The sequence below is a fragment of the Stenotrophomonas maltophilia group sp. msm4 genome, from assembly GCF_032025605.1.
Taxonomy (GTDB): Bacteria; Pseudomonadota; Gammaproteobacteria; order Xanthomonadales; family Xanthomonadaceae; genus Stenotrophomonas; species Stenotrophomonas sepilia.
This window is the reverse complement of sequence record NZ_JAVSKK010000001.1, coordinates 1138271-1251084: the sequence shown is the minus strand read 5'-3', so window position 1 is coordinate 1251084 and position 112814 is coordinate 1138271. Positions and strand designations below refer to the sequence as shown.

114 protein-coding genes (1 of these 114 cut by a window edge) are annotated in these 112814 nt (G+C 65.0%); 76 read left to right on the top strand and 38 right to left on the bottom strand.

Annotated features, from left to right (window positions below; all coding sequences use genetic code 11):
• Positions 1-100: 100 nt before the first annotated feature.
• The 7 genes from ROV93_RS05935 (at position 101) to ROV93_RS05905 (ending at position 10460) form a co-directional block, all read left to right on the top strand.
• On the top strand, positions 101-859 hold the full coding sequence (locus ROV93_RS05935) for a SapC family protein (protein WP_312538765.1): 759 nt from the start codon (positions 101-103) through the stop codon (positions 857-859).
• Positions 860-862: 3 nt separating this feature from the next.
• Positions 863-1885 carry a cupin-like domain-containing protein gene (locus ROV93_RS05930; protein ID WP_080376903.1) on the top strand — a complete coding sequence of 341 codons (1023 nt, stop codon included), beginning with the start codon at positions 863-865 and terminating at the stop codon, positions 1883-1885.
• Positions 1886-1896: 11 nt separating this feature from the next.
• Complete coding sequence (locus ROV93_RS05925; protein WP_072167083.1) at positions 1897-3429, top strand: tryptophan halogenase family protein; 1533 nt, start codon at positions 1897-1899, stop codon at positions 3427-3429.
• A 163-nt stretch (positions 3430-3592) separates the two neighbouring features.
• Entirely contained in the window at positions 3593-5086 is a 1494-nt protein-coding gene (gene xylB / locus ROV93_RS05920; RefSeq protein WP_072167082.1) for a xylulokinase, read from the top strand.
• A gap of 43 nt (positions 5087-5129) precedes the next feature.
• Positions 5130-6464 carry a xylose isomerase gene (gene xylA, locus ROV93_RS05915; protein WP_072167081.1) on the top strand — a complete coding sequence of 445 codons (1335 nt, stop codon included), beginning with the start codon at positions 5130-5132 and terminating at the stop codon, positions 6462-6464.
• A 31-nt stretch (positions 6465-6495) separates the two neighbouring features.
• Positions 6496-7905, top strand: a complete 1410-nt coding sequence (locus ROV93_RS05910; RefSeq protein ID WP_072167080.1) for a sugar porter family MFS transporter — start codon at positions 6496-6498, stop codon at positions 7903-7905.
• Entirely contained in the window at positions 7902-10460 is a 2559-nt protein-coding gene (locus ROV93_RS05905) for an exo 1,3/1,4-beta-D-glucan glucohydrolase (RefSeq protein WP_141653555.1), read from the top strand. The genes ROV93_RS05910 and ROV93_RS05905 overlap by 4 nt, the downstream gene beginning before the upstream one ends.
• A gap of 8 nt (positions 10461-10468) precedes the next feature.
• Here the strand turns inward: ROV93_RS05905 and ROV93_RS05900 are convergent, their stop codons facing one another.
• On the bottom strand, positions 10469-11527 hold the full coding sequence (locus tag ROV93_RS05900; RefSeq protein WP_312538759.1) for a LacI family DNA-binding transcriptional regulator: 1059 nt from the start codon (positions 11525-11527) through the stop codon (positions 10469-10471).
• Positions 11528-11634: 107 nt separating this feature from the next.
• Here ROV93_RS05900 and ROV93_RS05895 point away from each other — a divergent pair, with 107 nt between their 5' ends.
• From ROV93_RS05895 to ROV93_RS05865, 7 genes are read left to right on the top strand one after another with little or no spacing between them, the layout of a single operon-like run.
• Positions 11635-13794: an alpha-glucuronidase family glycosyl hydrolase gene (locus ROV93_RS05895; RefSeq protein WP_141653558.1), complete on the top strand. Its 2160-nt coding sequence runs from the start codon at positions 11635-11637 to the stop codon at positions 13792-13794.
• Positions 13795-13826: 32 nt separating this feature from the next.
• Complete coding sequence (locus ROV93_RS05890; RefSeq protein ID WP_080376902.1) at positions 13827-15779, top strand: sialate O-acetylesterase; 1953 nt, start codon at positions 13827-13829, stop codon at positions 15777-15779.
• Between the two features lie 53 nt (positions 15780-15832).
• Positions 15833-17527, top strand: coding sequence for a glycoside hydrolase family 43 protein (locus ROV93_RS05885; RefSeq protein WP_072167076.1), 1695 nt, complete (start codon positions 15833-15835; stop codon positions 17525-17527).
• A complete protein-coding gene (locus tag ROV93_RS05880) occupies positions 17524-20217 on the top strand; it encodes a glycoside hydrolase family 3 C-terminal domain-containing protein (RefSeq protein WP_312538756.1) in 2694 nt (897 codons plus the stop codon). Before ROV93_RS05885 ends, ROV93_RS05880 begins: the two co-directional genes overlap by 4 nt.
• A 59-nt stretch (positions 20218-20276) precedes the next feature.
• The gene (locus ROV93_RS05875) at positions 20277-21761 is read left to right on the top strand and encodes an MFS transporter (RefSeq protein WP_072167075.1); all 1485 of its coding nucleotides are present in this window, start codon (positions 20277-20279) and stop codon (positions 21759-21761) included.
• Between the two features lie 16 nt (positions 21762-21777).
• The gene (locus tag ROV93_RS05870; RefSeq protein ID WP_312538751.1) at positions 21778-22815 is read left to right on the top strand and encodes a glycoside hydrolase family 43 protein; all 1038 of its coding nucleotides are present in this window, start codon (positions 21778-21780) and stop codon (positions 22813-22815) included.
• Between the two features lie 4 nt (positions 22816-22819).
• Positions 22820-23650, top strand: a complete 831-nt coding sequence (locus ROV93_RS05865) for an aldose epimerase (protein WP_255299114.1) — start codon at positions 22820-22822, stop codon at positions 23648-23650.
• Positions 23651-23763: 113 nt separating this feature from the next.
• On the opposite strand, the gene ROV93_RS05860 is transcribed toward ROV93_RS05865, so the two are convergent.
• The 4 genes from ROV93_RS05860 to ptsP all read right to left on the bottom strand — a co-directional run bounded on the left by ROV93_RS05860 (position 23764) and on the right by ptsP (position 30291).
• The gene (locus ROV93_RS05860) at positions 23764-25017 is read right to left on the bottom strand and encodes a carbohydrate porin (RefSeq protein WP_072167072.1); all 1254 of its coding nucleotides are present in this window, start codon (positions 25015-25017) and stop codon (positions 23764-23766) included.
• 14 nt (positions 25018-25031) lie between these two features.
• Positions 25032-26738, bottom strand: coding sequence for a fructose-specific PTS transporter subunit EIIC (locus tag ROV93_RS05855; RefSeq protein ID WP_072167071.1), 1707 nt, complete (start codon positions 26736-26738; stop codon positions 25032-25034).
• 86 nt (positions 26739-26824) lie between these two features.
• Positions 26825-27781: a 1-phosphofructokinase family hexose kinase gene (locus tag ROV93_RS05850; protein WP_072167070.1), complete on the bottom strand. Its 957-nt coding sequence runs from the start codon at positions 27779-27781 to the stop codon at positions 26825-26827.
• A complete protein-coding gene (ptsP, locus tag ROV93_RS05845) occupies positions 27778-30291 on the bottom strand; it encodes a phosphoenolpyruvate--protein phosphotransferase (RefSeq protein WP_072167069.1) in 2514 nt (837 codons plus the stop codon). Before ptsP ends, ROV93_RS05850 begins: the two co-directional genes overlap by 4 nt.
• A gap of 157 nt (positions 30292-30448) precedes the next feature.
• Here ptsP and ROV93_RS05840 point away from each other — a divergent pair, with 157 nt between their 5' ends.
• The 4 genes from ROV93_RS05840 (at position 30449) to ROV93_RS05825 (ending at position 33052) form a co-directional block, all read left to right on the top strand.
• Entirely contained in the window at positions 30449-31432 is a 984-nt protein-coding gene (locus tag ROV93_RS05840) for a LacI family DNA-binding transcriptional regulator (protein WP_072167068.1), read from the top strand.
• Between the two features lie 78 nt (positions 31433-31510).
• Positions 31511-32179 (top strand): hypothetical protein, encoded by a 669-nt coding sequence (locus ROV93_RS05835; protein ID WP_312538743.1) that lies wholly within the window; start codon positions 31511-31513, stop codon positions 32177-32179.
• Between the two features lie 45 nt (positions 32180-32224).
• Positions 32225-32671: a Rap1a/Tai family immunity protein gene (locus ROV93_RS05830; protein ID WP_255299113.1), complete on the top strand. Its 447-nt coding sequence runs from the start codon at positions 32225-32227 to the stop codon at positions 32669-32671.
• Between the two features lie 147 nt (positions 32672-32818).
• Positions 32819-33052, top strand: coding sequence for a hypothetical protein (locus ROV93_RS05825; protein ID WP_180890338.1), 234 nt, complete (start codon positions 32819-32821; stop codon positions 33050-33052).
• Positions 33053-33067: 15 nt separating this feature from the next.
• Here ROV93_RS05825 and ROV93_RS05820 read toward each other — a convergent pair whose 3' ends face one another.
• The 3 genes from ROV93_RS05820 to ROV93_RS05810 form a co-directional block, all read right to left on the bottom strand.
• Positions 33068-33619, bottom strand: a complete 552-nt coding sequence (locus ROV93_RS05820; RefSeq protein ID WP_005416582.1) for a cysteine hydrolase — start codon at positions 33617-33619, stop codon at positions 33068-33070.
• Between the two features lie 3 nt (positions 33620-33622).
• Complete coding sequence (locus ROV93_RS05815; RefSeq protein ID WP_072167066.1) at positions 33623-34261, bottom strand: DUF6766 family protein; 639 nt, start codon at positions 34259-34261, stop codon at positions 33623-33625.
• Positions 34262-34360: 99 nt separating this feature from the next.
• The gene (locus tag ROV93_RS05810) at positions 34361-34549 is read right to left on the bottom strand and encodes a hypothetical protein (RefSeq protein ID WP_005409707.1); all 189 of its coding nucleotides are present in this window, start codon (positions 34547-34549) and stop codon (positions 34361-34363) included.
• 148 nt (positions 34550-34697) lie between these two features.
• Here ROV93_RS05810 and ROV93_RS05805 point away from each other — a divergent pair, with 148 nt between their 5' ends.
• The 8 genes from ROV93_RS05805 (at position 34698) to ROV93_RS05770 (ending at position 40580) form a co-directional block, all read left to right on the top strand.
• Positions 34698-35861: a zinc-dependent alcohol dehydrogenase gene (locus ROV93_RS05805; protein WP_072167065.1), complete on the top strand. Its 1164-nt coding sequence runs from the start codon at positions 34698-34700 to the stop codon at positions 35859-35861.
• Positions 35862-35871: 10 nt separating this feature from the next.
• On the top strand, positions 35872-36369 hold the full coding sequence (locus ROV93_RS05800) for a hypothetical protein (RefSeq protein WP_072167064.1): 498 nt from the start codon (positions 35872-35874) through the stop codon (positions 36367-36369).
• A 109-nt stretch (positions 36370-36478) separates the two neighbouring features.
• Positions 36479-37420: an acyl-CoA dehydrogenase gene (locus ROV93_RS05795; RefSeq protein ID WP_072167063.1), complete on the top strand. Its 942-nt coding sequence runs from the start codon at positions 36479-36481 to the stop codon at positions 37418-37420.
• The gene (locus ROV93_RS05790; RefSeq protein WP_072167062.1) at positions 37408-38166 is read left to right on the top strand and encodes a PIG-L family deacetylase; all 759 of its coding nucleotides are present in this window, start codon (positions 37408-37410) and stop codon (positions 38164-38166) included. The genes ROV93_RS05795 and ROV93_RS05790 overlap by 13 nt, the downstream gene beginning before the upstream one ends.
• On the top strand, positions 38163-38750 hold the full coding sequence (locus ROV93_RS05785; protein WP_072167061.1) for an SAM-dependent methyltransferase: 588 nt from the start codon (positions 38163-38165) through the stop codon (positions 38748-38750). Before ROV93_RS05790 ends, ROV93_RS05785 begins: the two co-directional genes overlap by 4 nt.
• Positions 38747-39436, top strand: a complete 690-nt coding sequence (locus ROV93_RS05780; protein ID WP_180890340.1) for a glycosyltransferase family 2 protein — start codon at positions 38747-38749, stop codon at positions 39434-39436. Before ROV93_RS05785 ends, ROV93_RS05780 begins: the two co-directional genes overlap by 4 nt.
• 178 nt (positions 39437-39614) lie before the next feature.
• Positions 39615-40043 (top strand): BLUF domain-containing protein, encoded by a 429-nt coding sequence (locus ROV93_RS05775; RefSeq protein ID WP_072167059.1) that lies wholly within the window; start codon positions 39615-39617, stop codon positions 40041-40043.
• A gap of 138 nt (positions 40044-40181) precedes the next feature.
• Positions 40182-40580 carry a BLUF domain-containing protein gene (locus ROV93_RS05770; RefSeq protein ID WP_072167058.1) on the top strand — a complete coding sequence of 133 codons (399 nt, stop codon included), beginning with the start codon at positions 40182-40184 and terminating at the stop codon, positions 40578-40580.
• A gap of 15 nt (positions 40581-40595) precedes the next feature.
• On the opposite strand, the gene ROV93_RS05765 is transcribed toward ROV93_RS05770, so the two are convergent.
• Positions 40596-40988, bottom strand: coding sequence for a response regulator (locus ROV93_RS05765; RefSeq protein WP_072167057.1), 393 nt, complete (start codon positions 40986-40988; stop codon positions 40596-40598).
• 205 nt (positions 40989-41193) lie between these two features.
• Here ROV93_RS05765 and ROV93_RS05760 point away from each other — a divergent pair, with 205 nt between their 5' ends.
• The 3 genes from ROV93_RS05760 (at position 41194) to ROV93_RS05750 (ending at position 43163) form a co-directional block, all read left to right on the top strand.
• Positions 41194-41535: a hypothetical protein gene (locus ROV93_RS05760; protein WP_080376901.1), complete on the top strand. Its 342-nt coding sequence runs from the start codon at positions 41194-41196 to the stop codon at positions 41533-41535.
• Between the two features lie 158 nt (positions 41536-41693).
• Positions 41694-42215: a ferritin-like domain-containing protein gene (locus ROV93_RS05755; protein ID WP_069138513.1), complete on the top strand. Its 522-nt coding sequence runs from the start codon at positions 41694-41696 to the stop codon at positions 42213-42215.
• Between the two features lie 39 nt (positions 42216-42254).
• Positions 42255-43163 carry a manganese catalase family protein gene (locus ROV93_RS05750; protein WP_049416476.1) on the top strand — a complete coding sequence of 303 codons (909 nt, stop codon included), beginning with the start codon at positions 42255-42257 and terminating at the stop codon, positions 43161-43163.
• 121 nt (positions 43164-43284) lie between these two features.
• Here the strand turns inward: ROV93_RS05750 and ROV93_RS05745 are convergent, their stop codons facing one another.
• Entirely contained in the window at positions 43285-43608 is a 324-nt protein-coding gene (locus tag ROV93_RS05745) for a KGG domain-containing protein (RefSeq protein ID WP_005409695.1), read from the bottom strand.
• A 147-nt stretch (positions 43609-43755) separates the two neighbouring features.
• On the opposite strand from ROV93_RS05745, the gene ROV93_RS05740 reads away from it, so the two are divergent.
• The 3 genes from ROV93_RS05740 to ROV93_RS05730 are packed head-to-tail and all read left to right on the top strand — an operon-like array spanning position 43756 to position 45870.
• Entirely contained in the window at positions 43756-44379 is a 624-nt protein-coding gene (locus tag ROV93_RS05740; protein WP_312538728.1) for a BLUF domain-containing protein, read from the top strand.
• Entirely contained in the window at positions 44376-45143 is a 768-nt protein-coding gene (locus tag ROV93_RS05735; RefSeq protein ID WP_072167055.1) for a DUF72 domain-containing protein, read from the top strand. Before ROV93_RS05740 ends, ROV93_RS05735 begins: the two co-directional genes overlap by 4 nt.
• Positions 45136-45870, top strand: a complete 735-nt coding sequence (locus ROV93_RS05730) for a DNA-formamidopyrimidine glycosylase family protein (protein WP_072167054.1) — start codon at positions 45136-45138, stop codon at positions 45868-45870. The genes ROV93_RS05735 and ROV93_RS05730 overlap by 8 nt, the downstream gene beginning before the upstream one ends.
• Positions 45871-45909: 39 nt before the next feature.
• Here ROV93_RS05730 and ROV93_RS05725 read toward each other — a convergent pair whose 3' ends face one another.
• Positions 45910-46407, bottom strand: coding sequence for a DUF892 family protein (locus ROV93_RS05725; protein ID WP_005416567.1), 498 nt, complete (start codon positions 46405-46407; stop codon positions 45910-45912).
• A gap of 249 nt (positions 46408-46656) precedes the next feature.
• Between ROV93_RS05725 and ROV93_RS05720 the strand changes: the two genes are divergently transcribed.
• The 3 genes from ROV93_RS05720 to ROV93_RS05710 all read left to right on the top strand — a co-directional run bounded on the left by ROV93_RS05720 (position 46657) and on the right by ROV93_RS05710 (position 49984).
• On the top strand, positions 46657-46833 hold the full coding sequence (locus ROV93_RS05720; RefSeq protein ID WP_065426543.1) for a DUF3606 domain-containing protein: 177 nt from the start codon (positions 46657-46659) through the stop codon (positions 46831-46833).
• Between the two features lie 13 nt (positions 46834-46846).
• Entirely contained in the window at positions 46847-49396 is a 2550-nt protein-coding gene (gene ligD / locus ROV93_RS05715; RefSeq protein WP_312538723.1) for a DNA ligase D, read from the top strand.
• A 138-nt stretch (positions 49397-49534) separates the two neighbouring features.
• The gene (locus ROV93_RS05710) at positions 49535-49984 is read left to right on the top strand and encodes a BLUF domain-containing protein (protein ID WP_072167052.1); all 450 of its coding nucleotides are present in this window, start codon (positions 49535-49537) and stop codon (positions 49982-49984) included.
• A gap of 9 nt (positions 49985-49993) precedes the next feature.
• Here the strand turns inward: ROV93_RS05710 and ROV93_RS05705 are convergent, their stop codons facing one another.
• A complete protein-coding gene (locus tag ROV93_RS05705; protein ID WP_072167051.1) occupies positions 49994-50224 on the bottom strand; it encodes a hypothetical protein in 231 nt (76 codons plus the stop codon).
• A 222-nt stretch (positions 50225-50446) separates the two neighbouring features.
• Here ROV93_RS05705 and ROV93_RS05700 point away from each other — a divergent pair, with 222 nt between their 5' ends.
• Entirely contained in the window at positions 50447-51940 is a 1494-nt protein-coding gene (locus ROV93_RS05700; RefSeq protein ID WP_180890346.1) for an FAD-dependent oxidoreductase, read from the top strand.
• A 30-nt stretch (positions 51941-51970) separates the two neighbouring features.
• Here the strand turns inward: ROV93_RS05700 and ROV93_RS05695 are convergent, their stop codons facing one another.
• The 3 genes from ROV93_RS05695 to ROV93_RS05685 form a co-directional block, all read right to left on the bottom strand.
• A complete protein-coding gene (locus tag ROV93_RS05695) occupies positions 51971-52393 on the bottom strand; it encodes a low affinity iron permease family protein (protein ID WP_072167049.1) in 423 nt (140 codons plus the stop codon).
• Positions 52390-52644 (bottom strand): hypothetical protein, encoded by a 255-nt coding sequence (locus tag ROV93_RS05690; protein WP_069138523.1) that lies wholly within the window; start codon positions 52642-52644, stop codon positions 52390-52392. Before ROV93_RS05690 ends, ROV93_RS05695 begins: the two co-directional genes overlap by 4 nt.
• Positions 52645-52767: 123 nt before the next feature.
• On the bottom strand, positions 52768-53046 hold the full coding sequence (locus tag ROV93_RS05685; RefSeq protein WP_072167048.1) for a hypothetical protein: 279 nt from the start codon (positions 53044-53046) through the stop codon (positions 52768-52770).
• 177 nt (positions 53047-53223) lie between these two features.
• On the opposite strand from ROV93_RS05685, the gene ROV93_RS05680 reads away from it, so the two are divergent.
• Positions 53224-55899 (top strand): excinuclease ABC subunit UvrA, encoded by a 2676-nt coding sequence (locus ROV93_RS05680; RefSeq protein ID WP_180890348.1) that lies wholly within the window; start codon positions 53224-53226, stop codon positions 55897-55899.
• A 5-nt stretch (positions 55900-55904) separates the two neighbouring features.
• On the opposite strand, the gene ROV93_RS05675 is transcribed toward ROV93_RS05680, so the two are convergent.
• Entirely contained in the window at positions 55905-56186 is a 282-nt protein-coding gene (locus ROV93_RS05675) for a hypothetical protein (protein WP_072167046.1), read from the bottom strand.
• 154 nt (positions 56187-56340) lie between these two features.
• Between ROV93_RS05675 and ROV93_RS05670 the strand changes: the two genes are divergently transcribed.
• The 3 genes from ROV93_RS05670 to ROV93_RS05660 all read left to right on the top strand — a co-directional run bounded on the left by ROV93_RS05670 (position 56341) and on the right by ROV93_RS05660 (position 57447).
• Positions 56341-56556, top strand: a complete 216-nt coding sequence (locus tag ROV93_RS05670) for a hypothetical protein (RefSeq protein ID WP_072167045.1) — start codon at positions 56341-56343, stop codon at positions 56554-56556.
• A gap of 58 nt (positions 56557-56614) precedes the next feature.
• Complete coding sequence (locus tag ROV93_RS05665) at positions 56615-56884, top strand: hypothetical protein (RefSeq protein ID WP_005416562.1); 270 nt, start codon at positions 56615-56617, stop codon at positions 56882-56884.
• 281 nt (positions 56885-57165) lie between these two features.
• A complete protein-coding gene (locus tag ROV93_RS05660) occupies positions 57166-57447 on the top strand; it encodes a hypothetical protein (protein WP_005416560.1) in 282 nt (93 codons plus the stop codon).
• A 43-nt stretch (positions 57448-57490) separates the two neighbouring features.
• On the opposite strand, the gene ROV93_RS05655 is transcribed toward ROV93_RS05660, so the two are convergent.
• Both ROV93_RS05655 and ROV93_RS05650 read right to left on the bottom strand, forming a co-directional pair.
• Positions 57491-57802 carry a hypothetical protein gene (locus ROV93_RS05655; protein ID WP_026346984.1) on the bottom strand — a complete coding sequence of 104 codons (312 nt, stop codon included), beginning with the start codon at positions 57800-57802 and terminating at the stop codon, positions 57491-57493.
• 237 nt (positions 57803-58039) lie between these two features.
• Complete coding sequence (locus tag ROV93_RS05650; protein WP_072167043.1) at positions 58040-58993, bottom strand: alpha/beta hydrolase; 954 nt, start codon at positions 58991-58993, stop codon at positions 58040-58042.
• Between the two features lie 168 nt (positions 58994-59161).
• Between ROV93_RS05650 and ROV93_RS05645 the strand changes: the two genes are divergently transcribed.
• The 8 genes from ROV93_RS05645 (at position 59162) to ROV93_RS05610 (ending at position 66659) form a co-directional block, all read left to right on the top strand.
• Entirely contained in the window at positions 59162-59731 is a 570-nt protein-coding gene (locus tag ROV93_RS05645; protein ID WP_072167042.1) for a TetR family transcriptional regulator, read from the top strand.
• A 62-nt stretch (positions 59732-59793) separates the two neighbouring features.
• On the top strand, positions 59794-60270 hold the full coding sequence (locus tag ROV93_RS05640) for a nuclear transport factor 2 family protein (protein ID WP_021202431.1): 477 nt from the start codon (positions 59794-59796) through the stop codon (positions 60268-60270).
• 79 nt (positions 60271-60349) lie between these two features.
• Positions 60350-60934, top strand: coding sequence for a sel1 repeat family protein (locus ROV93_RS05635; RefSeq protein WP_141653552.1), 585 nt, complete (start codon positions 60350-60352; stop codon positions 60932-60934).
• 253 nt (positions 60935-61187) lie between these two features.
• A complete protein-coding gene (gene paoA / locus ROV93_RS05630) occupies positions 61188-61835 on the top strand; it encodes an aldehyde dehydrogenase iron-sulfur subunit PaoA (protein WP_072167040.1) in 648 nt (215 codons plus the stop codon).
• Positions 61832-62782, top strand: coding sequence for a xanthine dehydrogenase family protein subunit M (locus ROV93_RS05625; RefSeq protein WP_072167039.1), 951 nt, complete (start codon positions 61832-61834; stop codon positions 62780-62782). Before paoA ends, ROV93_RS05625 begins: the two co-directional genes overlap by 4 nt.
• The gene (gene paoC / locus ROV93_RS05620) at positions 62782-64986 is read left to right on the top strand and encodes an aldehyde oxidoreductase molybdenum-binding subunit PaoC (protein WP_180890350.1); all 2205 of its coding nucleotides are present in this window, start codon (positions 62782-62784) and stop codon (positions 64984-64986) included. The genes ROV93_RS05625 and paoC overlap by 1 nt, the downstream gene beginning before the upstream one ends.
• A 9-nt stretch (positions 64987-64995) precedes the next feature.
• The gene (locus tag ROV93_RS05615) at positions 64996-66057 is read left to right on the top strand and encodes an XdhC/CoxI family protein (RefSeq protein ID WP_072167037.1); all 1062 of its coding nucleotides are present in this window, start codon (positions 64996-64998) and stop codon (positions 66055-66057) included.
• Positions 66033-66659, top strand: coding sequence for a nucleotidyltransferase family protein (locus tag ROV93_RS05610; protein ID WP_072167036.1), 627 nt, complete (start codon positions 66033-66035; stop codon positions 66657-66659). The genes ROV93_RS05615 and ROV93_RS05610 overlap by 25 nt, the downstream gene beginning before the upstream one ends.
• A gap of 39 nt (positions 66660-66698) precedes the next feature.
• Here ROV93_RS05610 and ROV93_RS05605 read toward each other — a convergent pair whose 3' ends face one another.
• Positions 66699-67169 (bottom strand): hypothetical protein, encoded by a 471-nt coding sequence (locus ROV93_RS05605; RefSeq protein WP_072167035.1) that lies wholly within the window; start codon positions 67167-67169, stop codon positions 66699-66701.
• Positions 67170-67526 (bottom strand): hypothetical protein, encoded by a 357-nt coding sequence (locus tag ROV93_RS05600; protein WP_072167034.1) that lies wholly within the window; start codon positions 67524-67526, stop codon positions 67170-67172.
• A 585-nt stretch (positions 67527-68111) separates the two neighbouring features.
• Between ROV93_RS05600 and ROV93_RS05595 the strand changes: the two genes are divergently transcribed.
• Positions 68112-68636 (top strand): transporter, encoded by a 525-nt coding sequence (locus ROV93_RS05595; protein ID WP_072167033.1) that lies wholly within the window; start codon positions 68112-68114, stop codon positions 68634-68636.
• 61 nt (positions 68637-68697) lie between these two features.
• On the opposite strand, the gene ROV93_RS05590 is transcribed toward ROV93_RS05595, so the two are convergent.
• Positions 68698-69453, bottom strand: coding sequence for a tetratricopeptide repeat protein (locus tag ROV93_RS05590; RefSeq protein ID WP_072167032.1), 756 nt, complete (start codon positions 69451-69453; stop codon positions 68698-68700).
• A 167-nt stretch (positions 69454-69620) separates the two neighbouring features.
• Between ROV93_RS05590 and ROV93_RS05585 the strand changes: the two genes are divergently transcribed.
• The 3 genes from ROV93_RS05585 to ROV93_RS05575 all read left to right on the top strand — a co-directional run bounded on the left by ROV93_RS05585 (position 69621) and on the right by ROV93_RS05575 (position 71325).
• Entirely contained in the window at positions 69621-70337 is a 717-nt protein-coding gene (locus tag ROV93_RS05585; RefSeq protein ID WP_072167031.1) for a hypothetical protein, read from the top strand.
• Between the two features lie 96 nt (positions 70338-70433).
• The gene (locus ROV93_RS05580; RefSeq protein ID WP_176698766.1) at positions 70434-70730 is read left to right on the top strand and encodes a hypothetical protein; all 297 of its coding nucleotides are present in this window, start codon (positions 70434-70436) and stop codon (positions 70728-70730) included.
• A 118-nt stretch (positions 70731-70848) separates the two neighbouring features.
• Positions 70849-71325: a BLUF domain-containing protein gene (locus ROV93_RS05575; protein WP_072167143.1), complete on the top strand. Its 477-nt coding sequence runs from the start codon at positions 70849-70851 to the stop codon at positions 71323-71325.
• On the opposite strand, the gene ROV93_RS05570 is transcribed toward ROV93_RS05575, so the two are convergent.
• From ROV93_RS05570 to ROV93_RS05560, 3 genes are all read right to left on the bottom strand, one after another.
• On the bottom strand, positions 71322-71693 hold the full coding sequence (locus ROV93_RS05570; protein WP_072167029.1) for a response regulator: 372 nt from the start codon (positions 71691-71693) through the stop codon (positions 71322-71324). The genes ROV93_RS05575 and ROV93_RS05570 overlap by 4 nt on opposite strands.
• 1 nt (position 71694) lies before the next feature.
• Positions 71695-72837: an ATP-binding protein gene (locus tag ROV93_RS05565; RefSeq protein WP_072167028.1), complete on the bottom strand. Its 1143-nt coding sequence runs from the start codon at positions 72835-72837 to the stop codon at positions 71695-71697.
• A 289-nt stretch (positions 72838-73126) separates the two neighbouring features.
• Positions 73127-73363: a hypothetical protein gene (locus ROV93_RS05560; RefSeq protein ID WP_049417377.1), complete on the bottom strand. Its 237-nt coding sequence runs from the start codon at positions 73361-73363 to the stop codon at positions 73127-73129.
• Positions 73364-73625: 262 nt separating this feature from the next.
• Between ROV93_RS05560 and ROV93_RS05555 the strand changes: the two genes are divergently transcribed.
• Both ROV93_RS05555 and ROV93_RS05550 read left to right on the top strand, forming a co-directional pair.
• Positions 73626-74543: an NAD(P)/FAD-dependent oxidoreductase gene (locus ROV93_RS05555; RefSeq protein ID WP_072167142.1), complete on the top strand. Its 918-nt coding sequence runs from the start codon at positions 73626-73628 to the stop codon at positions 74541-74543.
• Positions 74544-74680: 137 nt separating this feature from the next.
• Positions 74681-75553 (top strand): hypothetical protein, encoded by an 873-nt coding sequence (locus tag ROV93_RS05550; RefSeq protein WP_312538703.1) that lies wholly within the window; start codon positions 74681-74683, stop codon positions 75551-75553.
• 589 nt (positions 75554-76142) lie between these two features.
• On the opposite strand, the gene ROV93_RS05545 is transcribed toward ROV93_RS05550, so the two are convergent.
• Both ROV93_RS05545 and ROV93_RS05540 read right to left on the bottom strand, forming a co-directional pair.
• A complete protein-coding gene (locus tag ROV93_RS05545) occupies positions 76143-76766 on the bottom strand; it encodes a TetR/AcrR family transcriptional regulator (protein ID WP_043033616.1) in 624 nt (207 codons plus the stop codon).
• 5 nt (positions 76767-76771) lie between these two features.
• The gene (locus ROV93_RS05540) at positions 76772-77107 is read right to left on the bottom strand and encodes a hypothetical protein (protein ID WP_043033500.1); all 336 of its coding nucleotides are present in this window, start codon (positions 77105-77107) and stop codon (positions 76772-76774) included.
• A gap of 26 nt (positions 77108-77133) precedes the next feature.
• On the opposite strand from ROV93_RS05540, the gene ROV93_RS05535 reads away from it, so the two are divergent.
• Positions 77134-77487, top strand: a complete 354-nt coding sequence (locus tag ROV93_RS05535) for a hypothetical protein (protein ID WP_043033501.1) — start codon at positions 77134-77136, stop codon at positions 77485-77487.
• Positions 77488-77702: 215 nt separating this feature from the next.
• On the opposite strand, the gene ROV93_RS05530 is transcribed toward ROV93_RS05535, so the two are convergent.
• From ROV93_RS05530 to ROV93_RS05510, 5 genes are all read right to left on the bottom strand, one after another.
• Positions 77703-78821, bottom strand: a complete 1119-nt coding sequence (locus tag ROV93_RS05530; protein WP_312538702.1) for an NADH:flavin oxidoreductase/NADH oxidase — start codon at positions 78819-78821, stop codon at positions 77703-77705.
• 52 nt (positions 78822-78873) lie between these two features.
• The gene (locus tag ROV93_RS05525; RefSeq protein ID WP_223224789.1) at positions 78874-79401 is read right to left on the bottom strand and encodes an SRPBCC domain-containing protein; all 528 of its coding nucleotides are present in this window, start codon (positions 79399-79401) and stop codon (positions 78874-78876) included.
• Positions 79402-79578: 177 nt separating this feature from the next.
• Positions 79579-80088, bottom strand: a complete 510-nt coding sequence (locus tag ROV93_RS05520) for a lactoylglutathione lyase family protein (protein ID WP_033836000.1) — start codon at positions 80086-80088, stop codon at positions 79579-79581.
• A gap of 519 nt (positions 80089-80607) precedes the next feature.
• Positions 80608-80898, bottom strand: a complete 291-nt coding sequence (locus ROV93_RS05515) for a hypothetical protein (protein WP_049402761.1) — start codon at positions 80896-80898, stop codon at positions 80608-80610.
• Between the two features lie 151 nt (positions 80899-81049).
• Positions 81050-81853: a helix-turn-helix transcriptional regulator gene (locus ROV93_RS05510; RefSeq protein ID WP_043033503.1), complete on the bottom strand. Its 804-nt coding sequence runs from the start codon at positions 81851-81853 to the stop codon at positions 81050-81052.
• 97 nt (positions 81854-81950) lie between these two features.
• On the opposite strand from ROV93_RS05510, the gene ROV93_RS05505 reads away from it, so the two are divergent.
• Positions 81951-82859: a DMT family transporter gene (locus tag ROV93_RS05505; RefSeq protein ID WP_180890368.1), complete on the top strand. Its 909-nt coding sequence runs from the start codon at positions 81951-81953 to the stop codon at positions 82857-82859.
• 968 nt (positions 82860-83827) lie between these two features.
• Here the strand turns inward: ROV93_RS05505 and ROV93_RS05500 are convergent.
• Entirely contained in the window at positions 83828-84073 is a 246-nt protein-coding gene (locus tag ROV93_RS05500; RefSeq protein WP_043033505.1) for a helix-turn-helix transcriptional regulator, read from the bottom strand.
• A 94-nt stretch (positions 84074-84167) separates the two neighbouring features.
• Between ROV93_RS05500 and ROV93_RS05495 the strand changes: the two genes are divergently transcribed.
• On the top strand, positions 84168-84446 hold the full coding sequence (locus ROV93_RS05495; RefSeq protein ID WP_033835997.1) for a hypothetical protein: 279 nt from the start codon (positions 84168-84170) through the stop codon (positions 84444-84446).
• A 43-nt stretch (positions 84447-84489) separates the two neighbouring features.
• Here the strand turns inward: ROV93_RS05495 and ROV93_RS05490 are convergent, their stop codons facing one another.
• Genes ROV93_RS05490 through ROV93_RS05480 form a run of 3 tightly spaced genes read right to left on the bottom strand, consistent with a single transcriptional unit; the run spans position 84490 to position 89189 of the window.
• A complete protein-coding gene (locus ROV93_RS05490; RefSeq protein WP_043033507.1) occupies positions 84490-87483 on the bottom strand; it encodes a Tn3 family transposase in 2994 nt (997 codons plus the stop codon).
• Positions 87484-87507: 24 nt separating this feature from the next.
• Complete coding sequence (locus ROV93_RS05485; RefSeq protein ID WP_005413373.1) at positions 87508-88779, bottom strand: site-specific integrase; 1272 nt, start codon at positions 88777-88779, stop codon at positions 87508-87510.
• Entirely contained in the window at positions 88776-89189 is a 414-nt protein-coding gene (locus tag ROV93_RS05480; RefSeq protein WP_012480230.1) for a helix-turn-helix domain-containing protein, read from the bottom strand. Before ROV93_RS05480 ends, ROV93_RS05485 begins: the two co-directional genes overlap by 4 nt.
• Positions 89190-89279: 90 nt before the next feature.
• On the opposite strand from ROV93_RS05480, the gene ROV93_RS05475 reads away from it, so the two are divergent.
• The 7 genes from ROV93_RS05475 to ROV93_RS05445 are packed head-to-tail and all read left to right on the top strand — an operon-like array spanning position 89280 to position 97985.
• Positions 89280-91238, top strand: coding sequence for a cytochrome c/FTR1 family iron permease (locus tag ROV93_RS05475; RefSeq protein WP_043033508.1), 1959 nt, complete (start codon positions 89280-89282; stop codon positions 91236-91238).
• A gap of 24 nt (positions 91239-91262) precedes the next feature.
• Positions 91263-91880 carry a cation transporter gene (locus tag ROV93_RS05470; protein ID WP_005413376.1) on the top strand — a complete coding sequence of 206 codons (618 nt, stop codon included), beginning with the start codon at positions 91263-91265 and terminating at the stop codon, positions 91878-91880.
• The gene (locus ROV93_RS05465; RefSeq protein WP_012480228.1) at positions 91877-92233 is read left to right on the top strand and encodes a hypothetical protein; all 357 of its coding nucleotides are present in this window, start codon (positions 91877-91879) and stop codon (positions 92231-92233) included. The genes ROV93_RS05470 and ROV93_RS05465 overlap by 4 nt, the downstream gene beginning before the upstream one ends.
• 55 nt (positions 92234-92288) lie before the next feature.
• Complete coding sequence (locus tag ROV93_RS05460) at positions 92289-93566, top strand: TolC family protein (RefSeq protein ID WP_043033510.1); 1278 nt, start codon at positions 92289-92291, stop codon at positions 93564-93566.
• On the top strand, positions 93563-94513 hold the full coding sequence (locus ROV93_RS05455; RefSeq protein ID WP_021201906.1) for an efflux RND transporter periplasmic adaptor subunit: 951 nt from the start codon (positions 93563-93565) through the stop codon (positions 94511-94513). The genes ROV93_RS05460 and ROV93_RS05455 overlap by 4 nt, the downstream gene beginning before the upstream one ends.
• Positions 94514-94521: 8 nt before the next feature.
• Positions 94522-97713, top strand: a complete 3192-nt coding sequence (locus ROV93_RS05450; RefSeq protein WP_180890372.1) for a CusA/CzcA family heavy metal efflux RND transporter — start codon at positions 94522-94524, stop codon at positions 97711-97713.
• Positions 97710-97985, top strand: coding sequence for a hypothetical protein (locus ROV93_RS05445; protein ID WP_019184735.1), 276 nt, complete (start codon positions 97710-97712; stop codon positions 97983-97985). The genes ROV93_RS05450 and ROV93_RS05445 overlap by 4 nt, the downstream gene beginning before the upstream one ends.
• Positions 97986-98000: 15 nt before the next feature.
• Here ROV93_RS05445 and ROV93_RS05440 read toward each other — a convergent pair whose 3' ends face one another.
• Positions 98001-99098, bottom strand: a complete 1098-nt coding sequence (locus ROV93_RS05440) for a UvrD-helicase domain-containing protein (RefSeq protein WP_043033512.1) — start codon at positions 99096-99098, stop codon at positions 98001-98003.
• Entirely contained in the window at positions 99076-100656 is a 1581-nt protein-coding gene (locus tag ROV93_RS05435) for an AAA family ATPase (RefSeq protein WP_312538696.1), read from the bottom strand. Before ROV93_RS05435 ends, ROV93_RS05440 begins: the two co-directional genes overlap by 23 nt.
• 274 nt (positions 100657-100930) lie before the next feature.
• Between ROV93_RS05435 and ROV93_RS05430 the strand changes: the two genes are divergently transcribed.
• A complete protein-coding gene (locus ROV93_RS05430) occupies positions 100931-101983 on the top strand; it encodes a DNA-binding protein (protein WP_021201903.1) in 1053 nt (350 codons plus the stop codon).
• Between the two features lie 20 nt (positions 101984-102003).
• Here ROV93_RS05430 and ROV93_RS05425 read toward each other — a convergent pair whose 3' ends face one another.
• A complete protein-coding gene (locus ROV93_RS05425) occupies positions 102004-102762 on the bottom strand; it encodes a hypothetical protein (RefSeq protein WP_223224790.1) in 759 nt (252 codons plus the stop codon).
• Positions 102763-102904: 142 nt separating this feature from the next.
• Here ROV93_RS05425 and ROV93_RS05420 point away from each other — a divergent pair, with 142 nt between their 5' ends.
• The 11 genes from ROV93_RS05420 to ROV93_RS05370 all read left to right on the top strand — a co-directional run.
• Positions 102905-103255, top strand: coding sequence for a helix-turn-helix transcriptional regulator (locus ROV93_RS05420; RefSeq protein WP_043033515.1), 351 nt, complete (start codon positions 102905-102907; stop codon positions 103253-103255).
• Between the two features lie 174 nt (positions 103256-103429).
• Positions 103430-103849: a transcriptional regulator CopL gene (copL, locus tag ROV93_RS05415; RefSeq protein ID WP_012480218.1), complete on the top strand. Its 420-nt coding sequence runs from the start codon at positions 103430-103432 to the stop codon at positions 103847-103849.
• Between the two features lie 113 nt (positions 103850-103962).
• The gene (locus ROV93_RS05410; RefSeq protein WP_164158672.1) at positions 103963-105831 is read left to right on the top strand and encodes a copper resistance system multicopper oxidase; all 1869 of its coding nucleotides are present in this window, start codon (positions 103963-103965) and stop codon (positions 105829-105831) included.
• The gene (locus tag ROV93_RS05405) at positions 105828-107096 is read left to right on the top strand and encodes a copper-binding protein CopB (protein ID WP_005413421.1); all 1269 of its coding nucleotides are present in this window, start codon (positions 105828-105830) and stop codon (positions 107094-107096) included. Before ROV93_RS05410 ends, ROV93_RS05405 begins: the two co-directional genes overlap by 4 nt.
• Positions 107097-107108: 12 nt before the next feature.
• Entirely contained in the window at positions 107109-107879 is a 771-nt protein-coding gene (locus ROV93_RS05400) for a cytochrome c (RefSeq protein ID WP_005413420.1), read from the top strand.
• On the top strand, positions 107863-108408 hold the full coding sequence (locus tag ROV93_RS05395) for a nuclear transport factor 2 family protein (protein ID WP_223224792.1): 546 nt from the start codon (positions 107863-107865) through the stop codon (positions 108406-108408). The genes ROV93_RS05400 and ROV93_RS05395 overlap by 17 nt, the downstream gene beginning before the upstream one ends.
• A gap of 173 nt (positions 108409-108581) precedes the next feature.
• A complete protein-coding gene (locus ROV93_RS05390; RefSeq protein WP_019184727.1) occupies positions 108582-108947 on the top strand; it encodes a DUF411 domain-containing protein in 366 nt (121 codons plus the stop codon).
• 70 nt (positions 108948-109017) lie between these two features.
• On the top strand, positions 109018-109368 hold the full coding sequence (locus tag ROV93_RS05385; protein WP_012480213.1) for a four-helix bundle copper-binding protein: 351 nt from the start codon (positions 109018-109020) through the stop codon (positions 109366-109368).
• Between the two features lie 178 nt (positions 109369-109546).
• Complete coding sequence (gene copC, locus ROV93_RS05380) at positions 109547-109930, top strand: copper homeostasis periplasmic binding protein CopC (RefSeq protein WP_005413416.1); 384 nt, start codon at positions 109547-109549, stop codon at positions 109928-109930.
• A 10-nt stretch (positions 109931-109940) separates the two neighbouring features.
• Positions 109941-110870 carry a copper homeostasis membrane protein CopD gene (gene copD, locus ROV93_RS05375; protein ID WP_017354978.1) on the top strand — a complete coding sequence of 310 codons (930 nt, stop codon included), beginning with the start codon at positions 109941-109943 and terminating at the stop codon, positions 110868-110870.
• Between the two features lie 61 nt (positions 110871-110931).
• On the top strand, positions 110932-112814 hold the 5' portion of the coding sequence (locus tag ROV93_RS05370; protein ID WP_219625521.1) for a copper-translocating P-type ATPase. The gene runs 439 nt beyond the window's last position; the window shows 1883 of its 2322 coding nt (coding positions 1-1883); its start codon is at positions 110932-110934; the stop codon falls past the right edge of the window.

The following is a 112814-nucleotide window of genomic DNA, read 5'->3' as shown; positions in this document are numbered from 1 at the left end:
GGCACCGCTGCCCGCCAGCGGTGCCGTGCCGGGACGGTGTCGCCGCAGCTGTCGCGCCTGCGCTACGCTGCCGGCCAGCCACCCCGCACTGGATACCCTGATGGCCCGCTACGAAATGCTCAACAACATCGCGCATCGGGACCTGAAGGTCGCCACCGGATTCGGGCAGCAGTTCGGCGATGCCGTGGGCATGGTGCCGGCCTATCCCAGCGAGTTCGCAGAACTGCAGCGTGAGTATCCGATCTTCCTGCGCAGGGAAACCGGGACGGAAGCGTGGCAGTCCGTGGCCCTGCTGGGTTTCGAGCAACACGAGAACCTGTTCCTGCAGGACGGGCGCTGGAATGCTTCCTACCTGCCTGGCGCGGCGGCCAAAGGGCCGTTCCTGATCGGCTTCCAGGAGCACTACGTGGATGGCCTGCTCACCCAGGATGCGGTGATGCACGTGGACCTGGACCATCCGCGCGTCACCGACGGGGGCGGCGAGCCGGTGTTCCTGCCGCAGGGCGGCAACACCCCTTACCTGGACCACATCGCCAGCGTGCTGCGCGGCATCCACGAGGGCAGTGCCTTCGCGGCCGGGATGTTCACGATGCTCGACGACTGTGGCCTCATCCAGCCGGTCACGCTCGACGTGCAGATCGCGGCGCACCACCGGGTGAGCGTGAGCGGATTGCACGGCATCGACCGCGAGCGCCTGGCTGCGCTGGACAGTCCACGCCTGGCTGCGTTGAACCGCGCCGGTTACCTGGAGGGTGCGTACCTGATGCTTGCCTCGCTGCATAACATGCGCCGCCTGATCGCCGAGAAGCAGCGCCGTCTCCGCGTCCAGGACGGCACCGCGCAGGCGGCCAGGAACTGACCGGTGCAGGCCACCCTGCCGATGCGGATCCTGGAAGGCATCGATCCTGCCGCCTTGCCACTGGCTGACCTGGTGGAGGCCGGTGAGCCGGTCGTACTGCGTGGCATCGCCACCGATTGGCCACTGGTCCAGGCCGGGCTGGGCGGGGTGCAGGATGCAATGGCGTACCTGTGCAGCGTCGATGCGGGTGCACCCATCCAGTACTCGTTCGGCGGCGCCGAGATCGGGGGGCGCCCGTTCTACAGCGCGGACTTCACCCGGTTGAACTTCGAAGTGCGGCGCGGCGTGCTGGCCCAGGTGCTGGAAGAGATCGCCATGACGCTGCATGTACCGCAACCGCCAACCTACTACGTGGCCTCGCTGCCGATCGCGCGGGCACTCCTGCCGGCATTCGCGCAGGCCAACGACGCCGGTCTGGCCAAGCAGGGCATCGACGCCACCGCCAGCATCTGGATCGGCAACCGGGTGACGGCCTCGTGCCATTTCGACACACCCGACAACCTCGCCTGCTGCGCGGTGGGGCAGCGCGAGTTCACCCTGTTCCCGCCCGACCAGATCGACAATCTGTATCCGGGCCCGCTCGATCCCACGCCGGGGGGACAGGTGGTCAGCGTGGTGGACTTCGAACAGCCCGACTTCGATCGGCATCCACGTTTCCGCGAGGCGCTGGCGCACGCGCGCCGCGCGGTGCTTGGGCCCGGCGATGCGATCTTCATCCCCAGCATGTGGTGGCACCATGTACGCAGCCTGGAACCGTTCAACGTGCTGGTGAACTACTGGTGGCGAAGCTCGCCGGCCTGGCTGGGATCCGCGCTGGCGGCGCTGCACCACGCGATGTGGGCCGTGCGTGATCTGCCGGCGCGCGAAAAGCAGGCCTGGGAAGGGCTCTTCCGCTACTACGCATTCGGCCCTGGCGAGCGCGCGGGGCAGCACCTGCCTGACGCCGCGCGCGGGGATCTGGCACCGTTCGACGAGCAGCGCGCCCGCCGCATGCGCGCGATGCTGCTGGGCAGGCTCAACCGTTGAGAGAGGGCACCATGTTGGATACCCAGAGCACGCCTTCAGGGCGCATCCGCAAGGTGGTCATTGCCGGTGGCGGTACGGCGGGTTGGCTGGCCGGCTGCGCGCTTGCGCACCAGTTCCGTGACCAGCTGCAGATCACGCTGGTCGAGTCCGAGCAGATCGGCACGGTCGGTGTCGGTGAGTCCACTGTGCCGCCGATCCGCACCTTCCACCGCTTCCTGCAGATCGACGAGCAGGAGTTCCTGCGCGCGGTGGCCGGCACCTTCAAGCTGTCGATCTCGTTCGAGAACTGGCGCCTGCCGGGCGATCGCTTCTTCCATCCGTTCGGCACCATCGGCCATGGCACCTGGGCGGCCCCCTTCCATCACTTCTGGCTGGACAGCCTGCGCCGCGGCATGCCCTCGGACCTGGGCGACTTCTGTCTGGAGAGCATCGCCTCGCGTGGCGACCGCTTTTCGCTGCACACCCAGCCGCAGGCCAGCTATGCGTATCACTTCGATGCCGGTCTGTATGCGCGGTTCCTGCGCGGCAGGGCCGAGGCCCACGGCCTGCGCCGGATCGAAGGCCGGATCGCCCAGGTCAGGCAGCACGCGCACGACGGTTCGGTGCAGGCGCTGGTGCTGGACGACGGCCAGGTGATCGAGGGCGATCTGTTCATCGACTGCACCGGCTTCCGCGGCCTGCTGATCGAGCAGGCACTGGGCACCGGCTACGAGGACTGGCACGAATGGCTGCCGTGCGACCGGGCCGTGGCGGTGCAGACCGAAGCGGTGGCGCCGCCGGTACCCTATACCCGGGCGATCGCCCACGAGGCGGGGTGGCGCTGGCACATCGCGCTGCAGCACCGCGTTGGCTGCGGGCTGGTGTATGACAGCCGCCATCTGTCCGATGACGAGGCCGCCGCGAAACTGTTGCGCGATGCCGGGGCTCCACCCTTGCGCGATCCATGGAAGGTGCCGTTCCGCAGTGGACGCCGGCTGAAGGCCTGGAACAGGAACGTGGTATCGCTCGGGCTGGCCAGCGGCTTCATCGAACCGCTGGAGTCGACCAGCATCCATCTGACGATCAGCGCAGTGGTGCGGCTGATCCAGCTGTTCCCGTTCGACGGCATCAGTGCATCGCTGGTGCAGCTGTACAACGATGTCAGCCGCCAGGAAATGGAGCACGTGCGCGACTTCATCATCCTGCACTACCACGCCACGCAGCGCAGCGAACCGATGTGGAAGGCCTGTCGCGAGATGCGCGTGCCCGAGTCGCTGCAGCATCGGCTGCAGGCGTGGCGCGAGCGTGCGCATGCGTGGCAGGACCCCGGCGAGCTGTTCCGCGTCGAATCCTGGACCAGCGTGCTGCTCGGGCAGGGCATCGCGCCCGGTCCTGCGCACCCGCTGGCGCGGGCCGTGAGTGATGTCGATCTGCGCACCTTGTTGAAGGGCATCCAACGGCCTGTGCAGCAGGCCGCCGCGCAGATGCCGGCGCAGGCGGAGTTCATCGCGCAGTACTGCAGGTCCGGCGTGGACGTGTGGCGTTCGACGGAAGCAAGCGCGTAGCAGGGTTTTGCGTTGCAGCACGCTTTTTCCGCTGCGGCTGGTTACAGTGCGGCAACACCGCGGGCGATGACGCGCGCGGTGGCAACGAGGGGGCCGGACACCACGCCCCCTTTTTGAGTCCACGGAATGTTAGCGCTACCTTTCTTGATCGGAGGCGGTTTCGATGGGTCTGGTTGCAGGGATCGATGCAGGGACGCAGAGCCTGAAGGTGCTGGTCTATGACCCGCGGAAGCAGGCGGTGGTGGCCTCGGCCAGCGCGCCGCTCGCGCTGGACAGCGGTGCCGATGGCAGCCGTGAACAGGCGCCGGCCGACTGGGTGTCGGCCCTGCGCGACTGCTTTGCCCGGATCGATCCCTCGCTGCGCGCACGCATCGTTGCGCTGGCGGTATCGGGCCAGCAGCATGGATTCGTGCCAGTTGACGATGCTGGCGAGGTGCTGGCACCGGCCAAGCTGTGGTGCGACACCAGCACCTCGGCCGAATGCATCCAGATCATGGACGCCGTGGGCGGGTTCCAACGAACCATAACGCTGGCGGGCAACCCGATCCTGGCCGGCTACACAGCGTCCAAGCTGCCCTGGACCCGCACCCACCGTGCCGACGCCTATGCGCGGCTGGTGACCATCCTGCTGCCACACGACTACCTGAATTTCGTGTTGACCGGGCAGCGGTTCTGCGAGCTTGGCGACGCGTCCGGAACCGGCTGGCTGGACGTGCGCACGCGCACCTGGTCGCAGGAACTGCTGCGCGCCACCGATCCTGATCGTGATCTTGCTGCCTGCCTGCCGCCGGTCGCTGCGCCCGATGCCCTGTTCGATATCGCGCCGGAGGCTGCGGCCGCGCTCGGGCTTGCAGCGGCGGTGAAGGTGGCCGTTGGTGGCGGCGACAACATGATGGCGGCGATCGGCACCGGCTGCGTCACGGAAGGGCGGCTGGCGATGAGCCTGGGAACCTCCGGAACGCTGTTTGCGTATTCCGGCTCGCCGGTGATCGATCCGGATGGCGCGTGGGCGGCGTTCTGCTCGTCCACGGGGGGCTGGCTGCCGCTGATCTGCACCATGAACTGCACCGTGGCCACCGAACGCGTGGCCAGCGCCTTCGGTTTCAGCAGCCGCGACGGCGACGCGCATCTTCGCGCAACGCCGCCGGGGGCAGGGGGCCTGGTGATGCTGCCGTTCCTCAATGGCGAACGTACCCCTGACCTGCCGCTCGGCAAGGGCGTGCTGGCTGGCCTGGACATCGCCAATTTCACCCCGGCGCATGTGTACCGCGCCGCCATGGAGGGCGCGACCTACAGCCTGAAGTACGGCTACGACGCCTTCGTCCGCGCGGGCATGCAGTTCGATCGCATCGTGCTCACGGGCGGCGGCAGCAACAGCGCTGCCTGGCGTCAGCTGGTGGCCGATGTATTCGGCCTGCCGGTGGAGGTCCCGGCGCAGGCCGAGGGTGCGGCGTTTGGAGCAGCGCTGCAGGCGCTGTGGGCGCTCGCGCGATCGCAGGGCAACGCCACTTCGATCAGCGACATCACCGCACGGCACGTCACCGTCGATCCCGCGCTGTCCGCACGACCGGATCCGGATCGCAGCGATGCCTATGCACGGGCCTACGCACGCTTCCTCAGTCATCTCGATGCCATCACGCCGCTGCAGCGCGGTTGATGGCTCCTCCACGACACCCCGTACAACGACAGGAGCACGCACCATGAGCACGCAGCCCTTCATCGGCGCCAAGGAATACTTCCCCGGCGTCGGCCGCATTCCGTTCGAGGGCAAGGGCTCGGACAATCCGCTTGCCTTCAAGGTCTACGATGCCAGCCGGGTCATCGGTGGCAAGACCATGCAGGAGCATCTGCGCTTCGCCGTGTGCTACTGGCACACCTTCTGCAATGCCGGGCACGATCCGTTCGGCCCGGGCACCCGGCAGTTCCCGTGGGAGGCCGCCTCGCCACTGGCCACGGCAGAAGCCAAGGTGGACGCAGCGTTCGAGTTCTTCACCAAGCTGGGCGTGCCGTACTGGTGCTTCCACGATATCGACCTGGCGCCGGATGCCGACGACATCGGCCAGTACCAGAAGAACCTTTCGCATATGGTGGGCCTGGCCAAGGCACGCCAGGAGGCCACTGGCGTCAAGCTGCTGTGGGGCACGGCCAACCTGTTCTCGCACCCGCGCTACATGAACGGCGCATCGACCAATCCCGACTTCGCGGTGGTCGCGCGTGCAGCCGTGCAGGTCAAGGCCGCCCTGGAGGCCACGGTCGAACTCGGTGGCGAGCACTATGTGTTCTGGGGCGGGCGCGAAGGCTATGCGTCGCTGGCCAATACCCAGATGAAGCGGGAGATCGAGCATTTCGCGCGCTTCCTGACCATGGCACGCGACTATGGCCGCAGCATCGGGCTGAAGGGCAACTTCCTGATCGAGCCCAAGCCGATGGAGCCGATGAAGCACCAGTACGACTTCGACAGTGCCACGGTGGTGGGCTTCCTGAAGGAACACGGGCTGGACAAGGACTTCAAGCTCAACATCGAGGCCAACCACGCCACGTTGTCCGGCCATACCTTCGAGCACGATCTGCAGGTCGCGTCCGATCATGGCCTGCTCGGCAGCATCGATGCCAACCGCGGCAACGCACAGAACGGTTGGGACACCGACCAGTTCCCCAGCGATCTGTACGACACCGTGGGCGCAATGCTGGTCGTGCTGCGTCAGGGCGGGTTGGAGGGCGGGTTGAACTTCGATGCGAAGGTGCGCCGTGAGTCGACCGACCTGGAGGATCTGTTCATTGCCCATATCGGCGGCATGGATGCGTTCGCACGCGGGCTGGAGGTTGCCCATGCACTGCTGACCGAGTCGCCGTGGGAGCAATGGCGTGCGCAGCGCTACGCCAGCTTCGATTCCGGCGCCGGCCAGGATTTCGAGCGTGGCACGCTCAGCCTGCCGGACCTGGCGGCACTGGCCGCCCGCCTCGGCGAACCGCGCCAGGCCAGCGGCAAGCAGGAGCGTTACGAAAACCTGCTCAACCAGTACCTGCTGCGCTGAGCGCGGCAACGGTGCACTCAAGGGGACGGGGATGAACCAGGCAGCAGGCAGCGGTGAGAACACGCGGCTGATCGTACTGATCAGCGTGGTGGCGACGATTGGCGGTTTTCTGTTCGGCTTCGACAGCGGCGTGATCAATGGCACCCAGGATGGCCTGCACCAGGCGTTCCGGTCCGGCGAATGGATGCAGGGGTTCGAGATCGCGTCGATGCTGCTGGGCTGTGCGGTGGGCGCGTTCAGTGCTGGACGGCTGGCCGACCGGCTCGGCCGTCGCAACGTACTGATCCTTTCGGCAGTGATGTTCCTGCTGTCGGCGCTCGGTGCCGGGGCGGCGGTCTCGTCGGGCTGGTTCATTGCGGCGCGGGTGGTGGGCGGATTCGCGGTCGGCGCGGCCAGCGTGATCTCGCCCGCCTACATTGCCGAGGTCGCTCCGGCCCGTTACCGCGGACGCCTGGCTACGGTGCAGCAGATCGCGATCATCACCGGCCTCACCGCCGCGTTCCTGTCCAACTACCTGCTGGCGGCCGCAGCGGGCGCGTCGACCGAGCCGCTGTGGGGCGGGCAGGCCGCCTGGCGCTGGATGTTCTGGATGCAGGCCGCGCCATCACTGGTGTTCCTGCTGCTGTTGCTGACCATTCCGGAGAGCCCGCGCTACCTGGTGGTGAAACGGCGCAAGGAAGACGCCCTGCGGGTGCTGACCCGGCTGCTGGGCAGCGACAAGGCCAGGGCCACGCTCGAGGAGATCGATGCCTCGCTGTCCAACGACCATCATCGCCCGCGCCTGTCCGATCTGAAGAGCCGGGCGACCGGGCGGATCCGCCCGATTGTGTGGGTCGGCGTCGGGCTGGCCTGCTTCCAGCAGCTGGTCGGCATCAACGTGGTGTTCTATTACGGCGCGGTGCTGTGGCAGGCAGTCGGCTTTTCCGAGAACGACGCGCTGCTGATCAACGTGCTGTCCGGCGCACTGAGCATCGGTGCCTGCGTGGTCACCGTGCTGCTGATCGACCGGATCGGCCGCAAGCCCCTGCTGTGGTTCGGCTCGGCCGGGATGTCGCTGTCGCTTGCACTGGTGGTGGTGGCGTTTGCCAGCGGTTCGCTGGCCGACGGGCATCTGCAGCTGCCCGGCCGCATGGGCACGCTGGCACTGGTGGCGGCCAATGCCTATGTCGTGTTCTTCAATCTGTCCTGGGGACCGGTGATGTGGGTGATGCTGGGCGAGATGTTCCCGAACCAGATCCGCGGTTCGGCACTGGCAGTCGCCGGCGCGGCGCAGTGGACCTCCAACTTCGTGGTCACGGTGACGTTCCCGATGCTGCTGGCCGCGGCAGGGCTGGCGGCCACCTACGGCATCTACCTGGTGGCTGCCGTGATCTCGGTGATCTTCGTCGTCCGGCATGTGCACGAGACCAAGGGCAAGGAACTGGAGCAGATGGAAGGATGAGCACCATGACATCGCAGGCCTTCGTCATCCGCAGCGGCGCGCTGGTCGCCGCACTGATGCTGGGATTGCTCGGCTGCCGCGGCCAGGACCGGGCTGCCGCCGCCGCAGCCACCGACAAGGATCCCTGGCCGGAGGTCATCTGGCCCCTGGCTGCGGACCCGGCGCTGGAGAAGCGCATCACCGACCTGATGGCCGGCATGACGGTGGAGGAAAAGGTCGGCCAGCTGGTGCAGGGTGACATCGCCAGCGTCACCCCCGACGATGTGCGCCGCTACCGGCTTGGCTCGATCCTGGCCGGTGGCAACTCCGATCCCGGTGGCCGCTACGACGCCTCGCCGGCCGAATGGCTGGCGCTGGCCGACGCCTTCTACGACGCCTCGATGGACACGTCGAAAGGCGGCAAGCCCATTCCGCTGCTGTTCGGCATCGATGCCGTGCACGGGCAGAGCAACATCATTGGCGCCACGTTGTTCCCGCACAACATCGGGCTGGGCGCCACGCGCAATCCGGAGCTGCTGCGGCAGATCGGTGGCATCACCGCGCTGGAGACCCGCGTTACCGGCATGGAGTGGACGTTCGCGCCGACCGTTGCCGTACCCCAGGATGATCGCTGGGGACGCACCTACGAAGGCTACTCCGAATCGCCGGACGTGGTGGCCAGCTATGCCGCCGCCATGGTGGAGGGGCTGCAGGGCAGGGTGGGAACCCCGGAGTTCCTCGATGGCCGCCATGTGATCGCCTCGGTGAAGCATTTCCTCGGCGACGGTGGCACCACTGACGGCAAGGACCAGGGCGACACCCGCATCAGCGAGTCAGATCTGGTGCGCATCCACGCCGCCGGATATCCGCCGGCAATCGCCGCCGGCGCGCAGACCGCGATGGCGTCGTTCAACAGCGTCAACGGTGAAAAGATGCATGGGCACCGGCACTACCTTACCGATGTACTCAAGGGCCGCATGAACTTCGGTGGCTTCGTGGTGGGTGACTGGAATGGTCATGGACAGGTCAAGGGTTGCACCACTACAGACTGCCCGGCCACGATCAACGCGGGCCTGGACATGGCGATGGCCTCGGACAGCTGGAAGGGTTTCTACGAGACGACGCTGGCTGCGGTGAAGGATGGGCGGATCACGCCGCAACGCCTGGACGATGCGGTGCGCCGGATCCTGCGGGTCAAGTTCCGCCTTGGGCTGTTCGAGGCCGGCAGGCCATCCACGCGGGCCGTCGGCGGGCAGTTCGCACTGATCGGCGCGCCGGCACATCGCGCGGTTGCCCGGCAGGCCGTGCGCGAATCACTGGTCCTGCTGAAGAACCAGAACGGCCTCCTGCCGCTGTCGCCGAAGCAGCGGATCCTCGTGGCCGGCGACGGTGCCGACGATGTCGGCAAGCAGGCCGGCGGCTGGACGCTCAACTGGCAGGGCACCGGCACCACCCGCAAGGACTTCCCCAATGCGGACACGGTCTACGAGGGCATCGCGCGCCAGGCCAGCGCGGCGGGGGGGGAAGCCGTTCTTTCCGTCGACGGTCGCTACGCAGTGAAGCCCGATGTGGCGGTGGTGGTGTTTGGCGAGGACCCCTATGCCGAGTTCCAGGGAGACCGGCCGACACTGGCCTACAAGCCCGGCAACGAAACGGACCTGGCGCTGCTCAAGCGGCTCAAGGCCGATGGCATACCGGTTGTCGCGGTCTTCCTGAGCGGGCGGCCGCTCTGGGTGAACCGGGAAATCAATGCCGCCGATGCCTTCGTAGCTGCGTGGCTGCCGGGTTCGGAAGGCGCCGGGATTGCCGATGTGCTGCTGCGCGGAAGCGATGGACGCGTGCAGTACGATTTCAAGGGCAAGCTCAGTTTCAGCTGGCCGCGCACTGCCACCCAGTACGCCAACAACGTGGGCCAAAAGGACTACGATCCATTGTTTGCGTTCGGATTCGGCCTGACCTACTCCGACAACGGCGACCTGGCCGCGCTGCCGGAGGCATCGGGCGCGACCGGCAACGAGGGCGCGACCGGCGTGTTCTTTGCGCGCGGTGACGCAGGCCCTGGCATGGCGCTGCGGCTCGAGGATGCTGCTGGCCAGGGCCTGACCGTGACCCGCGTGCCGGACGCATTGCCCGATGATCGGCTGAAGATCACCGGCGTGGATCATCTGGCGCAGGAGGATGGACGACGCCTGGCCTGGTCGGGCAATGGCGAAGCCGTCGCGGCACTGCAGTCGCACACGACGCTGGACCTGCAGCGCGAATCCAACGGCGACCTAATGCTGCTGACCACGCTGCGGGTGGACGCAGCCCCGAAGGGTGAGGCGTGGCTGTCGGTCGGTTGCGGCGTGGGCTGCTCGGCGCGCATCGCCATCGGGCCGGCGCTGGCGGCGCTTCCACAGGGCCAGTGGAAGCGTGTCGGCGTGCCGCTGAAGTGCCTGGCCAAGGCGGGCGCCAAGCTGGACGCGATCGACCGACCGTGGTCGGTGGCGACGGGCGATGCGATGACGATTTCCGTGTCACGCGTCGCGCTGGGCGCACTGAACGAAGCCGAGGTCACCCTCGGATGCGGAGCATGAGGCCTGCGCTACCGCGCACGGGGCGGCGCGGCGACCGAACCGCGTGCGATCAGCCGATGCGGCATCACATGATCGCGCAGCACCGTTGCGTCCCCTGCCGGACGGCGGATGGTGCGCAGCAGGATGTCGACGGCCGCGTTGGCCATCGAGGCGATGGGCTGGTGGATCGTGGTCAGTTCCGGCCACACGGTAGTGGCGGCCGAGGTGTCATCGAATCCCACGACCGACAGGTCGCGCGGCACTTCCAGCCCGCGTCGGTGCGCGACGGAGATGGCGGCAGCGCCCATGTCGTCGTTGCTGGCGAAGATCGCGGTCGGTGGGCGGCGTTGGGACAACAGCTTTTCGGCGGCAGCCAGGCCGGACCGGTAGGTGTAGTCACCGTGCTGGACCAGGCCAGGCTCCACCGCCAGCCCGGCCTCGCGCAGGGCGGTGACGAAGCCGTCGTAGCGGAGCGCACTTGCGCTCAGGTCATCGCGCCCACGGATGAAACCGATGCGGCTGTGTCCCTGCCGGAGCAGGTGATCGGTCATTTCCCTGCCCGCACTGAAATCGTCGATGCGGACGCAGGACAGGGCCTCGCTCAGGCGCCCCGATGCGATGGCCACCACCGGAATGCCAGCCTTGACCAGTTCGCTTACGGCGGCCTGCGATTCGCACAGGGGCGGCGGCAGGATCACCCCGTCGACGCGTCCGGCGAGCGCGCGCGCCGCCCTGCGTTCGGCTTCGGCATCCAGGCTGTCCCAGTAGTCGATGACCAGCTGGATGGCGGAACTGGAGGCGACGCGCAGCAGGCCCACCAGCAGTTCGCGCAGGTAGGCGCCGCTGGGGTTGGTGTAGATCAGCGCAATGCGCGTGTGCTGTGCGGCGGCCAGCGAACTGGCGGCAAGATTGGGCGTATAGCCCAGCTCGCGCACAGCGCGCAGCACGCGCTCGCGGGTGACATCACGCACCTTGCCCTGGTTGATCACCCGCGACACGGTCATCGGCGAAACGCCGGCAAGGGCCGCAACCTCGTCGATCGTCACGCCTGCGGTTCTGCGGCGAACCGATTTCTTCGGCTTGTCCAATGCACGATCCCTTTGTTCTTGGTGGCGCTGCCGCGCGGGTGCGAAGGACGATGATGCGCCGCCCCGAGCCCGGACGTAGTCTACAAAAGCGCATGTTAACGCCGTTGTTGCGTACTGTCGGCACGCGCCTGTGCGCCGTGCTCGCACTGCTGGCCTGTGCTGGCGGGGCACGGGCGGAGGATGGCTACGGGCTGTGGATGCGCTACCAGCCGGTTGCCGCAACGGTCGCTGCCGATTACCGGCGGCAACTGGCCGAAGTGGTGGCCCCGGATCGCACGCCAATGCAGCGCGCCACCCGCGACGAGCTTGCGCGGAGCCTTTCTGGATTGCTCGGAGCGGCGCCGCCAATGCGAACGGCAATCAGTACTGGCCATGCCCTGGTGCTGGGTACGCCGCAGTCCTCGGCGCTGGTCGCCGCGATCGGCAACGAGGTTGTCACGCTGGGCGACGAGGGCTTCCTGATCCGGCAGGTCCGGACCGAGGGGCGCGATGTGCTGTTGGTGGCGGCACGCCGGGATGTCGGCGTGCTGTATGGCACGTTCCACCTGCTGCGCCTGTTGCAGCGTGGCATGCCGCTGCAGGGGCTGGACGTTCGGGAGTCGCCGCGGGTCACACTGCGTGTGCTCGACCATTGGGACAACCTGGACCGCTACGTCGAGCGTGGCTATGCGGGCAGCTCGCTGTGGGACTGGCAGACGTTGCCGCAATGGCGTGACCCGCGCTACACCGACTACGCCCGTGCCAACGCTTCGCTCGGCATCAACGGCACCGTCCTCAACAACGTCAACGCCAATGCGCTGAGCCTGTCGCCGGCCTATCTGGCCAAGGCCGCCACGCTGGCCGATCTGTTCCGCCCCTATGGCATCCGGGTCTACCTGAGCGCACGCTTCAGTGCGCCCATCGAGCTCGGCGGCCTGGCGACGGCTGACCCGTTGGATCCCGGCGTGCGGCGCTGGTGGCGCGACAAGGTCGATGAGATCCATGCGCACATTCCGGATTTCGGCGGCTTCCTGGTCAAGGCGAACTCGGAGGGGCAACCCGGCCCGCAGGATTACGGTCGTTCCCATGCTGACGGCGCCAACCTGCTGGCCGACGCGCTGGCGCCCTACAACGGCGTGGTGATGTGGCGGGCCTTCGTGTATTCGCACGAGGTCCCCGAAGATCGCGCCAAGCAGGCGTACAGCGAGTTTGTCGGGCTGGACGGCGCCTTCCGGCCCAACGTGATCGTGCAGGTGAAGAACGGCCCCATCGACTTCCAGCCGCGCGAGCCGTTCCATCCGCTGTTCGGCGCGATGCCACGCACGCCGCTGATGATGGAACTGCAGATCACCAAGGAATATCTGGGTTTTGCGACGCACCTGGTCTACCTGGGAACGCTCTACGAGGAAGTGCTGCAGGCCGACACGCATGCCCGCGGCGAAGGCTCCACCATTGCCCGCGTGGTCGATGGTTCGCTGGAGGGCCACGCACTGACCGGTATCGCCGGCGTCGCCAACATCGGCATGGACCGTACCTGGAGTGGCTCGCACTTCGACCAGGCCAACTGGTACGCCTTCGGCCGACTGGCATGGAACCCGCAGCAATCCGCGCGCGCGATTGCCGAAGATTGGGCAGCGCTGACGTTCTCGCCCGACCCGCAGGTGACCGGCCCGATCGTGCGGATGATGATGGACTCGCGCGAGGCGGCAGTGGATTACATGACGCCGCTGGGCCTGCATCACCTCATGGCACGCGGCCATCACTACGGCCCCGGCCCCTGGGTGGACGGCGGCCCGCGTGCGGACTGGACGTCGGTCTACTACCACCGCGCAGATAGCAAGGGCATCGGCTTTGACCGCAGCGCCAGCGGAAGCAACGCCGTGGGCCAGTACGCCCCGCAGGTCGCCGAGGTCTATGGCGACCCCGAGCGGGTGCCCGAGTCGCTGCTGCTGTGGTTCCATCATGTGCCGTGGGACCGCCGCATGCGCTCGGGCAGGACGCTCTGGGACGAACTGGTCGGGCGCTATTCGCGCGGCGTGCGCCAGGTGCAGTCGATGCAGGCGACCTGGGCCGGCCTGCGCGACCGGATCGATCCGCAGCGGCATCGGCACGTCGCGGCGTTCCTGCAGATCCAGCACGACGAAGCGCAATGGTGGCGTGACGCCAGCGTGGCGTACTTCCAGTCGCTCAGTGGCCGGGCGCTGCCCGCCGGCGAGCGGCCGCCGCCGCATCCGTTGTCGTACTACCAGGCGTTGCAGTTTCCGTTCGCACCGGGGGATGGGCGATGAGCAGGTTCGGAGCGGTCGGGTGCGCGCTGTTGATGATGGCTGCGGTAGTGGTGGCGATGCCGGCCGCGGCGCGGGAAGTAGCGGGATTGCTGCATCCGCTGTTCAGCGATCACGCCGTCCTGCAGCGTGACCGGCCCATTTTGGTCTGGGGGCACGCAGGCCCTCGGCAGCCGGTTTCCGTGACGTTTGCCGGGCAGGCGGTAAGCACCCGGGCGGATGCCGCAGGCGGCTGGCAGGCGACGCTGCCCCCGGTGGCCGCGGGCGGTCCGCATACGCTGGAGGTAAACGCCGGGACACGTCGGGAGATGGCGCGCGACGTGCTGGTCGGCGACGTGTGGCTGTGCTCGGGCCAGTCGAACATGGAACTGCCGGTGTGGCGCTCGCTCAACGCAGCCAGCGAGATCGCCGCCGCCACGATGCCACGGATCCGGCTGTTCACCGTGCCGCAGCACGCCGCCGTGCAGGCACAGGAGAGCTTCAACGGCAGCACTGCCTGGACATCGGCAACGCCTGATACGGTGCGCGATTTCTCCGCCACCTGCTTCTACTTCGCGCGCGAACTGCAGCGCACCGTCGACGTGCCGATGGGGCTGATCGAGGCGGCGTGGGGGGGCTCGCGGATCGAGGCCTGGACCAGCGTGGGTGCACTGCGAGGGCAGGATAGCCTGGACGAGGCACTCGATATTCTCGCGCGGTCTGCGCGTAATCCGCTGGAGGCACGCGCAGCCTGGGGCCGCTACTGGCAGCACTGGTGGGCCACACGCGAGGGCACGCCGCCCGGCGACGCCCCATGGCGCGCGGATGCCGATGACCGAGGATGGCCGCGCGCACCGGCCACACTGGGCGCATGGGAGCGTTGGATCGAGCCCGCGCTTGCCGACTACAACGGCATGGTCTGGTATCGCACGCAGGTGATGCTGAGCGCTGAACAGGCTGCACGCGGCGCGACCCTGGAGCTGGCATCGGCCGACGAGGTGGACGTGACCTGGGTGAACGGGGTCGCCGTCGGCAGCCAGTACGGCGCCGGCAAGAGGCGCTACCCGTTGCCACGTGGCCTGCTGAAGGCAGGATCCAACAGCATTGCGGTCAACGTGCTGGACACCTACGGCGAAGGCGGCCTGGCCGGCCCCGCCACGGCATACGGCCTGCAGTTCGACAACGGTGAGCGGGTGGCACTGCAGGGTCCGTGGAAGTACCGGGTGGCGCCGGGCCAACAGGCGCCGCCATTTGCCCCCTGGCAGGCCGCCACCGGGCTGTCGACGCTGTACAACGGAATGATCGCACCGCTCGGCGCTTTCGGGCTGCGCGGCATGCTGTGGTACCAGGGTGAATCGAACACCGGTGATGGCGCGGCGTACGCGGCGCGGTTGCGTGCGCTGCGCGACGATTGGCGGCGTCAGTTCGGTGCGCGCACGCCACTGCTGTTCGCGCAGCTGGCCAGCTATGGCCAGCCGCCGGTTGCGCCCGCCGACAGCGGTTGGGCGCAGGTGCGCGAGTCGCAGCGGCGCGTCGCCGCCGAGGATGCGCAGAGCGGGCTCGCCATCGCCATCGACATCGGCGATGCCTACGACATCCACCCGCCGAACAAGCAGGAGCTCGGGCGCCGCCTGGCGCGCGTGGCGCGCCACGTGGTGTACGGCGAGCAGGATCTGGCACCGTCAGGTCCGCGGGCGGTCACCGCCGTGCGGACGCCCACGGCCGTCGCCATTGCGTTCGAGGATGTCGAAGGCGCGCTCACCGCAACCGGTGCGCTGCGTCCGATCGGCTTTGAACTGTGCGAGGCCAAGGGCCATGCGCGCCACTGCGAGTACGCCGACGCCGAACTGGATGTGCGCCGGATCCTGCTGCGAGGCCCGCTGTCCACGCGCGCAACGCATGTCCGCTACTGCTGGGCCGATGGCCCGGTGTGCACGCTGCGCGATCGCAGCGGGGCGCCGGCCGGCCCGTTCGAACTTCCCATTGCCGAAGCCGAGGCCCGACGATGATGACCTTGTCTACGCAGTCCCCTGTGGCCCGCGACAGGGCCGGCCTGAGATCCATGGCGCGCCGGCTGCTGGCGGCAGTGTTCCTGCTGTCGGCCGCAGCCGCCCGGGCCAGCGCGCCGCCGGACGCTCCGCCGGTGTACTTCGACTGGTTCGAGTACCGCGGCAATGACCAGGCGTTTGAAGTGCCGCTGCCGGCCGGGCACTACCGCAATCCGGTACTGGCCGGCTTCCATGCCGATCCCAGCATCGTGCGCGCGAACGGCCGGTTCTATCTGGTCAATTCCAGCTTCACCTACTTCCCGGGCATTCCGGTGTTCGAGAGTGCTGACCTGGTGCACTGGAAGCAGATCGGCAACGTGATTGACCGCCCCACGCAGCTGGATTTCGACGGGCTGAGCGTGTCGCGCGGCATCTTCGCCCCCACCATCGAGTACCACGACGGGGTCTTCTACGTGGTGACCACGGCCACCGACAGTGGCGGCAACTTCATTGCCACGGCGCGCGACCCGGCCGGGCCGTGGTCCGATCCCCACTGGCTGCCCGGCATCGATGGCATCGATCCATCACTGTTTTTCGACGACGACGGCAAGGTGTACCTGATCAACAACGATGCACCGCCCGGTCCGCCGCGCTACGACGGGCACCGCGCCATCTGGATGCAGCAGATCGATCTGCCGGCATTCAAGCCGGTCGGGCCACGCCGGGTGCTGGTTGATGGAGGCGTGGAGCCGGCGAAGAATCCGATCTGGATCGAGGGACCGCACATCTACAAGCGGGAGGGCTGGTATTACCTGTCCGACGCTGAAGGAGGTACCGGGCCGCAGCATTCGCAGGTGGTGCTGCGCAGCCGCGCGGTGTGGGGACCCTACGTTCCCTATGCGGGCAATCCGATCCTGACCCAGCGCGAGCTGCCGGACGACCGTCCGCTGCCGATCACCAATGCCGGCCACGCCGACCTGGTCGAAGGCCCGGATGGCTCGTGGTGGGCGGTGTTCCTGGCCAGCCGCAACTATCAGAAGCGCCACTACAACACCGGGCGCGAGACCTACCTGTTGCCGGTGCGATGGCAGGATGGCTGGCCGCAGATCCTGCCGACCGACCAGGCCATTCCCTACGTGGCCAAGGCGCCGTCATGGATGCAGGGCGAGGCATCGCAGGCCCCGTCGACCGGCAATTTCGTGGCGCGCGACAATTTTGATGGCCCAGCGCTCGATCGCCAGTGGCTGCGCGTGCGCGTGCCCAGGCATGCCTGGGCTGACCTGCACAAGCGCCCCGGGATGCTGGCCGTGCACCCGCTTGCCGAGGATCTGGACACGTTGCGCAATCCGGCATTTCTCGGCCGGCGCCAGCAGCACCTGCGTTTCGAGGCGAGCACCGCGATGACCCCGCCAGCCCCCGGTGTCGCCGCCGGTCTGGCGGCGTTCCAGAGCGAGGCGTACTGGTACTTCCTCGGCGTTCGTGACCTTGGCGGGGGTCGCCTCTCGCTCTTTCTCGAAGCGTGTGACGGGGGGGGCAGCACGCGGACGCTGGCCAGCCATGACGTGCCGGCGTCTGCAGCACTGCGCCTGAAGATTGCCGGCAACGAGGGCGCCTACGCGTTCTCGTTCGACACCGGCGACGGGCAGGGCTGGCAACTGCTCGCAGGCGACGTGGACGGCACCGTTCTGAGTACGGACCGGGCAGGCGGCTTCGTGGGCGCACTGCTGGGTCCCTTCGCGCGCGACGAGCGCACCGGGAGAAGCAAATGAGACTGTCGATTTCGTCCAGGACCCGCCGCCGCACGTGGCGTGGCCGGGCTACCCTGTTCGTCCTCACCTGCGTGGCGGCCGCGGCGTCCGCGGCCGCGCCACGGCCCTGGCTGGATGCCTCGGCAAGCTTCGAGCAACGGGCCGCCGCACTCGTCGCGCAGATGACCCTGGAAGAGAAGGCCGCGCAGATGCAGAATGCTGCACCGGCAATCGAACGGCTGGGAGTGCCCGCCTACGACTGGTGGAATGAGGGGTTGCATGGCGTCGCACGGGCGGGGCAGGCCACGGTGTTTCCGCAGGCAATCGGCCTGGCCGCGACCTTCGATGTACCGTTGATGGGGCAGGTGGCCACGACCATCAGCGACGAGGCCCGCGCAAAGCACCACCAGTTCCTCCGAGAAGGCGCGCATGGCCGTTACCAGGGCCTGACCTTCTGGTCGCCGAACGTCAACATCTTCCGCGACCCGCGCTGGGGTCGCGGACAGGAGACCTACGGCGAGGATCCCTACCTCACCGCGCGCATGGGCGTGGCCTTCGTACGCGGCCTGCAGGGCGACGACCCCGTCTACCGCAAGCTGGACGCCACCGCCAAGCACCTGGCCGTGCACAGCGGACCGGAGGCCGACCGCCATCACTTCGATGCGAGGCCCAGCCGGCGGGACCTGTATGACACCTACCTGCCGGCGTTCGAGGCGCTGGTGAAGGAGGGCGAAGTGGATGCGGTCATGGGCGCCTACAACCGCGTGTACGGCGAGTCCGCCAGTGCCAGCCGTTTCCTGCTGCGTGATGTGCTGCGACGCGACTGGGGTTTCAAGGGCTACGTGGTCTCGGACTGCTGGGCCATCGTCGACATCTGGAAGCACCACCATATCGTTGCCACGCGCGAAGCCGCCGCGGCGCTGGCGGTCAGGAACGGCACCGAGCTGGAATGCGGCCAGGAGTACGCAACGCTGCCTGCGGCAGTGCGCCAGGGACTGATCAGCGAAGCGGAGATCGACGATGCGGTGACCCGCCTGTTCACCGCACGGATGCGCCTGGGCATGTTCGATCCGCCGGAGCGGGTGCGCTGGGCGCGCATTCCGGCCTCGGTGAACCAGGCGCCGGCCCATGATGCGCTTGCCCTGAAGGCCGCGCAGGCATCGCTGGTGCTGCTGAAGAACGATGGCATCCTGCCGCTGTCGCGCGACACCAGGCGCATTGCCGTGGTTGGACCCACCGCCGACGACACCATGGCGCTGCTCGGCAACTACTTCGGCACACCGGCCGCGCCGGTCACGATCCTGCAGGGCATACGCGAGGCGGCCAAGGGCGCTGAGGTGCGGTATGCGCGTGGCGTCGACCTGGTGGAGGGCCGCGATGACCCCGGTGCCACGCCGTTGATCGAGCCGACCTTCCTGCGGCCCTCAGCGGACTCGCCCGAGCGCGGCCTGCGCGGCGAGTACTTCCGCACGCCCGACCTGTCTGGCACTCCGGCCCTGGTACGTACCGACGCGCAGATCGGCTTCCGCTGGGACCGCGGATCGCCGACCGACAACCTGCTGGCACGCGGCGAAGCGGCACCGGGGCAGGGGATTCCCGACGACCGCTTCAGCATCCGCTGGAGTGGCCAGCTGCTGCCCCCCGTGTCCGGTCGTTACCGGCTGGAGGTGGCCGGCGATGATGGCTACCGTCTGTACCTGGACGGCAAGCGTGTGATCGATCACTGGGTGAACACGGATCGCCTGCATGCCGAGGGTGTCGAACTCGACCTGCAGGCGGGGCGTGCCTATGACCTGAAGCTGGAGTACTACGACGACCAGCGCGATGCCGGCGTGCGCCTGGGGTGGCGCATGCCCGGTGCCAAGGCGCCGTTCGATGAAGCGCTCGATGCCGCACGCGAGGCCGATGTGGTGGTGTTCGTTGGTGGACTCACCGGCGATGTCGAAGGCGAGGAGATGACCGTCAACTATCCGGGTTTTGCCGGTGGCGACCGTACCGACCTGCGCTTGCCCGCGCCGCAGCGCACCCTGCTGGAGGCCCTGCACGCTACCGGCAAGCCGGTGGTGATGGTACTCACCGGCGGCTCAGCCATCGCCGTGGACTGGGCGCAGGCGCATCTGCCGGCGATCCTGATGAGCTGGTACCCCGGGCAGCGCGGCGGCACCGCCGTCGGCCAGGCGCTGTTCGGCGACGTCAATCCGGCGGGTCGCTTGCCGGTCACGTTCTACAAGGCCGGCGAAGTGATGCCGGCATTCGACGACTACGCCATGGAGGGCCGCACCTACCGCTACTTCCGCGGCACGCCGCTGTATCCGTTCGGTCACGGACTCTCGTACACGCGCTTCGATTATGGAGCGCTCCGCCTCGATGCGGACACCATCGGCGCCGATGGCCGCCTGGGCGTGACGGTGGATGTGACCAATGCGGGCACACGCAGCGGTGATGAAGTGGTACAGCTGTACGTGCGGCGCGAACACGCCGGCAGCGGCGATGCCGTGCGGGAACTGCGTGGCTTCCAGCGCGTCCAGCTGGCCCCGGGCGAACGCCGCACGGTGACGTTCACCCTGCAGGCGGCGCAGGCCCTGCGCCACTATGACCAAGCGCGTGCGGCGTACGCGGTGCAGCCCGGTGCCTACGAGGTCAGGGTAGGGGCGTCCAGTGCCGATATACGTGCGCAGGGCAGGTTCAGCGTGGTGCCCGCGCATGACTGATCGCCCTCGTTGGCATCGGTTCCCCTTCGACCAGATTCCTTTTCCAGGACGTCCGCTGCATGGCAAGCACTGAACACGCGCTATCGGTACGCGAGAAGCTCGGCTACAGCCTGGGCGATCTCGCCGCCAACCTGATCTTCCAGACCCTGATCACCTACCTGGCATTCTTCTACACCGACGTCTACCGCCTGCCAGCGGCGACCGCGGCCACGATCATCTTTGTGGTGGGCCTGCTGGGAGCGTTCGTGTTCACGCCGTTGATCGGCATTGCGGCTGACCGAACGTCCACCCGTTGGGGCCGCTTCCGCCCGTGGATCCTGTGGACGGCCATCCCCTTTGGCGTACTGTCCCTGCTGGCGTTCAGCACCCCGGACCTGGGCGAGCGCGGAAAGGTGATCTATGCACTGGGCACCTACGCGCTGCTGGTCTGCGTTTACGCCGCGAACAACCTGCCGTACTCGGCGCTGAGCGGCGTGCTGACCGGCAGCATGGCCCAGCGCAACAGCCTTTCGGCGTACCGCTTCGTGGCCGTGATGATCGCGCAGTTCATCATCCAGGTGCTGCTGATGCCGCTGGTGCTGATTCTGGGTGACGGCGACCGGGTGCGCGGCTTCGAACAGGTCATGACCGCCTTCGCACTGATCGGAACAGTGTTCTTCCTGATCACCTTCGCCACCACCCGCGAGCGCATCGTGCCGACGCGCGAGCAGACCGGCGGCATTGTGCAGGACCTGTCCGACCTGCTGCACAACCGCCCGTGGCAGGTGATGCTGGCCCTGACCGTGCTGGTGTTCATCAACCTGGCGTTGAAAGGCGGCACCTACATCTATTACTTCCAGTACTACATGAGCGAAGCGGCGCTGGCCGGTTTCCTGGAGAACTCAGGCTTCAACGGCCTGATCCGTGCATTGAATGGCGCCTTGGCCAGCGCCGGCTTCGCGGCGTTCACCTGGCCGAAGGACGCGGCCACCTCGGCGTTCAGCCTGTTCAACGCGTGCGGCATCCTCTGCATGATCCTGGGTATTGGTGCATCACGGCGGCTGGCGGATCGCTTCGGCAAGCGCGATGTCTTCGGTGGCGCCCTGTTTGTCTCGACCCTGTTCCTGCTTGCCTTCTACCTGTTTCCACCCACGGGCGTGGCGGTGGCCTTCGCTGCCTTCATGCTGCATGGCTTCTGCTATGGCATCACCATCCCGCTGCTGTGGGCGATGATCGCGGACGTTGCGGACTACTCCGAGTGGAAGAACCATCGCCGGGCAACGGCGATCATCTTCTCGGCGATGCTGTGCGGCCTGAAGATCGGCCTCAGTGTCGGCGGCGCGCTGGTCGCCGCGATCCTTGCCCACTACGGCTACCAGGCAGGCCTGGTGCAGCAGCCTGAGGCCGTGGTGCAGGGCATCCGCCTGACCGTAAGCGTCTATTGCTCCCTTCCGTTCCTGCTCGCCGTGGCGCTGCTGTTCTTCTACCGGATCGACAAGCGCGCGGAAACCCGCATCGAGCAGGATCTCCACCTGCGTCGCCGTTCCGCCGACGCCTCCGCGTAACGCCAAGATGACAACCATGATCGACCTCTCTGCCGGTGAAGACGGCCAGGCCAGCGAAGCCCGTCTTGCACAGCTCACCGCACACGCCATTTCGCAACCGCTGGTGACCCACATCTACACGGCCGACCCTTCGGCGCACGTGTTCGAGGGACGCCTGTACATCTATCCGTCGCACGACATCGACGGTGGCCAGCCCTTCGACGATGACGGCGGCCATTTCGGCATGCAGGATTACCATGTGCTGAAGATGGATACGCCCGACGGCACCGCCGTCGATTGCGGCATGGCGTTGCACGTGCGCGACGTGTCCTGGGCGCGGAAACAGATGTGGGCCCCCGACGCTGCCTGCCGCGATGGCCGCTACTACCTGTACTTCCCGGCCAAGGACGCCGAGGGCCGGTTCCGCATCGGCGTGGCAATCGGCGCGCGACCGGAGGGCCCGTTCGTGCCCCAGCCGGAGCCGATCAAGGGCGCGTACTCGATCGACCCGGCCGTGTTCGAAGACGACGATGGCAGCCACTACCTGTACTTCGGTGGCATCTGGGGCGGGCAGCTGCAGAAGTATCGTGACAACCAGTACAGCGAAGCGCACGAGGAACCCGAGGGCGGCGCGCCGGCCCTGGGCCCGCGCGTGGGCCGCCTGGATGCCGGAATGACCGAACTGGCCGAGCCCACCCGCGAAGTGCAGATCCTGGATGAGCATGGCCAGCCGCTGCGTGCGGACGACCATGCGCGCCGTTTCTTCGAAGGCCCGTGGCTGCACAGGTACCAGGGTCGCTACTACCTGTCGTACTCCACTGGCAACACCCACCAGCTGTGCTACGCCGTGGGTGACAGCCCGTACGGGCCGTTCACCTATGCTGGCGTGATCCTCACCCCCGTGGTCGGTTGGACCACCCACCACTCCATCTGCCAGTTCCAGGGCCAGTGGTACCTGTTCTATCACGATGCGCTGATGTCCGGCGGCATTACCCACCTGCGCTCAGCCAAGTGCACGCCGCTGCACATGGAGCCGGACGGAAGCATCCGCACGATCAATCCCTATGGGGCCTGAGCACATGTTGCCGAGGGATGATGCGCTGGCCCCGCTGCCGGCCGGTCAGCTGCACTGGCTGAGATGCGGCGAACTGGAGGTTGCGCTCGCCGCAGCGGCGGGCGGGCGCATCGCGCACCTACGTTACCGGGGCGTGGAATGGCTGGTGGACGCGCAGGAGACCGGGGCGGCGGCGATCGCCTGGGGCTGCTACCCGATGGTGCCGTGGGCCGGGCGCATCCGCCGTGGACAGTTCCGTTTTGACGGCATGCCGCATCGGCTGCCGCTCAACTTCGACGGGCATGCCATCCATGGGGTCGGCTTCTCGCGACCCTGGCAGATCGACCGGCTGGATGCGGCCGCAGCCGAGGTGTCGCTGCAGCTGCCGCGCGACAGCTACTGGCCCTTCGGTGGCATTGCCATGCTGGAACTGCGGTTGCAGGGGCACACCCTGCAGCTGCGCCTCTCGGTCCAGGCGGGCGAGCAGGCGATGCCGACGGTGCTGGGCTGGCACCCCTGGTTCAGGAAGCCGGACCGGTTGCTGTTCAATCCTCGCGCGATGTATCCGCGGGACAGGGAAGGTATTGCCACGCTGCCCCACGTGGAGCCCACCACTGGCCCTTGGGATGACTGCTTCGTTGCCGGCGGTGACATCACGCTGGTACGCGAAGGCCAACGCCTGCGGCTGAGGTCGGACCACGACCACTGGGTGGTCTACGACGCTGCGCCGCACGCCACCTGTGTCGAACCGCAGAGTGGCCCGCCGGACGGCTTCACGCTGGCACCGCACCGGCTGGAGCCTGGCCAGCGCCTCGCGTTGACGTTCGAACTGGCGTGGGTGGCGGACAGCAGCTGAAGCCCGGCCAGGGCCCGCAATCGCCCTGGTTCCGGAGTATCGGTACGCCGCCTGGACCGGTTGTGGACCCTGGTGCCTGACACGGGCTGCGCCTGACCGACACGTGCCATCTGCTACAGGTTCCAGTCAACCCGCATGCCCGCGATCAGTGCATTCGGCAGGTCCCGCTGCCGCGCAGGTTCGTTGAACGGGTCCGGATGCACGATGTAGTGCAGGTTCGGTGCAATCCTGAGCTGCGGGGTGAGCTGGATGCCATAGCTCAGCTCCATCATCACCTGGCTTCCGTGCGGGGTGCCGCTGCCGCCGGCGGCAGCGCGGGCCAGGCGGAGGTTCTCCAGCGCGATGCCGCTGTACTTCTGCCGGGTGACGACGAAGCCGATGCTGTCCTGCGGCCGGCGGGCGAACGTGCCCTTCTGCACAAGCCCGGCCTGCAGGAAGTGATCCTCGATCAGCTGCCCGGAGGTACCCTTGAGCGCGGCGCCGAAAAGGGTCAGGCCGCGGCCATTGCCATCGCCGGTAAGCTGCTGCTCGAAGCGCGCGAACGCACCGGAGCGACCGTGGCGTGCCGCGTACTCCTGGCCACTGAGCAGCGCGGGAATGCCGTTGGCATCGCGCAGCGGATCGCGATAGGTCGAGTTGTCCTGCCAGCCACCGAGTTCGTAGCGGGCTTTCAGTCGTGCCGAAGCCGGGCTGCGCCAGCCGATCGTGTAGGGCACGATCCAGCCGGTGGCCTGGTTCGTATTCCACTTCAGGCCATGCTGGCCATCCTCGGCCTGGCTGGGATCGACCTGGTAGGCACCGATGCGGACATAGACATCGGGCGTCACCCAGGCCGTGGCGTCGGCCATCCAGCTCGACACCGGCCACCAGGTGAAGTTGCTGGTGCGGAAAACGTAGGTCGGGTTGCCGCACGCCGAGTTGCCCTGGAAGTACTGGCACAGCTCCGACCCGAGGTGGTGGATGTTGGCGACGCTGCGACCGGCCTCCAGCACCAGCCGGTCGTTGAACAGCTTCTGTTCCAGGGTCAGGTTGGCCAGGCGGGTCCCCTGGCCGCCGTAGATTTCCTGCACCGAGGTGCTGTTGCCGGTGCTGCTGTTGGCGAGGTTGGTGCCGTGGCGATTGATGCCATAGGCCTTGATCGTGGCCCCCCGCCAGCCGAACGCAGCGTCGAGGTCAACATCGGCGCCGAACATCAGCTGGCCGGCGTAAGCGGTGCCGCTGCGCTTGCCACCATCGAGCGTGGCGGCCGCCTCGCCGGTGTAAGCCAGTTTGGGAGTGAAGACATCACTCGCGTTGGCAGCTACGGCCAGTGAGGGCAGGGTCAGCAGGATCGCTACCGGCACCAGGCGGCAGGAAGGGCAGGTCATGGGCGGGGTTCCTTTTACAGGGTGGGGGCTGTGACCGGCTTCTTGAGGATGCGCAGTGCAATCGCGGTGACCGCCACGCCGGCCAACAGCGCCAGCAGGTAGACACCAAGATGGGTGACCGCGTTCGGGATCGGCAGCACGAACACACCGCCGTGCGGCACCTTCAACTCGACGCCTGCGGCCATCGAGATCGCACCGGCCACGGCCGAGCCGAGGATCAGCGCAGGAATGGTGCGCAGCGGATCGCGTGCCGCGTAGGGAATAGCCCCCTCGGTCACGAAGCTCAGGCCGAGCACGCCGGCGGCACCGGCAGTGCCGCGCTCCTCGGCAGTGAAGCGGTTGCTGAACAACCACGTCGCCAGCGCGATGCCCAGCGGTGGCGTCATGCCGCCGATCATGGTCGCCGCCATCGGCGTGTAGACCTGGCTGGAAATCAGGGCGGTGGAGAAGGCGTAGGACGCCTTGTTGACCGGTCCACCCATGTCAACGGCCATCATGCCGCCCAGCAGCAAACCGAGCAGGATCGCGCTGCTGCCCTCCATGCCGCGCAGCCAGTCGGTCAGCCAGGCCAGCAGTGCGGCCACCGGCGTGCCGATCACGTACATCATCAGCAGGCCGACCAGCAGCGTGCCCAGTACCGGCAGGATCAGCACCGGCTTGAGGCCTTCCAGGCTGCGCGGCAGGCGCAGCGCACGGTTGATCCAGTGCACGCCATAGCCGGCGATGAAGCCCGCGAGGATGCCGCCGATGAAGCCTGCGTCCATGTTGACCGCAACCAGCCCGCCGATCATGCCGGGCGCGATGCCGGGGCGGTCGGCGATGGAGTAGGCGATGTAGCCGGCCAGCGCCGGCACCATCAGCATGAAACCGGACTTGGCGCCGATCTGGAACAGCGACCAGGCCAGCGTCCCCTTGTGTGCGTCGTCGAAGGCATAGATGCCGCCGAGTGCGAACGCCAGGGCGATCAACAGGCCGCCGGCTGTCACGAACGGCAGCATGAACGACACGCCGGTCATCAGGTGCTTGTAAGGACCGGTGCTCTTGTTCCTTTCTGCGGTACGGCCCGAAGCCGCTGTCCCCGCGTGCACGCCGGCCTCGGCCAGCGCCTTGCGGATCAGGTTCTGGCCGTCATTGATCGCCGGCTTGGTACCACTCTTGAACAGGCGCTTGCCTGCGAAACGCGAAAGATCGACTTCGCGGTCGGCGGCGATCAGCACCACATCGGCAGCGGCGATTTCCGCATCGCTCAACGCATCCTGCGCGCCGACCGAGCCCTGTGTTTCAACCCGGATCGCATGGCCCAGCGCTTTGGCAGCCTGTTGCAGGCCTTCTGCCGCCATGAAGGTGTGAGCGATGCCGGTGGGGCAGGAGGTGACGGCAACGATGCGCTTGCCAGCCCCGGTGGCGGGGGCACTGGCCGGCGCAGCTGCGAGCGGTGCAAGCGCGGCGACCGGATCGTCCAATACCGCGCCCAGGCTGGCATGCACGATCCGGGCATTGCCGAAGCGTGCGATGTCTGCCTCGCTATCGCCCACCAGCAGCAGCTGGGTCGCGGAGGCGGCGTCCGAGGCGGGCAGCGCGCCGGTCACGCCCTGGTCGCTGCGGATTTCGATCATCAGCTCAAGCCCGCGCTGGCGGGCCGCGCGACGCAGAGCCTCGGCGGCAAGTACCGCCTCGATGCTGCGTTCGCCAGCGGCGATGACTACGGTGGAAGCGTGCATGGGAACTCCTGGAATGCTTCGGGTTCGTCCTTGCCGGAGGCATCGCGGGTGGCCCGAAGCCGACCGCTGCTCCTCCGGCAGGTGTTTCAATCCAACCGCTCGATCAGTACATCGCCGGCCCCGGCGCGCACCTGCGCCGGATCGAGCCGCCGCGCGTCTCCGCTATCCAGCCGGCTCATCGAGAACGCCGTGGCCAGTCGTGCACAGGCGGCGAGGTCGAGGGAGCGCTCCAACAGCGCGGCGGCGATGCCGGCGACCATGGCATCACCGGCGCCCACCGTGCTGCCCTGGGCCAGACGCGGCGGTCGCGCGACCAGGGCGCCGGCGCGATCAATGAACAGCGCGCCGTCGGTCCCCATGGAGATGGCAACGAGTGCGACACCGCGTTCGACCAAGGCCTGGCCTGCAGCGCGCAGTGCGCTGCGATCCGGCAGCGACGTGCCGGTCCAGGCCTCCAGTTCGTGGCGGTTGGGCTTGATGGCGTAGGGCAGCGCGCCCCGCGCGCCGTCCAGCGCAGCTGCAAGCGCATCGCCGCTGGTGTCCAGCAGCACGCGCGCACCGGCCGTTCCGGCCTGCGCCTGCAACCGCGCCCATGCATCGGCCGGCAGTCCGTGCGGCAGGCTGCCGGACAGCACAACCGGCAGGCCGGGCGCGAGCAGGGCGCCGAGCTGGCGCGACACCGCGTCCAGGCCGGCAGCGTCCACGGCCAGGCCTGGCAGGTTAATGTCCGTCGTTTCGCCGTTGGCCTCTTCGACCAGCTTGATGTTGGTGCGGGTATGGCCCGGAACGCGCAGGCAGCCGTCAATGATGCCCCGCTCACGGAACAGCGTTCGGAACACGCCGTCGTTGCCGTCGCCCAGCACACCCAGCGCGGTGATCGGCACGCCCCAGTCGGCCAGGCAGGCCGCCACGTTGATGCCCTTGCCGCCTGCGTCGTCGCGGGAGCTGCCGGCCCGATGCACGCGGCCTGGCTGCAGGCGGGCCAGGCGCACGGTCTGGTCGATGGCCGGGTTCAGGGTCACGGTGACGGCGCGGGCAGTCATGCGCGCGCTCCATCGAGGCCGCGCACCTGCTCGGCGGTTTCGCACCCCAGTGCGGTGCTGGCCAGCGCTTGCAGTTCGGTCATCGCGGTGCCACGCAGGCGCGCCTTCACCGCCGGGATGTCGTTCGGAGTCATCGACAGTTCGTCCACGCCCAGGCCAGCCAGCAACATGGCGCCGAAGGGGTCGCCGGCCAGGCCGCCACAGACGCCGACCCAGCGCCCATGCAGCCGTGCGCCTTCAACCGTGGCGCGGACCGCGCGCAGCACCGCCGGATGCAGGCTGTCGGCCTCGGCGGCGAGTTCCGGGTTCTGGCGGTCGATCGCCAGCACGTACTGGGTCAGATCATTGGTGCCGATCGAGAAGAAGTCGGCATGGCGCGCCAGTACGTCGCTCTGAGCGGCGGCAGCCGGCACTTCGATCATGATGCCGATCGGCACCACCGGCGCCTCCAGCTCGGCACGCAGGCGCTCACAGATGGCGCGCAGTGCGACCAGCTCGGTCACCGACGTGATCATCGGGAACATGATGGACAGGCGTGCACCGTCCTTGGCGGCGCGATACAGCGCACGCAGTTGCGGCTCCAGCAGGTCAGGGCGGCGCAGCAGCAGGCGCGCGCCGCGCACGCCGAGGAACGGGTTCTCCTCGCGTGGCAGTTCCAGGTGCGCCACCTGCTTGTCGCCGCCGATGTCGAGCGCGCGCACGATCAGCGGGCGGCCGTCGAGTGCCTTGGCCATCGCCAGGTAGGTGGTGTACTGCTCCTCCTCGCTGGGCGTACTGCCACGTTCGAGGAACAGGAACTCGGTGCGCATCAGGCCGACGCCTTCCGCACCCTGTTCCAGTGCCAGTGGCACCTGGTCGGGCAGGTTGACGTTGGCGCCGATGTCGATGCGGTGGCCGTCGGGGGTCTGGGCGGGTTGCGCGCGTTGCGCGGCTTCGCGCTCGCGGATCTGCTGCTGTTCGGCGATCCATTCGCGTGCCGAGGCGAGATCGGCTTCGGAGGGGGACAGGTAGAGCCGTCCGCCGCTGCCGTCCATGATCGCTTCGCGGCCTGGCTGGATCGCCAACAGCCCGGCGCCGCCGGCCACCAGCGCCGGCAGGCCCAGCGTGCGCGAGAGGATGGCGGTGTGCGAGGTCGGCCCGCCCTGCGCGGTGGCCAGGCCGAGCACGCGACTGGTGTCGAGATTGGCGGTATCCGAAGGCGACAGATCTGTGGCGATCAGGATGCACGGTTGCGACGGCAGATCCGTCAGGCCACCACCTTCAGCAGAAGGGTCAAGCTGCGCCAGCACGCGCCGGCCGACATCACGCAGGTCCGCCGCGCGCCCGGCCAGCACCGCATTGCCCAGCGCCGCCAGCCCGGAGGCGATCTGCTCGATGGCCTGGTGCCATGACCACGCCACACCATGGCCTTCGACCATCAGCTGGCAGGTGCGGGTGATCAGGTCGGTGTCGTCGAGCAGCGCGGCCTGCGCCTTGAAGATCGCCGCATCCGAAGCGCCAAGGCGGCGCTGTGTGTCGTCCTGCAGGGCGGCCAGCTGCTGGCGGGTGCGGCCGAGTGCATCCTGCAGGCGTGCGCCGCCCTCGCCAAGCGGGGCAGGACGGTCGGTGACTTCCGCCTGCGTGCTGGCCAGCACATGCACCGGGCCGATCGCCAATCCGGGGCTGGCGCCGATGCCAATGATCGTCGCCTGCGCTTCGGGTGGTTTCCACCCGGCGACAGGGGCTGCTGCCTTGCGCTGGGCTGCACGCTCGGCATCAGCCCTTTCCTGTGCGACCAATCCATCCATGACCTTGCGCAGCGCAGCCAGCAGCGCGGGGGCATCGGCGCCCTCGGCAGAAACACGCACAGCATCGCCCTCACGCAGCCCGAGCTGAAGCAGCGCTACCAGACTCTTGGCATCGGCCGCCTGATCGCCTGCGCGGACCTGCGCGCGGGCCGCGAAGCCGCGCGCCGTCTCGGCCCAGCGCGTGGCAGGACGGGCGTGCAGTCCGTTGGGGTAGGCGATGGTCCATTCGAAGCGCTCGGCCAGATCCACCGCTGGCGCGTGGATGGCGGCAATCGCAACATCGCCGGCCAGCGCGTTCACGATCTCGCCCGCCTCGGTGGTGGTGAACAGCCGCTGCAGCGTGGACTCGTCCTGGATCAGCCGGGTCAAGCGGCGCAGCACCGTGATGTGGGTATCCGACTGGGCAGCGATGCCGACCACCAGACGGGTGACCTGTCCCGGGTTCCATTCCACGCCTTGCGGCAACTGCAGCACGGCGATGCCATCGCGGTGCACCAGATGGCGGTCCTCGCCAAGCCCGTGCGGGATTGCTACGCCGTGTCCAAGGAAGGTGTTCGCCAGCGTTTCGCGCCGCCCCATGCTGGCTTCGTACCCCGGCGCCACGCAGCCGGACGCGACCAGCATCTGGGCGACCTGGGCAATGGCATCGGTCTTGTCCTGCGCCCGCGCGTCCAGGCGGATCAGTTCCCGGCTGGCCGGGGAAGGGGAGGTCTGGGGCGACAAAGGGGGCTCCGCGGAAGGGGTGGCTGAGATGTATTGGGAACGTTCCCACTCACCATTTCAATGTGCAGTGCACAAAAATCCAATAGTCCTTTGGCGTTAACATGGTGCTGGAGGGCCGTCCGGCCCAGAAAAGCGCTCGATTCCGGGAACGTTACCAGTGAGCATCAGCATCAATGACGTCGCACGCGTGGCGGGGGTATCCAAGTCCACGGTGTCGCGGGTGCTCGGCGGCGGCCCGGTCAGCGAGGCCGTGCGCGGCCGGGTGGAGGCGGCGATCCGCCAGACCGGATATCACCCCAACCTGCAGGCAAGACGCCTGCGCGCCCGGCATACCGGCATCATCGGCCTGATCGTGGCCGATATCCGCAACCCGTTCTTTACCGCGCTGATCCGCGCCGTGGAGGAAGTCGCGTACCGGGAAGGCCTTCGCGTCACCTTCTGCAACACCGATGAGGACCCCGAGCGCGAGGCGCTGTATCTGCAGTTGATGCATGAGGAACGCATCAGTGGGCTGATTTTTGCGCCCACCCGGACCACGGTGGGGCGGCTGGACCGGCTCACGCTGGATTACCCTACGGTCCTGGTCGATCGTGCCGCACCCGGTGGCTCGATCGACAGCGTGGTCCTCGACAACGCAGCGGCGATGGCGGGCCTGGTCGAACACCTGGCCGAGCGCGGCTATTGCCGCATCGGTGGCCTGTTCGGCAGCACCAGTACCACGGCGGCCGAACGCCGCGACGGCTATATCGCTGCAATGCGCAGGCACGGGCTGGAACCGGACTACCGCGAGGTAGAGCCCACGGCCGAGGCCGCCATCGCAACGGTCGAGCCGTGGTTGACCAGTCCTTCGCGTCCCGATGCGCTGGTCGCCAGCAACAGCCTGCTGCTCATGGGCGCATTGAAAGCGGCCCGCAGCGCTGGGCTTGCGATTCCAGGAGAGCTGGCGCTGGCAGGCTTCGACAACGAGCGATGGACCGAGCTGGTCGAACCGGGTATTACCGTGGTCGAGCAGCCGGTTGAAGAGATGGGGCGGGCCGCGATGTCGCTGTTGCTGGAGCGCCTGCGCATGCCGGAGCTGCCGGTACGCAGACTCGTGATGACGGGAAGGTGCCTGGTGAGAGGGTCAACGGCTGCGCGATAGTCCGGCGCTGCGCCTGCGGCAGTAGCAGTCGCAGTCGCAGTCCATGAGGCTGGCACTGGGGTGTTGGCGGGTCGCGCGTTGTCTGCTAAAAGCCATCTGGACACGCAGACCGGATGGGTCATCGCCTTGTCAGAGCCTTATTCAGCGCTGTTGCGCCTGCAGTTGCGCCACGAAGATCTCTCCAGATGGCTGGCGGCGCCCCTGCCTTCGCCATCCCGATGGTCCGACTGGCGATGCATCGCCGGGCCGTGGCGCTTGGGCAACGGTGAATGCCTGGCGTCTTCAAGCGACGAGGCGTTGGATGAACTGCTCATAGACTGCCAGGCCCTGCTGGCCCGCTACCCCGACAATCGCGCCGCATTGAAGGCCTTCCTTGCATCCGCGCAGGCCGAGAATATCCAGGTTGCCGCCTATGACCGCACTGGTACGCACTTTGTTGCGGGATCGCTGACGTATTCGGAAAGCCTCTACGATCTCATCGCGTTTCTGGCTGTGGCACGGGGCGCGGCCGATTTCCTGAAGGCGGGCGACCACGGGGCGGCACTGGTCCACGACTATCTCTGGGCAGAGGAAGGTGAGCGCGAGACCGTTGCCGCGATTGCCCTGGCCGGCCAGGGGGAATCCGGATTCCTTTCTTCCACGGACCTGGATACCGCTGCCGCGCCCTTCGACGCCTTGGTGGACGCCATGCTGGAAGCTGAGGACGACCCGGCGTTTCAACCACGCAACCAGCTTGATCAACTCTGACCGGCACCGCGTGGAATCCAGAAAAACGACAGCCAGGACCCCGATATGAAAGGACATCACGCCCGCCTCACGCACCGCCGCATGCGTTGGCTCCTGACACTGTGCCTCGGCGCCCTCGTGGGACCCGCCGTGGCAGGCACAACGCAACCGGAACGCACCTGGCTTGTCAGTGGTGCGGAGCTCATCACGCTGCTGCAGGGCAAAGGCGCTGACGGGTTCTGCGATGGCGAACACTGCCGGGGGCTGTCCAGCGCCCGGGCCAGCAGCTATATCCTGGGTGTCGCCGATGCCAGCCGCGGTCAGTGGTGTGGGCAGGGCCGGATCCTTCCGCATGAACTGGTCGATCAGGTGTCTTCCCATCTCCGGCAGCTGCCCCGCGTGCGATTGCAACAGGATGCGTCTCCCCTGGTTGTCGAAGGGCTGCGCGCGGCGTTTCCCTGTGGTCGCGGCACATCGCCTGGTGGCAGTGCCGAGCCCGGCAAGGCACGCTGAGACGCGTGGGCTGGGCGTTGGCAACGCGGGCTGCAGCCTGCGTAATGAACACATCGGTGTTCTGCACGCTGGCGACACGATGCATTCACGACCGCCGACACCCGCGCCCGCGACACTGCATCCTCCTTTCTCCGCATGAGGTGCCCCATGGCTACCTGTGATGTCTGCGGCAATGACTACGACAAGAGCTTCACCCTCCAGCAGGGTGGACGCAGCGGCACCTTCGATTCGTTCGAGTGCGCCATCCATGCGTTCGCACCGCGCTGCGCACATTGCGACTGCGCGATCATCGGCCACGGCGTTGAAGGAAGCGGTCAGATCTTCTGCTGCGCACATTGCGGCGGTCACGCCGGTGTAAAGGGAATCGCAGACCGGGCCTGAGCCCGCTCCGGCCGGTCATGCCGGGACCAGCGAGGCGAGCCGTGCGACCCGGGCTGCACCCGAATCGGCGAGCAGCGCCATCGCACGCTGTTTCCGGGCGGGCGTCCCCGCCACGGCCTCCCGTGCCACCACTACGTCGAATTCTCTGGCGTTGGCGTCCAGCGCGGTAGCCAGGACACATGAATCGGCCGTCATCCCGCTGAGCCAAAGGCTGCGCACGCCAAGCTTGGCCAGCAGAATCGGCAACGGGCTGGCCAGGAACGCCGAATGCTTGGGCTTGAGCACGAAGTAGTGACCGGGCAGGGGAGAGAGGAGGTCGGCAATCCGCCCGGCCGGTCCTCCATCCCGCTGGCACTGTGCTACCTGTTGGCGGAAGTCACGCTTCCAGTCCGAGAAATTGTCATTGGCGTAGATGACCGGCCATCCGTGGCCATCAAAGTGGTCTCTCAAGCGTCGGATCTGTGCGGCCGCCCGCTCCGCTGCTGGCGCCAGCGCCTGCGCGCCTGGGAAGTCGAAGCGACTGAACATATCGATGATCAGCAAGGCGGTTGACGGAGCATTTCCCATGGTTCAATCCCCTGTCTGCGCGTGCGGAGCTTCGACCGGCTTGGATTGCGGTGAGTCCTTCTGCCGCAGGAAGATCGTAAGTACAACCAGGGACAGCACCGCAAGAAACTCACTCTGCCAGTTCTGCATCGATTCGAACCAGAACGTGCTGCTGCCCAGATGCTCCAGGAAACCCGGCACCGGCAACCCCTGCAGCTGCTGCTCGACCTGCTCGGCGCGCCAGCTACCCAAGGCGTGCAATGTAAAACTGAGCAGGAACAACAGCCCGAAGGCGATCGCAAGCGAGTGACCGTAAAGCACCTTCCATGCGCCGCCGCGACGAACCGGCCACGGCGCAGGGCCCGGCTCGACGCGGTTCTGCTCCTGCGCCGGGTCCAGGGGCCGGGATTCGGCCGAGCCACGCTGGCGCAGGGTGACGGTCAGAAGAACGTACATTCCCATCTGCAGGAACTCGCTCTCCCAGTTCTCGAATGTAGCGCTCACGAAATGCCCGGTCGCCAGGTAGTGCCAGAGGTCGATCGCCGCGCGCCCGTGCTGCGTCAACTCCTGATTGTGCACGTGATGTCCCGCAACTGCCTGCCCGACAATGAAGACGACAGTGAGTGCAAGCAGTACCAGCGAGAGACCGTTGCGTTTCCACATGCAACACCTCTTTCAGCCTGACCAGAAACCGTGCATGCAGCTTGCGCCGGCAGCGCACCATGACGCGTGAACCCGGCGCATCCAGGATGTGAGGCGGCCTCAACGCTTGCCCGTCGGATCGGGGTCGGGACGCTCGTAGTCCTCGGGCACGGCCTTGGGGCCATCGCCGTCGTCCGGCATGTCGTGCTCCTTCCACTTCGCTCGATCATTGCGCCGCTTGTCCGGCGTGTGTGCTTTCGATTGATCGTCCACGTCTGTTGTTGGATTGAAAGGCAGCTTGTCGTTCATGGTGGGCTCCTGTGGCGGGTATTCGCAGCGTGCCCCGGGCCGGGTTAACGCCACGACGCCGCGGAATGAACGCTGCGCACACCTGGATATCACCGGGGCAGGAGGACGTCCCTGCAATGCTGTCCTTCCGATCTTCTGGAGAAGCACGATGCAGGCATTGACCTATCACGGCCGCAAGGATGTGCGCGTCGAGACCGTGCCGGACCCGGTGCTGGCAGCTGAGGACGACCTGATCCTGAGGGTTACCGCCACCGCCATCTGTGGCTCGGACCTGCACCTGTACAGGGGCAAGATTCCCGATCTGCACGACGGCGATGTGCTGGGGCACGAATTCATGGGCGTGGTGGAAGAGGTCGGCAGCGGCGTAACCCAGGTGAGGCCGGGCGATCGCGTGGTGATCCCTTTCGTGATCGCTTGTGGCGAGTGCTTCCACTGCCGGCTGGCCGAGTATGCCGCCTGCGAGACCACCAACCCGGGCAAGGGCGCTGCGCTGAACCAGAAGGGCCTTCTGCCTCCGGCGGCGTTGTTCGGATACAGCCATCTGTATGGCGGCGTGGCAGGCGGACAGGCCGAATTCGTGCGCGTGCCCAAGGCGAATGTGGGCCCAATGCGCATCCCGGAAGGCGTGGCCGACGAACAGGTTCTGTTCCTGTCGGACATTCTGCCCACCGGCTATCAGGCCGCGCTGAACGCAGGGGTCAAGCCGGGCTCGACAGTGGCGATCTTCGGTGCCGGTCCGGTTGGGCTGATGAGCGCGGCCTGCTGCCGGCTGCTGGGAGCGGAGACCATCTTCATGGTCGACCATCTTCGCTACCGCCTGGACTACGCGCGCCGTGCCTATGGTGTGACGCCGATCGACTTCAAGGAGATCGAGGACCCGGCCGACTACATCCTGACCCAGACCAGTGGGCGCGGCGTGGATGCCTGCATCGAGGCCGTCGGTTTCGAGGCCGAGGGCAGTGCCCTGGAGTCAGCGCTGACCGCCGTGAAACTGGAAGGCAGCAGCGGCGTGGCCATCCGTCAGTGCATCGCTGCCGCCCGCCGCGGCGGCGTGGTCAGCATTCCCGGTGTCTATGCCGGTTTCATCCACGGATTCCTGCTGGGCGATGCGTTCGACAAGGGCCTGACATTCAAGATGGGGCAGACCCACGTGCAGGGACTGATGCCGGAACTGCTGGACGCAATCCTGGAAGGAAAGCTGGATCCGGGGGACATCATCTCGCACCGGATGCGCCTGGCCGACGCAGCGCAAGGTTATGCGATGTTCGATGCCAAGGACGACGACTGCCGCAAGATCGTATTGACTCCCTGAGCAGGCCGTCATGAGTTGGATTGTCATGGCATGTGTCTACGCAGTCTGGCTGGCCGCCGGTGCGCTGGACTTCCACTTTCACCGGCGTACCGACCTGCCGCACACGTCCGCGATGCGCGAGAGCCTGCTGCATGGGCTGCAGCTGCTGCTCATCGGCAGCGGCGTGCTGGCGTGGCTCGTGCTGGAAAGCACGTGGTTGCTCGTCACGCTGCTGGCAGTCCTGGTCATCGCGCACGCAATCGCCGGCTACCTCGACACTGTCAGCGCGGACGGGCGGCGACGCATCAGCCCGGCCGAGCAGCACGTGCACAGTGTGCTCGACGCCGCTCCCTGGGTGCTGCTGGGCGGGGTGGCGTGGCAGGCCGAACCTCGATGGGCAGTCAATGTGGCACCGGCAGCACCGGCGCTGTGGGGGTTCGTACTGCTGCCGGCGCTTGGCCTGGTGGTGTTGCCCTGGCTGTGGGAGCTGCGCCAGTGCGTGCGTGCCAGCGAACAGCGCCAGCGGTGAGCGCGTGAGGAACACTGCGCCGGGTATTCATGTGGCCGCCACACCGCCAAGACAGTGATGTGACCGCAGGGCGCCTACGTTCATGACCTATCTTCATTGCAGATCGGCCATGCAGGATGTGACGTTGCCTTCTTCGCTGTTCAACCGCGCGCGCCAGGTTCTCGCCCAGCAGCCCGCACTGCCTTTGCCCGGAAGTGGCCACACGCTGCAGCGTTGGCGGGCGCTGGCGGCGTGGGGGGCAGAGGACCTCTGCCTGGCCAAGGTGCTGGAAGCGCATTACGACGCCCTGGCGATCATTGCCGAGCTGAACGCGCCTATGGTTGCTGAGGGGCAGCTGCTGGCGGTGTGGGCCGCAGAAGGCCCAGCCAACACCCTGCGCATCGACGCCGGCGGTGGACTGTATGGTGACAAGCCCTGGTGTTCAGGCAGCGCGTGGGTGGATGCGGCACTGGTAACCGTGCGGAACACACACGGCGTGTGGCTGTGCCATGTGGCGGGGGAGCATTGGTGCACGCTTTCGGGTGAGCCCTGGCCGGCGGCTGGCATGGCCGGCATTCCGTCCACGACGGTGCGCTTCGACGGCGCACCGATGACGATTCTGGGACCGCGCGACGCCTACCTGCAACGGCCGGGCTTCTGGCATGGCGGAGCCGGTATCGCGGCGGTCTGGTTTGGCGCAGCGGTGGCACTGGCTGAACGCATGCGGCCGGCCTGCAGCGACGGCAACCGCGCACGGCTGCTGGGTGCAGCGGACCTTGCCCTGGGGCCGGCTGCGGCGCTGCTTCGCGAAGTGGCCGCGCGCATCGACGACGCGCCCCAATCGGCACATCGGGAAGACGTAGTGCGGCTGCGCTGCGTGGTCGAGCGGGCGGCGACGCGCGTCCTGGACCTTGCAGGTCGGGCGCTCGGTCCGGCGCCGATGTGCCTGGAAGACGGGCACGCCCGCCGCTGGGCGGACCTGACGGTGTTCCTCAGGCAGTGCCATGCCGATCGCGATTGGCAGTGGCTGGGTGAGCAGCGGGCAGCCGAGGAGACCGCATGGGCGCTGTAGCCAGCACACCCCTGCAAGGACAGGGAACTCTGGAACAGGCCTGGCTGCGCTGCGATTGGCTCTGGCAGCAACCGTCCACGCCCGCCCGCTCGCTGTGCGCCGACCATCACCGCCTTGTGGTCGTTGCGCCGCATCCCGACGACGAGATCCTTGGCTGTGGAGGGCTGCTCCATCAAGCTGCGGCACAGGGCATGGAGATTGGCGTCATTGCCGTGACCGATGGTGAAGCGTGTTATCCGGGTGAACCGTGGTGGACACCGGACCGCCTGCGGTCGGCGCGTCGGGCAGAGCTTGCAGCGGCGCTGGCGGAACTTGGGATTGCGGCCGACGCGACGTTTCATCTCGGCATCGGCGATGGCGCGGTCAGCAAGCACGAACAGGGCCTGCAGGACTGGCTGCAGCAGCACCTGCAGCCGGGCGATCTGGTACTGGCGCCCTGGCGCTTCGATGGGCATCCCGATCACGAAGCGGCAGGGCGTGCAGCCTGCCGCGCCGCGCGCGCAGTGGGTTGCCGTCGCCTGGAGTACCCGGTATGGGGCTGGCACTGGCTGGATCCGGCCTGCGCGCATATGGCGTGGGAGTTCCCGCAGCTTGTCGACATTTCCGCAGTGGCGTCGGTGAAACGAAGTGCGATCGCCCGGTTCCGGACGCAGACGGGCAACGTGCCGGGCCTGAACAGCCCGCCGGTGCTGCCTTCCCATGTACTGGCCCGATTTTTCCGCGATTACGAGGTATTTCTGGCATGAGCGCGCAACCGTACTTCGATGAACTGCATGAGCAGGAAGACCCTTTTGGCTACCGCAGCCAGTGGTATGAAGAACGCAAGCGTGCGTTGCTGCTGGCCAGCCTGAGCCAGCGCCAGTTCAATCGTGGCTGGGAGCTGGGATGCTCCAACGGCGTGCTGACCGAGGCCCTGGCGACCCGCTGTGAGCGCCTGCTGGCCACCGACATCAGCCCGCGCGCAGCGTTCCGGGCCCGCCGCAACCTGGCCCACCTGCCGCACGTGCAGGTCCACTGCGCCAGCCACCCCGAGCAATGGCCGCCGGGGCGCTTCGACCTGATCGTCTGCGGTGAGATGGGCTACTACCTGGGGACGAGCGCTCTTCGCGAGCTGCGTGCCGGAATCGATCAAGCACTTCGTGACGACGGATTGCTGGTCGCGTGCCATTGGTTGCCCTCGTTCCCCGGGCGGGTGAGCCGGACCGAAGTCGTGCATCGGTGCCTGGGCCACGGCCTGCACGAAGCCTTCCACTATCGCGATGCGGACTTCGTGCTGCAGGGCTGGACGCGCGGCACGCTGTCACTGGCCCGCAACGAGGGCCTGCGGTGATAGGCGTTCTGGTCCCCGCGCACAACGAGGCAGCCAGCATGGCGCGCTGCCTGCAATCGATCCGAAGGGCGGCCCTGCACCCGGGCCTGGGCGGCGAAGCGGTCGAAGTGGTGGTTGCACTGGACGCTTGCTCGGATGCGACGGCGTCCATCTGCCACCAACAGCGCGTCGGCATTGTGCGGCTGGATGCACGCTGCGTGGGGATTGCCCGCGCAGCGGCCGCCGTCGAGCTGCTGGGATGCGGCGCCAGGTGGCTGGCCAGCACCGACGCTGATAGCGAGGTCCCTGGCGATTGGTTGGTTGGACAACTGGAGCAGCCGTGTGACGCCTTCTGCGGACTGGTGGACATTGCGGCGCGCTGCCCGTCCGAACATCGCCTGCGCAGGGTATTCCAGGGGCGGCAGCAGTGGGGGGAAGGTCACGGGCGCATCCATGGTGCCAACCTGGGTGTCTCTGCCCATTTCTATCGTGCGGTCGGCGGTTTTCCTGCGTTGCGCTGCGGGGAAGACGTTCAGATGGTGAGTGCGCTGCAGGCCTGCGGCGCGGATGTACGCTGGGCCGGTGCTCCCGTCGTCTTCACCAGTGCGCGTCTGGAAGGGCGCGCCGCAGGGGGATTTTCAGCCTATCTGGCGGAGATTGGGGCGGCGGGTGCCCCTACCGTGCTGACCGGGCCGGCCATTGCGTAAACACCGGCCATTTCGCCGCACCGCAGCATGCGGTCGCGCCGTCAGGCGTCTCCGATCCAGGCCGAATCCCATGAAACCCGGGCACATCGGCCGATGTGTGACGCGTGCCCTGTACGCGTTTACGGCGCGTGAACGCTGCCTACCTTACATTGATCGGCTGGGAGAGCAGGAGCGGTCGATGCCGAACAGCGCGATTGTCTACGCCAGCCAGGCTGCCCCAGGGTTCACGCCGGAACGCCTGGCTGCACTGATGGAAGATGCGGCCCGCTTCAATCGATCAGCGGGCGTGACCGGGGTCCTGTTGTTTGACGGGCAGCGCTTCCTGCAATACATGGAAGGCCCGGCCGACGGGCTGGATGTTGCCTTTTCCCGCGTAAGCGGCGCCCGCAGCCACACCCAACTGACCGAACACGGGCGTGGCCGTGTCGGGCAGCGGCGGTTGCCGTTCTGGCCAATGCGCTGCCTGTCGGTCAGCGCGGGCGAGCTGCAGATGATCGCCCTTGCGGACTGGAGCCGTTTCATCCAGCGGGCGGTAACCAGCCAGGACGAAGACGAAGCGATGCAGAAGCTGCTTGCAATCGTTGAGCCCTACGCGAACGCCGCTTGAAGTCCGGGACGGGTGTTAGCGTAGTGTGCAGCCGAGGAGAGGCGGCGGTGCCTCAGCGCCTGAAGGCCCTCATCGCCGCCTACAACGGGACAGCGATCATTGCCGTGCAGGAAACCTCCTGCGCCAGAAGGAACGAATGTGCCCCTCCGCGCGATCGCCTACGCAAGTGAGGCGATACCGGGGCTTTCCATGGACCATGTGGACGACCTCGCCAGGGCCGCCGCCGGCTTCAACTTCGAAGCCTGCGTTACCGGTGTGCTTCTTTACGATGGGCTCCGCTTCCTTCAGTACATCGAGGGACCGGAAGACAGCATCAACGTGGTGTACAGCCGAATTCTCAGTGCCCGCAGCCATCGCGAGCTGATCGAACTGGGCCGTGGCAGGGTTTCAGGCCGATTCTTTCCTGATTGGTCGATGCGGTTGCTGTGGGTTGAGGCCTCCGAGATCCGCAGCGTGGCGCGTGGCAACTGGGACGGGCTCTCCCGTGGTGGTGCGCTGCGCCAGCTGAGCCTGGTGGTGGCCCCGCACCTGGGTTGACCGCTGCAGTCGGGGTCAGCGTGCCGAAGAGGGTGCGCAGGCGTCGCCCACCACGCGCCGCACAGTCTCCTGCAGCTGGTCGACGTGGAACGGCTTGGCCACGAAGGCGGCGCGGCGGTGGCGCTGCGGCACCAGCTGGTCATAGACCGCAGAGACGAACAGAAAGGGGATGCCAAGTTCGGCCAGGCGATCAGCGACTGGAAACACCACGCCGTCACGAAGCTCGACATCCAGCACGGCGCCGTCGAATCGCTGGGTGTCCAGCAGTCCCAGCGCGTCGAACACGCTGTAGGCGTGCGTCACCTGGTCGCCTGCGTCCTCAAGTGCATGTTCCATCAGTGCTGCCAGGTCGAGCTGGTCTTCCACCAGCAGCAGGTTGCATCTGCGCTGGCTCATTCCGGATTGCATGTGTACAGCCTGTATTGCTTCGGGAGTGCCAGTCTGTGCTGTGCAGCATCAATACGGCGCGTGCGGCTTGTCAGCCCGGCGCGAAGCCCGTGAAGCGCGCCTCCAGCACCGTCGAGGCAGCGTGCAGGGCCGGATGGAGCTCGTTGACGGCGCCTTGGCACGTGGCATGGATACTGCCGCCGTCCCCCGCATTGGAGCTTCTCTCATGCCGCTATCCGGAACCGATTCTGCTTCTCCACGCGTGCTGCGTGTCGAGTGCATGCCGCTGGACTGCGGTGGCACTGCCATCGTAGTGGAACTGGACCGCATGCCTGAACGCACGTGGATGAAGTCGCTCAAGCGGGCGCTGCAGGCCGACGATCTCCTGGAGGGCGCGCACGCCAAGTTCGATGGGCGCTTCGTGTATGTCGTGGGCGTGGAGGGCGGCGCTCATCGTATGCAACATCGTGTGGTACAGGCGCTGGTGGCAACGGACGCTCCGCGCGCGTCGGGTGGCAGCCTGCAAGGTCGAGCCGGCGGCGCGGCACTGTCCAGCCCGATGCCCTGATCGCGGAGCGGGGCCAACCCACAGTCCCTGCATGTTATCGCCGCATCAGGGCCGCGTGCAGCGGCCACCTCCAGCGGTTCACACCGCCCGACAAGGCGGTGATCGCCAGCGCTTCACCATGTTCTCCGGAGGCATGTCGCCCCAGACCGGAGATCGAAATGGCAGACCACAACGACACCCGACGCGAACGCCTGCTGAAATGGCTGCAGGATGCCTACGCCATGGAACAGGAAGCGGAGACCATGATGAAGGCCATGGCTTCGCGGATCGAGAACTACCCCCAGCTTGCTGCCCGGATCGGCCAGCACGTCCAGGAGACACAGGGGCAGGCCGCTTCCCTGCGGGAGTGCATCGAGGCGCTGGGAGGAAGCGTGCCCACCGCAAAGGGATTGTTCGCCAGCATGACCGCCGCCATCCACGCCGCTGGCAACACCCTGATGGAAGATGAGGTGGTCAAGAGCGTGGGCCTTTCGTTCGGCTTCGAGAACACCGAGATCGCCACGTACCGGGCGCTGGTGATCGCTGCCGAGCGCGCCGGCGCGCCCGACATTGCGGCGGTGTGTGGCCAGATCCTGCAGGAAGAGGTTGCCATGGCGCGCTGGCTGGAGGACCACCAGGACGGCCTGGTCGGTGCGTTCCTCAACCGTGACGAAACGCCTGGCGCCCAGGCCAAGCGTTGACCGCAAAGCCAGCCCACGCCAGCCACTGGAGAAATCCTCATGTTCTTTCATCACAAGAAACTGATGTATACCGTGCGCGTCCGCGAATCCAATCCGCAGCTCGCCAGCCTCATGCTTGAGCAGTTCGGCGGCCCGCAGGGCGAGTTGGCCGCCGCGATGCGCTACTTCACCCAGGGACTTGGCGAATGCGATCCCGGGCGCAAGGACCTGCTGATGGACATCGCCACCGAGGAGATCAGCCATCTGGAGATCATCGGCACCATCATCGCCATGCTCAACCGCGGGCCCAAGGCAATCCAGTCCGAAGGCCTTGCCGAGGCCGAGGACATGCGACTGCTGGGCCAGAACAGCACCAGCCACACCGAACAGATCCTCTACGGCGGCGGCCCGGCGCTGGTCAATTCCAGCGGGGTGCCCTGGACAGCCGCCTACATCGACTCCATCGGCGATCCCAGCGCCGACCTGCGCTCGAACATCGCGGCCGAAGCCCGCGCCAAGCTGGTGTATGAGCGCCTGATCAACGTCACCGACGACCCGGGCATCAAGGACGCGCTGCGCTTCCTGATGACGCGCGAGATCGCGCACATGAAGTCGTTCGAGAAGGCGCTGCACAGCATCCAGCCCAACTTCCCACCGGGCAAGCTGCCGGGGGATCCTGCGTTCACCGATCTGTACATGGACATGTCGCAGGGCGACGGCGCCGACGACCTGCAGGGCAGCTGGAACAGCGGCGAGCTCTGGGAGCGGGTCAGCGACCGCGAGGCACAGGCTGCGGTGGACGGTGGCGACGGCAGCGGCACGGTGGACCTGGATCCGCGCGAACAAGCGGCGGTGCAGGCCATGACGCTGCGCACGCTCTCCGATCCGGAAGCGCGGCCGACCACCGGGGCCGAGCTGGGGGCCGGCCCGGGCGCGGGCGCACTGGACCTGCCGCCACGCGAGCCGTGAAAAACCTGGGGCGCCCACCTGCGGCGCCCCAGTTGAAACACCCGTGAGTGACGCGAGGGCGCACGAAAGTGGGCGGACATCACGTCCGCCCACGAAGGGGTACATCGGGTTTCAATGCCGATCAGCGCTGCTGGCCACCGCGGTTGTTGCCGCCGCCACGTTCCTGCTGTTGCTGCCCGCCTCCCTGGTTGCCTCCCTGGTTGCCACCGCCACGACTGTTCTGGCCGCCTTCGCGGCCGATGTCCGCCATGTGCTGGCGGTCCTGGCTCACTGCTTCGCCGCCCTTGCGGCCGGCTTCGCGTGCTTCTTCCGAGCTGAATTCATGGGCGTTACCTGACTCGTGCGCGGCACGTCCACCCTTGGCGGCGATCTCGCGCTGCTTGTCCTCGTCCATCGAAGCGAAACCGCGGTTGCTGTTGCCCTGGTTCTGGTTCTGGTTGGCCATGGAAAGTCTCCCTGGGTTCAGCCGCCCGATTGGCGGCAGGGACCATCTTCCAGATCCGGCGCTAGACGGCGGTGGCATGGCTGCCAACGTGGCGTCATCCGGAAGCCCGCGATTCCTCATCCTGCCTCCACGGACCATGGTGCACGCGTGTGCGCACAGGCAGACACGTATTCCGCAACCCAACCGCGCGTCAACGCGATGCGGAAGGGCCACGCCACAGTTCGACGCAGCCTCCACACCGATCTCACCGCGCGTACGATCCGCGTGGCTAAGGTAGAGCGGTCTGCAACAACCGGTGGTGCCATGCCTTTTCGAGCAATTGCCTACGTAAGTGAAGCCTCCCGCAACCTGACGGAACAACGGCTGCAGCAGCTTGTGGCGGAGGCGGTGCAGTTCAACGAATCCGTCGATGTGACCGGCACACTGCTGTTCGATGGCTCGCGCTTCCTGCAGTACCTGGAAGGCCCGGAGGCAGGAATCAAGGCCGCTTACATGCGCGTTCTGGCCGCCAGCAGCCACAGTGGGATCGTCGAACTGAACCGGGGCAGGGTGGGGCGTCGACAGTTTCCGCACTGGCGGATGCGCAGCGTGCGGGTGGACGAGCTGGCGCTGGGAAAGATCGCCATCTCCGACTGGACCGGCTTCGTGCGCAGCGCGACGGCGCTCGACTCGGGGAAGAGTGCACTGGATCGTCTGCTGTCGGTTTCGCAGTCGCACACGGAGGCAGCTGCGGCCAGCATCACGGAACCGGACGGGCAGCTGGCACGATGAAGGCCACGGCCGCCCCGGTTGCGCCCGCCCCACCACGCGTCGGTTGTGCGGGATGGTCGCTGCCGCGGGCGGATCAGGAAGCGTTCGGCGCGGGCGACAGCCTACTGCAGCGCTATGCCACACGCCTGTCGATGGTGGAGATCAACTCGTCCTTCTATCGACCGCACCAGCCCAGGACTTACGCGCGATGGGCCGCGAGCGTTCCGGAGGGCTTTCGGTTCGCGGTGAAGCTCCCGCGCGAGATCAGCCATGAGCGTCGGCTGCGCGATGCAATGCAACCGCTCGAACAGTTCCTTGAAGGCGTGCTGGCGCTGGGCGGAAAGCTCGGTCCGTTGCTGCTGCAGTTGCCGCCCAGCCTGGTGTATCACACGACCACGACCGAAACCTTCCTGCGGGGCCTGCGCGCCCGCACGCGGGCCGATCTGGCGTGCGAGCCGCGCCACCCGAGTTGGTTCACGCCGGAGGTCGATGCGCTGTTGAGTGCGCATGGCGTTGCACGGGTCGCCGCGGATCCGGCACGTGTGCCGGCGGCAGCGATCCCCGGCGGTGACCGCACGTGGAGCTACTGGCGCTGGCACGGCCAACCGCAGATCTATCGCAGTGCGTACAGCGAGCAGACCCTGGCGAAGCTGGCGCAACGGCTGCAGCGCGAAGCCGATGCGCAACGGCCGGCCTGGTTCGTACTGGACAATACCGCACTCGGCCACGCTACCCGCAACGCCCTGCGCCTGCAGGCGCTACTGCAGGAGAACGCCCATGCCTGAAGGTCCTTCCATCGTGCTGTTGCGGGAAGCGGCGAGCTATTTCAAGGGGCACGTGGTCCGCACCGTGTCCGGTAACAGCCGCATCGACCTGTCACCGCTGCAGGGCCGCAGGGTCAAGGCGGTCCGCAGTTGGGGCAAGCACTTCCTGCTGGAATTCAGCCGCCACACGCTGCGCATCCACCTGATGATGTTCGGCAGCTGGCGCATCGACGAACGGAAGCCAGGCCAGGCGCGGGTATCGCTGGTGTTCGACAACGGTGAGCTGAACTTCTACGCGTGTTCCGTGCGCCTGATCGACCAGCCGTTGGACGATGTCTACGATTGGCGTGCGGACGTGATGAACGAGGCCTGGGATCCAAAGCTGGCCCGGCGCAAGCTGAAGGCCATGCCGGATGTCATGGTCTGTGATGCGCTTCTGGACCAGACCGTCTTCGCCGGCGTGGGCAACATCATCAAGAACGAGGTGCTGTTCCGGATAGGTGTCCATCCGGCCACCCGGCTGGGCGACCTGCCGCCACGAAGGCTTACCGCCTTGATCGAGCAGGCTCGCGCCTACAGCTTCGATTTCCTGGAGTGGAAGCGCCGCTTCGAGCTGAAGAAGCATTGGCAGGTGCACACGAAAAAAGTCTGTCCGCTGTGTGGTGGCCCGATCAGCAAGCTCTATCTGGGGACGACGCGGCGACGCACGTTCTTCTGCCCGAATGATCAGGTGCTGTACGGGCCCTGAGGCGGCCATCCGTGGCCGCCGGGTTCCGGCGTGCGCCGGTCAGGCGGCCTGCGCGGCCTTGGCGTTGCCGCCGCCCTTGGCCAGCAGGGTCAGCTTTTCGTCGGTGGCCTTCTCTTCCTCCAGCGTCTCCAGCAGCAGCGGAAGGGCATCCTTGTAGCCCAGCTGCTTGGCCAGCGCGGCGATGGTGCCGTAGGACGCAATCTCGTAATGCTCGACCTTCTGCGCGCCGCCGATCAGGGCCGCATCCCGCACCGGCCCCTTGTCGATGCTGTCGATCACTTCCTTGCCTTCCTCCACCAGGCCCTCCATCGCCGCACACTTGATGCGCTTCAGGCGAATGCCAAGCACCTCCACCACCTGATCGATGCGTTCGATCTGGCCCTGCGTTTCTTCCAGGTGCGTTTCGAACGCTGCCGCCAGGTCCGGGTTCTCGGCCGCACGGGCCAGGCGCGGGAGGGCCTTGGTCAGCTGCTTCTCGGCACTGTAGATATCCGAGAGTTCGTGGATGAACAGGTCTTCCGCCGTCTTGATAGCCATACTGGGCTCCGCAGTGAGTGGAGTGCCCAGCGTAGGTCCTGACCGGTTGCGATCGGGCAGGGGCCAAGTGAAGGCGGCATGGGAACGTCCACGCGAACTCTGCGCGCTGTCTTCACGATGCAGTATCTGTCGGCATCCGTTGCCGCCGATGCATCCAGGTCTTCGCCATGGCTTCACAATGGCATCGCTTCGTGCCCATGCACCGGCCGGTACGGTCACTTCACGCCCGATCACGCGTGGAGACCCCCCATGAGCGATGACAAGAAGAACACCGGCAGCCCGGACCGGGATCGTATCAACGTCAACGAAGATTACGAGCTGCAGTACTGGACCGCGACGCTGGGTGTGTCCGCCGCAGAACTTCGTGCCGCTGTCGCGGCGGTCGGCCCCACCGCCGTTGCGGTCCGCAAGCATCTGGGAAAATAGCGCGGAGTTGCCCATGTCCCTGGTCGAGTACCGCCGCAAGCGTCGTTTTGACCAGACCCAGGAGCCCGAGCCGGGCAAGGCGCTACCGAAAGGCCAACGCGCCATCTTCGTGGTGCAGTTGCACCATGCCAGCCGCAGGCACTACGACTTCCGCCTGCAGGTCGGGGACGCGCTGAAGAGCTGGGCCGTGCCCAAAGGTCCCAGTTACGACCCGAAGGTCAAGCGCATGGCGGTGGAGGTGGAGGATCATCCTGTCGACTACGCGAGCTTCGAAGGCGAGATCCCCAAGGGCCAGTACGGCGGTGGCCATGTCGCCCAGTTCGACCACGGTGTATGGGCCACGCAGGGCGACCCGGAAGCCCAGCTTGCCAAGGGTCATCTGCGCTTCGAGCTGTTCGGCGCCAAACTGAAGGGCGGGTGGCATCTGGTCCGTTCCGGGAAGCCGGCGCGCCAGCCGCAGTGGCTGCTGTTCAAGGACGACGACGAATTTGCCGGCGATATCGAGGCGGACGATCTGCTGGCCGATGTCGCTGAACCCCCTGCAGAGGATCTGAAGCGGTCGGGTGCCGGCAAGGCTGCAAAGAAAAGGCTCGCCACAGTACCCGCCAGGCGCACCCGGCCAAAGAACTGGGCGAAGAAGGCCCTGGCGCTCAGCAGGGCAAGAAAGGCCGCAGCGCCGTCCGGTCCATTCGAACCGCAGTTGGCCAAGCTGGGAGACGCGCCGCCCCAGGGCGGGCAGTGGGTCCATGAGATCCAATGGGACGGGTACCGCATCCTTGCCACGGTCGCCGAGGGCAATGTGCAGCTTTGGTCCCGGAATGCACTGGAGTGGACCGGCAAGATCCCCGAGATACGTGACGCGGTGGCGGCGCTGGGCCTCACTTCAGCCGCACTGGACGGCGAGCTGATCGCCGGCGCTGGCACCAAGGAGGACTTCAACCTGCTGCAGGCCACGCTCTCCGGCGAGCGCCAAGGCGTGCTGACGTATGCCCTGTTCGATCTGCTGCACCTCGATGGTGTGGATGTCGCTGATGCGCCCTTGCTGGAGCGCAAGGCCTTGTTGCAGTCCGTGCTGGAAGGACAGGGCCGCCCGTTGGCGTTCAGTTCGCATGTGCAAGGTGATGGCGATGAAGCCTATCGCGTGGCCGGCGAGCAGCATTTCGAAGGCATCATCTCCAAGCGCGCCGACCGCAGCTACCACAGCGGCCGCAGCGAGGATTGGCGCAAGACCAAGCAACTGGCCAGCGACGAATTCGCGGTGGTCGGATATACCGCGCCCAAAGGCAGCCGCACCGGCTTCGGCTCACTGCTGCTGGCCCGGCCGGATGCGAAGCATGGCTGGCTCTACGCCGGCCGCGTCGGGTCCGGGTTCTCGGACGAACTGATCGGTGACATCAGCAAGCGCATCAAGGGCGGTGGCGGCCGCAAGCCGACCGCCTACGTGCCCACGCAGGACACCGACCTGCGCGCTGCGACCTGGTTCGAGCCACGTTTCGTGGTCGAGGTCTTCTACCGCGGGATCGGCGGGCAGAAGCTGTTGCGCCAGGCGTCGCTGAAGGCGGTGCGGGCCGACAAGGATACCGCCGACCTTGCCGATTCCGATCGCGCTGGAACGTCCCCGGCGGCGGCGCGCACACCGGCAGCCTCGCGACCTGCGCGCAAGACCAGGAAGGCACCGGTGGCGGATCGCGTGCCGCCGTCGCTGCCGTCTCCGGGCAAGATCCTGTTTCCCGGCGACGGTTACACCAAGCAGGACGTGTGGGATTACTACACGGCAGTGATGGATCATCTCCTGCCCGAGGTGATTGATCGCCCGTTGTCGATCATCCGATGCCCCAGTGGCACCGCAAAACCCTGCTTCTTCCAGAAACACCATACGGCCGGACTGGAATTGGTCGACGCGGCAAGGCTGAAGGAAGAAAGCGGCATCAATGCCCATTACCTGGTCGTGCGCGACCCGGCCAGCCTGCTCGAACTGGTGCAGTTCAACGCATTGGAATTCCATCCGTGGGGCAGCCACGCCGAAGCGCCCGAGCAGGCCGACCGGGTGGTGTTCGATCTGGATCCAGGACCGGACGTGCCCTTTGCCGAGGTCAAGAAAGCGGCCACCGACATCCGCAAACTGCTGGCGCAGCTGGAGCTGGAGTCGTTCCTGCGTGTATCCGGCGGCAAGGGCCTGCACGTGGTCGTGCCGCTCAACCCGGGATGCGATTGGGACCTGACCAAGCGCTTTGCGAAGGGTTTCGCCGAAGCACTGGCGCAGTCCGAGCCGCAGCGGTTCCTGGCAACAGCCACCAGAAGCCTGCGCAACAAGCGGATCTTCGTTGACTATCTGCGAAACGGGCGCGGAGCAACGGCGGTCGCGTCGTACTCGTTGCGGGCCAGGCCGGGGGCACCGGTGGCGCTGCCGATTGCATGGGGGGATCTGTCCAAACTCAAGCGCGCCGACGCGTTCACGATCAGGGACGTGCCAGCAAAGCTCAAACGGCGCCGCAGGGACCCGTGGGCCGGCATCGACAAAGTGAAACAGAATCTTGCGCGATGGGCGCAGGCAGACGGGTAGCCCAGGCGCACTCTGCGTACCGTCTGTCTGTCTGAACCCAACTGATCCACAAAATACACAGCGTCGGAACATACCGGCGGCGCGGTTGGCCTATGCTTTCGACACGGAATCTGGGGGGATTCGCTACAGGAGCAGCCAATGCCGATCAGGGCAGTCGCATACGTGAGTGAAGCGGCCCCAGCCGTTGCGGGTGACCCGCTGGGTCTGGGCAGTGGGAAGCTGGACGAACTGGTGGACGACGCCGCCCGCTTCAACCGAAATGCCGGCGTCACCGGGGTGCTGCTGTTCGATGGAGCCCGATTCCTGCAGTACATGGAGGGGCCCGAGGACGGCTTGAGCGTGGCGTACTCACGGGTGCTCGGTGCTACCAGCCACACGGGACTGATTGAATTGCAGCGCGGCAGGGTAGGCAACCGGCGTCTCCCGTTCTGGCCGATGCGCTGGCTCCCTACGCAGCCGGCGGCGTTGAGACGCCTGGCCTGCGCAGACTGGCTTGGGTTTGTGCAGCACAGCGACGGCCAAGCCGAGGCTGAGACGGCGATGGACGTCCTGGCCAAGCTGGTCGAACCCTATGCCATCGCGGCCTGACGTACTGGCTCAACCGCCTCCATAGCGCGCCGCCCACGGGATCTCTCCGCTGCACACGTTGAGGTGCCCGGTGCGCATCACGCAATACATCCGGGCATCGGAGTCGGCACTGGCGGCAATGAAGTCCAGCGCCTCGGCGAGCATTCGGATGAACTGTGGCTCGGGGTAGAACGCCGCCCATTCCGGCAGCATTTCCTCCAACTGCGCGATCATCAGGTCGATCTCCAGGTGCGTGCTCACAGCGGGTTCCTCCTTCCAGGCAAGCTAGCGACCGCACTGCAAGGGGGGCGTCGTTGCCCGCACAGCGGGCGCAGGCGTGTCGCCCACGCGATGTTCACCCGTCCTTGATCGGCATCGCTGCTGCCACGCGTGTGAGCATTTCCTGCACGGCCGCACCACTGCTGTTTCACCCGCAGCGGCGTATCAGGGGAGGCTTCCAGCTGACTCTGCAAGGGTGTATTCATGGCCGACCCGTTACCGCGCGCCAGCCTCTGGTCCCGTGATGCCGAATCGAACAGCTTCCGCCCACTTGCCGGAACCACGCAGGCGGACGTGCTGGTGGTTGGTGCTGGCATGACTGGCCTGCTGACAGCGGCCCGCCTGGCCGATAGCGGCCTGGATGTGCTGGTGGTCGATGCGGGGCCCATCGGCGGGCGCAATACGGTGATGTCCACGGGCAATCTTTACGCGCCCGTTTCCCGACTGGCAGACCTGATCGCGCGTTGGGGCGGTGACACGGCCAGTCGTATCGTGCAGTGGCGGCAGCAGGCGCTGCGGTCCATCGAAACACTGGTTCACCGCTACGATCTGCGCTGTGGCTTCGAACGCGTGGCCATGCAGTACGGCATGCAGGAGCGCACCCGCGAGGTCACTGCGCGATTCGAGCGTGAGCTGCAGGCCTATCAGCGCGTCGGCCTGCAATGCGAACACCACCAGTCCGGGCTGCCGTTCACCTTGGGCCACGCCTTCCGCGTTGCAGATCAGGCGCAATTGGATCCGGCGGCGTTCTGCATTGAGCTGGCGCGACATCTGGCGGGCCGGGTGCGCATCCACGACTGGACCCGGATCAACAGCATCGAGGCATCCGCCGGCGTTGCGACGGCCGACGGCGCCCGCATCCACGCCAGGCACTTCGTGCTGGCCACCCATTCGCCAGCAGGTTTCAACCTGGTGCAGGCCGAGATGGAGGTCTACCGCGAATACGGCGTGGCGGTACCGGTTGCCACGCCGCCCGCGGCAGGCATTCATTGGATTGCCGATCGGCACCGATCGCTGCGCGGGGTGCGCGGTACTGATGGCCGTGACTGGTTGGTGCTGGTCGGCGAGACCCACCGCACCGGCGAAACGCCGCCGATGGATCCAGCCGAGCATCTGGTCGCCGACGCGCATCGCAATTTCACCGTGCAGGGCGAGCCGCTGTGCTGGTCCGCGCAGCAGTTCCGCGCAGCCGACCAGCTGCCCTACATCGGCAGCAGCGCGCACGACAATGTGTGGCTGGCTACCGGCTATGGGCCGGACGGCTTGACCTGGGCGGGCGTGGCCGCGCGTGCGATCACCGAGGGAATCCTCGGCACGACCAGCGAGATCGAGCAGCTGCTCAGCCCCATGCGCTTCACACCGGTGCGCTCGGCGGCCGGCTGGGCCCGCACCAATGGCACCGTTGCGCGGCACATGGTGGGAGATCGCCTTGCTGCTGTGCCGTCGCACTCGCCCAGTGAGCTGGCCCGTGGTTGCGGCGCACTGCTGGACGTGGATGGTGGAAAGCGCACTGCGGTCTACCGCGACGAGGGCGGGCGCCTGCACACGATGTCGGCGCTCTGCCCGCACCTGAAGTGCGTTGTTCAATGGAATGGTCATGAGCGCACATGGGATTGCCCTTGCCACGGCAGCCGCTTTTCCGCCACCGGAGCGCTGCTGGAAGGCCCTGCCAGGCAGGGCCTCACACCAGAACAGTGATAGGTGCAGGTAGCCGCCGGAGCAGCGACCTCAGGCTTCGGCGGCCGCGTCCGCATGGCAGGGCATGCAGCGCTCCTTCTTGGACTTGATGTCTGCAGCGGTCTTCGCCAGTGCCTCGTAGCGCTGGCGTATCTCTTCAAGGTGGGCCGGCTCCATCGACTCCAGGTTCAACAGCTCCTGGTTGGCGTCCTTGCTGACACGGATCAGTTCATCCAGTTTGATGTGCAGCGCTGCGGTGTCGGCGTTCTGCGTATGCTGGATCAGGAACACCATCAGGAAGGTCACGATGGTCGTTCCCGTATTCACCACCAGCTGCCAGGTGTCATTGAAGTGGAAGGCCGGCCCGCTGGCAGCCCAGGTGATGATCACCCCCAGCGCTGCGACGAATGCCCCCAGGCTGCCGGACAATCGCGCCGTCGCGGCCGCGACACGGGCGAAACCGCGCCGGATCACTCGTCACCTCCCGCGGCCTCCTCATCCGTGCGACGGTCTGGCAGCCTGACCCGCTCCCCAAGGCGCTTGGCCTGCTCGTCCGGCGTGGGTGCAGCGACGAAGGGAGAGATCGGGTCGCTGGCGGGGAAGGTTTCCTGCAGCGCTTCGTCATGATTGCGGTGGTTGTGCAGCTTTGCCTGCAGCGGACTGACAGGATCGGGGCGCTGCGCCTCCGTGTCCGGATGGGGAAGGTCTTTCTGGTCGCGTTGCATGGTGCATCTCCAGGTTGATCACCACCTCGCAGGTGGTGGGCCCAGCATAGGAATGCGTTGTGGGCGCCCCCATCAAGGGCGGGGCAACGTGATGTCAAACCTTCAGGCAACGCGCATTAACAATCAGCAGGGCGGGGGAGCCCGGCGTCGGCCGCGGCGGCGCCACGCCATCACCTGGCCCACCACCGCCGTCAACAGCAGCATCGCATTGGTCACCACGAAGACCACGCTGCCCAGCATCGCGCTGTACACCGTGAACAGCGCAGATGCGGTCATCTGGCCTGCGAACAGCCACCTGGACACGGCTTCCGGGTTGGACGACTGCCACTGCTTCACCATCTGCCGGATCAAGGTTGCCATCAGTACCGCCGTGGCGGCCCAGCCAAGTACGTCGGGGTGCATGACGGCCTCCGGTGTGTGGGCACCCAACGCTAGCCCTTGGCTGGGCAAGGCCGTACGAACGGGAGGTGAAGACAACATCCCGCTTCCGGCGCCCTCACGCCATTCACTCCGCAGCGGCGACAATGGCCCCTCGGGCGCACCATGCGCGATCCGCCCACCGAATGCAGGAATGCTGAGATGTCCAACACCCCCTTTGGCGAATCGTCATGTGCTGCCGCAGCCAGCGGCTGCATCGAGGTCCGCGGTGCGCGCGAGCACAACCTGAAGAATGTTGATGTCTCCATTCCACGCAATGCACTGGTGGTGTTCTCCGGCGTGTCGGGGTCCGGCAAGTCCTCGTTGGCCTTCGGCACGGTCTTCGCCGAGGCGCAGCGGCGCTACTTCGAATCCGTCGCGCCGTACGCGCGTCGCCTGATCGACCAGGCCGGCGTGCCCGACGTGGATGCCATCGACGGCCTGCCGCCGGCGGTGGCCTTGCAGCAGCAGCGCGGCGCGAGCAATGCGCGCTCGTCGGTGGGCAGCGTGACCACGCTGTCCAGCCTGGTGCGCATGATGTACTCGCGAGCGGGGGCCTACCCGGCCCACCAGCCCATGCTGTACGCCGAAGACTTCTCGCCCAACACCCCACAGGGTGCCTGCAGCACCTGCCACGGCCTGGGGCACGTCTATGAGGTGACCGAAGCGCTGATGGTGCCGGACCCATCGCTGAGCATCCGCGAGCGCGCCATCGCCTCCTGGCCACCGGCCTGGCATGGCCAGAACCTGCGCGACATCCTGGTCACGCTGGGCTACGACATCGATGTGCCGTGGAAGAAGCTGCCGAAGAAGGACCGGGACTGGATCCTGTTCACCGAGGAAACCCCGACCGTGCCGGTCTATGCCGGGTTCACGCCCGCCGAGACCCGCGCCGCGCTCAAGCGCAAGCTCGAGCCCAGCTACATGGGCACGTACACCGGCGCACGCCGCTACGTGCTGCACACCTTTGCCAACACCCAGAGCGCGCTGATGCGCAAGCGTGTTTCCCGCTACATGGAGGGCCGGCTGTGCCCCGCCTGCCACGGAAAGCGCCTGAAGCCGGAAGCACTGTCGGTCACCTTCGCCGGCGTGGACATCGGCGAGTTCATGCGGCTGCCGCTGGACCAGCTGGCGGCCTTGCTCGAGCCCATCGCGCAGGGCGACTTCAGTGCACACAGCCACGGCGCGCGTACCAGCAGGCGTGCAACAACGCCCCGCGATCGCGCCAAGCGGGCAGCAAGTGGCCGCGCGACCCACGAGGGCGCCCCCGACGTGCGACTGACCTCGGCCCTGTCAGAGGAAAAGCGCCTGGCTGCACAGCGGCTGGCGGGCGGGGTCATGGCACGGGTACGGCAACTGCGCGAGCTCGGCCTGGGCTATCTCTCACTGGACCGCGCCACGCCCACACTATCGGCCGGCGAACTGCAGCGCCTGCGCCTGGCCACGCAGCTCAGCTCGCTGCTGTTCGGCGTGCTGTACGTGCTCGACGAACCCTCGGCCGGCCTGCATCCGGCCGACAGCCAGGCGCTGTACGACGCGCTGGAACGGCTGCGCAACGGCGGCAACTCGGTGTTCGTTGTTGAACATGATCTGGAGCTGATGCGCCGCGCGCAGTGGCTGGTGGATGTGGGCCCACAGGCAGGGGAACATGGCGGACGCGTTCTCTACAGTGGCGAGCCCGACGGCCTGCGCAACGTTCAGGATTCGCGCACGGCGCAGTACCTGTTCGACCGGGTGCCCGCACCGGCCAGCCGGCAGCGCAGCGTCAACAGCTGGCTGGCGCTGAAAGGCATCCACCGCCACAACCTGCACGGTGTGGATGCGCAGGTGCCGCTGGGGCTGCTGACTGCAGTGACCGGCATTTCCGGATCGGGCAAATCCAGCCTGATGGCGCAGGCGCTGCCTGAGCTGATGCTGCTGCACCTCGGGCATGAGACAGCAGACGACGGCGCCGACAGCGCGCCCACGGATGGACCCACCGTGATCGAAGCCACTCGGGGCCAGCTGGCCGGCGACGTGGACGCCATCCAGCGCGTGGTGCAGGTGGACCAGAAGCCCATCGGCCGCACGCCACGCTCCAACCTGGCTACCTACACGGGCCTGTTCGACCACGTGCGCAAGCTGTTCGCCGCGACACCCGACGCGCGCCGCCGCCGATTCGATGCGGGCCGCTTTTCGTTCAACGTGGCCAAGGGGCGATGCGAGACCTGCGAAGGCGAGGGTTTCGTCAGCGTCGAACTGCTGTTCATGCCCAGCGTCTATGCGCCGTGCCCCACCTGTCACGGCGCCCGCTACAACGAGGCCACGCTGAAGGTGCAGTGGAACGGCCGCAACATTGCCCAGGTCCTGCAGATGACGGTGGACCAGGCCCATGCGTTCTTCGCCGAAGAAGAGGCCATCGCCCGTCCGCTGCAGCTGCTGCAGGAGATCGGCCTGGGCTACCTGCGGCTGGGCCAGCCAGCCACCGAGCTTTCAGGGGGTGAGGCGCAACGCATCAAGCTGGCCACAGAGCTGCAGCGCAGCCAGCGCGGGCGCACGCTGTACGTGCTGGATGAGCCCACCACCGGGCTGCACGCAGCAGACGCGGACAGGCTGCTGGTGCAGCTTCAGCGGCTGGTGGACGCAGGCAACACGGTAGTGATGATCGAGCACGACATGCGTTCTGTCGCGCAGGCCGACTGGGTGATCGACGTCGGCCCGGGCGCTGGCGGCGCGGGCGGCACCATCGTGGCGGCTGGGACGCCGCATCAGGTGGCCCACGCCAAGGGCAGCAGGACGGCACCGTTCCTGGCATCCGAGCTGGGGCAGGGTGTGCGCGAGCGGAATCATCCGGCATGAGGCGCCTAGCCGCAGGACAGCAGCGTCCAGCAACGATCGGCAATCTCTGCCGCGCCAGGGTGGCCGCGCAGGCTTGATCGTTTCGCAAGGCGGCACTGCAGATCGTCCATCCAGGCTGACCGGGTACCGTGCGGATCTCTCACATAGATGTCGCAGGCAAGCCGGATGACCGGCGCCACTTCGTGCCGGAAACTCACCGCGGGCAACGCGCCCAGGTTGAACGCGGTTTCCCAGTGGGCCAGCTCGCGCTCCACATCGACAACGTGCTTGCTTCTTCCGCGGCTCACGGCGCCTACCCCTGTTCGAAACCTCACTGTACACGCTTGCTGCCGGGAGCCTGTTCATCACAACCGTTCATACAACGCGCTTGCCGGCACGTTCCCGTAACGGCAACAGGCCCACAGTCAATCGGCAGCACACTTGCTGCGACGGAGAATCGAAATGAACAGCGTCCCCGAACAGAACAGGAATGACCGCTCCAACGCTTCCGCTGAAGCAGAACAGCCCGTGCAGCAGGGGCAGGTCGAGGGGGGCGAGCCCAGCGCGGAGGAGCCTGGCCGGCAAGGCGAACAACAGCAGCAGGACAAGAAGGATCGTAGCGACTCGAATCCAACGGACCAAAAGAAAGGCGGTCCCGGCGGTGATACGCGTCGCTGAATAACAGGAGGAGCCGCGCGCCGCGCGGCTGCTTCCGCGCAGCAGACAGGGAGCGCGCATGTCCTCGCAAAGCCAGGCGATCAGCCTGATGACCAAGATCATGTACCAGTGCCGCCCGGAGAGAACGACGACGATGGCGCAATGCCGTTGCTGCGATGCGCCCAGTCCTGGCGGGATGGAGTGCGCACGGTGCCTGACCGGAAGGCTTGGCGAAACGATTCACAATCGTGGCGCAGCGTTCGGCTGGCTGGAGTCGTTCCGCAGGGTCCAGCAGGACGAAGCACACGTATTCGAATGCGCAAAGCGCGCCGATGCGGCATCTTCCTAGGCGTCGCATCCAGACCTGACATCGCGCAGGCGTATGCTCGGGTCATCCAGGAGCAACGCGATGACTTTTCCGATCTGCATCTACGATAGAACGGGCACGGGGCTCCGGCTGCCCACGGGGTGGTGGATCGACCTTCAGTCCAATCTGCCCGCGCTGGTGAACGGCGCCGCACGTATCGACCTTCCGCGCTCTTCGAAAGACGAGCATCCACGCTTGGATCCAGAGGTCCTGAGGGACCTCTTCCGGCGCATCGGGGGTTCGCAGTGGCTAGGTTGAATCCGGTGCGTTCCCTGGGAGTGCGCTGGCTGTTCTTCCGTCTTCGCAACGGCCAATCCATCAGTCCCGCCAGGTTGATGTCCGTCTGGTCCGAGGCTGCCGAATCCAATGAGTGCGCCGTGCGCCGCGAGATCATCGACGGCGCAGGCTACGTCTATGCCCTGTACGCGCCCAACAGCCTGCTTTCCCCCCGGCGTGTGGAGCTGCGCATGAGAGCGCTGCTGGAGGAGGCGGGCTACGCCTTCACGATGGGTAGCCTGGCAGGGCGTCACCCCGGCGACGGTTGAGGCGCGGCGCTGAGGCGCCGGCCGGACAGTCCATGTGTCGCTCTCATTCGGGGCCATCAGGCTCCAGAGGTTCGTCAGGTGCGGGATCGAAGAGCGCCAGCATCCGTTCCCGCCGGCACTGTTCGAGCCAGTGGTGCCATATCTCCACCTCGTCCATCAGCCCCGTGGCACCGCACGCGGGGCACGTGAGCGTCGTGCCCAATGGACTCGTCTTGATGCCCTCGTCCTGAGTCATTGATGAGCGCAAGCCGCAGCTCTTGCAGGTGGATCGCAATTGATCGAGGCGAACGATGGCCCCATTGCGCGCAAGAAGGGGCTGGATCGCGTGGATCCGGAAGGCATTGGGAGGATGCATGGCCGTGTCGTCTGGGGCTGGACACGGGAGCAAAGGATTCTGCGCCGGAGAAGAGCCGTGAGAGCGCAGTGTGCTTTGTTGGAGGTTAACCCTTCATCAAGGTGCACACCGCGCGCCATGATTGGCCTGAAATCCCACGGCCGCAATCGTGCACTGACGTGGACGCTGGCGCTCGTCCGGTGCCGGCCCTGCCTCTGGGCAGGAAGGGCTCCGCCATCACAACGGAGCCCCGTACACTCACTTTTCCTGCAGGAACGCCAGCAGGTCCTGGTTGACCTTGTCCTTGTGGGTGTCGGTCAGGCCGTGCGGCGCACCCGGGTAGACAATCAGCTTTGCGCCCTTGATGAGCTTCGCCGATTGGCGGCCTGAGATGTCGATCGGCACGATCTGGTCGTCGTCACCGTGGATCACCAGGGTGGGCACATGGAATTTCTTCAGGTCTGCGCGGAAATCGGTGGCCGAGAACGCAGCGATCGAGTCGTAGGTGTTCTTGTGGCCGCCCTGCATGCCCTGCGCCCACCACGCATCGATCAGCCCCTGCGACACCTTCGCGCCCGGGCGGTTGAAGCCGTAGAACGGGCCCGACGGAATGTCCTTGTACAGCTGCGCGCGGTTATCTATCTGTGCCTTGCGGACGCCATCGAACACTTCGATCGGCAGGCCGTTCGGGTTGTCGGCGGTCTTCAGCATGAACGGCGGCACCGAGCTGATCAGCACGGCCTTCTTCACCCGTCCAGTGCCGTGCCGGCCGATGTAGCGCGCCACTTCGCCGCCACCGGTGGAGAAGCCCACCAGGGTCACATCGTGCAGGTCCAGCGTATTGATCACCGTGGCCAGGTCATCAGCGTAGTGATCCATGTCGTTGCCATCCCACGGCTGGCTGGAGCGGCCGTGGCCGCGACGGTCATGGGCAATGACGCGGTAGCCGTGGTTGGCCAGGAAGATCATCTGCGATTCCCAGCTGTCCGAGTTCAACGGCCAGCCGTGGCTGAAGGTCACGACCGGGCCGTTCTTCGGGCCCCAGTCCTTGTAGTACAGCTGCACGCCATCGGCGGTGGTGATGTAGGTGGCGGTGCGCGCGATGCTGGTGACTGCCGCCGGCGTGGCCGGTTCGGCGGCCTGCGCGGACAGGCTGGCCTGGACCGAGAGGGCAAGGGCGGCAACGGCCAGGGTACGGGCGAAGGTGTTCATGCGGGAACTCTCATGGGTGGGTGGTGAGACGTACTTTGCGCCTGCAATCAGGCGTCCGGGTGATGAACTGTCCTGATTTCTTGATAGATCGTCTTGCACGGATGTGCGCACGCGAATCGCTCGCGATCGCCTGTTGACAAGGGAGAACGCTCATTCTACCTTGCAGCCATGAGCAAGGGCAGCACCGACACCCAACAGAAGATCCTGGCCACGGCCGAGGCGCTGATCTACCAGAACGGGATCCACGCCACCGGCATGGACCTGCTGGTGAAGACCTCGGGCGTGGCGCGAAAGAGCATCTACCGCCACTTCGAGAACAAGGACGACGTGGCCGCCGCCGCATTGAAGGCGCGCGATGTGCGATGGCTGGCCTGGTTCCGGCAGGAGTGCGATAAAGCGGACACCCCGGAAGCACGCATCCTCGGCTTGTTCACCGTGCTCAAGAACTGGTTCCAGTCCGAGGGCTATCGCGGGTGTGCGTTCATCAATACCGCCGGGGAGGTCGGCGACCCGGCCGATCCGATCCGGGAAATCGCGCGGAATCACAAGCAGAAGCTGCTCGATTACACGCTGGAACTTACCGAACAACTGGATGTGGAGCAGCCGGCGGATCTGGCCCGTCAGCTGCTGATCCTGATGGAAGGCGCCATCACCCTGTCGCGCGTGATGGGTGATTTCGACGCCGCAGACACCGCGAAGGATGTCGCGAAGCTGTTATTGGAACAGGCCAAGCGTTAGCGCCTGGGTACCCCAGATCCCTTGAAGCAACCCGTATATCCATTTCGATTGGAGGTTTCCCCGTGTCCGCTGAACAACCCCGTCCGCCGCTTCCTCCGTTCACCCTTGAATCGGCCACGCAGAAAGTGCGTCTTGCCGAGGATGGCTGGAACTCCCGCGATGCCGACAAGGTCTCGCTTGCCTATTCGCTCGACACCCAGTGGCGTAACCGTGCCGAATTCACCAACGGTCGGGAGGAAGCCCGGCAGTTCCTGGCACGCAAATGGAACAAGGAGCTCGAGTACCGCCTGATCAAGGAGCTCTGGGCCTTTACCGAAAACCGCATTGCGGTCCGCTACGCGTACGAATGGCACGACGACTCCGGCAACTGGTTCCGTTCCTATGGCAACGAAAACTGGGAATTCGGAGAGGATGGCCTGATGCAGCGCCGCTTCTCCTGTATCAACGACATGCCGATCAAGGAGAGCGACCGCAAGTTCCATTGGCCGCTGGGGCGTCGCCCGGATGATCACCCGGGGTTGTCGGAGCTGGGTATGTGATTCCCGCTGAGGCGCCATCCGAAGCACGCTCAGGTACGATGGGGCGGCCGGCATCCGCGCCGGCGGGGCAGGGGGCGCAATGGACATGCAGGCCGGGGGCGGATTCGAACCGCCAGCGAAGACCGATTCTCAGGAACTGGGATTGATGATCCTATTTAAGAGAGCCGGTCTTCTCTTGTGCCTGGCGGGCGCAGGGTCGGTTAATGCGCAGGTGCCGCCTCAACCGGACAGGCCGAAAGTTGAGCTTGACGGGTCGATCGCAACGGATGATGGCGCGGAGCTTGATGACAAGCAGCTACGCACGCTGGTCGGGCACGCAGATGCAGGCGACGCCGAGGCGGCGTTTCGACTTTCGCGCCACTTTGAGGGCAAAGGCGTGGCCGGCAACTCCCATATGTGGCTTGCCTATGCCGCAGCGCTGGGACACCCGATTGCACAGTACAACGTGTTCTTCATATTGAGGGACAAACAGGACTGTGAGTCATCCAGTGAGGCATGCGCATGGCTCAAGAGTGCCGCGCTGAAGGGAGTGAAGGCCGCGCATTCCGAACTTGAGCAGGCGGCACGCATGGCGTCTCTGCGATGTGCCAGCAAGCGAGAGGAAGAGAGAAGCCATCTACCTACGAGAGAAGCGAGCGTGGCAACTCAGTCAAGCCCGCCGTAGTTGGCCTGCAGGCTGGGAATGAGTCCGGGTGTCCATGAAAGGGCTGGATGCAGTCGATTTCTTCGGACTTGCTACAACATGTTCTTCTGGGCACTCAGGCTGACTGCCTTGGCAGGTTCGTACATTTCGCCGACTTCACAGATCTGTACCCCGCAGATGGGCATAGTGGCCCTTCGGTAGTGTGAGCGCGTCCATCCAGCCACGGGGTTTCCCCGAACGCCAGGAGGTCACTGTGCCAAGTTGTGATGAAGGAATGAAGTTGACGCGTCGCCAGGTGATCGCCGGCGGCGTCACGACCGTGGCGATGTCCGCCGCACCGGGGGCATCATCGCTCGCCGCCGAACTGGCGGCGCCCTCGCCGCCCAGGCCGCCGGTCATCAGCACGGTGGCCTTGACCGTCAACGGCGAGCGGCGGGAGCTTGAGCTCGACACCCGGACCACGCTGCTCGATGCCCTGCGCGAACATCTGAAGCTGACTGGAACGAAAAAGGGCTGCGACCACGGTCAATGCGGTGCCTGTACCGTGCTGGTCAACGGTGAGCGCATCAATGCCTGCCTCAGCCTGGCGGTACAGCACCAGGGCGATGCCATCACCACCATCGAAGGCCTCGGAACTCCCGATGACCTGCATCCGATGCAGGCCGCCTTCATCAAGCATGATGGCTACCAGTGCGGGTATTGCACGCCGGGGCAGATCTGTTCGGCGGTGGCGGTCCTGGACGAGATCAAGCGGGGTGTGCCCAGCCATGTACAGGCGGACGTCAGCGCACGGCCCCGGGCCACCAACATGGAAATGCGCGAACGCATGAGCGGCAACCTCTGCCGCTGCGGCGCCTATTCCAATATTGCCGAGGCGATGGCAGAGGTCGCTGGCGTCACCTCTGCAGGGAGGCGCGCATGAGGGCCTTCAGTTACGAACGCGCGAAATCCCCGGCCGAGGCCGCCAAGGCCGTCGCCGGTACCGAGGGCGCGAAGTTCCTGGCCGGAGGGACCAACCTGCTCGACCTGATGAAGCTGGAGGTCGAGACGCCAGCGCATCTGGTCGATGTGCAGGACATCGGCCTGGACAGGATTGAACCCACCGACGAGGGCGGCCTGCGCATCGGCACGCTGGTCACCAATACCGCACTGGCCTCGCATGAGCGCGTGCGCCGCGACTACGCGGTGCTGACCCGCGCGATCGTGGCAGGCGCCTCCGGGCAGCTGCGCAACAAAGCCACCACCGGCGGCAACCTGCTGCAGCGCACGCGCTGCCCATATTTCTACGACCCCAATCTGCCTTGCAACAAGCGCCTGCCCGGATCCGGCTGCGGCGCACTCGAGGGGTTCTCCCGGCAGATGGGCGTGATCGGCACCTCGGACAGCTGCATCGCGACCTATCCGGGCGACATGGCGGTGGCCCTGCGGGTGCTGGACGCCTCGATCCAGACCGTCAGGGGTGACGGCAGTACGCGCAGCATCCCGATTGCCGATTTCCATCGTTCCCCCGGCGACAGGCCGCAGCAGGACAACGTGCTGCAGCGCGGTGAGCTGATCACCCACGTCACGCTGCCAGAACCCTTGGGCGGTCGGCACGTGTACCACAAGGTACGTGACCGCGCGTCCTATGCGTTCGCACTGGTGTCGGTCGCCGCAGTCGTGCAGCGTGACGGCTCGGCGCGGTTCGCCTTCGGTGGGGTCGCGCCGAAGCCGTGGCGCGTCGAGGCGGCCGAACCGCTGCTGCGCGACGGCGTAAAGGCCGCGGCCCGGCAGGTGTTCGCCGGTGCCCGTCCGACGCGGGAGAACGCGTTCAAGATCGCGCTCGCCGAGCGCACTCTCGCAGCGGTGCTGGTGGAAGGAGAGCGCTGATGCCCCTTGAATTCAATGCCCCCGCCGGCGACAACCTGTTCGACAAGGCCAAGGTCGTCGGCAAGTCGACGCCGCGCATCGACGGTCCACGCAAGACCACCGGCACCGCCCCCTATGCCTACGAGCGCCATGACGTTGCGCCGAACCAGGCCTACGGCTACATCGTCGGTGCGGGCATCGGCAAGGGGCGCATCATTTCGATGGATGCCTCCCGCGCACGTGCCGCGCCCGGCGTATTGGCGGTCATCACCGCACCGGAAACCAAGCCGGTCGGCACATCGAACTGGAACAATGCGCCGCTGTTCGGCGGACCCGAAGTGGCTCACTACCACCAGGCCATCGCCTGCGTGGTAGCAGAGACCTTCGAGCAGGCCCGCGCCGCCGCGGCGCTGATCCGCACCCGCTACGAGCGCGGCAAGGGCCGCTTCGATTTCCCAGACTTGGCGCCGTCCGCGCCGCTGGCAAAGGGGCGCGGTGGCAAGCCCGACCGGCAGACGCTCGGCGATTTCGACACCGCTTACGCGAGCGCGGCGGTCAAGCTCGACGAGACCTACCACACCTCCGACGAAAGTCATTCGATGATGGAGCCGCACGCCACCATCGCCGCCTGGGAGGGCGACACGCTCACGCTATGGACGGCGAACCAGATGATCGACTGGGCCAGGCAGGGCATGGCGGCGATCCTCGGCATCGATCCTGCCAAGGTGCGCGTGGACTCGCCCTATATCGGCGGCGGCTTCGGCGGCAAGCTGTTCATCCGTGCCGACGCGGTGCTGGCCGCGCTGGCGGCCAAGCAGGTCGGGCGGCCGGTGAAGATCGCACTGCAGCGCCCGTTGGTGCCCAACAACACCACGCACCGGCACGCCACCCTCCAGCGCGTGCGGATCGGCTGCGGAAAGGATGGCCGGATCTCCGCCATCGCCCATGAGAACTGGTCGGGCAACATCAACGGCGAGGACGGCGAGAACGGCACCCTGCAGACGCCCAAGCTCTATGCAGGCGCCAACCGCCTGGTGGCCAATTACATCGCCACGCTCGACATGCCCGAAGGCAATGCGATGCGCGCACCGGGCGAAGCACCGGGCCACATGGCGCTGGAAGTGGCGATGGACGAAATGGCCGAGAAGCTGGGCCTCGACCCGATCGCGTTCCGCATCCTCAACGAGCCCGAGGTGGTACCCGGCGATCCGTCCAAGAAGTTCTCCGACCGCAACCTGGTGCGCTGCCTGCGCGAAGGCGCGGAGCGCTTCAACTGGAACAAGCGCAACCCCAGGCCGGCGCAGGTCAGGGAAGGGGACTGGCTGGTCGGCATGGGCGTGTCTGCGGGCTATCGCGGCGCACCGACAATGAAGTCGGCGGCGCGGGTCCGGCTTGACGGCCAGGGCGGGGTGATTGTGGAGACCGACATGACCGACATTGGCACCGGCTCCTACACGATCATCGCGCAGACGGCAGCCGAGACCATGGGCGTGCCGCTGGAGCGGGTCCAGGTAACCCTCGGCGACTCCCGTCATCCCGCCTCCGCCGGTTCCGGCGGCCAGTGGGGCGCGGCAAGCTCCACCGCGGGCGTGTACGCGGCGTGCGTCAGCCTGCGCCGCAAGGTGGGCGAGAAACTGGGCTTCGACGGCGACACCGCAGACTTCGCCAATGGCCGCATCCAGGTGGGTGGGCGGACCATCAAGCTGGCGGAGGCGGGCACACTGTCGGCGGAGGACGGCATTGCCTTCGGCGACTTCAAGCAAGGCTACGACGTCGGCACCTATGCAGGGCATTTCTGCGAGGTCGCCGTGCATGCCTACACGGGAGAGACGCGCATTCGTCGCATGCTTGCCGTATGCGATGGCGGCCGGATCCTCAATCCGCTGTCTGCACGCAGCCAGGTCATCGGGGGGATGGTGATGGGTGCGGGCGCGACCCTGATGGAGGAGCTGGTGGTCGACAAACGGCTTGGCTTGTTCATCAACCACGACCTGGCCGGCTACGAGGTTCCCGTGCACGCCGACATCCCGTACCAGGAGGTGGTCTTCCTCGACACGCTGGATCCGGTGATCTCGCCGATGAAGGCCAAGGGTGTGGGTGAACTGGGCATCTGTGGGGTCGGCGCCGCGATCGCCAATGCGGTCTACAACGCAACCGGCGTGCGCGTGCGCGACTATCCCATTACCCTGGACAAGCTGCTGCCCGGCTTGCCCGACGTGGGCTGACCCTTGCGCATGGACCGACCCGCAGCCTCGCCCACTCTGGAGGCCTCCGCCGCAGGCGGAGGGGAGCCCGGAGATCTTGCCGAGCACCTGTCGGCAGCGCCGGGCTTCCTCGCCGAAGGCAGCCCGCGCGGCGTACTCGAGGCGGCCTTGACGCGTGTGCGCGCGGGGGAGCACGCCGTGCTCGCGCTGGTGCTGGAAACCGATGGCTCCACTTACGCCGGTGCCGGCGACATGGTGCTGTTCTGCAACGGCGGCCAGGTCGCCTGGCTGAGCGGCGGATGCCTGGAACCCGCGCTCGCGCGTCGCGCGGAGCAGGTGAGCGCGGCAGGGCGGGTCGACTGGATCGAGATCGACACCCGCAGTGACGACGACCTGTTGAGTGGGTCTGCGCTCGGGTGCCGCGGCCGGCTGCGGATTGCGCTCCTGCCATTGCGTGCCATGGCCGGCATCGACGACGTGATCGAGGCTTGGTTGCGCGAGGGTGTGTCACTCCAGCGCGACCTTCGTACGTCGGGCCAGGTCGTTTTCCGCGCCGGCCATCGCGAGCAGGCGTGGCAGCTGCATCCGATGGAGGGTACGCAGCCCTTTGGCGAGGGCGCATGGCATTTGCCGTTGCCCCGGCTTCCGCGGGCCGTGGTGTTGGGGGGCGGTCCGGAAACGCCCTTCCTGGTTCCGTTGCTGCGGGGCCTGGGGTGGCGGGTCAGCGTGGCCGAACGGCGAGCGCGCTGGGCCTCAGCCGGGCAGTACGCCGATGTGCATCTTCAGACCAACCCTGCAGAGGCCCTTCATGGTGACCCGTGCGACGCGGCACTGGTGATGCATCACGATTTCGAACTGGACCGGGAGGCGCTGGTGGCCCTGGCTGATACCAAAGTTATGTTCATTGGACTGCTGGGTCCGCGGCGAAGGCGCGAGGACCTGTTCAAGCTGCTGACACCGGATCAGCGCCACCGCCTTTCCCCGAGACTTCGATCACCTGTCGGCCTGGACATCGGCGGCCGAGGGCCAGAGGCGATTTCGCTCAGCATCGCCGCGCAGCTGCAGCAATGGCGAAGCGCGCACGGCAGGTGACCGACGCGCATGCGGTCGTCGTGCTGGCTGCCGGCGGGAGCACCCGACTTGGCCAGCCCAAGCAGCTTCTGACCCGGCAGGGCGAGACCCTGGTACATCGCGTGGTGCGGTTGGCGCGCGAGCTCGCGCCAGCGCAGGTCCTGGTCGTGGTGGGCGCGAACGCACAGGCCGTGACATCCAGCATTGCCGGCCTGGATGCCACCCCGGTAACCAACCAGCACTGGGAACGCGGCCTGGCGAGCAGCCTGCAGGTTGCCAGCGCACACCTGCTGCCCACGGTGACTGCGGTGATGGTCGTGGCATGCGACCAGCCCGCAATCGAGCGCTCCCATCTGCAGGCGCTGCTTTCGGGTGCCCGCGCCTCGGCGTCAGGGTGCGCTGGCACCCGTCATGGAGGCGCGCTTGGCATTCCTGCAGTAGTGCCGCACGCATGGTTCAATCAAGTGGGTGCAAGCGGTGACCGCGGCTTCGGAGCGCGCCTGCGGCAACTTCCTGCCGATACGGTGCATGTCCTAAAGGCACCGGCACTGGGCCTGGATATCGATACGCCAGAAGATCTTGCACGTGCGCGCGATGCGGGCTGGATCGATGCCGGGAGGTGACCCGCATGATCACTGGGCCAATGCCTGTCGCGCAGGTGACTAGTGTGGGCCACATCGCGCGCCCTCAGGCACCTCTCCCCCGAACATCTGCAGCACCCGATCCAACAGAACAGGTTCCGGCACGTCAGCCAGTACCTGCTCCAGGTAATCCAACGGCTCCAACTGCCATTCGAGGAGCGCCCGCAACCGCATAACGGCAGGCGCCCGCTGCTTCGCGTCCAATGAGACCTGCAACAGCAGATGTTGCGAGCGCCTCTCCAGCCACAGCACGGGTATGCCTCGGCAATGAACCTGGAACTCGGCATCTCGGCGCCGCTCAACGAACTGGAAGCCCTGTAGTGGCCGATCCTCCACGAACTGCATGGCTTGGCGGCGCAACTGCAGAAAGCGATCGCCGGGGATGCTGTGGAAACCGATAGGCGAGGGCTTGGGCGGTGCCAGCCACTGCGTCTGTGCCGCAACCACCACCACAAGACAGAGCGCGGTGGCCGCCCAGCGCCACCAGGCCACTCAGCCCTCCGGATGCAGTCGGGTACTGGCGTGTGCGGTAAGGCCGATTCCGGCCATGATCAGCCCCTCCATCACGCGCGGGCCGACGTATTGCTCCAGCTCGCCGTTCTCGCGGGCACGCTGCGCGGCCAGCAGGATCTCCAACACCACGCGAAGCCCGGCCAGCGAGCAATCGGTATCCGCCAAGGCAATGCGCCGGCCCGGCATCTGGTGGCGCTCCGGCCAGGGCTGACCATCGGAGGCGACGCCAGAGCCGATGCTGTGCAGCAGGGCGATGAGGGTGTTCGGGTCCAGCGCAGGGCCATTCGCAGGCGCGTCGTGGATCGGGTGCGGGGCAGGGGAGTGGGGCTGGGTCATGGCGGGGCTCCTTGCGTGCATGCAGAAGCCGCCACCGATAAAGGTGGCGGACGATGCGAGGTTCGAAACCCGGTCTACGCTAAACCGGCAGGCGCAAGGCCTCCACGCACCGCCCGCCATAGCAGGCCGACGGATTGCCAGCCGGCACCACCTGATGGGTGATGCCGGCTGGCAAGCGTTTACTTCAGCGTAGAACCGGGGTTTCGAATCCCGGCCACCTGTTCAAGGTGGCACGGCAAGGAATACGCCCGGTTGTGCGCGATGCCAATGCAGTAGGGCTGATGACGTCACTACTTTCAACATTTTCAGAATCGTTGCATACGACGAAACCAAGCTGGAGCCTTGCGCTGCAACGCTATCGGCCATGTCGGTGGTGCAGCTCTGCGCGCTGTCGGCATCCGCCCGGTGGGGCTGTGAGCAAGGCAGATGCGACATGCCTGTCCAGCAATGCGCTTCCGATTGCGTGTGACGCGTCACGTTAATACGTGAAATCTGCGAAATAAGGCGCTGCATGTCACCATGTGGCGAATCATCTGCACAATGCCCCTTGGTACCTCATGGACGCATCCGCCCAAAAAGGTTTTCATGTCTGGCATGACTGACGGGCAGCAACTACGCAACGCGCAATGGGGCAAGGTGTCGCGCCTGTTCAAGCCTGCGATGATCATTAGCGCGGCGCTGGCGGCAAGCGCAGAAACGCTCTATCGCACAGGGGTATACCCGCGAGCCATCTTCGAGGCGGGCAGCGCTGATTCTCGAACCTGGTTGTATGTGGCATTGATGTACCTGATCGCCTTTCCAGTACTGTTTCTTTGGATGAGGCGACTGCTCGCAGGCTATCCCATGCCATGGAACCCGCCACTCAAGCGCTGGTTGCTGGGCGCGTTCTCCCTGATCCTCTGCAGCGGAATGATCATGCTGCCGGTCATCGTGCTGACTGTTGGAGGCAGCGCTGCAGGTCGCGGCAAAGGGCTGTATCAGGTGTTCACCGGCAGCCTATTCGGCACATTCCTTGTGGGAACGGTGCTCGCCTACGCAGCGGCCCTGGGGGCATGGCTGCTGTTTATCGGAACCCCCAAGCTGCTCTTCCCCAGGCCGGGCTCGCGCTAGGCCCGCTGCGATAGTTCCCTGGAAGTGCAGGTGTTCGAGCCCGCCACCTGCTGCCGGGTCGTCAGTGGCCCTTCAACGCCGCCTTGGTTCGCTCCAGCCATGCGGCATTGTGGCTGCGCGCGTGGCGCGACCAGTGCTGGGCATCGTCGATGATGCTGGCGAACAGGCTGCGGGCTTGCTCGCGATCGTCGGGTTGCGGCTGCGCCATCAGCCATTCGGCGTAGAGGCAGCGGGCGGCCGCGTCGTTCCCGCATTCCACGGCGCGCTCGAACGCGGCGCGAGTGCCGGGCGCCTGGGTAGCTGCCAGTGCCTGCGCGTACAGCAGGGTCTGTTCCGGCTTGCGGCGCACATCCGGGTGGCGGGCGAACAGGCCGTCCAGCGTCTCCACCGCAAGCGCAGCGTGCCCGGATTCGAGGCGGGCACGGGCAAGGCCGGTCAGGATGTAGGGGTCGTCGCCCAGCGGCGAGCTGGCTGCCTGCTCAAGCAGGGTTCTGGCTTCCTCGGCCTGGCCGGCATCCAGCAGCGTCATGCCCAGCCGAACCCGATTCTGCACGGTGGGCGTGCGCGCCAGTTCGGCACGGGCGTTGCGAAGGTCCTGGCCCGGGTCCATGAGCTGCTTGGCGGAGCGGACGACCTGCCGGGCGCCGCGCGAGTGGCGGACTTCAGGGAAGTAGATCGCCAGGAAGTAGACGACGCTGCCGAGCAGCGGGAACGAGAAGAGCAGGATGAGCCAGTAGAGGCTCTGCCCCGAGCGGATGGCGTGCACCGCGAAGTAGATGGCCGCCAGTACGTGGAGTCCGATTCCGATATAGGGCATGTGTGCCGCCTCGTCCTTGTGAGGGGTGGAACTATAGTCGGGGAGGGGTAGGGCGCCAATGGAGTGGCAGCGATCGAGCGTGACGCGTCACGTTAATAGGATGAGTTCTGCAGGGTCGAGCGCTGCATGCCACTATGTGGCGGGGCTGCATTGACGGAAGGGGATACATGGAACGTACGCAGAAGACGCTAACCATGGCCGATGTTGCTGGGTGGGGTTCGGCGCTGGTTACGTTTGGCTTGGTGCAAGGGGCTTTCTATCTGAAGGCTTACTGGGGTCACTTCGGCCTGGATCCTTTTCAGTTTGTTGCGGTGAGTGAGCTTGCACTGGCAGGGCTTGCGGGGATCGGCATGGTGTTGTTCCTTATTCTGATTGCGCTGCTGTTTGGAGGGTGGGTTGAGGGGAAGGTGACAGCGACGCCGTCCCAAGCCAATCTGCTGATGTGGCTGACCCTGGCTCTTTGTCTTGTTGGAATGGGTGCCTTGCTTTGGTGGACCAATGCCTGGCCCGTTTTGATAGGTGTGGCGCTGACGGGCATATGTGCAGTGGCAGTACGCCTGTCCCCAGTGTTGCCGGCCACCGTGAAGGACTCGCCGTGGCTGGTCTATGCGCTCGTGATGATTGTCTATGTCCCGATCTCGTCAAACTGGCTTGGCTTCGAGCGCGCCAAGGCGATTACTTCTGGCGGCAGCAAGTACACGGTCAATGTGACTATTGATGAGAAGGTGCAAGGCGGCCTGGGCCTAGTGGGGCGTTTGGGTGATAGCTATGTACTTTGGGACCCGGTACAGAAAGCTGCAGTTCTTATGCCAGTGGACGACGTGAGTAGGCTGGAGATTGCGCAAAAATCCGTTCTGCCTGCCAAACCAGTTCAGTCGCGATAAGGGCTCGTTATCGCTGACAGCCGCAATGCCGCTGTTTGCCCCGATCATCGGCTCTCACTGGTCATTGCGGCGAGCCGGCTCGTTCGGCAACACGTGATGACATTCATCGAGCCGAGCATTGCTGACGGCTTGGCGCGCGCCGCAATGATTGCAAGTCAGAACTGTGCCGCCGGGTATCTTTCCCAGGACATCCCCGCTGAGGTCGGTAATCCCGCCGCAGGCTGTGCAACGCATAGAGATTTGTCGCACATGGACGATGTTGCCGTGCTCATCCCGGACAGGGACCAGCGCAAGCACATAAAACTGACCGGTGTTGGGCATGTCCGTGGTTCGATAGCGTTGACGACGCCATCGTTGCTGCATTTGCTGGCTTCAGAGCGTGACGTGGCGTAGCGACTGGCGCGCACATTCCTGAACATGTCAGGATCGGCATCTCACTTTGGAACAATCGAGAGAGCTACATCATTCATATTTGCTAACGTGCATCGACCATATGGAGAGGGAGCGCGCGATGCCCATTAGGGCGGTGGTGTATGTCAGCGAAGCTTCGAATGCTCTGATGGGAGACAAGCTAGGGTTGCGGGGGAGCAAGCTGGACGATCTCGTGGACGACGCAGCCCGCTTCAATCGAGACGCCGGCGTCAGCGGCATTCTTCTTTTTGACGGCGAGCGCTTCCTTCAATACTTGGAAGGGCCGTCAGACGGGCTAGATGTTGCATATTCGCGCGTCCTTGGAGCCTCTAGCCACCATCATGTCCTGGAGCTGCAGAGAAGCGCGGTCTCCGATCGCCGGCTTCCGTTCTGGCCGATGAAATGGCTCCCCGTAGAGCCAAGCGAGCTGACTTCAACCGCGCTCGGCGATTGGGCCGGATTCAAGAGGCGAGGCGACGGCGAGGCCATGAACGCGACAGCGATGGATCGGTTGCTCCTGTTGGTCTCCCGAGGCGCTGCGCTTGACGGAAGCTACGGCGTGCGGCACTCATCCTAGGTCCCCCGGCGGCAATCCACTTGCTCATGAATGGCCGTGGTGAGCTGGCGAAATCGGTAGGGCTTGGGAAGAAAACGGACGTTTTCAGGAAGCACTGGCAACTGAGACCGCTGAAGCCCTGACGAAATCACTACCTTCGCCAGCGGTTGGGACAAAGCCGCTTCAACCGCCACGTCCAAGCCGGTCGCAGAGCCTGGCATGCTGTAGTCCGTCACAACGATGGTGAACTTCCCCTCGCCGCGAAGGTGTGCAATTGCCTCAATTCCCGTGCTGGCGGTGGTGACATCGAAACCCTGGGCACTGAGGGCGTCGGCAACCACTGCGCGGAGATCTTCTTCATCTTCTACGAAAAGAACATGGATCGGCATTTCAATGGACTCGAATAGGGAAAAAAAGACTAACCCGGGTTCCTTTCCCGACTTCGCTGATCAATTCGGTGTAGCCCCCCGACTGGCTCGTGAACCCAAATACTTGGCTTAGCCCCAATCCACTTCCTTTGCCGATGGACTTGGTGGTGAAGAACGGCTCGAAAACCCGTTCCTGCACTTCCTTGGGAATGCCCTCGCCATCGTCGCAGACCGTGATGCAGGCGTAATCTAGCGGGCCATTCATGGGGGTGGATGGGCTCTGCAGAGAGCGAATTGCCGCTGACACAGTGATCTGTCCACCCTGAGGCATGGCATCGCGGCTGTTGCATACCAAGTTCAGGATGGCGGCCTCCAGCTGGGCCTTATCAAGCTCAATCTCCACATCTTCGTCGGGCAATTGGATGGCCACGTCAACGTGGTCGCCAGCCGCGCGTTTAAGCATGCCCTCGAACTCATGCAGAAGCCTTCCCAGCCGGACCTTCTCCGGGACCAGGGTCTGCCCCTTGCCAAAGGTCAGCAGCTGACGCGTCAATAGTGTTCCCCGTTCGCCCGCACGCTGGGCGGTGTCAATGAGCGCCGCGGCTGCAGGGTTATCCACGTGGATACTGACCATGTCCAGACAGTTGGCGATGATCGTGAGTAGGTTGTTGAAGTCGTGCGCCAACCCCAGCGTGAACTTGCCAATCGCTTCCATCTTTTGCGCTTGAAACAGTTCGCGCTGCGCATCAAGCAGTTGCTCTTGAGCCTGATGGAGTTCGGTAATGTCACGCGTGATCTTGGCGAATCCGACGAGATCACCGTCGACCCAAATAGGGTCAATGACCACGCTCGCGCGGAACGGCGTTCCATCTTGGCGCAAGCGCCAGCCTTCGCAGACGTATCGTCCTTCTTCAGCGGCAACGCGCAAATTGCGTTGTGGAAACCCCGCTTCCGCCTCCTCTGGAAGATAGAACCTAGAGAAGTGGGACCCTACAACATCAGCTGCGGTATAGCCCTTGATCCGCTGCCCTCCGGTGTTCCACGTCCGGATGAAGCCGGCGGTGTCCAGCATATAAATCGCGTAGTCCGTGACCGAGTTCACCAGAAGGCTGAACTGCCTGGACTCATCGCTAAGAGCATCTGTAGAGCGTTGCTGGCTGATCATGGGTCATCCTCGTGGCGAGCCACCGGAGGCGACAGGTGGGGCAGTGTAGGAAGGGCCCACCGTTTGGGCGTTACGAAACCTTCACATCCGCTGCGTTGAGCCGTCGAGACTCGCTAATGCAGACGATGTGGCTTGTTCAGCAAGGATGGGTGATGGTGGGCGGGACGCGAGCGATGCAGGTCATGGAACAAAGATTGATGACGCTGGGGTATCAAGTTGGCGTAGCGCTGGAGAGCATTCAGGACGAGCCACGCCGGATCAAGGACAAGCGAATGTGCCGAATGTGGGGTCAGGACTCGTGTCGACCGTATTGCCGTCCCCAGTATGCTTCGCTACTGCTTGGGTCCAAGCACCCCGTGCGCATCACGCAGTGCGTCCGAGCGTCGGGGTCTGCGCTGACCGCGATGTAGCTCAATGCTTCAGCGAGCATCCGGAGAAACTGCTCCTCGGAGTAGAGCGCTGCCCATTCCGGTAGCTTCTCCTCAAGCTGAGCGATCATCAAATCAATTTCGAGACGGGTACTCATGTGGGGTTGCCCTCCTGCATCCCACACTAAGAGCCATCGCATTGCGTCTGGTCTCCAAGTTGGGGTCCCGTTCTCACGCCGGCTCTACTCTGCGCTCACCAGTTTTCTGCGAACCCAGTGGGAGAGGGAGCGAAGGTGAGCTGCGCGTCCGACGCCGTGAAATCCCTTTTCGCTCCGTCGCCACTCGTTCTACACGGGCGGCCGACGGTGTAGGCGTCAGATAGGGTCACCTGGAACGACTCTTTCCCTCAGATGGATGCCCATGACAAACGACGCCGTTGCTCCCAATCCTGTAGACGCCGTCGTGATCGGTGGAAGTTTCGCTGGGATGTCCGCCGCGCTTCAGCTTGCTCGGGCCTGTCGATCAGTGGTGATCATTGATCATGGGCTGCCAAGGAACCGCGCCGCCAGCCGAGCCCATGGCTGCCTCGGTTGGGATGGATGCGCCCCGGCCGATCTTTTGACAACCGCTCGGCGGCAACTTCAAGCCTACAGCCGCGTGCGCTGGATCGCCGCCGAGGCGGTGGGTGCGCAGGGCTCTGCCCGGACCGGATTCAAGGTCACCTGTGCCTCTGGGAGAACAGTGTCCGCACATCGATTGGTGCTGGCCCACGGGGTCGTGGACCAGCTCCCGGAAATCCCCGGCTTGGAAGAGCGCTGGGGAAAGAGCGTCCTCCATTGCCCTTACTGCCACGGCTACGAGATCTGCGGAGGGTCGCTTGGGCTTCTGGTCGCCGCAGACGACGATGCGTTGGCGCATGCCAAGGCATTGCAGCAATGGGGGAAAATCATGATCTTCCACCGGGGAGATCGGACGGAGCAGGCATTGAACGCTCTGGAGAATCAGCTTAACGGCATTGATGCGGCCTTGGAGCGAACACCGTTGGTCGGCGTTTCTGGAGAAGCCACGGCGGACCTGGTCGACGGACGCCGGCTAAAGCTACGGGCCCTCTTTTTACACCCCGAAACGAAACTATGCTCCCCGATCGCACACCAACTGGGGTGTGAAACCGAATCTGTTGGCTGCATTTCAACGGACTCGGCGAAGCAGACCACCGTGGAAGGAGTGTTCGCCTGCGGGGACGCAGCCCGGTTCGCAGGCAACATCGCCCTGGCCATCGGAGAAGGCGCGCTCGCTGGCGTGGCGGCGCATCGCTCGTTGTTGGGGCTGCTTGACTAAGCAAGCACGGGCGTTCGCCATGCCTTCACGGTGGCGTCGCCTTGCTGCCATGGGCGCCTCGTTAGGGTGGAGGTCCATTACCCCACTTCCTCGCCACCCTATTCGGCCTGGCCGAGCTTGACCTGCTCGGCCACAGGGTGCTGCTGGCCACCGTCCCGGCGCAGACGGAACCGTTGCCACCTTTGCGGCTGATCGCGCAGGTGCATCGATTGGCGGAAAAGGCCGGCTTGAGGGTCATTCTCGTGCTCTCCGGCGTTTCGCCCTACATTCGCTCCAAGCTCATCGAGTCTCGGGTGGATTTCGTTGTGCCTGGTAGCCAACTGTTCGCTCCGAGCTTCCTGATGAGCTTACGCGAGCGCGATTCGTCTCCAAGGGTGCTCACATCCGCTGGGGAGCGGTTGAGCCATCCGGCACAAGCGGTTCTGATCGCGGCCCTGTTGCGGCCCGACTTGGAGGAGCGCGGCATCCCTGGCAGCGTCCCGTGGGTGCCGCTCGACCTGGCGCGCGAGGCAGGCTACTCACGCATGACTGCCTCGCGGGTCGCCCGTGAACTGGTGGCGGCTAACCTCGTCAGCGCCCAGCGCGAGGGGCGGGAGACGAAGCTACGGTTCTTGAAAGCGCGCCGCTCCTTGTGGGCGGTCGCGCTGCCGCGGCTGCGCTCGCCGGTGCTGCGCACCACTTGCATCGGCAAAAGTGGCTTGGACATGCTGCTGGCCGATCATTGTCGTGCTGCGGGAGAAACCGGCCTGTCCGTTCTCACCGAACTGGCGGCGCCATCGCGTCCGATCGCTGCGATCGGACGAGACTGCTTCCGTCGGCATCCGGAGCCGGAATGGTTTCCCGTGGCCGGCGAGGGCTATGCAGACGTGCAGCATTGGGCGTACTCCACCCGCCTGGGTGGCGCGGGCACCGTCGTGGACCCGTTGTCGCTGTACCTGTCCTTGCAGGGACAGGGCGACCCGAGGCTGAACGGCGCGCTGCGGGACCTGCTCGATGAGGTCTTCGTCTGATCGCAGGCGCGCGGGAGCTCGGCGAGTGGTGCCTGAACTCCGGTACCAGTCCGCGGTCATCGGGGCCGTTGCGCTGGCCGTCGTAACGCAGGAAGCGAAGCGGCAAGTGGGGCCACGAAGGAACTGGAACGTGGTGCTGAGCGTGGAGGCGCTGACGCTTGCGTTCGGCCAGCGGTTCTCGGGGGGATATCGAGGCAGCGGCTACGAGGTGCGCCAGCCCTCGGACCGACACTCAACGTTCTATCGCTTCCGGCGGCCTGCGCCCAGAAACTGCAGGAGTGGCCGACGGGTCGTTTCGACCTGATCGTCTGCAGCGGGATGGACGACTAACCCGGGCCGGATGCCCTGCTCGAACTGCGTGACGGTGCGCATGGGGCGACGAAGGACGGTAGCCTGCTGGTGGCTTGCCAATGGCTGCCCATCCTTCAAGTAGCAATGCCTTGGGCGCATGCGCTGGCTAGGATTGTGCCGCGCTGAATCTGCTTCTGGCCGGCAGACGATCACCCTCGAAGTCGCAGGGCTAGGACAACTGATCTCAATCATGGAGGGATAGATGTGGCCTAACCCTTAACAACTCCGTGAGGGCGGCTTACATCGCATCCACAGTGATGCCATGAAGGATCATTGAAGCATGCTGGGACGCAAGTTTGTCCAGCGCAGGTGCATGCGGACTCGAGGTCCCGAACAGCTCGTGGAACAGCACACCCATTACGATCGGAGCCATGATTGAAAAGGCCATGAGATTTGAGTCGCCGGCGCGGACGGTCCCCTTGGCCTGCGCCCGCTCGACAGCGCTTGCCACCAGCCGGATCATGCGAGATGCAACTTCGTCATGCCAGATCCTCGCAAGCTCAGGAAACATTCGGCTCTCCGATAGCACCATTCGCAATGCTGCAGACAAGCGGGCATCGCCACCTGATGAGACCGCTCGCTGGAGGAGCGTCGGGATTAGCTCCTCAATCGACCCGTCGAAGGTCGCCTGTGCCGTCTCAAGGCCTTCCAGATTTGTGGAGATCAACTGGCGCGCTGCGGCTCGAAACAGCTCTTCCTTGGTTTCAAAGTAGAGGTAGATCGTGCCCTTCGCGACTCGTGCGCGCTTCGCGATATCAGAGAGCTTTGCGGCAGCAAAGCCGTTCTCAAGGAAAACATCTACCGCAGCGTCTACAATCTCGAGCGGCCGCGCCTCCTTGCGACGACTCCACTTAGGTTGCATCTCGCTCACGTGCTCAATCTCTTGCCCATGCGGGAATCCCAATAGCGCTGCAGCTCGTCTAGGGACTGCGTTGGCTGTGCCAATCCCACCCAAGTGTCAGGCCGCAGAACGTAGACAGCGTCCTGCTGACGTCCAGCGCGGCCATGTTCTTCGTGCCAGGTAAACTCGCGAAGAGCCATGCCGCGGCTGTCGCACCAGCCCTTTAGTTCAGTACTGGCTCGTCCATAGACATGGACCTGCCAGCCGATTTGCTCTGAGATCGCGTAGTTGTCCTCACCACGCGTCTTCACCCAGGGCAGGCGATCGCCGCCTTCAATCTTTCCAGCCTTGCCCTGGCTCAAGGGGCTATGCGATCTACAGCATCATCATGATCAACGTTGTCTTCCACGTGATCCCGCTGATTCTCGGGGTCGGCTACGGCGCGGGAACGCTAACTGCGATCATCATCTTCATCCCCCTCTGCGCTTGGATGATCTACACATCCTTTGGCGCGGGTCGTATGAGCTATCGAGCACTAGCCCTTTTGGTTGGTGCGGGAGTGTTGTTCCATGCCCTACTCACTATTCCGATGATTCTCCTGCTGCAAGGTGCAATCTCAGAGACGTCCGTAGTCATGATTCAGGTAGCCAACCCCTTTGTGCTGATGGTCATCTTGTCGGCGGCGGAGCGCTCGCGCTTGAGCATGCCGGCAAGGCAGCGTCGGCCAAGTGCCTCTCGCTAGCTCGAGTCTTCTTCGGCGCCTAGTCAGACCTCCCATCCCGTCTCGCTCACGCAGCCGCTTCGGTGACCCCTGGCGGACAAGGCGGAGCAACTTTAATGGTGCCTGTCCCCGCCTGTGTTGAGGCGGGGTAGCAGCTTGCAATGGCGTTAGGGATTCTCGATGGGAGCCAGATCATTTGCCCCTATTGCTCGATGGAGGAGGGGGCTGGCTCGCTCCTATTGAGCCGACGCCTTGCCCGGGCCTTTGTATCTGCTCAGCCAATAGCTGTAAGGCGTGGGTAGCACGCTGGCTGGGAGCTCCTGGCCAAGCGCAATGGCCATTTGGTACGGATAGTGCGGATTGGATAGGTGGGCCCGCCCGATCATCACTAGGTCAACCTGACAGTCCGCTACAACGCGCTCGGCAGTCTGTGGATCATCGATGCACCAACCTGTGGCCACCGGAAGCCCAGTTTCATTAGCAAATCGCTCAGCAAGGGGTGCCAGGAACGCCTGTGTACCCCATGGGACGCGGCCACCAAGAGCACTGAAGCCAATGCTCACGTTGAGCAGATCAAGCCCCAACTCTCGCATTTCTTTGCCAATCTCAATGGAGTCGACCAGTGCTTGGCCATCGCGCGAGTTGTACTCCACAACTCCAAAGCGCGCGGTCAGCGGCAGATGCTCGGGCCAAACCTTACGGACGGCCGCCAATGTCTCCAGCAGGAAGCGTGCTCTGTTCTCCGCACCGCCACCGTAGCGATCCTCCCGCTTGTTGCTGTCGGGGCTGAAGAAGCTCTGCGCCAGATAGCCATGAGCGAAGTGAAGCTCCAGCCATTCAAATCCTGCAGCAAGCGCACGCTTGGCTGCAGCGACGAAATCCGCTTGAACGCGATGAATGTCCTCAACCGTCATCTCGTTGGGAACTCTATCGAGCGAGCCGCCAAAGGCGATCGGCGAGGGACCAAGGATCGCCCATCCTGCGGGATCATCGGCTGCGATGTGGTCATCGCCTTGCCATGGCCGATTTGCACTAGCCTTGCGCCCTGCGTGGCCGATCTGGATGCCAGCTACGGCACCGCCTTGCTTGATGGCAGAAGCGATGGCTGCCATTCCTGGAATTTGCTCATCACCCCACAGGCCAGCACATCCCGGGGTGATGCGTCCTTCCGGAGACACGGCGGTAGCCTCGACAATCACGAGCCCAGCGCCTCCGCGCGCAAGCGCGGCATAGTGGCTGAGATGCCAATCGTTGATACGGCCGTCCTCCGCACTGTACTGGCACATGGGCGGCACCGCGATACGATTCTTAAGAGTGACACCTTTGAGCTCGAATGGGCTAAACAGGGCAGACATAAACGGGGCTTTGGGGAGAGCAAGAGGAGCAAGCACGGGGATTTACTCCGGCTTAGGACGTTGACTTGGCGGCTCGAGCTGCTTCCACCAGGCCGTCCAGCCAATCCTGGTGACCATTGATCATTGGATTCGGCTTGGCCAGACGCAGGGCTTCTGCAGGCTGTCCCTTCTGCGTCTCCTGCGTGAGGATCCGCACTCGGCCACCATCAAGGTCTTCGACAATCCACGCATGATGAACGTCAAGTCGATCGGCAGACCCGGGCTCACCGGCCCAGCCATGCCAAGCGATCCGGCCCGGACCCTCGGAGGTAGGAGCCTCATGCTCGACGCATTGAGCCTCCACGGGGAAGCCAAAGGTTTCAAAGTAGAATCGATCCCCGTTTCGCAACAGAGGGCCGGCGCCATCGTGGAAGCGCACATTGGCTGAATTTCCGTAGTAGGTCGGCCACAGACGTGGCTCTTCAAGCAACGGCCAAACATCAGCTGCGGCAAGGCCGAGGACGATCAGCTCATTCGAGACAAAGTTTTCGGTGTAACCAGGAAGGTAGCCTTCCGGCCAACGAATGCCGTTCATTTTCATCATATGCTCCTTAGGGCTAGCGGCGCGGCTCGCCGATGAATCGTTAAAATTACGTTCGCCAGCTTCTAACTTGCAGACCTCTGACTTCTACAGCCGAGACACTTGCTCCGTACCGTCGTGTCTCAGTTTGGCGAGGACTGCCTGGCAGTCGAAAGCTGGCTGAGGGTGTGCGTGGAGCTAGACGTACGCGCCAGCTGAATACGTAAGCTCGTAGCTGTGGCTGTAGATCTCCAGGATGTTGCCCAGCGGATCCTCCATGTAAACCATCCGATAGGGCTTCTCCCCTGGGAAGTACTCTCGAACCGGCATTCGCTGCTTTCCACCAGCTGCCACAATCCGAGCGGCCAGGCCTTCAACGTCCGGATCCTGAATACAGAAGTGGAAGACGCCCGACTTCCAGTACTCGAAGTTGTTCGCGGGACGCTCGGCGTTATTGAACTGGAAGATTTCGACTCCAACCCGGTCACCAGTGGATAGATGTGCAATGCGGAAGCTGCCCCATCCAGGCCCAAACACATCCGTGCACATCACGCCAATTGCGCTTTCGTCTTCAGCAATCCTGGTCGGCGGCATGACGAGGTACCAGCCCAAGACTTCTGTATAGAAGGAAACCGCGGCATCGAGATCGGTAACAGACAGGCCGATGTGGGAGAAGGCGCGAGGGTAGGGAGGGGGTAGGGCAGGCACGGCACACCACTGAAGAGAGGGGTAGCCGCAAGATTAGACCCTGCAACTCAACCATGATCTGATCCATTTTTATCAGATTGATAAAATATTCTTATGCTGAATGAGCATTGGCTCCGATCCTTTCGGGCTATCGCAGAGGTCGGGAGCTTTACCAGGGCCGCAGGCCAGCTGCAGCTCACCCAGGCTGCGGTCAGTCAGCATGTACGTCATCTTGAGCAACAGCTGGGTGCCCTGTTTCTGCGCAGACCACGATTTATTGAGCTGACGCCGGCGGGAATGGCTCTATTGCAGTACTGCCAAGAGATGGATTCGGCCGATCGCCGGCTTCAAGCCAAGCTCGCGAGCGCGGACAGCGATCAGGGGGAGTTTGCGCTGATAACCCCCGGGAGTGTTGGCCTTGCTCTTTACCCGGTGTTGCTGGACTTCCAGCGCACCCATCCCGGCTTGATCATTCGTCATCGCTTCTCGCCGGACCCAGAAATCCTATCGGCGGTACTGGAGAAGAAGTACGAGGTGGGTCTACTTGCACTTCGGCCGGATGACCCTCGGCTGCGGGCTGAGCCCTTCACCGAGGAGGCGCTTGAGCTGGTAGTTCCGAGAGGTGCCTGCGCGGACAGCTGGGCGGATCTTCAAAAGTTGGGTTTCGTTGATCATCCAGATGGCCAGGCTATGGCCACCCGCCTTCTCGCCCGCAAGTTCCCAGGAAATCCAGGCGTACGCGCGCTTCCTATACACGGCTTCACCAATCAGGTTGCGCTCATCCTTGAGCCGGTATCGCTCGGGCTGGGATTCACTGTCATTCCGCGACACGCCCGTGAATCCTTCGCTCGGCAAGACGCAATTGAGGTGGTTGACTGTGGATCTCCGGTGGTTGACACCCTCTGGATGATCCATCGATCCGAATGGCCACTGTCTGGGCCAGCTAAATGGTTGACCCAACAGCTTCGAGGCCTGCCTCGATTCAGCGGGAGGAGGGCTCCACCTCTCGCTGGAGCGGACTGAGGCCCCTTCTATACTGGTCTGGGGTCCGGCCAGAGTGTCGCTTGAACATCTCACTGAAAGACGTTGAGTTTGCATAGCCCAGATCGTCTGCAATCTGCGTAATTGATCGGTCTGAACCCAAGGCATCAATTGCCCTCAGAAAACGAAGCCGACTGCGCCACTCTCCGAACCCCATCCCTAGCTCGCGCTTTGCCAAGCGCTCAAGTGATCGAACACTAATGTGGTGGCGCTCTGCGACCTCAAGTGCCGACGGAGAGTCCTGAAGGGAGGTCTCGGCATAGCTCAGAATCCGCTTTAGCACGTCACCGCTGGCCAGCGGCAGGAAGCTCGACATCACCGGCGCGGCCAGAATCAGGTCAAGGGCGACCGCGGAGAGTCGCCGGTCTTCTGGCTTAACGGCCTCGCCGATGTCACGACGGGCCAGTTCGTCCAAGATCTCCCTAAGCAACGAGCTAACCGCTAACGCAGTCGGAATGCTGGGCATCTGCGCCGACGCGCCGACCGAAAGGTATGCGGATCGATAAGCAACCGCACCACGGTTTCGGGATGAGTGGTGAACACCAGGCGGAATCCATATCGCATAGTGGGTAGGGGACACCATCCAGTCCTCGCCTACCTGTAACTCCATGACACCCTGCGCAACATAGTTGAACTGCCCCCACGGATGCACACGAGCATCCCAGTCGGAGGGAGGCAAAGTCCCTTGCCGAACGTAGATGTCTCCAGGGATGGAGCTGAACGAGGGGACGGGGTCCATTGCCATGTCGCATTCAAGATGAAGATTGGCGCAAATTATGGATGTAACGAAATTCCGCCAAGTCTACGCTACTGGCTGTTGATATCCAGTATCTGAGGATGCCATGTACTACCTGCTCCCCCTCCTGGCCTGCCTTCTCTGGGGCGCCAACACCATCGTTACAAAGCTCGCTGCAGGGACCGTCGGCCCGGTCGATATTAGCTTCTGGCGATGGCTTGCTGCGGCCATCATCTTGCTCCCATTCGCCCTGCCGCGCCTGAAGTCGAACCTAGCGGTCCTGAAAGCCAATTGGGCACGCTTCCTCGTGCTCGGTGCTTTGGGCGGTGTCATGTTCCAATGCCTGGCGTACTACGCCGCACATTTCACTTCTGCGACCAACATGGGCGTTATCCAGGCACTCATCCCGTTGATCGCTCTTGCCTTGTCGCGCATCTTCATGGGTCACGCAGTCCGCGGTGGCGCAGTGATTGGTTCGATCATCTCCTTGGTTGGGGTGATAGCGGTAGTGTCCCATGGTGACTTTGAAGCCTTGGTTTCCCATGGAATCAACAAAGGTGACGCCCTGATGCTGCTGGGCGCTTTGGCTTTTGCCACCTACAATTTGCTGATGCACAAGTGGCGCATTCCCGTAACGCTGATCGAATCCCTGTTTCTTCAAGCCATGTCTGCAACGATCCTGCTGCTACCTCTTTTCCTTGTCGCAGGCACTGGCGTCCAGGGTGGCGCAGCCATCGGCTGCATTGCATTCGCAGCAATCGGCGCTTCGATCATGGCACCGTTGGCATGGATGACCGGCCCGCATCGGCTGGGCTCTGCTCGCGTGGCCGGGTTCTTCAATCTCGTCCCGATCGTCACTGCATTGCTTGCGGTGGTGGTCCTCAAAGAGTCTCTGAGCACCTGGGTCGTGGGTGGCGGTTTGATGGCAGTATTTGGTGTGGTACTGGCGGAGTACGCAGCTCGCAAGAAGCCTGACGAGGTCATGGTCGTGGATGACACCTCGACCAAGCGCTGAAAGACAATTGCATAGCTGCAGTTCAAATGAAAACGGGCCGCTTGAGGCCCGTTCTCCTTGTTCGGGGAACGCTTCTTCGGCTAGCCAGGTTCAAAGGGCCCTCTCCTCAAGGTGAAGTTGCATCTAGACAGCGCTCTTCAGCTGAGTTGGGCACATGCCGGTTAGTCGGCGAAACATTGCAATAAAAGGGGAGGGGCCGCTATAGCCCAGCCGCTTGGCAACATCACCAACTTTGCAGTCGCTCTGGAGGAGAGGGAGGGACGCAGCAAGCTTCAGCCTCTGGCGCCACTCACAACATCCCAGGCCAGTAGCGGCAACCCAGCGTCTTGCAGGAGTCCGAGAGGATACGCCAGCAACTTCTGCCCATTGAACTAGTGACTGGCCACTTCCTGGATCGGCTTGTAGCGCATCGATGATGGGGGCTAACAAGCGCGAAAACGCCAAGAATGCGCGGCCAAAGCTTCTGTTCCGGTAACTCAGCGAATGACCGGGGATCACCCCAAAGCGGAAAGGCTAACAGTAGGAACCGGGGATGCTTCGCGGCCCAGCTGCGCATCTTGCGCTGCCGCCGCCAAGCGATAGCCTTTGCGTCTCGAAGCTTGTGTAGGGCGCAATCCTCCACGTCAGACAGTCGCGCCGAAAGGGTATAGGCCCCGCGACAAGCCCATCGGAGGCATTTAGGGGTTCGCTTTAGCGACCTGTGGAGCTGCTGTGGAGTGGGCCGGAGAAATGTCTTCACATCAACAACTGTAAAGACGTCGCTTCACCCGGATCTACACGAGGGTTCAGACCCCACGGTTCCACAAAACAGCCTAAAGTTTCGACCCGGCACGCCGAGGCCGATCTACGTCACGGATTTCCGGCAGGGCGTGCCCCTTCCATCCGGTTGGCCGTCTGTCACTGGCGTGTGCGCCTGGTCCCGACCGGCCGGCAAGAAGCGCGAACCTACCGCTACACCCTAAGGGGCTTTAGTCTTTGATTCGCTTCTCAAAGTTTGTGATCAACTTGCCCAGCGAAAGGCCTGTCAGGCGGGCGATATCTCTCAGCTCCACCACATCAACCCTTCTCTTGCCTGTTTCGACGTCGCTGATGAATGACTGGCTGCGGCCCAGCATGCTGGACACCTGGGCCTGGGTCAGACCGGCAGCTAGCCGCGCCTCGCGAACAGCCTCAATGAGGGCAGCGTACTCTTTTCGATGGATGGACTTCGACACGACCGCGCCTTGGCTGAGCGGCCTAGAAAGCTATATCCAGTTCTCCGATATCTAAAAACCAGATATTCTGTCTTCTTCATTGACAGGGGGACGCATGAGCGAACAGCCATACCGCTTCATCACCGCGGCCAGAAGCAGAGCAACACTGATCCTGGCAGCATCAGCACTGCTAGCTGCCTGCAGCGGTCCGACAGACAAGAAGATGGTTACGAATGGAACCCAGCAGCAATACCGGCAGTCAATTGACGCTATCGACGCGGAACTCAATGCCCACGAAAGAGCGGCCTTCAACTGGGCAGTCGCTGGGATGAACCTTGAAGAGGGTCGGCAGGGAATCATTACGTACAGGGCCAAAAGCTGCCTAAGCGACTGAATTTCAAAGTTGATTGCTCGTCTCTCGATCAGGTTCTCCCCATCTATGGGGTCTGTTCAAGCACCTTGGCTGTGTAGCTCAGCGGCGCCACTTCCCTTTCAAGATCCAGGTGGTAGTCGCCGAAGCGATTGATGTGGCTGGTCCGATAAGGCGACAGGCCGGCCAGGATCTCGGGCGTCAGTTCAATCCCCTCCTTCCTCATCTCGGCCAAGGTCCGGCTCATGCCTTCCACGTTGTGGAGGATGATCATGTTGGCCACCAGCTGGCTGTACTTGATGATCTTGCGCTGCTCGTGTTGGACGTTCTCAGCAATGATCCCCTGGCTGCCAAAGAACACCCATTTCACGAAGCCGTTGTATTCCTCGCTCTTGTTGGTGGCAGCATGGATCGTTTTGCGGATCTCATTGTCATCAATGTAGCGCAGCAAGAACAGCGTTCGAACGGCCTTGCCAAGTTCCCGGAAGGCGAAGTACAGCTTGTTCTTCCGGCTGTAGGTGCCCAGCCGGCGCAGGATCGAGGACGCGGTGATCTTGCCCAATCGGATTGAGATCACCACCCGCAGCATGTCGTGGAGATGGGTGGCGATCAGTTGCCAGTCGATGCTGTCCCCGAACAGTGCCTGGATGTTCTTATAAGCCCTACCCGGTTCGGGCCGAAAGAATGTCAGGTCCTTGATGTTCCGGATCCGGGGCATCAGCTGGATGCCCAGCATGTGGGCCAGGCCGAAGACCGGATAGCTTTGGGCCTGCGTGTCGCCATGGACGATCTCAGGCTGGATGTCGGAAGTGTTGGCCAACAGACCGTCGAGGATGTAGATGCCCTCGTGCACGCCACAGGGAATGAAGTGGCTGAACGGCGCTACGTATTTGTCGGACACGTGGCAGTAGCCGATGCCACCGTAGCCGCCGTAGCGGATGTGATACTCCGACAGCAGGTTGTCCTCGTAGACGCTCCACTTCGTGCCATCAGCTGATGCGCTCTTGCCGCTGCCCCAATAGCCAGGCAGGTCGAATCTGTTGTAGGTATTGATGACCTCCACGATGGCCTTCTCAAGCACATCCTCGGTCACGTATTTCAGGTTGAGCCAAGCGACTTGGCGCCGGCTGAAGCCCTTGATCGACCGCGCCGTCTGCGTCGGCCCCAGGTTGCAGCCATAGCAGAATAGCGTGGTGATCACACGTCGGGGCAGATCTTCGACCTGGCTCTCGGTGCCGGCGATCGGGCGGAAGAAACGGTGCAGATCCAGCCATTGGCTGGCATCGATCAGGACATCGACGATGCTGGATTCTGGAAGCCGTTCGGCGATGAGGCGATCCACCGTGGTAATCGCGCTGGAGACTTCGGCGCGTTGCCCCTTCCGCAGCACCAGGCGCCCATCCAGGATGTCCGCATGTACGTTCTCCGGGAAACGCGCGTCGACCTCATCGGCCAGGGAGGTCAGTTGTGCACGTAATCCCGCCACGAAAGACTCGGCGTCGGTGGGCAGGCCTGACACCTGGCCGTAGGCTTCCAGTTCCTGGGCCAAGGTGGCTTCATCGACCAGCTGCTCACGGTAGTCATCAAACCGTTCGCTGCTGGGAATGAAGAGATCTCCGGACTTCAGTTCGTCCTTGACCTGCACCAGCACGGCCAGCTCGAAGTACTTACGGTGCATCCAGCCGGCGCCGGCTGCACTGGCCCGCTTGCCGAACACGTGCTGACACCAGAGCTTGGACATCCAGTCAAAGTCCTTTTCCGGGTCCAAACCGAGGGAGGCGACCTCGATCAGCTCACGGCGCTGGTTGCGCAGCGAGAGCACCGCTGCGATCAGCGGCTCCATGCCGGCGTCGTGGCTGGTCGCCCGAAGTTTCATCAGCTCCAGCCCATTGAACAGCAGCGGCCTGACCGCGCCATAGGGCTGCAGCATGAAAGGCAGGTAGTTCTTCCCGGCGTAGGCCATATGTTCTTCGCATTCGGCCAGCAAGGTCGACACTTCCGCTTCCAGGCTGTTGTCGATGGCATCCACGCGCTGACTATCGCTGCCGTCTAGCTGATAGGCCTGCAGGATTTCCTTGAGCTGGCCGATGAGGAAGTCGGCCCGTTTGGCATGTTCGAGCTGGTAGGCCAGCAATTTCTGCTGGGCCGTGTTCTCCAGCCCGCGCACCTGCTTGATGAACAACTCGGCTGCATCATCCAGTGTCTTGGCATGCTGGGCGCGAATGAAGATGGTGGCCAGCGCATAGCGCTTGTCCGGAGCCAGTTCGGCCAGCTCGCTGGCGTCATAGGCCCGAGCCATTGCACGGAACTGCTTGAGCTTGGGCACCGGCACATCGATGGGAGGCAGCTGGTCGGCCAACTGCTGCAGCATGCGGATGTGCTGCAGGTAGAACCGAACTTCCTTGTTGGTGGGCCGGCCGGGCTCGCGCTTGAGTGATTGCCAGCCGGTGAACCTGGACCCTTCCGGTGCGCGCAGCAGTTCGTCGATGAGCGTGCGCGTGGCAGGCGTCAGCGCGTGGCTGATGCTGCGGTAGTAGCCCAGATTGACCCGCTCACGGGCGCCGATGGCGGCCAGCTCCAGAGTGCGGAAACCGGGCAGTTCGTAGCGATGGTGCACCAGCTCTTCGAGCAGGACGTTCACGATGTCCGGGATGGTGTGCTTGGTCTGGGCTGCTCCGGTGGCCACTGTGTCCAGCCAAGCCAAGCCCGATTTATCCAGGGGACGTACCCCGATGAATTGCCGAAGCTGCGGCATATGCCGGCGCTGGCTGCCGGAAGCGTCGTAGCGTTCGAGCTGGTCGGTGTCCAATACGCGCCCGAGTCGGGCGGCCTTGGCGATGTGCTTCCGGATCCGCTCGGGTACGTCGGCCAACAGCGTGAAGTAGCCCAAGCGTTGGAAGAGCTTGAGATGAATCAGTACCGCCAGCTGCGGACCCGGCTGGGTGGTCAGCTGCTTGGCGAATGCAATCTCAGCGGCGGTCGGGGTATAGATCTCCTCCAGTTCCTTGGCGGTGGGATCAGGCTTCAGTCGCGGGTAGGCGGTCTCGTGAAGGGTAGCCATTGGATCCGGAGGGTGTGAGGGGGATCAGTCCCAGTGCCGGCCGTCGTCTGTACTGAGCGACGCTTCCAGGAAGCACTGGTGCGTATCGGCCATGCGGTGCATGTCATCGAGCAACGTGGCCAGGATTTCATCCAGATCCCTTTCGGGATCGGTGGGAGCAGTCAACTGGTACTCGCTGCTGGCGGTGTTCAGGCGCACAGCCTGGAACGGGGCCAAGCAGATCTCTTCAATTCGGCCTCGGGCCTTGGCCGCGCCGCGGCCCGTGCGGGCAAACGGGGTCAGCACCATGCGCAGGCGCAGCTGCAGGGCCGATTTGCCCTCCGGCGCCGGCAGTGCCATCGCCGGTACCGGCACGGTTGGACTGGGCAGGCTTGCTTCAATGCGGTCCCGGGCAAACGGGTCACGCCCGTCCAGGTAACGCATGGCCGACTGCACATCGCGCCAGCCCACGTACTCCATCAAGGCCTTCATGTCCCAGCCTTGGTCGTTGGCCCAGCTGGCAAAGCCGCGGCGCAACGAATGGCTGCTGTGGAGCCCCGCATCGGCAAAGCCTGCACTGGTCAGCAACTCGCGCAGCAGGCGCACCAAGCTGTTGGGATGCAGGCCTTCGGCGCTCACCTGGCCCCATTGGTTGACTGCCCGAAACACCGGCCCTTCTTGCAGGTCGGCCGCCTGCAGCCACGCCTGGGTCGCCTCCACCGGACATAACCGCGACAGCGCCGGCACCTTGTAGGTGACGCCGGCTGCTTGGCGATCACCCTTGCTGCGTGGCAAGAAGCAGGTCATCCCCTGTCCCGGCACCAGCGTGAGATGGGCCACGTCCAGACGCAGCAGTTCATCGCCACGGAATCCCCGCCAGAACCCGAGCAGCACCAGCGCTCGGTCTCGTTGATGGCGCAGCGCCGCCGGCCCATCGCCCCGGGCATGTGCCGCAGCGATCGCCGCGGCCAGCCAGTCATCGAGCTCGACCAGCCGCCGAATCTGGAGCGGCGCGGCTTGCTTGACCTGGCCCGGGTGCAGGGTCTGGATGCCTTTGAGCACCTTGCGCACCAGCGGCGATCGGGTCGGGTCGACAAAGCCGTGGTCGCGGTGCCAAGAGGCGATGGCCGCCAGACGTTGGCGGAGGGTGCTGGTCGCCAAGGTCTGCGCATAAGCGGCCAGGTACCGGGCCACGCTGTCAGGTGTCGCTGGGAGGTGGCCTTGCCATTCAACCTCGAAGTGCCGCAGCGCCGACGCATAGCTGCGCACCGTGTTCTGGCGCGTGGCCGCATCGAGGTAGCGGTCCAGTTCGGTCACTGGCGCGTGGCCTCCACCGAGGTCGTCTGGCGCAGCGTCGACAGGATGGTGCATTCCGCCCGCTGCCCGCCATGGCAACTGGCAATCACCCGTTCCAGCTCGCTGGCCATGCGCTGCAGGTCGGCCATGCGGGCGCGCACGTCGGCCAGATGGCTGCGGGCCAACCGGTCCACGTCCCCGCACGAAAGCTCCTCATCGCCGGCCAGCTGCAGCAGGCTGCGGACCTCCTCCAGGCTGAAGCCCAGGTCCCGGCCACGCGCAATGAAGCGCAGCCGCTCGATGTCGGCCGGGCCATAGACCCGGTAGCCGTTGCCCGTGCGCCCCGGGCGCGGCAGCAACCCGATCCGCTCGTAATAGCGAATCGTCTCCAAGTGGCATCCGCTGGCGTCGGCAGCCTCACTGATTTTCATTCGTAGTACGCTTGACTCCGTAGTAGCTACGGACTTTACGCTGAACCCGTATCCGCCGCCACTCCGGCCGCGGCGCTGCATGTGACGACCATGCCACTGCCCATCGCCTTGATTCGCTACTGCCTGATTGCCTTGCTGATCGGCTGGGTTCTGCCCGCTTCTGCTCAGGCGGAGCCTGCCGCAGCAGACCTGCGCCAAACCTGGCAGATGCTCGATTACATCGCGGTCGACTACCCCGGCGCGGTCCAGGCCGGTCGCGTAATTGCCCCCAACGAATACGCCGAAATGAGCGAGTTTGCCGGCGCCGTGCGCAGTCAGCTGGCAGCATTGCCCAGTGGCCAGAACCAGCAGGAGCTGACGGCCCAGGCCGACCGCCTGGTCCAGGCGGTGGCAGAGAAGGCCGACCCGGCGCAAGTGGCAACGTTGGCGCGCGGGCTCGGCACGACGCTGTTGGCCCGCTACCCGATCGGCGCTGTTCCGGCGAGCGCGCCGAAGACCTCCCAGGCCGCGTCCATCTACAGCCAGCAGTGCGCGGCCTGTCACGGCCCCACAGGTCACGGTGATGGCCCCGCCGCGCAAGCGTTAAGTCCGCCGCCGATCGCGTTCACCGATGCCACTCGCGCCGCGCAGCGAACGCCGCTGTCGTTGTACGAGGTCATTTCCCAGGGTGTGCCGGGTACCGGCATGGTCAGCTTCTCTGGGCTGTCAGAAAGTGATCGCTGGGCGTTGGCATTCTATGTGGGCAGCTTGGGGTACTCCTCGCAAGCCAAGGCTCAAGGTGAGGCGTTATGGCGCACCAGTGCCGAGGCCCATACGCACATTCCCTCGCTCGAAGCGCTGACACGCACGCGAGAGGCCGATCTTGCCACCACGATGCCCGCCGATCAGGCAAACGCGATCATCGCCTACCTGCGTTCGCAGCCACAGGTAGTAAACGAAGCGGTACCAGGAGCCGATCGCTTTGCGGTGGCGCGGCAGCGACTGGCCGCCAGCCAGCGCGCTTACGCTGATGAGGACCTGGCTCAAGCCAAAAAGCTTGCGCTCTCGTCCTATCTGGATGGTGTAGAGCCGCTTGAACCCACGCTGGCCACGCGCAATCCGTCATTGCTGCGAGAGATCGAGACGGCCATGGCAGGCTACCGCGCGCAGCTGGATCAGCATGCGCCCGCGGCTGACGTTGCCGGGCAGGCAGCGCAAATTGCCCAGCTGTTTGATCGCGCGGACGTGGCGCTGCAGGACACCCGAATAGGCGCCAGCACCGCGTTTCTAGGCAGCTTTACCATCTTGGTACGCGAAGGACTGGAAGCGCTGCTGATCGTGATTGGTATCGTGGCGTTCTTGCGTAAAGCCGAGCGGTCTGATGTGTTGCCGTATGTGCATGCGGGTTGGATCTGCGCGTTGTTGGCAGGCGCAGCTACCTGGGCGGTGGCCACTTACTTTGTTGATATCAGCGGTGCGAACCGGGAAGTCACTGAGGGCGTCTCGGCCTTGTTCGCTGCCGCTGTCCTGCTCAGCGTAGGCATCTGGATGCACCAAAAGAGCCTTGCAGGGCGGTGGCAGGAGTACCTGCACGCCAAGCTGACGACTGCGCTGACACGGCGCTCGGCTGTTTTCCTGTTCATGCTGGCCTTTGTCGCGGTGTACCGCGAGGTGTTTGAGACGATCTTGTTCTACATCGCGATGTGGAGCGATCAGGCGTCCACCGCCATCCTCGCAGGCCTGGCGGCGGGAATCGCGGTGTTGGCTGCGGTGGCGTACTGGATGCTGCGCATGAGCAGGCGGCTGCCGATTGGCCGGTTCTTTTCGATCAGCTCGATTCTCATCGCGGTGATGGCGGTCATCCTGATCGGTAAAGGCGTGGCCGCGTTGCAGGAAGCGGGCTGGATCTCTCAAACACCGCTCGCGTTGCCGCGCATCGAGTGGATCGGCCTGTATCCCACCTGGCAGTCGCTGCTGGCGCAGGTATTGGTAGGCACCGCCGCCATCGTGGGGTTCCTCGCCAATGCCCGTTCCGGTGTGCGTAGACAGCCAGGCGCAAACAAGCAATGAAACAACACAGCAGAGGACCAAGACATGAGTGATTGCGGGTGCCACCACGAAGCCAAGAACAAGGAGGAGCGACGCATCCTCTGGATCGCCTTGGTCCTGAATGCAGCGATGGCCGTGATCGGCGGCATTGCCGGCTGGATTGCCCATTCCACCGGGCTGCTGGCTGACGCGCTGGACATGCTGTCTGACGCCACCGCCTATGCCATTGGCCTGGTCGCTATCGGGCGCACGGCGCGCTTCAAGGCCAACGCCGCGTGGGTCAGTGGCAGCGTGCTGCTGGTGCTGGGCGTAGGCGTGCTGGTCGAAGTCGGCCGCCGGGTGATGTACGGCGCCGAGCCGGTCAGCGGTTGGATGATCGGTACCGCTCTGGTCTCGCTGGCCGTGAACCTGAAGGTGCTCCGTATGCTCGCCCCCTTGAAGTCTGGCGAAGTGCATCTGCGAGCGACCTGGCTGTTTACCCGCGCCGATGTGGTGGCCAACGTTGGGGTGATTCTGGCCGGCCTGTTGGTGTGGTGGCTGGCCAGCCCCTACCCGGATTTCGTGATCGGCGCCCTGATCGGCCTGTATGTGATCAAGGAGGCTTTCGAGATCTTGGGTGATGCTCGCCGGGCGCGTGCCGACGCGCGCAAAACGCCTGCATGACAGCGCTTGGCCGGCTGAGCTGTGGCCTGCGCTGGCTGCTGCTGGCGCACTTGGCCGTGGGCCTTGTGACGCAGCCGGTGCTGGCAGTGGTTGGCGAGCTCCATGCTCAAACCCATCTGGCCGCGGCCGACCATGACCCGGCAGTGGCATCACCAGCTTCCGAGCGTGGCGTAGACGCCGCGCTGCACCGGCTACAGCAGCTGGTGCTGTGCTGTAGCCAGGCCGCGCCGGCTCCAGAAATAGTGTTGGCCATTGCTCATATCGGCCGGCATTGGCCGTCGGCGACAGCCCATGCGGACAGATATCGGCATGAGCACCTGCTCGCGCCGTTCCGGCCGCCGATCGCAGGGTGATGCGCGCCGGCGTGCGCCGGATCCCTGTTGGCTATCGAAAATTCTGGAGTACTTCATGCATGTGCGATTGGCGGCCCTGGCCGCGTGGCTACTGTTGAGCGCGGCGGCAACGCCGGCGACAGCAGAAGAGCTGATGACCTTGGACGACGCGTTTGCACGCGTGGCCCAAACCCACCCCGAGCTGCGCCTGGTCGATGCGCGAGCCACGGTGCTCGCTGCCGAGCGCGACCAGGCCGTGCAGCGGCCACCGTGGACGTTGGGGGCGGAGGTTGAAAATGCGCTGGGCACGGGCGCGGCCCGTGGCCTGGACAGCGCGGAGTTGACCTTGAGCCTGAGCTCGGTCCTGGAGCGCGGCGGCAAGCTCGACGCCCGCCGCACCTTGGCCCAAAGCCGGATTGATGCACTGGCCGTGCAGCGCGAGACCAGGCGGCTGGACCTGCTCGCCGAGACGGCGCAGCGCTATTTGGCCGTTGTCGGTGCCGACCGGCAACGCAGCCTGACGAACATGGATGTCGGCCAGCGCCAGCGGACCGTCGCCGCTGCCCGGCAGCGCCTGCAGGCTGGCGCGTCTCCCGAATCGGTGATGCTCACCGCACAAGCAGCACTGGCGAGAGCAGAGTTGACCCGTGATCGGGCCGAGCAGCAGCGCATTGCCGCCCGGCAGCACCTTGCTGCCCTCTGGGGCGAACGTGCTCCGAGCTTCGAGGTGGCCGCGGCGGATCCCATGACCCTGCCGGCGATCGCGTCCATGCAGTCGCTGGCCGAGGAATTGGAGCGCACTCCCGAGTTGGCGCAGTTTGCCGATGCCCGCCGGATCGCGCAGGCACGACTGCAGCTGGCGCGTTCGGCGGCCTCGCCGGACTTGTCGTGGCAGCTGGGCGTGCGCCGCCTGCAGGAGACTGACGACACCGCGCTGGTGGCCAGCCTGTCCATGCCACTGGGCAGCCGCAGCCGCGCGCAGCCGGAGATCCGCGCCGGCGAAGCCGAGCTGGAGGTTCTGACGATCGAGCGCGAGGCCAAGGGCCTGTCGCTGTATTCCACGCTGGTCGAAGCCCATGGTCGCTACACCGTGGCGCAGGCCGAGGTGGCACGGCTGCAAGGCGAGGTGCTGCCGAAGTTGGCCCGGGCTGAGAAGGCCGCCGAGCGCGCCTATCGCGCCGGCGCGATCAGCTACCTGGAATGGGCACAGCTGCAGTCCGAACGCACGGCCATGGCCCAGCAGCAGCTGGACGTGGCGCTCGATGCGCAGCGCGCCCTGATCGAAATTCAACGCCTGACCGGCCAAGCGCTTGTCGCGCCGCCGGCGGCTGCTTCCACCGGAGAGACCCCATGAATCGCTTTTCTTGGACCGCACTGGGCATGGCCCTGATGATGCTGGCCGCCTGCAACGCGTCGGCCCCCAACGAAGCGTCCGAAGGCGGCGCCGCCGCTGAGGGCGAAGAGCACGGCGAGCACGAGGAAGCGCCGCTGGAAACCAAGATTGCCGCCAAAGCTGCGCAGGCAGCGGGTATCCAGGTCGCACCGGCAGGCCCCGGTGAGATTGCTGACGAGCATGAGGTGCAAGGGCTGTTGACCCCGATTGACGGTCGCATCGCGCAGGTCACGGCACGCTTCCCCGGACCGGTCCGCTCCGTGCGTGCGGGCGTGGGTGATCAGGTACGGGCCGGCCAGGCACTGGCCACGGTAGAGAGCAACCTGAGCCTGACCACCTATACCGTCACCGCGCCGATCAGTGGCGTGGTCATGGCGCGCACGGCCGCCGTAGGCATGGCCGCCGCTGAGGGCGCGCCGCTGTTTGAGGTCGCCGACCTGTCCACGCTGTGGGTGGACCTGCACATCTTCGGCGCCGACGCCCAGCACATCGGTGCTGGCGTGCCGGTGACGGTTACCCGCTTGAGCGATGGCGTCACCGCACAGACCACCTTGGAGCGCGTCCTGCCCGGCACCGCCACCGCCAGCCAAAGCACCATTGCGCGCGGCACGGTGGCCAACACCGATGGCCTGTGGCGGCCGGGGTCGGCGGTCAAGGCGCGGGTCACCGTGGATCGCCAATCGGCAGCGTTGGTGGTGCCGATCACGGCGCTGCAGACCGCAGAAGACCAGGACGTGGTCTACGTGCAGCAGGGCGAAACCTACCACACCCGGCCGGTGAAGCTGGGGCGCCGCGACGCCGAACGCGCCGAAGTGCTGGAAGGCCTCAAGGCCGGTGAACAGGTGGTGGTGGCCCAAAGCTTCCTGATCAAGGCCGACATCGAAAAGTCCACCGTGGAAGAAGAATGAGGCCCGCCATGCTCGAACGCCTCATTGGGCTGTCCATCCGCCATCGCTGGCTGACGCTAGTGCTCACCGCTGCGCTGGTTGCGCTGGGCGTGTGGAGCTACCGTCACCTTTCCATTGACGCCACACCCGACATCACCAACGTCCAGGTCCAGATCAACACCCAGGCCCCGGGTTACTCGCCGCTGGAGGCCGAACAACGGGTCACCTTTGCCATCGAAACGGCCATGGCCGGTCTGCCCAAGCTGGACTACAGCCGCTCGCTGTCGCGCTACGGGCTTTCGCAGGTCACCGTCGTCTTCAAGGACGGCACCGACCTGTACTTTGCCCGCCAGCAGGTCGCCGAGCGCCTGCAGCAGATCGCCTCCCAGCTTCCCGAAGGGTTGGACCCGGAAATGGGGCCGATCTCCACCGGGTTGGGCGAGATCTTCATGTACACCGTGGAGGCCGAGCCCAACGCTCGCAAGCCCGACGGCACCCCGTACACGGCCACGGACCTGCGCACCCTGCAGGACTGGGTGATCCGGCCGCAGCTGCGCACCACGCCCGGCGTCACCGAGGTCAACACCATCGGCGGCTTCGAGCGGCAGATCCACATCACTCCCGATCCAGCTCAGTTGGTGGCGCTGGGCTTCACGTTGAACGACGTGGTCGCCGCGGTCATGCGCAACAACCAGAACATCGGCGCCGGCTACATCGAGCGCAACGGACAGCAGTTCCTGGTGCGCGTGCCGGGCCAGCTAGCCAATCTGGAGGCAATCGGCAACATCGTGCTGGACCGGCGCGATGGCGTGCCCATTCGGGTGCGCGACGTCGCTAGCGTGGGCGAAGGCAAGGAGCTGCGCACGGGCGCGGCCACCCAGAATGGCCACGAGGTCGTGGTCGGTACCGCCTTCATGTTGTTCGGCGCCAACAGCCGGGAAGTCTCCCAGGCGGCCGCGGCCAAGCTGGATGCCGCCAACGCCAGCCTGCCTGCCGGCGTCCATGCCAAGGCCGTCTATGACCGCACCGCGCTGGTGGATCGCACCATCGGCACGGTGTCCAAGAACCTGATCGAGGGCGCGCTGCTGGTGGTGGTGGTGCTGTTCCTGCTGCTGGGCAATGTGCGCGCCTCGTTGATCACCGCGGCGGTGATCCCGTTGGCGATGCTGTTCACCATCATCGGCATGGTGCGTGGCGGCGTGTCGGGCAACCTGATGAGCCTGGGCGCGCTGGACTTCGGCCTGATCGTGGACGGGGCGGTGATCATCATCGAGAACTGTCTGCGCCGGTTCGGCGAGGCGCAGCACGCGCTAGGCCGCCAGCTCAACGATGAAGAGCGCTATGACCTGACCGCCTCGGCCACCGCCGAGGTGATCCGTCCCAGCCTGTTTGGCCTGGGCATCATCGCCGCGGTCTACCTGCCGATCTTCTCGCTGTCCGGGGTAGAAGGAAAAATGTTCCACCCGATGGCGATCACGGTGGTGCTGGCCCTGACCGGCGCCATGGTGTTGTCGCTGACCTTCGTGCCGGCGGCGATCGCCAGCTTCCTGCGCGGCCGTGTGGCTGAGCACGACAACCGCCTGATGCGCTGGTCGCGTGCCCGTTATACGCCGCTGCTGGATTGGGCCCTGCGTCGGCGCGTGGTGGTGCTGGCCGGCGCGGCCGTGCTGGTGGTGGGCTGTGGCGTGCTGGCCACCCGCTTGGGTTCGGAGTTCGTGCCGAGCCTGGATGAGGGCGACATCACCTTGCAGCCCATGCGTATTCCCGGCACCAGCTTGGAGCAGTCGGTGGCCATGCAGGAAACGCTGGAGAAGCGCCTGGCCCAGTTCCCGGAGGTGGCCAACATCTTCTCAAAGATCGGCACCGCCGAGGTGGCCACCGATCCTATGCCGCCGTCGATGGCCGACACCTTCCTGATGCTCAAGCCCCGCGACCAGTGGCCCGACCCGCGCAAGCCCAAGGCCGAGCTGGTGGAAGAGCTGGAGGCGGCGGCCAAGGAAATCCCGGGCAGCAACTACGAGTTCACCCAGCCCATCCAGATGCGCACCAACGAGTTGATCTCCGGCGTCCGTTCGGACGTGGCGGTCAAGGTCTACGGCGACAACCTTGACCAGTTGACGCGCCTGGCCAGCCGGGTCGAGCGGGTCATGCGTAGCGTCCCCGGCGCCGAAGACGTCAAGGCCGAGCAGGTCTCCGGCCTGCCGCTGCTGACCATCACGCCAGATCCGGCGGCATTGGCACGGTATGGCCTGAACCCGGGCGATGTGCAGGAAACGATGGCCACCGCCATTGGGGGCAGTGTTGCCGGCCAGTTGATCGAGGGCGACCGCCGCTTCGACCTGGTCGTGCGCCTGCCCGAAGCGCAGCGCCAAGACCCCGCTGTGCTGGCAGATCTGCCCATTCCGCTGCCGGCAAGCACCAGTGTCGATGAGTCCAGCCGTCTGGCCGCCGGCGCCAATGGGGGGCCTCGCACGGTGCCGCTGCGGGAAGTGGCGAAGATCCAGGTAGAGCGCGGGCCCAATCAGATCAACCGCGAGAACGGCAAGCGCCGCGTGGTGATCACCGCCAACGTGCGCGAGCGCGATCTGGGCGGGTTCGTCGGCGAGTTGCGCACACGCATCGGCCAGGATGTCGCGCTTCCAGAGGGCTACTGGATCGATTACGGCGGCACCTTCGAGCAGCTGATCTCGGCCACCCAACGCCTGGGCGTGGTCGTTCCGGTGACACTGGCGTTGATCTTCGCTCTGCTATTCATGGCCTTCGGCTCGGCCAAGGATGCGGCCATTGTGTTCAGTGGCGTGCCGCTGGCGCTGACCGGCGGTGTGCTGGCACTGGCTCTGCGCGGGATTCCGTTGTCGATCTCTGCCGGCGTGGGCTTCATCGCGCTGTCGGGCGTGGCCGTACTCAACGGGCTGGTCATGATCGCCTTCATCCGCCGTCTGCGCGAACAGGGCGATCCGCTAGACGACGCTGTGCGCGACGGCGCCCTTGGACGCCTGCGACCGGTGTTGATGACCGCCCTGGTAGCCTCGCTGGGCTTCCTACCCATGGCCTTGAATGTCGGTGCTGGCTCGGAAGTGCAGCGGCCGCTGGCCACTGTCGTCATCGGCGGCATCGTCTCATCCACCGCATTGACCTTGTTGGTGCTGCCGGTGCTCTATCGTTGGCTGCATCGCGACCGAGCTCCCCGCGCCGGTAGCACTGCTTTGGAGTCCCCATGAACGAGCTCAACCTGGAACAGGTCCGTGCGGCGATGTTTACCGACCCGGGCGTGAAAGCGGTGGACGACCTGCGCCTGGTCGCCGGTGAGCATGGCCGTGCGATCGCGGCCACCATCACGGTCGCGGCGCCCTCGGTCGACCTGGACCTGGTGCATGCTGTGATTGCCCAGGTCCTGGCCGATCAATTCGGCATCGATCAGATCATGCTGTGTTTCAACGACCCGGGCCCGGTACCGCCGCCGCCCACCGCGGCGCCGTTAAAGAAGATGTGATCGCAGCCCCTGGCTCTATGCGTCTGCGCTGGCAGGCGCATAGAGCTGATGACCCGGCAACGCGCACGCGCCGGCATACACAAAGGCCACGCTTTGCCGCGCCCGGGTGAAGGCCACGTAGTATTTCGGCGGCGCGGTGATACGCGCTGCATCGGCCGTGCGCAGGTACTGCGTCAACGGCCCGTTCGGAAAGATGAGGACCCGACTGTAGGTGCGGCCCTTGCACTGCCCAAAGTTCACCGCCGGCAGTCCGTCGCACGCCTGCCGCCGGTCATGCCGGAGCACGGTGGGGGCGAACTCCTGCATGTACGCGGCCACATCCCCTGGAGCGACGAGGTAGATGCCATCGTGTCCGGTGACCTCGCCATTGCCTGATTGGGTCCGCGGCATCTGCGGATAGAGCGTGTCAGCCATATCGCACAGGGCCTGGACGCAGCGCAGACTGGTGAGGCGGTGATCCAGCCGGCATAAGCCGTCGGCCTCCCAAATCTGAAACAGCGCTGCCAGATTCGGACCACGGTATTGGCTGTACCTTTGCGCATAGTTGGTCGCATACGTGGCTTGGCGCGTATCGCCTACCAACGTGATGGCAATCTCGCTCTTCAACAGCCGTTCGACCAGATCCAGATCAAAGCCGGCCAGATCCTGGACTTCGTCGATGTAGAGCTCGTCGTACATCGCCGCCAATCGCGCCACGACCTGGCCTTGGGTCAGCTCATCGCAGCGCACAGCGAAATCGGCCGCTCGGTCCGAATACATCCGGTTGCCCGCCAGGTAGTGGCGCGCCACCTGGGTGCGTGGGGCGCGGTTGTTGGTGACACCTTCTACGAACAGGATGGTCTCGATGCGAGGCTCAGGGCAAAGCGCAGCCTGGTACGGGCGAATGCACTGGCGCAGCAGAAAGCCATACCAGCTGTGCAAGGTGACATGCGCGGGGACCGCGCCTGCGTGGGCCTCAAACGAGCGCCGGATCTCTTCCAGGTTTTCCAGCGTGTAGGTGACAATCGCGATGCGGCGCTCAGGTCGTTCCAAGGCCTGCCGGACCAGCAACGTGGTCTTGCCCGAGCCGGCTGCCGAGAGCAGGACCCGGTTAGGTGATGGCACGCTGGACATAGTCCGGGAACCTGATCGAGTGCGGGCTATTGAAAATCGCCAAGGCCGTATCGGTCTTATGGCCCTTCATGTACTTGAGCAGCGCCACCTCATCGGCAAAGGCCTTGCCCAGCACGGTATTGAGTTCGGCCAGCGAGTTGGCTTTGATCAGCGGCTCTTCCAGCGAAGGGGCGCTCTCGTCGGAATCGTAATAGATCGCGTTGATGTGCTCGGCATAGCGCTCTTGCACAACTGCGATATCACCGTCGTTGTCGGTGATCACCTTGGCCTGAATCCTCAGTCGATCGGCAATCTGCAAGAAGCGTTTGAATGCCAACGACTTGACTGAAATGATGTCTACGCCGTGAGCCATCGGCGCCACGCCGTGATGGTCACTGTAGGCACGCTGCACGATCAGTTCGTCGGAAGGGCCTTCCACCAGGATCGCCTGCTTGGCCAGGATCAACCGCAGCGTGTCGTGGCCCGGCAGCTTCATGAAATAGTCGTGGGTATCGCTGGGCAGCTGGTCCAGCTTCATCTGGCCTTGCGCGCTGAACAGGATCACGTTGTCCACGCCCAGCTTGTTCAACACGAAGCTGCTGTGGGTGGCGATGATCACCTGCTGGGCGGTGGAGAGGGCCGCAATCTTGTCGATCAGCTGGGTCATGCTGGAATAGGACAGATGGTTCTCCGGCTCCTCGATCAGCAGCACGTGAGCCGCGCCGGCCGCGTGCATCGCCAGCTTCATCTTCACCGCGCTTTGCTCGCCCTTGCCGGCCTGGGTGAACGGGAGCTCATCCAGGTAGGGTGACAGGCTGGTTTCCCACGTTGAGCGCGGCGATGTGTCCACGCCTACCGTCAATGCCCTGTGGCTGATGTCCCCGGTGTGCTCGGTCAAGTAGGCATTGATCGCTGCCACATCCGCTTCTTCGGAAAAGCTCTGCCGCATGCGGCGGAAGCTCAGCGACAGCGAGACGCGCTGCGCAGGCGTCAGTGCCTGCTCGATGATGCCGGCGATATAGCGATCGGCACCGGACAAGGTCTTGATGCCGTGCGTGTCGATGATGGTCGAGTCGAACGGAATACTACGGGCGGTGACGCCATTGTTGGCGAAGGAGTACCAGCGCACCGTGTAGTACTCCACCGGCAGGCTGACCGCGCCCTGGTGCTGCTGCAGGTAGGCGTTGAACTCCTCGCGGTAGTCGTCGTTGAGCTCGACCAGCAGCCGGATGCCGGCGGTATCCAGACGCAGGGAGTTGTTGGTGCCGCGTAACGACGCCAGCGCGGCGTCGGCGCCCAGATAGGCTTCGATGGAGATCCGTGGCGGCGAGGCCGGCGTGCCCGTGGCAAGCGCTCCCAAGTACTCCTGCACCGTGGGCTGGTGGAACAGGTAGGGCGTGAGCTCGTAGGCAAGATTGCGCCCATGCAGCTGGCCGGTGACCACCGCGTGGATGGCCTCCAGCAGGGTGGATTTACCGACCTCGTTGTCGCCCACCACCAGGTTCATGTGGGCATTGAGGGGCAGGTCCAGATGGCGAAACGACTTGAAGTTGTCGATGACGATACGTTCGATCGGCATGCACAGTCCTATGATGGCCAACGGGCTCGGTGGCGGAGCCTGCCTGCACCCTGGCTGGCCTCCTTTCCGCTCTGGGCCATACTACCCAGCGATCGCCGGCCCTGGGCGGTTTCGTACTGCTTGGGACGCCGGGAAGGGTCAGAATCCGCCTTACGCGGGATAATTCAATATTATCCCGTATAACTATTTTCGCCGACGAGCGGTCGTCTACCTGCTTTAATAGTATGTAATTACATGGTATGTAATACATTACGAAATAAAGTGAGGTGGCACGATGGCGCGCGCAGGACTCTATAAGAGTGACGTCCAGAAGGCGCGCGACGCGCTGCTGGCCCAACGCAAGAAGCCGTCAGTCGACGCGGTGCGAGTGGCCTTGGGCAACACGGGCTCCAAGACCACGATCCACCGCTACTTGCGTGAACTGGAAGGAGAGGAAGGCGGCGGTCCGGCGAGGACGGTAGCCGTTAGTGATGCTTTGCAGGACTTGGTTGCGCGCTTGGCCTCGCGGCTCCAGGAGGAAGCAGAGGCCATCCTCACCCAGGAGCGTGAGCGCCATCAGGCTGAGCTCCACAGTCGGCAACAGGCGCTTTCCGGTGCCCAAGAGGAGGCTGCCGCCTTGAGCAGTCGGCTGCAGCGCACCGAAGCAAGCCTGCACCAAGAGCAAGCTGCTCACGCCCTCCTTCAACAGAATCTAGGTGACAGGATCGCGGAAATCGCCCAGTTGAACGAGCGCATCGCTGGCATGACGGTGCGGCTGGCTGATCATGAGGCGCATACGCGTTCTCTGGAGGACAAGCATGCCCATGCCCGGGAAGCGCTTGAGCACTACCGCACTTCAACCAAAGAGCAGCGTGAGCAAGAGCTTCGCCGTCACGAGCATCAGGTCCAAGAGCTGCAAGTAGCCTTACGTCAGGCCAATGAAGCCTTGGGCGCGAAGAATCAGGAGCTGTTGGTGCTGAACCGCGACAATGGTCAATGGCTGGAGCGCCACGGGCGGATTGAGCGTGAGCTTGCCCAGCTACGACAGGCCCACGAAGGCCAACACAGCGAGGTCGTGGCGTTGCGCCAGACCGCGACGGACTATTTGGCACTGCAGGAGCGCTGGAAGACTGACGCCAAGACCTTGGATACCATGCGCAACGAGCTAGCTCAAGTTCAAGACACCCTTGCGCGGGAGCGTGAGCGCCGCGAGAGCGCTGAAGCCGATGCGTTGCGTGCCAATGCACGTCTTGAAGCGCTAGAGCCTCTACTGAATCAACTGACGCCAGCACAAAATGCGGTGAAGAAAACTCGGCGCGGCCATGCGCAAGATGGGGGAGCCGACTGACGAGGCTGCTCGTTTGTCTGCTAGCGGCTGGGGTGGCGCTCACCTGTCCAGTACGCCCATTCCATAGGGACGACCCAATCTACAAACAGTTTGGCTACTGAGGACTCCGGTGCCAAATGATAGGGCTTGAACATGCCTTGCTCGGGCGAACTGGTCATCAGGTAGCGCAGGCGCTTCTGGACCTCCTGAAAGATGGCTTCCCGCACATGGGCGCTGTCGTGCACGCCAAGACGCATCGCCACCGAGGCACCTTGGCGTACCGCCGCCCAGCAGCAGTAACGCCACCGCGCGATCGGCAAGCCCCGCGGTCCGGATTGAAAGACGAACCCCACATCACGTGCCCAGCCTGGGTCGAAGTGATGTTTGAGCAATTGCTGCTCCAGAAACTGCTCGGTCTCCCAGAGTGCAAGTTCATCCCACAGCTCCAGTTTCGCGTCCGCCAAGTCTACATCGTGTGCCATATCGCCGAGTTGGTCTTCCAGCACCGGGAGCAGGTGCCTGCGCTCGTGGGTAGACCAGGCGAAAGCCCATTGCAGATCTTCGATGGGCGTGACCTCGGCATCGGGGCGGATCTGCCATCGATCCGCTGGCCAGGGAACTTGGATCAAGGCCAAGTCTCGCAGCGTGTCCAGCACCAGCAAGGTGGAGCGGCGTGTGGGCGCCACCGGTAGGCGTCGTAGCTGCGCGGCTAACAGTGCGGCTAGGAAAAGGGTGCCACGAAGGCCCAACTCCTCGATGCTGGCGACCCCAGATGGCGTCATTGACGAGGTTCCGGGCATGCGGTTTCCGGGGATGAGGGAGCGGCGTGGCTCCTGGGGGGGGGGGGGGGGGGGGGGGGGGGGGGGGGCGCTACCGGTGTCGCCGGTTGCCTCAAAGCTAAGAATATCTTAGTATGCAAGGCTGGGTACATCCGCCATCCTTATGGGGTCTCCATGGGGTGCGCGCGTGACTTTGTCCGTCGACTCAACACCGACCTTCGCTCGACGCCTCAAACAAGCCCGCCTGCACACGGGTTTGTCGCAGAAGGAGTTGGGCATCCGGGCCGGTCTGGATCCTCACGTGGCCAGCCCCCGAATCAACCAGTACGAGCGTGGCAAGCACGAGCCCATGCTGGAGATTGCTGAGCGGTTGGCCCAAGCGTTGGGGATCCCCGCCGCCTTCCTTTACACCGACGATGATCTGCTGGCCAAGTTGCTCCTGCGCTGGGGCTCGCTAAGCAAGCAGCAGAAGCGCGAGTTGGTGAAGCTGATCGAGGCCACGCCCGAGAAGTAAACCGAACAAGCGCTCGCCCTATGGGCAACTCTTCGCCTCAACCCGCCCTTTGGGCGCTTCTGGAGGGAGCTGCAGTGTCCGCGGCTAGTGCGACTGACAAGTCGCGACATCTCAGGCTTACTTGAGATTTTGTTCACGACCGATACACACGCGCCTTGTCTAAAGTGATATACCATGTCGCCCGTGTCAGCCTCCTCACTTCTACTGCGACTGTTCCTGATCGCCATGCTCGTGCTTAACGGCGCGTGGTCGGCGTTTGCGTCCGTCAGTATGAACCCGGTCATGGAAGAGCAGGCCAGCGAAGTGGCTGCCGCGGTGCAAGTCGACGAAGACTGCTTCGCCCATCACAGTGCTGAGCATCATCCCGATGCCACATCGATTGAAAAGGCTGGCACTGGGCATGGCGACCATGCCGGTCCCGACTGTTGCAAGTCTTCTGCGTGCCGGTGCGCCTGCGTACACGCTTGCGCGAGCGCACTTCCTGCGCGCCTGCATGTTTCGGTGCAACTGGCCTTGGGCCTGGATGTCATGCCGCTGCCCCTAGGGCATGCGGCACCTGCCTTGCCTCATCTGATCCGACCACCGATCGGCTAAGCGTCCCTAGGCGCCGCAATGGCGCCGTTGGTGTGGCTTGCATGCCTGTTTAGGCCAGCCGCCCGCTCTGTACCACCGCCCGCCGGTGGCAACACGACGCTTGGAGCATTTTCATGTCGCATGATGATTTTCGTGGTCCACGCGGTGGACCGCTGCTGCCTTCGCGGCGGCGATTTGTCCAAGGCTTGGCCTTGGGAGGCGCAGTCGCAGGATTAGGTTTCTGGCCCAAAGCCAGTTGGGCGCTCAAGGGGCCGGGACAACCCAACGTACTATCGGGCACTGAGTTTGACCTGACCATTGGCGAGACGCCGATGAACTTCACCGGCAAGACCCGCACCGCGATCACGGTCAACGGGTCCGTTCCGGCGCCGTTGCTGCGGTGGCGGGAAGGCACCACGGTCAACTTGCGCGTCTCTAATGCATTGCCCGCTAACTCCATCCATGGCGCGGACACCTCCATCCATTGGCACGGCATCATTTTGCCGGCCAACATGGACGGCGTGCCGGGTCTGAGCTTTGACGGTATCGGACGTGGTGAGACCTACCACTACCGGTTCACCCTGCATCAGGGCGGAACCTACTGGTACCACAGCCACTCAGGGTTCCAGGAACAAGCCGGGCTCTATGGCCCGATCGTCATCGACCCATTGGAGCCGGAGCCCTTCAGTTTCGATCGCGACTACGTCGTGATGCTGAGCGATTGGACAGACCTGGACCCGACGGCCCTGTTCGATCGTTTGAAGAAGATGCCGGGCCATGACAATTACTACAAGCGCACGGTCGGCGATTTTGCGCGCGATGTGAAGCGCAACGGCCTGTCGGCCACGTTGGAAGATCGCAAGATGTGGGGCGTGATGCGGATGACGCCCACGGACCTGTCCGACGTCAACGCCAACACCTACACCTACCTGATGAACGGCACGACCTCACTGGGCAACTGGACCGGTTTGTTCCGCAGTGGCGAGAAGGTGCGCCTGCGTTTCATCAATGGCTCTGCCATGACGTACTTCGATGTGCGTATTCCGGGGCTGAAGATGACCGTGGTGGCGGCAGATGGCTTGTATGTCCATCCGGTTTCCGTCGACGAGTTCCGCATCGCGGTAGCAGAAACCTTCGATGTGATCGTGGAGCCCTCCGGGCAGGACGCATTCACCATCTTTGCCCAAGACTCCGGTCGCACCGGCTACATCAGCGGCACGCTCGCTGTGCGCGAAGGATTACGCGCGCCCGTTCCGTCTGTGGATCCCCGGCCGCTGCTGACGATGGCAGACATGGGCATGGATCATGGGTCGATGGATATGTCTGGCGGCAGCAAGGGCATGGAAGGCGGCTGTGGTGCGGCCATGGGCATGCCTGGCATGACCCCACCTGTCAGCGGTAACGCGACCTCGGCCCATGCAGGCCATGCGATGCCCGCCGCCGGCGATGGTGCCATGGCAGGCATGCAGCACGGGGGCATGCAATCACACCCTGCTAGCGAGACCAACAATCCCCTGTTGGACAACCAAGCCATGAGCGTGAGTTCGCGCTTGGATGATCCGGGCAATGGCCTGCGCGATAACGGCCGTCATGTGCTGACGTATTCCATGCTCAAGAGCACCTTTGAAGACCCTGACGGACGCGACCCCGGTCGCGAGATCGAGCTGCATCTGACCGGACACATGGAGAAATTCTCCTGGGGCTTCAACGGTCAGAAGTTTTCCAATGTCGAGCCGCTGCGGCTGAACTACGGCGAGCGTATGCGCATCGTATTGGTTAACGACACGATGATGACCCATCCCATCCATTTGCACGGCATGTGGAGTGACGTGGAGGACGACAACGGCAACTTCATGGTGCGCAAGCACACGGTGGATATGCCGCCAGGTAGCCGACGCACGTATCGCGTGCGTGCCGATGCGTTGGGCAGCTGGGCGTTCCATTGCCACCTGCTTTATCACATGGAAGCCGGAATGATGCGCACGGTGAGGGTCGACGAATGAACATCAATAGACGCGATACCACCCTGACTGCGCTGACGGCTATCTCGCTGGCCCTGGCCAATGCGGCCAGCGCCCAATCTATGCAGCACGGCTCCATGCAGATGGAGCAGGGCGCGCAGACCCAGACTCAGGATCACTCTGCACATCAGGCACCGACATCAAAACCTGCGCCAGCCCAAAAGCCTGCAACACCGGCCAAGACGAGCGAAGCGACGATCGATCATGCGGCGATGGGCCACGCCGAGCCGCAGGCTAACGCAGCCGAGCCTGCCATGCAGGGCATGGACCATTCGCAGATGGGGCACGGCTCGCCCGCGAGCACACCTGCGGCGCCCACAGCGCAGGCGCAGTCGATGCAGGGCATGGATCACAGTCAGATGGCACAGCCCGCTGCAGCCGACACCTCCGGCACGGCCACGCCTGCGATGCAGGGGATGGACCATTCGCAGATGGGCCATGATTCGCCCGCGCCCGCTACACCAGAAGCGGGAATGCAATCGATGGAGGGCATGGACCACAGTCAGATGGGACACGGGCCTGCAGCGCCAACGCAGCCGCGCACCCCGATTCCCGCGGTGACGGACGCGGATCGCAAGGCGGCCATCGCGCCGGAACACGCGCATCCGGTGCATGACAACTCGATCAAGAGCTACGTGCTGCTCAATCGCCTGGAAACCTGGGATGCCGATCCGGGCACCGGGCTGGGCTGGGAGGGCCAGGGCTGGATCGGTACGGACCTCAATCGCGTCTGGCTCCGCAGTGAAGGCGAACGCACGGATGGTCAGACCGAGTCGGCTGATCTGGAAGTGCTTTACGGCCGCAGTATCTCCACGTGGTGGGATGTGGTGGCCGGTGTGCGTCATGACTTCAAGCCTGGGGCATCGCAGAACTTCGCCGCTATCGGTGTACAGGGCTTGGCGCCGATGAAGTTCGAAGTGTCCGCCACAGCCTATCTCGGCGAAGGGGGCCAGACTGCCGCCAATGTCGAGGCCGAGTACGAATTGCTGCTAACCAACCGGCTGATCTTGCAGCCGCTGGTGGAAGTCACCGCCTATGGCAAGAACGATCCATTGCGCGGGATAGGTTCGGGTCTGAGTGCCGCTGAGGCGGGGCTACGACTTCGCTATGAGTTCACCCGAAAGTTCGCTCCCTACATCGGCGTGGTGTACGAGCGCGCGTTTGGCAATACCGCAGACATGCGACGCGAGCATGGCGAGTCCTTTGAAGACACGCGCTTGGTCATCGGCCTTCGTACCTGGTTCTAAGGGGAACTGACAATGAAATCCAACAAAAAGATGTGGGTATGGCTCGGTGCCGGCGTGGCATTGGTTGCGGTGGTCGCAACCGCCACGCTCTCTCTGGGCGTGTACAACGTGGCCGCCGACGATCCGCATAGTCGCCCGGTGTATGCGCTACTTGAAACGGCGCGCGAGCGTTCCATTGAGGTGCGCGCCGCCAAGCTTCAGCTACCCACGAACCTTGATGATCCTGAGCGTATCCGCCAGGGTGCGGGCAACTACAACGCCATGTGCGTGACCTGCCATCTTTCACCAGACGCGGCGGCCACCGAGATGAGCAAGGGCCTGTACCCCGCGCCACCGAACCTAAGCAAACAGCCGGTCGCTCCAGCTGAGGCGTTCTGGGTGATCAAGCACGGCATCAAGGCCAGCGGCATGCCCGCTTGGGGCGGCAGCATGGACGATGAGTTCATATGGAACATGTCGGCCTTCCTGCAGAAGTTGCCCACGCTGGACGCGACTGCGTACAAGGAACTTGTCGACAGCAGCGAGGGCCATTCGCATGGCGGCGGCGAGACGCAAGGCCACCATGACGACGAAAAGGCCGAGGATCACCCTGCCTTATTCGAGCCGGGCAACAACTCCATGCCGCATGCGCACCCGCCGGGCGTGGACGACGATCACCACGGCCCGACACCCAGCGACACGGAAGTCGGGTTGGTGAGCCACGGCCATCCCGACGGCAAGGTGGAGTCGCACCCTGCACCACACACGCCCGTGGCCGATGACGGCCATGCGCACCCCCATTGATCTTCTTGGAGCCCACGCAATGAACGCAACAGCAATCTCGTTCACCCTCGCACTGGCACTGGCCGTCGTGTCCCCCGCAATGGCGCAGGCGACACAGCCGCACGCACATCACCCCGCTGCCGCGGCATCTGCGGACGTCGACGTCCCAGTCACTGCAGAGGCCGCGGTCGCCGTAGCGGAGCGTTTCAACAGGGCCCTGTCTAGCGGCGATCTGGCCACGGTCGAAGCCCTGCTCGCTGCCGACGTTCTCATCCTCGAGTCCGGGGGCGCCGAACGCAGCCGCGAGGAATACATGGGCCATCACGCAGTCAGCGATGCGGCGTTCCTCAAGGGCGCCCATCGCCAGCTGCTCCGTCAGCGCGCACGAGCCGCTGGCGAGTTCGCGTGGGTCGGAACCGAAAGCGAGTTGCATGCCCAGAAGGACGGCCAGCCACTGACCGTCCAGAGCGACGAGACGATGGTGCTGAAGGAGACCGCGGACGGCTGGCGGATCGTCCACATCCACTGGTCCTCGCGGACCAAGCGCTGAGTCGAGAGATTGAAATGACTACGCTCACATTGCACCGTCTGACTTTTGTGGTCCTTGCCGTGGCTGGTCTGGGTGCTTGCACCCAGGATGCTTCATCCGCGCAACCCACAACCTCGCCCTCCGCACAGGTTGTCGTCCAATCAGCCGACGCGACTCCAGCAGCCCTGCCACGCATGACCGTCCACAAGACCCCGACCTGCGGGTGCTGCGGTGTCTGGATCGACCACGTGCAGAAGGCGGGATTCACCGTGGATGTGCACGACATGGATGACCTGGGTCTGGTCAAGGAGCGGTTGGGTGTCCCCTATGCAAAGGGCTCCTGCCACACGGCCGAGATCGGCGGATACGTCATCGAAGGCCACGTTCCGGCCGCGGACATCAAGCGTCTCCTCGAAGAAAAGCCGAACGCACGCGGCCTGGTCCTCCCAGGGATGCCGCTTGGTTCTCCGGGCATGGAGGTCCCGGAGGGACGCCAGCAGCCGTTCACGGTCGAGCTGATACATCGCGACGGAACCACCGAACCGTTCGCACAGCACTGATCCGTCGCAGCAACAGGGGACGGTGTTGCGGGCGCGCCGATTCTCGCCCGCGAGGAAGAAGGAGAACTACATGACTCACCATTCCGCAGCACACCGGCCCCAGGCCATGAACGAGTGCATCGACAACTGCACGCAATGCCATGCGATCTGCCTGGAGACCATCAACTACTGCCTGACCAAAGGAGGTGTTCACGCGGCCCCGGAGCACATCGCCCTGTTGGCGACGTGTGCCGATACCTGCGCAACCAGTGCCGACGCGATGCTGCGCGGTGCCAGCGTTCACGACGTGGTTTGCGGTGCCTGCGCGGAGATCTGCCGCCAGTGCGCCGATGCATGCGACGCCATGAACGACCCTGAGATGACGCGCTGCGCCGAAGTTTGTCGCCGCTGCGCGGAAAGCTGCAGCGCCATGGCAGCGTAATGCGTCGAGGATCCCGCCTGAGCCGGTGGGATCCTCGTCTCGCGAAAGCGGAAGTATCAAGAAAATCCGACAAATCGTGGTTTCAGTGACAGTCCGACATCTAACGCTTGTCGCATCGAACACAGCGCGGCCCCTCCCGAACGGGCTTTGCATCACATTCCAATGAGGATTTATCCATATGAAGTCGTCCAACGTCATTCGCTCCTTCGCGCTCGTCCTCGCAATCGCGGCCGGGCAGTTTTCGCTGCAGGTCGCGCACGCCCACGCCGCGCTGCAGCAGTCCACACCGGCGGCAAATGCGGTGGTGGCCTCGCCAGGCCAGATCGATCTCGTGTTCAACGAGACATTGATTCCGCGGGCGTCGCGTCTCAAGTTGCTCATGAAGCACGGCAGTTCCACCATGCCGATCGAGAATTTCACGACCGAGATCGTCAACAACGGCAAGACCCTGCGTGCCAAGTTGCCTGGACCGCTGGCTCCGGGCGTCTATACCGTGGAATACCGCGCCGTCGGTGGTGACAACCACCCCATGCCGGGCAGCTTCAGCTTCACGGTGCGCTGAGGAGTCGCGAATGTTCGACCTGTCGGCTTATGCACTGAGATTCTTGGAATACCTTGTCATCATGGTTCTTTTCGGGGTTCCACTCTTCGGTTGGTACGGGTCGCGTCGATCGGCACTCGCCGACGCCTTGGCCGGGTGGTCACTCATGGGCGTTCTATTGGCGGGTGCCGTAGCCGGTCTCGTGCTCACCGGGCTCGATGTCGTCTTCAAGACCGCGGGCATCATGGGAATGCCGCTTGCCGAGGTTGATCGCGCATCGCTTGGCTGGTATCTGCTCGAGACGTCCGCGGGCCGGGCAGCCATGGCGAGAGGCGCGCTGCTGGTCGCCCTGATGTTCGTGCTCGGATGGCATCGTCGCCGCGGGAAGGTGGAGACCGCCTTCCCGCTGGGGGCGATGCTGGCGGGCGGCGCACTCGCTTCGCTGGCATGGAACGGCCACGCCGCCGCTGGCGAGGGCTTGGCAGGCGCGGTCCGGCTTGCTGCAGGCATCGTCCATCTTCTCGCGGCAGGCGGCTGGATCGCAGCGGTCCTGATGTTCCTTGCCATGCTGCTGCGCGGCAAAGAGACGAACGGCAGCGGGCGTCTGCGATCAACGCATGACTTTCTGCATGGTTTTTCGACGCTGGGAACGATCTTCGTTGGTGCGCTCATCGTGTCCGGCATCGCGCACTACGGGGATCTCACCGCGTGGTCGTTTTCGGCCCTGTTCCAGAGCACCTACGGGAAGTTGCTGCTTTTCAAACTGGCCCTGTTCGCTGGAATGCTGGGTTTGGGAGCGCTGCACCGATGGACGCTGGTGCCGCGCTTGGAACGAGCGCTGACCAGCGGAGATCCCGCGCAGGAGGTGCGGGCTTTGCGGCAGAGTGTTACGGCTGAGGCCGCGCTGGCCATCTTGATCCTGATTGTTGTTTCAGTGCTCGGGACGCTCAGCCCCGAATAGCTGTGTAACCCGCAATGGCACACTGCCTTGGCAGTCCATCCCCACTAAAGCGAGCATCGGCATGAACTCACCGTCGTCCCATGACCATCACCATTCTGCAGGCGCAGCCCCTGTCGAGGCTGCGGATGGACGGGTCATCACCAATCCCGTCCGCTATACGGACGATGCTCCCCAGCAAGTTGAAGTGACCGCCCCAGCAGCGGTGGCCCAACCCAGCGGTACCCACGCCACGGTCTACACCTGCCCGATGCATCCGCAGATTCGTCAGCCAGGTCCCGGCACCTGTCCGATCTGCGGCATGGCGCTGGAGCCGGAGATGCCCTCGCTGGAGGAGGACGACAATCCAGAGTTACGCGATTTCACCCGAAGGTTCTGGTGGACGTTGCCTTTGACGTTGATCGTCCTGGTCTTGGCCATGCTGGGACACCGTCTGCCCGGCTTGTCCACGCAGGCGCGCACCTGGATTGAGCTCGTGCTGAGCGCCCCGGTGGTGCTCTGGGCGGGGTGGCCTTTCTTTGAGCGCTGCCTACAGTCCATCGGCAATCGCAGCCCCAACATGTGGACGCTGATCGGCATCGGCGTGGCCGCCGCGTTTGGCTACAGCGTGGTGGCCACCGTGGCACCGGACCTGTTTCCGGACTCTTTCCGCGAGCATGGACGGGTAGGGGTCTACTTCGAGGCGGCAGCGGTCATCGTCTCGCTCACCCTGCTCGGACAGCTGCTGGAACTGCGGGCGCGTTCCAAAACCTCGGCGGCCATCAAGTCCCTGCTGGGATTGGCGCCCAAGACGGCTCGCCGCGTCAAACCCGATGGGGGCGAAGAGGACGTTGCGCTGGATCACGTGCACGTGGGTGATCTGCTTCGCGTACGACCGGGCGAGAAGGTGCCGGTCGATGGGGAAGTCATCGAAGGCCGCGCCAGTGTCGATGAGTCGATGCTGACCGGTGAACCCATTCCGGTGGAGAAGGCTGTCGGTGATCACGTTATAGGCGCCACGCTCAACGGGACGGGCGCCTTAGTCATCCGGGCGGACAAAGTCGGATCCGGGACGGTACTGGCGCAGATTGTGCAGTTGGTAGCCCAAGCCCAGCGCTCCCGCGCGCCGATGCAGCGTATGGCGGACAAGGTGGCGTACTGGTTTGTCCTGGCCGTGCTGGCCACGGCGGTGCTCACGTTCTTCGGATGGGGTCTGTTTGGACCCGAACCGTCCTGGACCTTTGCCGTCCTCAATGCCGTATCGGTTCTGATCATTGCTTGCCCGTGTGCCTTGGGTTTGGCTACCCCCATGTCGATCATGGTCGCCACTGGCCGCGCTGCGCAGGTCGGGGTCCTGTTCCGCGATGCTCAGGCGATCGAGCAGCTACGTCTGATCGACACGTTGATCGTGGACAAGACCGGTACGTTGACCGAGGGGCGTCCAGCCTTTCGCGACACGCTCTCCAACGCCGGCTTCGACGCCGATCAGATCCTTTGTTTGGCCGGCAGCTTGGAGCAGGGCAGTGAGCACCCCTTGGCCGAGGCCATCGTGGCTGAAGCCCAGCGACGTGGCTTGAACCTGGTGGCCGCCCAAGATTTTGATTCGCTCACCGGCCAAGGCGTCCGCGGGCGCGTGTCCGATCAGGATGTCGTGCTCGGCAACCAAAGCCTGATGGCGTCGGTTGGCGCCGATGTAGCACCTTTGCAAAGCAGCGCCGAGCGTCTTCGGAAAGAAGGCGCTAGCGTGATGTTCCTGGCGGTCAATGGTCGGTTGGCCGGCGCCATTGCGGTGGCTGATCCCATCAAAGCCACGACCTTGCCTGCCTTGAACCTGCTACGTGCCGATGGCCTGCACGTGGTGATGGCCTCCGGTGACGCACAGGCGACGGCCGAGGCCGTGGGGCGCACGCTGGGCATCGAGGATGTGCGTGGTGGCGTCAAGCCGCAGGACAAGGCCGACCTGGTCCA

Coding starts and splice junctions, on each gene's coding strand:
- ROV93_RS05610 (WP_072167036.1), top strand. CDS start 66,033: ATGGCGAAGCGCGCACGGCAGGTGACCGACGCGCATGCGGTCGTCGTG.
- ROV93_RS05410 (WP_164158672.1), top strand. CDS start 103,963: ATGTCGCATGATGATTTTCGTGGTCCACGCGGTGGACCGCTGCTGCCT.
- ROV93_RS05465 (WP_012480228.1), top strand. CDS start 91,877: ATGACAGCGCTTGGCCGGCTGAGCTGTGGCCTGCGCTGGCTGCTGCTG.
- ROV93_RS05570 (WP_072167029.1), bottom strand. CDS start 71,693: ATGCCGATCCATGTTCTTTTCGTAGAAGATGAAGAAGATCTCCGCGCA.
- ROV93_RS05645 (WP_072167042.1), top strand. CDS start 59,162: ATGAGCAAGGGCAGCACCGACACCCAACAGAAGATCCTGGCCACGGCC.
- ROV93_RS05910 (WP_072167080.1), top strand. CDS start 6,496: ATGAACCAGGCAGCAGGCAGCGGTGAGAACACGCGGCTGATCGTACTG.
- ROV93_RS05685 (WP_072167048.1), bottom strand. CDS start 53,046: ATGCACCCCGACGTACTTGGCTGGGCCGCCACGGCGGTACTGATGGCA.
- ROV93_RS05655 (WP_026346984.1), bottom strand. CDS start 57,802: ATGCATCCTCCCAATGCCTTCCGGATCCACGCGATCCAGCCCCTTCTT.
- ROV93_RS05885 (WP_072167076.1), top strand. CDS start 15,833: ATGGCGCGCCGGCTGCTGGCGGCAGTGTTCCTGCTGTCGGCCGCAGCC.
- ROV93_RS05535 (WP_043033501.1), top strand. CDS start 77,134: ATGATCAACGTTGTCTTCCACGTGATCCCGCTGATTCTCGGGGTCGGC.
- ROV93_RS05510 (WP_043033503.1), bottom strand. CDS start 81,853: ATGGCAATGGACCCCGTCCCCTCGTTCAGCTCCATCCCTGGAGACATC.
- ROV93_RS05600 (WP_072167034.1), bottom strand. CDS start 67,526: ATGACCCAGCCCCACTCCCCTGCCCCGCACCCGATCCACGACGCGCCT.
- ROV93_RS05420 (WP_043033515.1), top strand. CDS start 102,905: ATGGGGTCTCCATGGGGTGCGCGCGTGACTTTGTCCGTCGACTCAACA.
- copD (WP_017354978.1), top strand. CDS start 109,941: ATGTTCGACCTGTCGGCTTATGCACTGAGATTCTTGGAATACCTTGTC.
- ROV93_RS05635 (WP_141653552.1), top strand. CDS start 60,350: ATGGACATGCAGGCCGGGGGCGGATTCGAACCGCCAGCGAAGACCGAT.
- ROV93_RS05875 (WP_072167075.1), top strand. CDS start 20,277: ATGGCAAGCACTGAACACGCGCTATCGGTACGCGAGAAGCTCGGCTAC.
- ROV93_RS05650 (WP_072167043.1), bottom strand. CDS start 58,993: ATGAACACCTTCGCCCGTACCCTGGCCGTTGCCGCCCTTGCCCTCTCG.
- ROV93_RS05935 (WP_312538765.1), top strand. CDS start 101: ATGGCCCGCTACGAAATGCTCAACAACATCGCGCATCGGGACCTGAAG.
- ROV93_RS05925 (WP_072167083.1), top strand. CDS start 1,897: ATGTTGGATACCCAGAGCACGCCTTCAGGGCGCATCCGCAAGGTGGTC.
- ROV93_RS05825 (WP_180890338.1), top strand. CDS start 32,819: ATGGCTACCTGTGATGTCTGCGGCAATGACTACGACAAGAGCTTCACC.
- ROV93_RS05460 (WP_043033510.1), top strand. CDS start 92,289: ATGCATGTGCGATTGGCGGCCCTGGCCGCGTGGCTACTGTTGAGCGCG.
- ROV93_RS05430 (WP_021201903.1), top strand. CDS start 100,931: ATGGCGCGCGCAGGACTCTATAAGAGTGACGTCCAGAAGGCGCGCGAC.
- ROV93_RS05855 (WP_072167071.1), bottom strand. CDS start 26,738: ATGCACGCTTCCACCGTAGTCATCGCCGCTGGCGAACGCAGCATCGAG.
- ROV93_RS05385 (WP_012480213.1), top strand. CDS start 109,018: ATGACTCACCATTCCGCAGCACACCGGCCCCAGGCCATGAACGAGTGC.
- ROV93_RS05700 (WP_180890346.1), top strand. CDS start 50,447: ATGGCCGACCCGTTACCGCGCGCCAGCCTCTGGTCCCGTGATGCCGAA.
- ROV93_RS05865 (WP_255299114.1), top strand. CDS start 22,820: ATGTTGCCGAGGGATGATGCGCTGGCCCCGCTGCCGGCCGGTCAGCTG.
- ROV93_RS05775 (WP_072167059.1), top strand. CDS start 39,615: ATGCCGAACAGCGCGATTGTCTACGCCAGCCAGGCTGCCCCAGGGTTC.
- ROV93_RS05735 (WP_072167055.1), top strand. CDS start 44,376: ATGAAGGCCACGGCCGCCCCGGTTGCGCCCGCCCCACCACGCGTCGGT.
- ROV93_RS05530 (WP_312538702.1), bottom strand. CDS start 78,821: ATGTCTGCCCTGTTTAGCCCATTCGAGCTCAAAGGTGTCACTCTTAAG.
- ROV93_RS05820 (WP_005416582.1), bottom strand. CDS start 33,619: ATGGGAAATGCTCCGTCAACCGCCTTGCTGATCATCGATATGTTCAGT.
- paoC (WP_180890350.1), top strand. CDS start 62,782: ATGCCCCTTGAATTCAATGCCCCCGCCGGCGACAACCTGTTCGACAAG.
- ROV93_RS05790 (WP_072167062.1), top strand. CDS start 37,408: ATGGGCGCTGTAGCCAGCACACCCCTGCAAGGACAGGGAACTCTGGAA.
- ROV93_RS05765 (WP_072167057.1), bottom strand. CDS start 40,988: ATGCAATCCGGAATGAGCCAGCGCAGATGCAACCTGCTGCTGGTGGAA.
- ROV93_RS05810 (WP_005409707.1), bottom strand. CDS start 34,549: ATGAACGACAAGCTGCCTTTCAATCCAACAACAGACGTGGACGATCAA.
- ROV93_RS05405 (WP_005413421.1), top strand. CDS start 105,828: ATGAACATCAATAGACGCGATACCACCCTGACTGCGCTGACGGCTATC.
- ROV93_RS05870 (WP_312538751.1), top strand. CDS start 21,778: ATGATCGACCTCTCTGCCGGTGAAGACGGCCAGGCCAGCGAAGCCCGT.
- ROV93_RS05470 (WP_005413376.1), top strand. CDS start 91,263: ATGAGTGATTGCGGGTGCCACCACGAAGCCAAGAACAAGGAGGAGCGA.
- ROV93_RS05425 (WP_223224790.1), bottom strand. CDS start 102,762: ATGCCCGGAACCTCGTCAATGACGCCATCTGGGGTCGCCAGCATCGAG.
- ROV93_RS05720 (WP_065426543.1), top strand. CDS start 46,657: ATGAGCGATGACAAGAAGAACACCGGCAGCCCGGACCGGGATCGTATC.
- ROV93_RS05525 (WP_223224789.1), bottom strand. CDS start 79,401: ATGAAAATGAACGGCATTCGTTGGCCGGAAGGCTACCTTCCTGGTTAC.
- ROV93_RS05545 (WP_043033616.1), bottom strand. CDS start 76,766: ATGCAACCTAAGTGGAGTCGTCGCAAGGAGGCGCGGCCGCTCGAGATT.
- ROV93_RS05575 (WP_072167143.1), top strand. CDS start 70,849: ATGCCCATTAGGGCGGTGGTGTATGTCAGCGAAGCTTCGAATGCTCTG.
- ROV93_RS05480 (WP_012480230.1), bottom strand. CDS start 89,189: ATGAAAATCAGTGAGGCTGCCGACGCCAGCGGATGCCACTTGGAGACG.
- ROV93_RS05390 (WP_019184727.1), top strand. CDS start 108,582: ATGACCGTCCACAAGACCCCGACCTGCGGGTGCTGCGGTGTCTGGATC.
- ROV93_RS05395 (WP_223224792.1), top strand. CDS start 107,863: ATGCGCACCCCCATTGATCTTCTTGGAGCCCACGCAATGAACGCAACA.
- ROV93_RS05785 (WP_072167061.1), top strand. CDS start 38,163: ATGAGCGCGCAACCGTACTTCGATGAACTGCATGAGCAGGAAGACCCT.
- ROV93_RS05440 (WP_043033512.1), bottom strand. CDS start 99,098: ATGTCCAGCGTGCCATCACCTAACCGGGTCCTGCTCTCGGCAGCCGGC.
- ligD (WP_312538723.1), top strand. CDS start 46,847: ATGTCCCTGGTCGAGTACCGCCGCAAGCGTCGTTTTGACCAGACCCAG.
- ROV93_RS05755 (WP_069138513.1), top strand. CDS start 41,694: ATGGCAGACCACAACGACACCCGACGCGAACGCCTGCTGAAATGGCTG.
- ROV93_RS05585 (WP_072167031.1), top strand. CDS start 69,621: ATGGAACGTACGCAGAAGACGCTAACCATGGCCGATGTTGCTGGGTGG.
- ROV93_RS05495 (WP_033835997.1), top strand. CDS start 84,168: ATGAGCGAACAGCCATACCGCTTCATCACCGCGGCCAGAAGCAGAGCA.
- xylB (WP_072167082.1), top strand. CDS start 3,593: ATGGGTCTGGTTGCAGGGATCGATGCAGGGACGCAGAGCCTGAAGGTG.
- ROV93_RS05690 (WP_069138523.1), bottom strand. CDS start 52,644: ATGCAACGCGACCAGAAAGACCTTCCCCATCCGGACACGGAGGCGCAG.
- ROV93_RS05890 (WP_080376902.1), top strand. CDS start 13,827: ATGATGGCTGCGGTAGTGGTGGCGATGCCGGCCGCGGCGCGGGAAGTA.
- ROV93_RS05750 (WP_049416476.1), top strand. CDS start 42,255: ATGTTCTTTCATCACAAGAAACTGATGTATACCGTGCGCGTCCGCGAA.
- ROV93_RS05665 (WP_005416562.1), top strand. CDS start 56,615: ATGTCCTCGCAAAGCCAGGCGATCAGCCTGATGACCAAGATCATGTAC.
- ROV93_RS05880 (WP_312538756.1), top strand. CDS start 17,524: ATGAGACTGTCGATTTCGTCCAGGACCCGCCGCCGCACGTGGCGTGGC.
- ROV93_RS05730 (WP_072167054.1), top strand. CDS start 45,136: ATGCCTGAAGGTCCTTCCATCGTGCTGTTGCGGGAAGCGGCGAGCTAT.
- ROV93_RS05795 (WP_072167063.1), top strand. CDS start 36,479: ATGCAGGATGTGACGTTGCCTTCTTCGCTGTTCAACCGCGCGCGCCAG.
- ROV93_RS05800 (WP_072167064.1), top strand. CDS start 35,872: ATGAGTTGGATTGTCATGGCATGTGTCTACGCAGTCTGGCTGGCCGCC.
- ROV93_RS05815 (WP_072167066.1), bottom strand. CDS start 34,261: ATGTGGAAACGCAACGGTCTCTCGCTGGTACTGCTTGCACTCACTGTC.
- ROV93_RS05615 (WP_072167037.1), top strand. CDS start 64,996: ATGGACCGACCCGCAGCCTCGCCCACTCTGGAGGCCTCCGCCGCAGGC.
- ROV93_RS05670 (WP_072167045.1), top strand. CDS start 56,341: ATGAACAGCGTCCCCGAACAGAACAGGAATGACCGCTCCAACGCTTCC.
- ROV93_RS05905 (WP_141653555.1), top strand. CDS start 7,902: ATGAGCACCATGACATCGCAGGCCTTCGTCATCCGCAGCGGCGCGCTG.
- ROV93_RS05445 (WP_019184735.1), top strand. CDS start 97,710: ATGAACGAGCTCAACCTGGAACAGGTCCGTGCGGCGATGTTTACCGAC.
- ROV93_RS05555 (WP_072167142.1), top strand. CDS start 73,626: ATGACAAACGACGCCGTTGCTCCCAATCCTGTAGACGCCGTCGTGATC.
- ROV93_RS05475 (WP_043033508.1), top strand. CDS start 89,280: ATGCCACTGCCCATCGCCTTGATTCGCTACTGCCTGATTGCCTTGCTG.
- ROV93_RS05435 (WP_312538696.1), bottom strand. CDS start 100,656: ATGCCGATCGAACGTATCGTCATCGACAACTTCAAGTCGTTTCGCCAT.
- paoA (WP_072167040.1), top strand. CDS start 61,188: ATGAAGTTGACGCGTCGCCAGGTGATCGCCGGCGGCGTCACGACCGTG.
- ROV93_RS05505 (WP_180890368.1), top strand. CDS start 81,951: ATGTACTACCTGCTCCCCCTCCTGGCCTGCCTTCTCTGGGGCGCCAAC.
- ROV93_RS05860 (WP_072167072.1), bottom strand. CDS start 25,017: ATGACCTGCCCTTCCTGCCGCCTGGTGCCGGTAGCGATCCTGCTGACC.
- ROV93_RS05830 (WP_255299113.1), top strand. CDS start 32,225: ATGAAAGGACATCACGCCCGCCTCACGCACCGCCGCATGCGTTGGCTC.
- ROV93_RS05625 (WP_072167039.1), top strand. CDS start 61,832: ATGAGGGCCTTCAGTTACGAACGCGCGAAATCCCCGGCCGAGGCCGCC.
- ROV93_RS05455 (WP_021201906.1), top strand. CDS start 93,563: ATGAATCGCTTTTCTTGGACCGCACTGGGCATGGCCCTGATGATGCTG.
- ROV93_RS05725 (WP_005416567.1), bottom strand. CDS start 46,407: ATGGCTATCAAGACGGCGGAAGACCTGTTCATCCACGAACTCTCGGAT.
- ROV93_RS05450 (WP_180890372.1), top strand. CDS start 94,522: ATGCTCGAACGCCTCATTGGGCTGTCCATCCGCCATCGCTGGCTGACG.
- ROV93_RS05710 (WP_072167052.1), top strand. CDS start 49,535: ATGCCGATCAGGGCAGTCGCATACGTGAGTGAAGCGGCCCCAGCCGTT.
- ROV93_RS05490 (WP_043033507.1), bottom strand. CDS start 87,483: ATGGCTACCCTTCACGAGACCGCCTACCCGCGACTGAAGCCTGATCCC.
- ROV93_RS05595 (WP_072167033.1), top strand. CDS start 68,112: ATGTCTGGCATGACTGACGGGCAGCAACTACGCAACGCGCAATGGGGC.
- ROV93_RS05745 (WP_005409695.1), bottom strand. CDS start 43,608: ATGGCCAACCAGAACCAGAACCAGGGCAACAGCAACCGCGGTTTCGCT.
- ROV93_RS05805 (WP_072167065.1), top strand. CDS start 34,698: ATGCAGGCATTGACCTATCACGGCCGCAAGGATGTGCGCGTCGAGACC.
- ROV93_RS05580 (WP_176698766.1), top strand. CDS start 70,434: ATGACATTCATCGAGCCGAGCATTGCTGACGGCTTGGCGCGCGCCGCA.
- ROV93_RS05850 (WP_072167070.1), bottom strand. CDS start 27,781: ATGACTGCCCGCGCCGTCACCGTGACCCTGAACCCGGCCATCGACCAG.
- copL (WP_012480218.1), top strand. CDS start 103,430: ATGTCGCCCGTGTCAGCCTCCTCACTTCTACTGCGACTGTTCCTGATC.
- ROV93_RS05680 (WP_180890348.1), top strand. CDS start 53,224: ATGTCCAACACCCCCTTTGGCGAATCGTCATGTGCTGCCGCAGCCAGC.
- copC (WP_005413416.1), top strand. CDS start 109,547: ATGAAGTCGTCCAACGTCATTCGCTCCTTCGCGCTCGTCCTCGCAATC.
- ROV93_RS05400 (WP_005413420.1), top strand. CDS start 107,109: ATGAAATCCAACAAAAAGATGTGGGTATGGCTCGGTGCCGGCGTGGCA.
- ROV93_RS05560 (WP_049417377.1), bottom strand. CDS start 73,363: ATGAGTACCCGTCTCGAAATTGATTTGATGATCGCTCAGCTTGAGGAG.
- ROV93_RS05590 (WP_072167032.1), bottom strand. CDS start 69,453: ATGCCCTATATCGGAATCGGACTCCACGTACTGGCGGCCATCTACTTC.
- ROV93_RS05565 (WP_072167028.1), bottom strand. CDS start 72,837: ATGATCAGCCAGCAACGCTCTACAGATGCTCTTAGCGATGAGTCCAGG.
- ROV93_RS05760 (WP_080376901.1), top strand. CDS start 41,194: ATGCCGCTATCCGGAACCGATTCTGCTTCTCCACGCGTGCTGCGTGTC.
- xylA (WP_072167081.1), top strand. CDS start 5,130: ATGAGCACGCAGCCCTTCATCGGCGCCAAGGAATACTTCCCCGGCGTC.